General features: G+C 37.4%; 102 protein-coding genes, 1 pseudogene and 1 riboswitch (1 of these 104 running past the window's edge). Of the genes and pseudogenes, 26 read left to right on the top strand and 77 right to left on the bottom strand.

Annotated elements, in window-relative coordinates; genetic code table 11:
• On the bottom strand, positions 1–435 hold the 5' portion of the coding sequence (locus tag LD272_RS21430) for a S8 family serine peptidase (protein WP_304511937.1). 1,752 nt of this gene lie to the left of the window's left edge; 435 of the gene's 2,187 nt are visible here — the first part of the coding sequence; its start codon is at positions 433–435; its stop codon lies off the left edge, out of view.
• A gap of 371 nt (positions 436–806) precedes the next feature.
• Here LD272_RS21430 and LD272_RS09130 point away from each other — a divergent pair, with 371 nt between their 5' ends.
• Positions 807–1,769: a nuclease-related domain-containing protein gene (locus LD272_RS09130; protein WP_226036302.1), complete on the top strand. Its 963-nt coding sequence runs from the start codon at positions 807–809 to the stop codon at positions 1,767–1,769.
• Positions 1,770–1,970: 201 nt separating this feature from the next.
• Here LD272_RS09130 and wecB read toward each other — a convergent pair whose 3' ends face one another.
• The 33 genes from wecB to LD272_RS08965 all read right to left on the bottom strand — a co-directional run bounded on the left by wecB (position 1,971) and on the right by LD272_RS08965 (position 38,336).
• On the bottom strand, positions 1,971–3,116 hold the full coding sequence (gene wecB / locus LD272_RS09125; RefSeq protein WP_226036301.1) for a non-hydrolyzing UDP-N-acetylglucosamine 2-epimerase: 1,146 nt from the start codon (positions 3,114–3,116) through the stop codon (positions 1,971–1,973).
• A 24-nt stretch (positions 3,117–3,140) separates the two neighbouring features.
• Positions 3,141–3,770 (bottom strand): uracil phosphoribosyltransferase, encoded by a 630-nt coding sequence (gene upp / locus LD272_RS09120; RefSeq protein WP_226036300.1) that lies wholly within the window; start codon positions 3,768–3,770, stop codon positions 3,141–3,143.
• Positions 3,771–3,961: 191 nt separating this feature from the next.
• The gene (gene glyA, locus LD272_RS09115) at positions 3,962–5,197 is read right to left on the bottom strand and encodes a serine hydroxymethyltransferase (protein WP_226036299.1); all 1,236 of its coding nucleotides are present in this window, start codon (positions 5,195–5,197) and stop codon (positions 3,962–3,964) included.
• Between the two features lie 130 nt (positions 5,198–5,327).
• Entirely contained in the window at positions 5,328–5,891 is a 564-nt protein-coding gene (locus LD272_RS09110) for a TIGR01440 family protein (protein WP_226036298.1), read from the bottom strand.
• A gap of 26 nt (positions 5,892–5,917) precedes the next feature.
• Positions 5,918–6,358 (bottom strand): ribose 5-phosphate isomerase B, encoded by a 441-nt coding sequence (gene rpiB / locus LD272_RS09105; protein WP_226036297.1) that lies wholly within the window; start codon positions 6,356–6,358, stop codon positions 5,918–5,920.
• Positions 6,359–6,388: 30 nt separating this feature from the next.
• Positions 6,389–7,678, bottom strand: coding sequence for a methyl-accepting chemotaxis protein (locus tag LD272_RS09100; RefSeq protein ID WP_226036296.1), 1,290 nt, complete (start codon positions 7,676–7,678; stop codon positions 6,389–6,391).
• A gap of 166 nt (positions 7,679–7,844) precedes the next feature.
• Positions 7,845–8,453, bottom strand: a complete 609-nt coding sequence (locus LD272_RS09095; protein WP_226036295.1) for a low molecular weight protein arginine phosphatase — start codon at positions 8,451–8,453, stop codon at positions 7,845–7,847.
• 363 nt (positions 8,454–8,816) lie between these two features.
• A complete protein-coding gene (locus tag LD272_RS09090; protein WP_226036294.1) occupies positions 8,817–9,371 on the bottom strand; it encodes a manganese efflux pump MntP in 555 nt (184 codons plus the stop codon).
• Between the two features lie 91 nt (positions 9,372–9,462).
• Positions 9,463–10,503, bottom strand: coding sequence for an L-threonylcarbamoyladenylate synthase (locus LD272_RS09085; RefSeq protein WP_226036293.1), 1,041 nt, complete (start codon positions 10,501–10,503; stop codon positions 9,463–9,465).
• A 1,087-nt stretch (positions 10,504–11,590) separates the two neighbouring features.
• Positions 11,591–12,022, bottom strand: coding sequence for a hypothetical protein (locus LD272_RS09080; RefSeq protein ID WP_226036292.1), 432 nt, complete (start codon positions 12,020–12,022; stop codon positions 11,591–11,593).
• 66 nt (positions 12,023–12,088) lie between these two features.
• A complete protein-coding gene (spoIIR, locus tag LD272_RS09075) occupies positions 12,089–12,700 on the bottom strand; it encodes a stage II sporulation protein R (RefSeq protein ID WP_226036291.1) in 612 nt (203 codons plus the stop codon).
• Between the two features lie 166 nt (positions 12,701–12,866).
• The gene (prmC, locus tag LD272_RS09070) at positions 12,867–13,742 is read right to left on the bottom strand and encodes a peptide chain release factor N(5)-glutamine methyltransferase (protein WP_226036290.1); all 876 of its coding nucleotides are present in this window, start codon (positions 13,740–13,742) and stop codon (positions 12,867–12,869) included.
• 1 nt (position 13,743) lies between these two features.
• A complete protein-coding gene (prfA, locus tag LD272_RS09065) occupies positions 13,744–14,814 on the bottom strand; it encodes a peptide chain release factor 1 (protein WP_226036289.1) in 1,071 nt (356 codons plus the stop codon).
• 92 nt (positions 14,815–14,906) lie between these two features.
• The gene (locus LD272_RS09060; RefSeq protein ID WP_226036288.1) at positions 14,907–15,320 is read right to left on the bottom strand and encodes a hypothetical protein; all 414 of its coding nucleotides are present in this window, start codon (positions 15,318–15,320) and stop codon (positions 14,907–14,909) included.
• A gap of 322 nt (positions 15,321–15,642) precedes the next feature.
• Entirely contained in the window at positions 15,643–16,686 is a 1,044-nt protein-coding gene (locus LD272_RS09055; RefSeq protein ID WP_226036287.1) for a DUF4030 domain-containing protein, read from the bottom strand.
• On the bottom strand, positions 16,676–17,206 hold the full coding sequence (locus LD272_RS09050) for a sigma-70 family RNA polymerase sigma factor (protein WP_226036286.1): 531 nt from the start codon (positions 17,204–17,206) through the stop codon (positions 16,676–16,678). The genes LD272_RS09055 and LD272_RS09050 overlap by 11 nt, the downstream gene beginning before the upstream one ends.
• Positions 17,207–17,568: 362 nt before the next feature.
• The gene (locus LD272_RS09045) at positions 17,569–18,195 is read right to left on the bottom strand and encodes a thymidine kinase (RefSeq protein ID WP_226036285.1); all 627 of its coding nucleotides are present in this window, start codon (positions 18,193–18,195) and stop codon (positions 17,569–17,571) included.
• A gap of 315 nt (positions 18,196–18,510) precedes the next feature.
• The gene (locus LD272_RS09040; RefSeq protein WP_226036284.1) at positions 18,511–18,756 is read right to left on the bottom strand and encodes a type B 50S ribosomal protein L31; all 246 of its coding nucleotides are present in this window, start codon (positions 18,754–18,756) and stop codon (positions 18,511–18,513) included.
• 213 nt (positions 18,757–18,969) lie between these two features.
• On the bottom strand, positions 18,970–20,256 hold the full coding sequence (rho, locus tag LD272_RS09035) for a transcription termination factor Rho (RefSeq protein WP_226036283.1): 1,287 nt from the start codon (positions 20,254–20,256) through the stop codon (positions 18,970–18,972).
• A 674-nt stretch (positions 20,257–20,930) separates the two neighbouring features.
• Entirely contained in the window at positions 20,931–22,217 is a 1,287-nt protein-coding gene (gene murA, locus LD272_RS09030; RefSeq protein WP_226036282.1) for a UDP-N-acetylglucosamine 1-carboxyvinyltransferase, read from the bottom strand.
• 624 nt (positions 22,218–22,841) lie between these two features.
• Positions 22,842–23,222 (bottom strand): dihydroxyacetone kinase phosphoryl donor subunit DhaM, encoded by a 381-nt coding sequence (gene dhaM / locus LD272_RS09025; protein ID WP_226036281.1) that lies wholly within the window; start codon positions 23,220–23,222, stop codon positions 22,842–22,844.
• An 87-nt stretch (positions 23,223–23,309) separates the two neighbouring features.
• Entirely contained in the window at positions 23,310–23,927 is a 618-nt protein-coding gene (gene dhaL / locus LD272_RS09020; RefSeq protein ID WP_226036280.1) for a dihydroxyacetone kinase subunit DhaL, read from the bottom strand.
• 22 nt (positions 23,928–23,949) lie between these two features.
• Positions 23,950–24,942 carry a dihydroxyacetone kinase subunit DhaK gene (gene dhaK / locus LD272_RS09015; RefSeq protein ID WP_226036279.1) on the bottom strand — a complete coding sequence of 331 codons (993 nt, stop codon included), beginning with the start codon at positions 24,940–24,942 and terminating at the stop codon, positions 23,950–23,952.
• A gap of 213 nt (positions 24,943–25,155) precedes the next feature.
• Positions 25,156–26,847 carry a glycerol-3-phosphate dehydrogenase/oxidase gene (locus tag LD272_RS09010; RefSeq protein ID WP_304511941.1) on the bottom strand — a complete coding sequence of 564 codons (1,692 nt, stop codon included), beginning with the start codon at positions 26,845–26,847 and terminating at the stop codon, positions 25,156–25,158.
• A gap of 197 nt (positions 26,848–27,044) precedes the next feature.
• The gene (gene glpK / locus LD272_RS09005; protein WP_226036277.1) at positions 27,045–28,535 is read right to left on the bottom strand and encodes a glycerol kinase GlpK; all 1,491 of its coding nucleotides are present in this window, start codon (positions 28,533–28,535) and stop codon (positions 27,045–27,047) included.
• 12 nt (positions 28,536–28,547) lie between these two features.
• On the bottom strand, positions 28,548–29,378 hold the full coding sequence (locus LD272_RS09000) for an MIP/aquaporin family protein (RefSeq protein WP_226036276.1): 831 nt from the start codon (positions 29,376–29,378) through the stop codon (positions 28,548–28,550).
• Between the two features lie 272 nt (positions 29,379–29,650).
• Positions 29,651–30,199, bottom strand: a complete 549-nt coding sequence (locus LD272_RS08995) for a glycerol-3-phosphate responsive antiterminator (RefSeq protein WP_226036275.1) — start codon at positions 30,197–30,199, stop codon at positions 29,651–29,653.
• A gap of 500 nt (positions 30,200–30,699) precedes the next feature.
• Complete coding sequence (locus LD272_RS08990) at positions 30,700–31,557, bottom strand: class II fructose-bisphosphate aldolase (RefSeq protein WP_226036274.1); 858 nt, start codon at positions 31,555–31,557, stop codon at positions 30,700–30,702.
• 273 nt (positions 31,558–31,830) lie between these two features.
• A complete protein-coding gene (locus LD272_RS08985; protein WP_226036273.1) occupies positions 31,831–32,199 on the bottom strand; it encodes a response regulator in 369 nt (122 codons plus the stop codon).
• A gap of 181 nt (positions 32,200–32,380) precedes the next feature.
• Complete coding sequence (gene pyrG, locus LD272_RS08980) at positions 32,381–34,003, bottom strand: CTP synthase (protein ID WP_226036272.1); 1,623 nt, start codon at positions 34,001–34,003, stop codon at positions 32,381–32,383.
• 749 nt (positions 34,004–34,752) lie between these two features.
• Positions 34,753–35,301, bottom strand: a complete 549-nt coding sequence (gene rpoE, locus LD272_RS08975) for a DNA-directed RNA polymerase subunit delta (protein ID WP_226036271.1) — start codon at positions 35,299–35,301, stop codon at positions 34,753–34,755.
• Positions 35,302–35,483: 182 nt separating this feature from the next.
• Positions 35,484–36,071: a P-loop nucleotide/nucleoside kinase family protein gene (locus tag LD272_RS08970; protein ID WP_226036270.1), complete on the bottom strand. Its 588-nt coding sequence runs from the start codon at positions 36,069–36,071 to the stop codon at positions 35,484–35,486.
• A gap of 132 nt (positions 36,072–36,203) precedes the next feature.
• Positions 36,204–38,336 (bottom strand): heterodisulfide reductase-related iron-sulfur binding cluster, encoded by a 2,133-nt coding sequence (locus tag LD272_RS08965; protein WP_226036269.1) that lies wholly within the window; start codon positions 38,334–38,336, stop codon positions 36,204–36,206.
• A 190-nt stretch (positions 38,337–38,526) separates the two neighbouring features.
• Here LD272_RS08965 and cls (LD272_RS08960) point away from each other — a divergent pair, with 190 nt between their 5' ends.
• Together cls (LD272_RS08960) and LD272_RS08955 are read left to right on the top strand one after the other, a co-directional pair.
• Positions 38,527–39,744: a cardiolipin synthase gene (gene cls, locus LD272_RS08960; RefSeq protein ID WP_226036268.1), complete on the top strand. Its 1,218-nt coding sequence runs from the start codon at positions 38,527–38,529 to the stop codon at positions 39,742–39,744.
• A 64-nt stretch (positions 39,745–39,808) separates the two neighbouring features.
• The gene (locus tag LD272_RS08955; protein ID WP_226036267.1) at positions 39,809–39,985 is read left to right on the top strand and encodes a XapX domain-containing protein; all 177 of its coding nucleotides are present in this window, start codon (positions 39,809–39,811) and stop codon (positions 39,983–39,985) included.
• A gap of 182 nt (positions 39,986–40,167) precedes the next feature.
• Here the strand turns inward: LD272_RS08955 and LD272_RS08950 are convergent, their stop codons facing one another.
• From LD272_RS08950 to speE, 5 genes are all read right to left on the bottom strand, one after another.
• Positions 40,168–40,956 (bottom strand): GNAT family N-acetyltransferase, encoded by a 789-nt coding sequence (locus tag LD272_RS08950; RefSeq protein WP_226036266.1) that lies wholly within the window; start codon positions 40,954–40,956, stop codon positions 40,168–40,170.
• A gap of 193 nt (positions 40,957–41,149) precedes the next feature.
• On the bottom strand, positions 41,150–42,817 hold the full coding sequence (argS, locus tag LD272_RS08945) for an arginine--tRNA ligase (RefSeq protein WP_226036265.1): 1,668 nt from the start codon (positions 42,815–42,817) through the stop codon (positions 41,150–41,152).
• A 117-nt stretch (positions 42,818–42,934) separates the two neighbouring features.
• Positions 42,935–43,363, bottom strand: coding sequence for a YwiB family protein (locus LD272_RS08940; protein WP_226036264.1), 429 nt, complete (start codon positions 43,361–43,363; stop codon positions 42,935–42,937).
• Between the two features lie 199 nt (positions 43,364–43,562).
• Positions 43,563–44,432 carry an agmatinase gene (gene speB / locus LD272_RS08935; protein ID WP_226036263.1) on the bottom strand — a complete coding sequence of 290 codons (870 nt, stop codon included), beginning with the start codon at positions 44,430–44,432 and terminating at the stop codon, positions 43,563–43,565.
• Between the two features lie 16 nt (positions 44,433–44,448).
• Positions 44,449–45,276 carry a polyamine aminopropyltransferase gene (speE, locus tag LD272_RS08930; RefSeq protein ID WP_226036262.1) on the bottom strand — a complete coding sequence of 276 codons (828 nt, stop codon included), beginning with the start codon at positions 45,274–45,276 and terminating at the stop codon, positions 44,449–44,451.
• A 779-nt stretch (positions 45,277–46,055) separates the two neighbouring features.
• Here speE and LD272_RS08925 point away from each other — a divergent pair.
• Positions 46,056–48,152: a transglycosylase domain-containing protein gene (locus LD272_RS08925; RefSeq protein ID WP_226036261.1), complete on the top strand. Its 2,097-nt coding sequence runs from the start codon at positions 46,056–46,058 to the stop codon at positions 48,150–48,152.
• A 180-nt stretch (positions 48,153–48,332) separates the two neighbouring features.
• Here LD272_RS08925 and LD272_RS08920 read toward each other — a convergent pair whose 3' ends face one another.
• Positions 48,333–48,857, bottom strand: coding sequence for a YwhD family protein (locus LD272_RS08920; protein ID WP_226036260.1), 525 nt, complete (start codon positions 48,855–48,857; stop codon positions 48,333–48,335).
• 326 nt (positions 48,858–49,183) lie between these two features.
• Here LD272_RS08920 and thmT point away from each other — a divergent pair, with 326 nt between their 5' ends.
• Positions 49,184–49,372: a 2-hydroxymuconate tautomerase gene (thmT, locus tag LD272_RS08915; RefSeq protein WP_226036259.1), complete on the top strand. Its 189-nt coding sequence runs from the start codon at positions 49,184–49,186 to the stop codon at positions 49,370–49,372.
• Between the two features lie 46 nt (positions 49,373–49,418).
• Here the strand turns inward: thmT and LD272_RS08910 are convergent, their stop codons facing one another.
• Positions 49,419–51,425 carry an ABC transporter permease subunit gene (locus tag LD272_RS08910; RefSeq protein WP_226036258.1) on the bottom strand — a complete coding sequence of 669 codons (2,007 nt, stop codon included), beginning with the start codon at positions 51,423–51,425 and terminating at the stop codon, positions 49,419–49,421.
• A gap of 208 nt (positions 51,426–51,633) precedes the next feature.
• On the opposite strand from LD272_RS08910, the gene LD272_RS08905 reads away from it, so the two are divergent.
• Entirely contained in the window at positions 51,634–52,182 is a 549-nt protein-coding gene (locus LD272_RS08905; protein WP_226036257.1) for a CotY/CotZ family spore coat protein, read from the top strand.
• Between the two features lie 106 nt (positions 52,183–52,288).
• On the opposite strand, the gene LD272_RS08900 is transcribed toward LD272_RS08905, so the two are convergent.
• The 3 genes from LD272_RS08900 to LD272_RS08890 form a co-directional block, all read right to left on the bottom strand.
• Complete coding sequence (locus LD272_RS08900) at positions 52,289–52,786, bottom strand: YwgA family protein (protein WP_226036256.1); 498 nt, start codon at positions 52,784–52,786, stop codon at positions 52,289–52,291.
• A gap of 67 nt (positions 52,787–52,853) precedes the next feature.
• Positions 52,854–54,149, bottom strand: a complete 1,296-nt coding sequence (locus LD272_RS08895; RefSeq protein WP_226036255.1) for an HD domain-containing protein — start codon at positions 54,147–54,149, stop codon at positions 52,854–52,856.
• A gap of 402 nt (positions 54,150–54,551) precedes the next feature.
• On the bottom strand, positions 54,552–56,207 hold the full coding sequence (locus tag LD272_RS08890) for a BCCT family transporter (RefSeq protein WP_226036254.1): 1,656 nt from the start codon (positions 56,205–56,207) through the stop codon (positions 54,552–54,554).
• Positions 56,208–56,825: 618 nt separating this feature from the next.
• Between LD272_RS08890 and LD272_RS08885 the strand changes: the two genes are divergently transcribed.
• The gene (locus LD272_RS08885) at positions 56,826–57,668 is read left to right on the top strand and encodes a lipoate--protein ligase family protein (protein WP_226036253.1); all 843 of its coding nucleotides are present in this window, start codon (positions 56,826–56,828) and stop codon (positions 57,666–57,668) included.
• A gap of 55 nt (positions 57,669–57,723) precedes the next feature.
• On the opposite strand, the gene menC is transcribed toward LD272_RS08885, so the two are convergent.
• Positions 57,724–58,851, bottom strand: coding sequence for an o-succinylbenzoate synthase (gene menC / locus LD272_RS08880; protein WP_226036252.1), 1,128 nt, complete (start codon positions 58,849–58,851; stop codon positions 57,724–57,726).
• 184 nt (positions 58,852–59,035) lie between these two features.
• Positions 59,036–60,007, bottom strand: coding sequence for a phosphate acetyltransferase (pta, locus tag LD272_RS08875; RefSeq protein WP_226036251.1), 972 nt, complete (start codon positions 60,005–60,007; stop codon positions 59,036–59,038).
• A 287-nt stretch (positions 60,008–60,294) separates the two neighbouring features.
• Here pta and hemQ point away from each other — a divergent pair, with 287 nt between their 5' ends.
• From hemQ to LD272_RS08855, 4 genes and pseudogenes are all read left to right on the top strand, one after another.
• Complete coding sequence (hemQ, locus tag LD272_RS08870) at positions 60,295–61,044, top strand: hydrogen peroxide-dependent heme synthase (protein ID WP_226036250.1); 750 nt, start codon at positions 60,295–60,297, stop codon at positions 61,042–61,044.
• A gap of 856 nt (positions 61,045–61,900) precedes the next feature.
• Positions 61,901–62,298 (top strand): annotated as a pseudogene (locus tag LD272_RS08865) (cell wall hydrolase).
• A 71-nt stretch (positions 62,299–62,369) separates the two neighbouring features.
• On the top strand, positions 62,370–62,921 hold the full coding sequence (gene gerQ, locus LD272_RS08860) for a spore coat protein GerQ (RefSeq protein ID WP_226036249.1): 552 nt from the start codon (positions 62,370–62,372) through the stop codon (positions 62,919–62,921).
• Between the two features lie 123 nt (positions 62,922–63,044).
• Positions 63,045–63,293 carry a hypothetical protein gene (locus LD272_RS08855; protein ID WP_226036248.1) on the top strand — a complete coding sequence of 83 codons (249 nt, stop codon included), beginning with the start codon at positions 63,045–63,047 and terminating at the stop codon, positions 63,291–63,293.
• On the opposite strand, the gene LD272_RS08850 is transcribed toward LD272_RS08855, so the two are convergent.
• The 4 genes from LD272_RS08850 to LD272_RS08835 all read right to left on the bottom strand — a co-directional run bounded on the left by LD272_RS08850 (position 63,286) and on the right by LD272_RS08835 (position 65,734).
• Positions 63,286–63,654: a DUF423 domain-containing protein gene (locus LD272_RS08850; protein WP_226036247.1), complete on the bottom strand. Its 369-nt coding sequence runs from the start codon at positions 63,652–63,654 to the stop codon at positions 63,286–63,288. The two genes, LD272_RS08855 and LD272_RS08850, sit on opposite strands and share 8 nt — an antisense overlap.
• Before the next feature lie 14 nt (positions 63,655–63,668).
• Positions 63,669–63,944, bottom strand: a complete 276-nt coding sequence (locus LD272_RS08845) for a DUF5327 family protein (protein WP_226036246.1) — start codon at positions 63,942–63,944, stop codon at positions 63,669–63,671.
• Between the two features lie 67 nt (positions 63,945–64,011).
• Positions 64,012–65,349, bottom strand: coding sequence for a sodium-dependent transporter (locus tag LD272_RS08840; RefSeq protein ID WP_226036245.1), 1,338 nt, complete (start codon positions 65,347–65,349; stop codon positions 64,012–64,014).
• A gap of 217 nt (positions 65,350–65,566) precedes the next feature.
• The gene (locus LD272_RS08835; protein WP_226036244.1) at positions 65,567–65,734 is read right to left on the bottom strand and encodes a hypothetical protein; all 168 of its coding nucleotides are present in this window, start codon (positions 65,732–65,734) and stop codon (positions 65,567–65,569) included.
• Between the two features lie 145 nt (positions 65,735–65,879).
• Here LD272_RS08835 and LD272_RS08830 point away from each other — a divergent pair, with 145 nt between their 5' ends.
• Positions 65,880–66,746 (top strand): fructosamine kinase family protein, encoded by an 867-nt coding sequence (locus tag LD272_RS08830; RefSeq protein ID WP_226036243.1) that lies wholly within the window; start codon positions 65,880–65,882, stop codon positions 66,744–66,746.
• Positions 66,747–66,776: 30 nt separating this feature from the next.
• Here LD272_RS08830 and LD272_RS08825 read toward each other — a convergent pair whose 3' ends face one another.
• On the bottom strand, positions 66,777–67,799 hold the full coding sequence (locus LD272_RS08825; protein ID WP_226036242.1) for an acyltransferase family protein: 1,023 nt from the start codon (positions 67,797–67,799) through the stop codon (positions 66,777–66,779).
• Positions 67,800–68,019: 220 nt separating this feature from the next.
• Positions 68,020–68,898, bottom strand: a complete 879-nt coding sequence (gene ku, locus LD272_RS08820) for a non-homologous end joining protein Ku (RefSeq protein WP_226036241.1) — start codon at positions 68,896–68,898, stop codon at positions 68,020–68,022.
• A 164-nt stretch (positions 68,899–69,062) separates the two neighbouring features.
• On the opposite strand from ku, the gene LD272_RS08815 reads away from it, so the two are divergent.
• Positions 69,063–70,874 carry a DNA ligase D gene (locus tag LD272_RS08815; RefSeq protein WP_226036364.1) on the top strand — a complete coding sequence of 604 codons (1,812 nt, stop codon included), beginning with the start codon at positions 69,063–69,065 and terminating at the stop codon, positions 70,872–70,874.
• A gap of 45 nt (positions 70,875–70,919) precedes the next feature.
• Here the strand turns inward: LD272_RS08815 and LD272_RS08810 are convergent, their stop codons facing one another.
• From LD272_RS08810 to LD272_RS08795, 4 genes are all read right to left on the bottom strand, one after another.
• Positions 70,920–72,164: an aminopeptidase gene (locus LD272_RS08810; protein ID WP_226036240.1), complete on the bottom strand. Its 1,245-nt coding sequence runs from the start codon at positions 72,162–72,164 to the stop codon at positions 70,920–70,922.
• Between the two features lie 755 nt (positions 72,165–72,919).
• Positions 72,920–73,369, bottom strand: a complete 450-nt coding sequence (locus LD272_RS08805) for an OsmC family protein (protein ID WP_226036239.1) — start codon at positions 73,367–73,369, stop codon at positions 72,920–72,922.
• Between the two features lie 128 nt (positions 73,370–73,497).
• The gene (locus LD272_RS08800) at positions 73,498–74,265 is read right to left on the bottom strand and encodes a TerC family protein (RefSeq protein WP_226036238.1); all 768 of its coding nucleotides are present in this window, start codon (positions 74,263–74,265) and stop codon (positions 73,498–73,500) included.
• 344 nt (positions 74,266–74,609) lie between these two features.
• Positions 74,610–76,343 carry a phospho-sugar mutase gene (locus LD272_RS08795; RefSeq protein WP_226036237.1) on the bottom strand — a complete coding sequence of 578 codons (1,734 nt, stop codon included), beginning with the start codon at positions 76,341–76,343 and terminating at the stop codon, positions 74,610–74,612.
• Between the two features lie 208 nt (positions 76,344–76,551).
• On the opposite strand from LD272_RS08795, the gene LD272_RS08790 reads away from it, so the two are divergent.
• Complete coding sequence (locus LD272_RS08790; protein WP_226036236.1) at positions 76,552–77,655, top strand: AI-2E family transporter; 1,104 nt, start codon at positions 76,552–76,554, stop codon at positions 77,653–77,655.
• Positions 77,656–77,797: 142 nt separating this feature from the next.
• Positions 77,798–78,991, top strand: coding sequence for an MFS transporter (locus LD272_RS08785; protein ID WP_226036235.1), 1,194 nt, complete (start codon positions 77,798–77,800; stop codon positions 78,989–78,991).
• Between the two features lie 36 nt (positions 78,992–79,027).
• Here the strand turns inward: LD272_RS08785 and LD272_RS08780 are convergent, their stop codons facing one another.
• From LD272_RS08780 to LD272_RS08760, 5 genes are all read right to left on the bottom strand, one after another.
• The gene (locus LD272_RS08780) at positions 79,028–79,213 is read right to left on the bottom strand and encodes a hypothetical protein (RefSeq protein WP_226036234.1); all 186 of its coding nucleotides are present in this window, start codon (positions 79,211–79,213) and stop codon (positions 79,028–79,030) included.
• A 454-nt stretch (positions 79,214–79,667) separates the two neighbouring features.
• The gene (dctP, locus tag LD272_RS08775; protein ID WP_226036233.1) at positions 79,668–80,765 is read right to left on the bottom strand and encodes a TRAP transporter substrate-binding protein DctP; all 1,098 of its coding nucleotides are present in this window, start codon (positions 80,763–80,765) and stop codon (positions 79,668–79,670) included.
• A gap of 132 nt (positions 80,766–80,897) precedes the next feature.
• Positions 80,898–82,178 carry a TRAP transporter large permease gene (locus tag LD272_RS08770; RefSeq protein WP_226036232.1) on the bottom strand — a complete coding sequence of 427 codons (1,281 nt, stop codon included), beginning with the start codon at positions 82,176–82,178 and terminating at the stop codon, positions 80,898–80,900.
• Positions 82,179–82,238: 60 nt separating this feature from the next.
• A complete protein-coding gene (locus LD272_RS08765; RefSeq protein ID WP_255639695.1) occupies positions 82,239–82,748 on the bottom strand; it encodes a TRAP transporter small permease in 510 nt (169 codons plus the stop codon).
• 320 nt (positions 82,749–83,068) lie between these two features.
• Positions 83,069–83,914 carry a GNAT family N-acetyltransferase gene (locus LD272_RS08760; protein ID WP_226036231.1) on the bottom strand — a complete coding sequence of 282 codons (846 nt, stop codon included), beginning with the start codon at positions 83,912–83,914 and terminating at the stop codon, positions 83,069–83,071.
• Positions 83,915–84,093: 179 nt separating this feature from the next.
• Here LD272_RS08760 and LD272_RS08755 point away from each other — a divergent pair, with 179 nt between their 5' ends.
• Positions 84,094–84,270: an SE1832 family protein gene (locus tag LD272_RS08755; protein WP_226036230.1), complete on the top strand. Its 177-nt coding sequence runs from the start codon at positions 84,094–84,096 to the stop codon at positions 84,268–84,270.
• Positions 84,271–84,353: 83 nt separating this feature from the next.
• Here LD272_RS08755 and LD272_RS08750 read toward each other — a convergent pair whose 3' ends face one another.
• Complete coding sequence (locus LD272_RS08750; RefSeq protein WP_226036229.1) at positions 84,354–86,204, bottom strand: cation:proton antiporter; 1,851 nt, start codon at positions 86,202–86,204, stop codon at positions 84,354–84,356.
• A 562-nt stretch (positions 86,205–86,766) separates the two neighbouring features.
• Between LD272_RS08750 and brnQ the strand changes: the two genes are divergently transcribed.
• Positions 86,767–88,059 carry a branched-chain amino acid transport system II carrier protein gene (gene brnQ / locus LD272_RS08745; RefSeq protein WP_226036228.1) on the top strand — a complete coding sequence of 431 codons (1,293 nt, stop codon included), beginning with the start codon at positions 86,767–86,769 and terminating at the stop codon, positions 88,057–88,059.
• Positions 88,060–88,195: 136 nt separating this feature from the next.
• The gene (recQ, locus tag LD272_RS08740) at positions 88,196–90,343 is read left to right on the top strand and encodes a DNA helicase RecQ (RefSeq protein ID WP_226036227.1); all 2,148 of its coding nucleotides are present in this window, start codon (positions 88,196–88,198) and stop codon (positions 90,341–90,343) included.
• A gap of 235 nt (positions 90,344–90,578) precedes the next feature.
• On the opposite strand, the gene LD272_RS08735 is transcribed toward recQ, so the two are convergent.
• Both LD272_RS08735 and LD272_RS08730 read right to left on the bottom strand, forming a co-directional pair.
• Positions 90,579–91,820 (bottom strand): aminopeptidase, encoded by a 1,242-nt coding sequence (locus tag LD272_RS08735; protein ID WP_226036226.1) that lies wholly within the window; start codon positions 91,818–91,820, stop codon positions 90,579–90,581.
• A 99-nt stretch (positions 91,821–91,919) separates the two neighbouring features.
• A complete protein-coding gene (locus LD272_RS08730; RefSeq protein WP_226036225.1) occupies positions 91,920–93,815 on the bottom strand; it encodes an ABC-F family ATP-binding cassette domain-containing protein in 1,896 nt (631 codons plus the stop codon).
• A gap of 476 nt (positions 93,816–94,291) precedes the next feature.
• Here LD272_RS08730 and LD272_RS08725 point away from each other — a divergent pair, with 476 nt between their 5' ends.
• Together LD272_RS08725 and LD272_RS08720 are read left to right on the top strand one after the other, a co-directional pair.
• Entirely contained in the window at positions 94,292–94,615 is a 324-nt protein-coding gene (locus LD272_RS08725; protein WP_255639694.1) for a winged helix-turn-helix transcriptional regulator, read from the top strand.
• A 140-nt stretch (positions 94,616–94,755) separates the two neighbouring features.
• Complete coding sequence (locus LD272_RS08720; protein WP_226036224.1) at positions 94,756–96,348, top strand: HsdM family class I SAM-dependent methyltransferase; 1,593 nt, start codon at positions 94,756–94,758, stop codon at positions 96,346–96,348.
• A 44-nt stretch (positions 96,349–96,392) separates the two neighbouring features.
• Here the strand turns inward: LD272_RS08720 and LD272_RS08715 are convergent, their stop codons facing one another.
• Together LD272_RS08715 and cls (LD272_RS08710) are read right to left on the bottom strand one after the other, a co-directional pair.
• Entirely contained in the window at positions 96,393–96,905 is a 513-nt protein-coding gene (locus tag LD272_RS08715; protein WP_226036223.1) for an acyl-CoA thioesterase, read from the bottom strand.
• Between the two features lie 37 nt (positions 96,906–96,942).
• The gene (gene cls, locus LD272_RS08710) at positions 96,943–98,388 is read right to left on the bottom strand and encodes a cardiolipin synthase (protein ID WP_226036222.1); all 1,446 of its coding nucleotides are present in this window, start codon (positions 98,386–98,388) and stop codon (positions 96,943–96,945) included.
• A gap of 167 nt (positions 98,389–98,555) precedes the next feature.
• Here cls (LD272_RS08710) and LD272_RS08705 point away from each other — a divergent pair, with 167 nt between their 5' ends.
• Positions 98,556–98,741, top strand: a complete 186-nt coding sequence (locus LD272_RS08705) for a gamma-type small acid-soluble spore protein (protein ID WP_226036221.1) — start codon at positions 98,556–98,558, stop codon at positions 98,739–98,741.
• Between the two features lie 193 nt (positions 98,742–98,934).
• Positions 98,935–99,861 (top strand): EamA family transporter RarD, encoded by a 927-nt coding sequence (gene rarD / locus LD272_RS08700; protein ID WP_226036220.1) that lies wholly within the window; start codon positions 98,935–98,937, stop codon positions 99,859–99,861.
• 64 nt (positions 99,862–99,925) lie between these two features.
• Here rarD and LD272_RS08695 read toward each other — a convergent pair whose 3' ends face one another.
• On the bottom strand, positions 99,926–100,399 hold the full coding sequence (locus tag LD272_RS08695) for an Hsp20/alpha crystallin family protein (protein WP_226036219.1): 474 nt from the start codon (positions 100,397–100,399) through the stop codon (positions 99,926–99,928).
• A gap of 190 nt (positions 100,400–100,589) precedes the next feature.
• A riboswitch (SAM riboswitch) is annotated at positions 100,590–100,697 on the top strand.
• Positions 100,698–100,862: 165 nt separating this feature from the next.
• On the opposite strand from LD272_RS08695, the gene LD272_RS08690 reads away from it, so the two are divergent.
• The 3 genes from LD272_RS08690 to LD272_RS08680 all read left to right on the top strand — a co-directional run bounded on the left by LD272_RS08690 (position 100,863) and on the right by LD272_RS08680 (position 104,481).
• Positions 100,863–102,614, top strand: a complete 1,752-nt coding sequence (locus LD272_RS08690) for a PLP-dependent aspartate aminotransferase family protein (RefSeq protein ID WP_226036218.1) — start codon at positions 100,863–100,865, stop codon at positions 102,612–102,614.
• Between the two features lie 277 nt (positions 102,615–102,891).
• Complete coding sequence (locus LD272_RS08685; RefSeq protein WP_226036217.1) at positions 102,892–103,839, top strand: SGNH/GDSL hydrolase family protein; 948 nt, start codon at positions 102,892–102,894, stop codon at positions 103,837–103,839.
• Positions 103,840–103,863: 24 nt separating this feature from the next.
• On the top strand, positions 103,864–104,481 hold the full coding sequence (locus LD272_RS08680; protein WP_226036216.1) for a YpmS family protein: 618 nt from the start codon (positions 103,864–103,866) through the stop codon (positions 104,479–104,481).
• A gap of 593 nt (positions 104,482–105,074) precedes the next feature.
• Here the strand turns inward: LD272_RS08680 and LD272_RS08675 are convergent.
• The 10 genes from LD272_RS08675 to LD272_RS08630 all read right to left on the bottom strand — a co-directional run bounded on the left by LD272_RS08675 (position 105,075) and on the right by LD272_RS08630 (position 113,847).
• Positions 105,075–105,929 carry a DUF4097 family beta strand repeat-containing protein gene (locus LD272_RS08675; protein WP_226036215.1) on the bottom strand — a complete coding sequence of 285 codons (855 nt, stop codon included), beginning with the start codon at positions 105,927–105,929 and terminating at the stop codon, positions 105,075–105,077.
• 9 nt (positions 105,930–105,938) lie between these two features.
• Positions 105,939–106,484, bottom strand: a complete 546-nt coding sequence (locus tag LD272_RS08670) for an HAAS signaling domain-containing protein (protein ID WP_226036214.1) — start codon at positions 106,482–106,484, stop codon at positions 105,939–105,941.
• A gap of 42 nt (positions 106,485–106,526) precedes the next feature.
• Positions 106,527–107,156, bottom strand: a complete 630-nt coding sequence (locus LD272_RS08665; RefSeq protein ID WP_226036213.1) for a response regulator — start codon at positions 107,154–107,156, stop codon at positions 106,527–106,529.
• Complete coding sequence (locus LD272_RS08660; protein ID WP_226036212.1) at positions 107,153–108,202, bottom strand: sensor histidine kinase; 1,050 nt, start codon at positions 108,200–108,202, stop codon at positions 107,153–107,155. Before LD272_RS08660 ends, LD272_RS08665 begins: the two co-directional genes overlap by 4 nt.
• Positions 108,199–108,924: a cell wall-active antibiotics response protein LiaF gene (gene liaF, locus LD272_RS08655; protein ID WP_226036211.1), complete on the bottom strand. Its 726-nt coding sequence runs from the start codon at positions 108,922–108,924 to the stop codon at positions 108,199–108,201. Before liaF ends, LD272_RS08660 begins: the two co-directional genes overlap by 4 nt.
• 87 nt (positions 108,925–109,011) lie before the next feature.
• Positions 109,012–109,641, bottom strand: coding sequence for a PspA/IM30 family protein (locus LD272_RS08650; protein ID WP_226036210.1), 630 nt, complete (start codon positions 109,639–109,641; stop codon positions 109,012–109,014).
• Between the two features lie 21 nt (positions 109,642–109,662).
• On the bottom strand, positions 109,663–109,974 hold the full coding sequence (locus LD272_RS08645) for a lmo0954 family membrane protein (protein WP_226036209.1): 312 nt from the start codon (positions 109,972–109,974) through the stop codon (positions 109,663–109,665).
• A 423-nt stretch (positions 109,975–110,397) separates the two neighbouring features.
• On the bottom strand, positions 110,398–110,973 hold the full coding sequence (locus tag LD272_RS08640) for a hypothetical protein (protein WP_226036208.1): 576 nt from the start codon (positions 110,971–110,973) through the stop codon (positions 110,398–110,400).
• Positions 110,974–111,166: 193 nt separating this feature from the next.
• Complete coding sequence (locus LD272_RS08635; protein ID WP_226036207.1) at positions 111,167–113,350, bottom strand: DNA topoisomerase III; 2,184 nt, start codon at positions 113,348–113,350, stop codon at positions 111,167–111,169.
• 155 nt (positions 113,351–113,505) lie between these two features.
• Positions 113,506–113,847: an ArsR/SmtB family transcription factor gene (locus tag LD272_RS08630; RefSeq protein ID WP_226036206.1), complete on the bottom strand. Its 342-nt coding sequence runs from the start codon at positions 113,845–113,847 to the stop codon at positions 113,506–113,508.
• A gap of 228 nt (positions 113,848–114,075) precedes the next feature.
• Here LD272_RS08630 and LD272_RS08625 point away from each other — a divergent pair, with 228 nt between their 5' ends.
• Positions 114,076–115,008 carry a cation diffusion facilitator family transporter gene (locus tag LD272_RS08625; RefSeq protein WP_226036205.1) on the top strand — a complete coding sequence of 311 codons (933 nt, stop codon included), beginning with the start codon at positions 114,076–114,078 and terminating at the stop codon, positions 115,006–115,008.
• Positions 115,009–115,343 lie beyond the last annotated feature (335 nt).

Raw genomic sequence — 115,343 nt, 5'->3', positions numbered from 1 at the left:
ACCTTTATAATTCGCGATTAAGTCTGGATGCGTATGATCAATCCCAGTATCAACTACGCCAATTTTGACACCCTTACCTGTAAATTCATTTGACAAGATACTATCCTGATTTTGTTTTAAAAATGGAATGCTTTTATTAATCGATTGCGTTTGGTACGTGCGGACTTGATAGACATTTTCAACGAAATCAAGGTCTTCCATTTTCGCTAATTTAGCCGGCTTAGCTCTTAGTGCCAGCCCATTCAGCAATGTGTCATATACCTGGACGACCTCTATAAAAGGGTGGTAATCCTCAATATATTGCTTATGCATATATGGATCACCATCTACTTCAATAATAATCGACTGCAGGTCTTTATCCTGAGCTGTTATTGGTGCTGGTAGGAGGATCATTAATAGGGTAATTGTTAAAAGTGATATTTGCGGCAATTTCATGAGTAGAGTTCTCCCCCGTTTTTACCTGTTAGTATCTGTGACTTAGCCTAAATTCATGCATGAAAACCGGTGTTTGGGCGAATAAGTTGGATTTTGAGCGAATCAATCCAAGAGTCGCTCAACACCGATAAAGGCGAATTAATCCTTTTTTGAGGCGAATCTTTGCTAGTTTGGGGTGAATAAACGCGATACTTGGGTGAATCACTTGAGACTCAGGGCGAATACCACTAAAACCGAGGCGAATTAAGTGCCTACTTTAAGTAAAGACCATACGCCGAGCTCGGTAATATAACTTTTTCAGCTTAAAGCAGGAGTTTTTTGTAAAATATAGAATTTAATTAACTATATTTATTTAAATAGGAGGAGTTCGATTGATACTTAAACAAAACACTATTCCATTACGAATTACCCAGGATGAAACTCTGCTACGGAGACTTCCAAATTTCCATCCAAAGCGAACTGCGATTGAAGATGACTTATCTAGGAGGACGGCTGGTTACCGCGGTGAACAAGCATTAGCTTATCAACTGCAGAGACTACCTGATGATCGATTTACGATTTTGCAGGATATTCGTTTACAGAACGGACCTTTATTTTTTCAAATGGATACCCTCGTTATCTCTCCACATTTCCTCCTAATTATCGAAGTGAAAAATATCTCCGGAACATTATTCTTTGATACAACTTTCAACCAGCTAGTTAGAAAAATCAACCAAACAGAAGAAGGATTCAGAAACCCGTTAACACAGGTTAAATACCAAGAGGGACAGCTTAAGTTGTGGTTACTTACAATGAAATTCCCGAAAATACCGGTTGAACATATCATTGCAATTGGTAATCCTTCAACCGTACTAACAACAAATGCACGTGATACTACTATTTATCAAAAAGTCTTACACGTTGAAAATGTTGTTGATAAAATTTTAGAGATTGAGCGAAAGTATCGTAATAATGGTCGCATTGATTTTAACCCTAAATCAATCTCCAAAAAGATTATTCGGAAACACACTCCCCTTTCGATTGACATCTTAGCTGCATATAAAATTCCTCAAACTGATATTCTGACAGGAGTACAATGCCCCACTTGTTTATCACTTCCGATGATTCGCAAACACGGTGAATGGTATTGTACTACTTGCAAATTAAAGTTTAAGAATGCCCACGAAATTGCAATTCAAGACCATTTTCAGATAATAAGCCCGACAATTACTAATAAGCAGTGCAGAGAATTTCTTCACCTCGATTCAACTAAGGTCGCAAACAAAATACTAACTAACATGGACCTGATAACTATGGGCAGAACAAAAGATAGGGTTTATTCAAGTGCCACCTGATGGGAAAGCTCATCACCATGGGACGATAAAGGCGAATAAATTCACATTTGAGCCGAATCTTTGCTAGTTTGGGGCGAATAAACGCGGCATTGAGGCGAATCACCAAATATTTGAGGTGAATCCGCTCACTTTTAGGGCGAATCGACCAAGTATTATCAAGCAGAAAGCAGAAAGAGCCACCCAACAGGGTAGCTCTTTGCCTTATACATTAAATGATGCTGGTTTTTCTTCTGTTTGATCAAAGAAATAGCGGATTGCGTCTGCTATTCTAGCTGATGCTTGTCCATCGCCATATGGATTGGAGGCTTTGGACATTTTTTGATGCGCTTCTTTGTCTGAAAGTAGTTCATGTGCTAGGTTAAAAATATTATCTTCTTCGGTACCAGCTAATTTCAGAGTACCTGCGTTGATTCCTTCTGGTCGCTCTGTTGTATCGCGAAGGACAAGGACCGGAACACCTAGAGACGGCGCCTCCTCTTGAACTCCACCTGAATCAGTTAAAATTAAGTAAGCACGTGAAGCGAAGTTGTGGAAATCAACTACTCCTAATGGCTCAATTAATTGAATGCGATCATCATTTCCTAGGATCTCGTTCGCTGTCTCTTGTACAGCTGGATTTAAGTGGACTGGGTAAACGACATGAATATCGTCATGCGTTTCAACTAGTCGCTTGATTGCCCGGAACATTTGCTTCATGTTCTGTCCAAGATTTTCTCTGCGGTGGGCAGTCATTAATACGAGTCGTTTATTACCAATCCCGTCCAGTACCTGACTAGAATAATCTTGGTTAACTGTAGTTTTCAGTGCATCAATTGCTGTATTACCGGTAACGAAAATCCGGTCTTCACGCTTATTTTCTTCTATTAAATTCTGTTTCGATTGAGTTGTTGGAGAAAAATGCAAATCAGCAACAACGCCAGTAAGTTGGCGATTCATCTCTTCTGGGTATGGTGAATATTTATTCCATGTTCGAAGGCCCGCTTCGACATGGCCTACAGATATTTGATTGTAGTAAGCAGCGAGTGATGCAGCAAATGTTGTTGTCGTATCACCATGAACGAGGACAATATCAGGCTTCGTTTCTTGCATGACCAGGTCGAGACCTTCTAATGCTCTGGTGGTAATTTGAGCAAGCGTTTGTCTAGACTTCATGATGTTTAAATCAAAATCTGGTGTAATTCCGAAAATATCAAGCACCTGGTCAAGCATTTCACGGTGTTGAGCGGTAACCGTAACAATTACCTCAAACTGCTCAGGTCGCTTTTTTAATTCTAAAACAAGTGGAGCCATCTTGATTGCTTCCGGTCTTGTACCAAATATAGCCATAACTTTAATTTTATTACCCATCAAATTCACTCCTGTAAAGTTCTATTACTTCGTTCCGAATAAACGATCGCCTGCATCACCTAAGCCAGGTACGATATACCCGTGATCATCTAGTTTTTCGTCTAATGCCGCAAGATAGATATCAACGTCAGGATGTTCTTCTTTAATTACTTCAATACCTTCAGGAGCAGCCACTAGGCACATTAATTTAATATTTGTAGCACCACGTTTTTTCAATGAATAAATAGCGTCGTTCGCTGATCCACCCGTTGCTAACATCGGATCGATAACAATCAGTTCACGTTCTGCAATATCAGACGGCAGTTTAATATAGTATTCGGTAGGCTTTAATGTTTCAGGGTCGCGATATAAACCAACATGACCAACCTTCGCAGCTGGAATCATACGTAGGATACCATCGACCATTCCTAGACCAGCACGTAAAATTGGAATCAGTCCAATTTTCTTACCACTTAGTACTTTCGTTGTCGCAGTTGTGACTGGTGTTTCTACAGTCGTTTCCTCAACTGGTAAGTCTCTAGTAATTTCAAAAGCCATTAGTCCTGCTACTTCATCAACTAGTTCACGAAATTCCTTTGTTCCAGTTGTTTTTCTTCTTATGTAGGTTAATTTGTGTTGTATTAATGGATGATCCAGTACATAAACATTTCCCACGTTCCGATCACTCCTTTGAATTATTTACATCCTTAAAATTGTACTGAAAAAATGACTATATATCAAGCAATGTTATCGATGTTTGTCGATATTTTTGGTATCTGGGGTGAAAAGTAGCTACCTACCGTAGTTTTACAAAATACGCTAAGAAATATCCCTTGCCAGAAGAACTCCTGACAAGGGATATACTTTTACTTGTAAAGTGGGAATTTGCCTGTCAAATCCTTTACGCGTGCCTTAGCTTCTTTTAATTTTTCTTCATCATCGTGATTGTTTAATGTAAATGCAATAATTGCTGCAACCTCATCCATTTCTTCTAATCCAAAACCACGTGTGGTAACAGCTGCCGTACCAACACGAATACCACTTGTTACAAATGGACTTTCAGGGTCAAACGGGATAGTGTTTTTATTGGTAGTAACACCAATATCATCTAACGCTTTTTCAGCATCCTTCCCGTTTAAGCCGAGGCCACGAACATCAAGTAATAATAGGTGATTGTCTGTTCCGTCTGAAACAAGGCGAACACCTTCTTTTTGTAGAGCTTCACCAAAACGTTTGGCGTTATCGATGATATTTTGTGAATAGGTACGGAAGTCGTCTTGAAGTGCCTCTTTAAAAGCCATTGCTTTTGCTGCGATTACATGCATAAGCGGACCACCTTGCATACCTGGGAAGACAGACTTATCAATCTTCTTAGCAAACTCTTCTTTACATAAAATCATACCACCACGTGGGCCACGCAACGTTTTGTGCGTTGTTGTTGTGACAAAATCTGCATATGGAACAGGATCAGGGTGAAGACCACTAGCTACAAGCCCTGCAATGTGTGCCATATCAACCATTAAATAGGCGCCGACTTCATCAGCAATTTCTCTGAACGTTTTAAAGTTAATCGTACGAGGATAGGCACTCGCTCCAGCAACGATTAATTTAGGCTTTACTTCTTTCGCTTTTTCACGTAATGCATCATAGTCAATGACTTCCGTTTCTTTATCAACACCGTACTCCTCAAAATTGTACAATGTTCCACTAAAATTAACTGGGCTACCATGAGTCAAATGACCACCATGGCTCAAGTTCATCCCTAGAACAGTGTCACCAGGCTCAAGGACAGTAAAATAAACGGCCATATTTGCTTGTGCACCAGAATGTGGTTGAACATTAGCATGCTCTGCTCCGAATAATTGCTTCGCACGGTCACGCGCTAAATTTTCAGCAACATCGACATATTCACAGCCACCGTAATAACGCTTGCCAGGGTATCCTTCTGCATACTTATTAGTCAAAACAGATCCTTGAGCTTCCATGACAGCTTGTGAAACAAAATTCTCAGATGCGATTAGTTCGATCTTGTCATTTTGGCGATTTCTTTCATCCTCGATGGCTTTAAATAGTTCTTGGTCATTTTTCTTTACGTGTTCCATAACAGTATTGCCCCCTTGTACATTTTTGTATATTTTTCGCGTTAACTTATTTATCCGTAAAAAGTCTAAAAAGAACCAAGGACGGAAGAAAGTTTCACGTTACTCACTTGTAGTTTGACCAGTTTCCTAATTAATGACACTGATTGCTCGCTTTATCATCAGGATAAACAGCTCGTTTACCACCGATTAACTTCGGACGAGTTCTTGCAGCATTCACTCTAGCATTTCCCAGATTTCTCTGTGCTAGCCGTAGCGGTACCGCGACACGCTTGATGTGCATCCCAATCATTGTTTCACCAATATCAATGCCAGCGTCAGCAGCGATTGTCTCGACAACTACTGGATTATCAAAGTGTTTGTAGGCATAGGATGCCATTGAGCCACCGGCCTTTGGAACAGGTATTGCTGAAACCTCTTCATACCCACGGCTTATTAGCGTTTCCTTCTCAACCACTAAGGCACGGTTGAGGTGCTCACAGCATTGATAGGCAAGCTCAACACCAGATTGAGTTTTCAATCTGTCTAACTGTTCAAATAGGACTGCAGCAATCTCCTCACTACCTGAGGTACCAATATGTTGACCTGCTACTTCACTTGTCGAACAGCCAATCACAAAAAGGTGACCTTTTTCCAAATACCCATTAGATGTCCACTCATCAACAATTGCAGTAATGTCTTTTTTTAGCTGATCCATATCAAACAACCTCTCAAGAAGCATTTTTACCTGTTTTCGTAATCAGACACTTTGCCAATCCTTGTTGCGTGACGCCCAGCAAGGAAATCCGTTTCTAACCATGTTTTAACAATTTCTCTTGCTAAGCCTGATCCAATTACACGTTCACCCATAGTAATCATATTGGTGTCATTATGTTCTCTAGTTGCTTTAGCACTAAAGACGTCATGAACAAGTGCTGCCCTGATCCCTTTTACTTTATTGGCAGAGATAGACATACCAATTCCAGTTCCACAAATCAAAATCCCCTTATCGAATTCACCACTCGCAACCCGTTCTGCAGCCGGAATTGCATAGTCCGGATAGTCGACAGAATCTTCACAATTACAGCCGATATCTTCAAACTCAATATTCATTTCTGTTAATAAAGATGCAATCTCTTTGCTGATATTGATTCCACCATGGTCAGATGCTAAAATAACTTTCATGATAACGCTCCTTTTTTCACTTGTTTTATGTTATGTCTGAAATTGACTGATCCTGCTTTTCAATACTTTCGCCTGCTCTTGTAACACAATCGCAAGCTCCTCCAAATTTTCAGTAACAGCTGTTTGTTCTTGAATCGATGCACTCATTTCCTCGGCACCGGCTGATGTTTCTTGGGCAATAACTGATACTTCTTGTGATTGTTTAGAGGTTTCTTTTATTTCATCCAATTGTTTTTCTACTAGCTCAAATATATCTTGTATAGTTGTTGCCACTTCTTCTATCGAATATGACATCGTTTCTATTGTCTCATTTGTTGCTTCGCCTTTTTGTGCCTCAATTTTAGCAAACGAGACTTGATCAGTCATACTACTAACGACAAGACGAACATCTTGTTGAATATTTCCAATTAAATCAGAAATCCCTTGAACAGCTCGCGAGCTTTGGTCAGCGAGCTTTCGAACCTCATCAGCCACAACAGCAAAGCCTTTTCCATGCTCTCCCGCTCGTGCTGCTTCAATCGATGCGTTTAGTGCTAGCAGATTTGTTTGGTTAGAAATTTCTCCAACCATAGAAATGATATTTTCTACTTCCATTGCATTTTTTTCTAACCGGTCAACGTCTTGTAGCGACTTTTCTTGTCCAGATGCTAATGATTGTATTCCCTGTACTAGTGTATGTATAACTTGTTTGCTGTTCGATAATTGTTCGACCATCGCTTCTGATTTTTGTTTGGATAATGCTGCTTTTTCCTTTACCTGCCCAGCTAACTGTGTTGAGGTGTCAATAGAGTCGACAGTCTGTAAAATCGCATCCGATGAACTTTCTGCACCAGCTGATATTTGTAAGATAGCTTGTTCAATTTGACTTGTTTGCGTAGCAGTCCTAGAAGCGACTTGTTTCATTTCTTGAACAGATGTATTTGTTTTTCCAAAATTAACTTCAATGTTAGCAATTATTTTCCTGAAACTTGTTAGCATCGTGTTGAATGCCAAAGCTAACGAACGGATTTCATCATCAGATTTCGGAATCAATACCTCTTGATTTAGGTCTCCATTTGCTGCTTTTGTAACTACCTGTTCTAAATTAATTAGTGGTTTGGTAATAAATTGGCTTGCAAAAAACGCAAGAATTCCAGACCAAATAATTCCTAATAATAAGATAATTACAATAAACAATGATTCTGAGATCGCCCAAAAAGATTTAATGTAATCGTAAATAAAGTAAATAAAAAGTGCACTAGTTGAATAAGTGATGACCGCTAATAAAGTTGTAAAGGTAACTAACTTCAAGCGAAGATCAAACTTTACCTTCCTCTTCATTACTTCTCCCCTTTAACATGTTTGATGTGATTTATTTTTAGGTTATTTAGTCAATTTCATAATACTGACTTTTTGTAATTGTCATCCTAATATAGTTGGAATAGACGGTTCCCAAACTATATTAGGATGACAATTACTGCATAAGGTAATTATGAAATTGATTCTATTATTTATTGTCTATTTTTTTGATTAGAAGTTCAACATATTTTTCAATTTCATTAAGGGTTTTAAGGTAATCAGTACCAGAACCGCCAAACGGATCTGCAACATCATTATTAGGAAGGCTAAGCTCCAAAACTTGAATTTCGCTTATCTCTTTTTGTAAATGATCATACATTGCCCGGTCCATTTCATTTTGCTCTAGTTCCTTGCCTCTTTTACTAATAAAATCCGCACGTTTTTCTTCTAAATCGGCATAAGCTTTCTTCAACTTATCCCATGTATCATTGTCTTCTTGGTGAATATATTCTTTAAAGGTAAATAATTTATCATGTACGGTCGGGTATTGAAGTGCTAGTGCTTGTTTATGACTTGAGGTCATTGTAAAGATGAGATCGGCCCATTCCAGTAGTTGAGTTGTTACTGGTTGTGATTGATGGTTAAAACTTATTCCCTTTTGATTCAAAACATCCATTGTTCCTTGTGACGCTGGATGGCCATTACTTGCATAAATCCCAGCAGATTTCACTTCTACAGAAGGTAATTTTTTTCTAAGCAATGCTTCAGCCATTGGACTTCGGCATGTATTTCCAGTACAAATGAACAAAACCTTCATTCGAATAACCTCCAGTTATATTGTGCTTCTTCAGATGTTAGGTCAGGTGATGAGAAGATTAGCAGGATAACAACTTCCAAAAAATCCAATAGTACCCAACTGTTTCTTCCTTTTCCAAACAACTCTTTAACCAAAACTATACCATAATCGCGGCCCTCCGACAAAGAAGTAGGGACTGTTCTCAACCACTTTTAAATGTAGTTGAGAACAGTCCCAGTGTTAGGTAGTCACATTTATTATTTTTTAAAAATTTTCTTATAGAGGTTGTTCAAAAATTCCGGTGAAAATGACACTTCGAATTTCTTCGTTGGCTTGCTTTTCATCCTCATTTTTGAACACGTACTTATAGCGCCTGCGCTTTTATCAGCCAAATATTATTTTCAATCCAAATGCGCAAAGGATACTTCCGCCAAGTAGTTCACTATAGACACCGAGCAATCCTCGTGCTTTTCTACCCAGGAGAAGGCCAGTCCACGTTAAAATCGTGCTAGCAATGCCAAAAAGGAGCAAAGCCAGGAAAGTTTTTACACCAGACATTCCAAGACTTAAACCAACCGAAAAACTATCTAAGCTTACACTTAATGAAAATAAAATAAGTCCAATTCCTGTTGTCCGCATCAGTGATTTTTCTTCTCTATTAAAGGAATTTAGCAGCATTTGTGCTCCTAGTGCGAATAATAACAATCCGCCTCCTAATACGGCAAATCCTTCCATTTTTGTAGAGATAAACCGACCTAACATGATACCGACAAACGGCATTGCCATATGGAAAAACCCTACCGTTAATCCGACCATAAAAATTCTCTTCAACCTTAATGACTGCATCCCCATTCCCAAACTAACTGAAAATGCGTCCATCCCTAAGGCTGTAGCCATGAGTAGTAGGGAAAATATCTCCCCTATATGTACCACTGTCATCCCCTTGCCAACCTCCTCCCGGACATGCTATTTCACTATATGCATGGACAAGGAGGAATATGTGAAATCAGGGGTTAAAATTCAGTTGCCTCTAGAGTGTCTGGTTAACTTTTTTCGTTGCCGCTTTATGAAGCCGATTCATAATCGCTTCTCCTACACCTGTTTGTTCAAAGGTTTCACATAAGATCAGGTCAACATCACTTTTCTTAAACGCTCTTAGTGTGTCATATAAATGAACCGCTACTTCCTTTAAATCAGTACGAGATCCACACGTTTTAATATTATCTGCTTCTATAAGTGAGGCTAATTCAGTACTCGCCATGATACCAACTTTAAGTCCCTCGGCAATAGCAGAATCAATTTGTGCTTGGAAAAAGTCGACATCGCCATCGATTAGCGATAACGGGGCATCCGGTTGATAGTGATTATATTTCATCCCTGGTGCTTTTGGCTGATCAGCCTCTACTACTAAGGCAGGGTCAACCATAACCATGCCTACCACCTGCTCAATTTGCTGTTTAGTTATCCCGCCTGGTCTAAGTATTACCGGAATTTCGGTTGTGCAATCAAGGACCGTCGACTCTAAACCAACCCCAGTCGTACCACCGTCTAAAATACCCGCGATTTTTCCGTTTAAATCTTGAACAACATGATCGGCACTTGTTGGGCTTGGCTTACCCGATTTATTTGCACTTGGCGCCGCTAATGGAAGTTGACATACTTCTAACAATTGTCTTGCCACTGGATGAGATGGAATTCGAATTGCAATTGATGATAACCCGGCAGTGACATTGGTAGCAATTGTATTGTTACTTGGTAAAATTATCGTCAGCGGTCCAGGCATAAACGCGTGAATTAGTTTCTTGGCAACATCCGGGACATGGGTAACGTACTGTTCTATTTGTTGTTTATTAGCTACGTGAACAATTAGCGGATTATCGGCCGGTCTGCCTTTGGCCTGAAATATTTTAGCTACAGCCTGTTCATTAGTTGCATCAGCACCTAAGCCATAGACTGTTTCTGTTGGAAAAGCAACCACTTCTAGCTTTTTTAATAAGTTAGCAGCTGCTTCTATTTGCAGTACGTCCTTTGTTATGTTTTCTATTTTCCAAAGCTTTGTTTTGTAAGTCATTGTTTTCTCCTTTTACTGATAAATCAACATGATAAATAGCAAATTAACTGAATTATCAACACTTTATCCACATTATGAAACGAACAATCGATTTTAGCAAGTGGTACTGGTATTTTAAACTATCTACAAATTATATGGTAGATGAATTTCAGGAGGGATCTTTTTGGAAACGTTTTAACAGAGCCTTTTATCACCCCATTCGCTTGTCGAACAATCTAAAATTAACAGAAAAAAATCCCTTACAGAGGATAAGGAACCGGATCGTTTTGAGCTGATTAATTTTGAGTTTTTATTATGTTATCAACAACTTATCCACATGCATTTACTAGTTGCTAACAATAATTGCTCAATTATCAACAATTGTTAATAAGTTATCCCCTGAGTTAACTGACAACTGTGTAAAACATGTGGATAATTATTTTTTATTGTTTGTTCTATTTGTGTTTATTGCTATTGATGGAAACTACGACGTAACTGCTAGTTCCACTCTAATTGAATTGAGTGCCATACGATCATCGCTTCGTCAGAATACTTCGCTTTCCGTGGGCACGGCCTCAGCCTCCTCAGAATCAAAAAACGATTCTTCCGGGGTCTTCGGACTCGTGGGACTGCGATTACTCGTCCCATCGAAAACCTTTCGCTGTTCCCACAGGAGTCTTCGTATTCTGCCTACGCTTAGTAGTGGTGTTCTGATACTATTCTAAGCTGCGGACGCTGGTATAGTACTGACTAAACACCTATTATTTATAAATATAGTTGTACTGATTGATTGGAGCGGAGGGCAGTCGACTCCTGCGGTAAAAGCAACAAAGCTCTTCGTGCGACGAGTAACCGCAGGAGCAGCTGAAAATCCCGCAGGACAAGGAAAGCTTCAATGATTTTACATCGCACGCAGAAAAAGTGTTTTCCTTTTTCAAGGAAGCGATTTTCTTCCGAGGAAGTTGAAGCGTTGCCCGCGGAAAGCGACTGTCCGGAGCGGAAATCAACTCAGTAGTTACCTCGGAGTCTATAGATTTTATGTCAAAAACAACAAATAACTTTGGCGGGACGTGTAACCGCAGTCCCACTCTTTGAGAAAACGGCTTTTTTAAGTATTTACATGTGGAACCTTAGCGGGATCTATTCTCCACCATTCACCATTGTCTTTTATCTCGTCCCAAGCAAAATGCGGTACAAGATGTGATTCGAAGTTTAATAGAGATAATAACGAGTTTAGTGATTGCTGATGACTGCATACATATAGGTTGGAGGCTGCTTTTTCATTAGCTAGTGCAATTGCAGCTTCGATAATAGCTAAAGGAAAAGCTGTTGGGACTCCTTCTTTTATGTACAAGCTTTTTAACCAATAGCTATTTTCTTCAACTGGGGATAAGGCAAAATATGCTTTATACTCCTGTTTGTACTCTACTAAATATCCGTGTTCCAATAAGTTTGTTTTGCTTTCAAACTGCTCCCATTTGTCTTCGAAGAATTGCTCTAGTACTTGTTCTCCCAATTTTGAAGTACTTACAAATTTCATTCGTCTCCACTCCCTATCAGATTTGTATTACTATTCTATGTTTGATAGAGAGAGATATGCTAGATTTTAACTAAACCATTTCATAAAGAAAAATTCTACCTTTACTTCTTTTTCCTTTTCGTCGTCGTTGTCTTCATTTGACTCTTGCTTTTCGTTATCATCCTCGGCAACACTAGTACCGTTCGAAAAATCTAAAAAGCATAGTGGCGGAAATAAAACACACCACCAATTAGCTCCTTTTGCTTCGCCTAGGCTAATCAGAATTGCTTCATATGAGCCAGCGGGATAGACATACGTTCCATACACCTTGGCCGGAAATTTGACATCGTCACTGTACTGCACTTGGTAAGATTGGTCGATACCTTCTTCTTCCAACGTAGCCGCTACTTGTTGATCTATCTCATCTAACCGTTTTTGAATAACCAGTCTTGCTTCATCTATATCTGCAATTTCTTCGACCCATTTAGTAATTTCTTTATTAACCTGATCTCGGATTGTGTGTTTTATTTTTTGGTCCTCATCGGTATCGCTGTTAGCTAATATTCTTAGGCGAATCGCTTCATCCGGGATAACCTGGTAATCTGATGATTGCGGCTTTTCTCCTTGGCCTTGACCCTGGATTGGATATAAACTGAATAATAGTAAAAACATTATAAATACCAAAAGATAATTTTTCATGATTCCTGCCCCTTTCAACTAACGATTTATCCACAGTATGGGCAGGTAACTAATCTTTTAAACTTATAAACTAGTATTTTTTATTTAGTTATCCACATCACTTAACTTTTTGTTACCAACTACTAGCTAGTGAAAGCTAAATAAGTTCAGTTATCAACAACTGAACTTAAGCTTTTCCTATTTCAGCAAACACCATCCGGTCTTTATTGTTAATATCTTTGCGAATTTCAATCGTACTGTCTGGAAAATGATGTTCGATTATCTCTGCTACTTGCCTGCCTTGTTGATAACCTATTTCAAAAGCAATCAAGGCATGATCCTTCACGACACTTTTAGCCTGTTCAACAATTTTCATATACGCAGCTAAGCCTTGTTGCTCGGCAAAAAGCGCTAGATCCGGGTCATAATTTTTGACCGTATCTGATAGCGAATCCTTTTCACTATAAGGAATATAGGGTGGATTTGATACGATAACATCAAGCTTTTGATTTGCGTCAATAAACGGCTGCAGAAAGTCTCCCTGCTTAAAGTAAAGATCAGCCTGTAACTTTTCCGCATTACTTTTAGCAACGACAAGTGCATCTTCAGAATAGTCACTCGCCCAGATATCCACAGCTGGATGCTCTAATTTTAACGTAATGGCAATAATTCCGCTGCCTGTTCCAATATCCGCTAGTTGAGCTGGCTCCGACAAATGATTCCTGTTAAGATACTCACCTACACCTACGATTAACTCTTCAGTCTCAGGTCTGGGGATAAGTACATGTTTATTCACAGCAAACTGTCTACCATAAAAAGATTCCACGCCAGTCAAATGTTGAACAGGCACACCTGTTTCGGCGTGGGCCGTGATATCCTTTTCAAAAGCTTGAATTACTTCTCCTGGAACTAGGTCACGCATGGTAGCAAGTAGTTGGGCTCTACTAATACCTAAATGGTGTTGCAACAAGATTTCAGCAATGCGTGTTTCACGGTTATGCTGTGTTAAAAAAAGAGAAGCCCAGTGGAGGGCTTCATGAGTATACATTTGTTTGTCTGACATATTATTCACCTAGTTGATCCATTTTCTTTGTTTGTTCTTCAATAATTAACGCCTCTATAAATTCGCCCATTTTACCTTCCAAAATCTGATCCAATTTTTGAATAGTTAATCCAATACGGTGATCGGTAACACGGTTTTGCGGGAAATTATAGGTGCGAATCCGCTCAGAACGATCTCCAGTACCAACAGCAGAACGTCGCGTTTGATCGTATTCATCCTGTGCTTCTTGACGAACGCTATCATAAATACGAGCACGCAAGATTTTCATTGCTTTTTCTTTGTTCTTAATTTGAGATTTCTCATCCTGAATCGAAACAACTGTACCTGTTGGGATATGTGTTAGTCGAACGGCAGACATTGTTGTGTTAACACTCTGACCACCCGGTCCACTGGAAGTAAACGTATCTACTCGAATATCTTTTTCATGTACATCCACTTCTACTTCTTCTGCTTCTGGCATAACAACAACCGTTGCTGTCGAAGTATGAATACGACCGCCTGATTCAGTTTCTGGTACACGTTGAACACGGTGCGCACCATTCTCGAATTTAAAGCTTGAATAAGCACCTTTACCGTTAATCATAAAAATAATTTCTTTGTAGCCACCAACACCAGTAGAGTTGGCGTCCATCACATCAAGCTTCCAGCCTTGTGTCTCGGCATACTTTGAGTACATACGGTATAAGTCACCAGCAAACAACGCTGCCTCATCACCGCCAGCAGCCCCTCTGATTTCCATGATAACGTTTTTGTCATCATTTGGATCCTTAGGTAAAAGGAGTACCTTCAACTTTTCCTCGAGTTCTTCTTTTTGTTCAGCTAGTTCAGTAATTTCGGATTTAACCATTTCATACATATCTTGGTCTAGATTATCTTCAAGCATTACTTTTGCATCATCCCACTGGGAAGAAACATCTTTATATTGTCGGTACACTTGAATGACATCTTCTAAATCGGATTGCTCCTTAGAGTACTCTCTTAATTTACGTGTATCACTAATTACATCTGGGTCACTTAATAATTCGTTTAATTTATCATAACGAGTTTCTAGCGATTCTAATCGATCTAACAAGACTTCCACCTCTTTCTCCTTAACAGTCTAATTATAGTACAGGAGAAAACCCCCGTCAAAAGGCTTTTTAACAATTCACACTAAAGCTTTAGTTATTCTACGCTAACATGGACGTCATAGCGCTGAGTAACACCCTCAATAGCTGATTTTATATTGGAACTCCAATCCTTTTTTTCAAATTCATTCATTGGCGCATTTATTTTCACTCTTACATACGCATCAGACTGATTGATGGAGACCGATTGCACCTTTACATCTGGCATCCGTTCAGCAGCCTGCTTAATTGTTTTTTTGTCTCTGATCACATCCACACTTTCTCCTGTCTGATCAAATGTCCGAGGTCCAGGCTGATTAATTTGTGTGAAGCCCTCATCAGTCGTCTCAAATTCATCAGGACCAAGCGGCGCTTCAGGGTCACGGATAACTTCAGAACGATCGTCGCCCTGCTGACATGCTGTAAGTAGTATTGACAAGATAACTAGACACAAAATTTCACGAAGTTTCATTAGTATTCAGGTACCTCCTCTAAGTATTTACACTTACCATTTAGTGTTCCCAAGTAGTGGAAATTTTATCAAGAGAAGTTGTGCGGAATTTGGATCGAGGCGAATCTTTCTTCGTTTGGGGTGAATAATTTGGAATTTGGGGCGAATCATTTCGATTTTCAGGCGAATAGTTCTACTTCTGGGGTGAATCAGGGCTAACTCGGGGCGAATAACCTATTGAGAGCATTGTTTCGGTTTTACTGAACAGATTTTTTGCATATAAAAAAAGGAGGGTAAATCGCCATAAATACAAAAACGAGCTCAAATTGAGCTCGTTTAAATACTATTTGTTTAGCTTCTTTTGATTTGAACTTCGGATGATAATTTTATATGGTTCATCCTTCATAACCTTTTTAATTTCTTCGGTGGCTAGAAATTTTTCAACAGTTGTTTCAAGATCTGCTGCAAATTCTTTCGCATCTTTGTCTGTACTTTTAACCGTTGTTTTGACAATTATTTGTAATGGGGCAGGGTGAAAAGAATATGCCATCCCTTTTGTATGAAATTCTTCTCTCGCTCGAAGTGCCTCATGAAGCGGCCCGATCACTTTGCTACTAACAGCCATTTCGAGGTCTCTTCGTTCCTCGTTATATTTATTTAGTTTAACTTCAAAATCACCAAAATCATGTTGTCCAATCACTTCTTCTATCAATTGTTTTAATTCACCGTTTCTAGGTTCATTATCTGGGATATCAAGCTGAACATAGTGATCAAATTGATTATGCGTGACACCAAATGTTGTTATCTCAAAACCTTCAGCATCTAATCTTTCGCTTATTGCTTCCATTAATACTTCGGTTTCTTCCATGTATTGTTTTGATTTTTCATCTAAGTTCGGCTCAATGTTACGATGTTCCTTGAATTTTTCTATCTCTACTGAGAAAGCATCGTAGTTACTCTCTCCTAGGATTTCTTCAGTCTTATCCTTAACCTGATCTTTAACGTCATCATAGTACTGATCAGTACCATCAATCGAAACATAAATAATTTTATCTGGATAGGCAGAATCACTTACACCTTGAACCTGGTAGCCTTGTTCTTTTAATTCATCACTAACAATTTTTACGATCGATTCGGATTGAATAAGGTTTAAAAATGGGACCTTCGCTAGGATTTCTGACATTGTTGGTGAAATAAATGCAGAACCTATTAGTAAAAAGAAACCCAAAACAATAGCGCTAGAAGTAACTACCCATTTGTTTTTAATAAAGTGAAAGGAGTCTCGGTCCATTTCACCTTTTGCTTTATTAACACCAAGCCGAGCTCTATCTTGCAATTCAGTTGGTATATCAATATTTTCTAATTCGCGTTTAATTTTATTGCTCATACATATCGTCCCTCCTTACTTGGTTACGGAGCTTTGCTAATGCACGATAAACCACGGATTTCACCGTTCCTAACGGGAGATCCTCCAATTCAGAAATCTCATGAAAAGTATAGCCGAAGTAATATTTCAAAAGAATAACTTTTTTTTCTGTCTCATTGAGGTCTTCCAATATGTTGTTAAGAGTAATCGATAAAGGGATATTATGATCTTCAGTCCCAATAAACTGTTCATGGTCTGGGTGAAGTTGAACAACCTTCTTGTTTTTCCTTATTAAATCAATCGAGCAACTAACTGCAATTTTGATTATCCAAGACTTTACGTAGTTAGGATTCTTTAAGCTGTTAATATTCTTAAATGCTTTGTATGCAGTTTCTTGCACTATATCTAAGGCATCATGCTGATTTTTGACATAAACATATGCAGTTCGGTATATATCTTCTTCGTATTCCTTAAAAAGCTTTAGAAATGCTTTATCACTACCCTTTTGAGCTTTTGCCACTAACCTTTGGATTATAATCACCTTCCCTGTCTGACTCTTTAATACTTATTAGACGATTAAACATTAGATTTGGCTCAACAAATTATATTTTATTTATGCTGTTTTCTAAAAGATTCAGACTGCGGTTCTCGTCCCATCAAAAAAAATTATTTTTTTAATACAACATCTATACTATGACGAAACTTTTTCCTTATTTATAGTGGAATCGGATTTCTACAGAGGAAGTGGAGTCGTTGACCGCGGAAAGTGACTGCATGTAACGGAAATCAACATAGAGTTATAAGGTAGATTTAGGGGGATTGAAAGTAATTACGGATAAATCTAGAGGGGATTTTTATGCGAAGCAAAACGAGCCTGAATTAGTTCAGGCTCGTTAGAAATACTTATTTATAGTTAGCTACTTTAGATGCACCAATGTTCCATTTTTGAATGGGACGATTCGGGACCTGGTGGTGGTGACGACATCTTGGTTCGTATGATTCCGAGGCACCAACCAAAATAATCGGATCATCATAAGATGCGGGCTTTCCATTAATTAACCGCTGCGTTCTACTAGCAGGCGAGCCACAAATCGGGCAGATCGCATTTAATTTTGTCACCGTTTCACTTAACGCCATTAAATTAGGCATTGGGCCAAAAGGTACACCACGGAAGTCTGTGTCTAGTCCAGCTACGATCACACGGTGACCGTGATTTGCTAACTCATCAACTATTTCGACGATGTTTTCATCAAAAAACTGCACTTCATCAATACCTACTACGTCTATGTTTTTATCCATATGTTTAATTATATCCTCGGAGCTATCAACAGGGCGAGCCATAACAGACGTACCATTATGAGATACCACCGACTCTTCTGAATACCGGCTGTCAATTGCAGGCTTGTAGACTCTTACAGACAGATTTCCATATGTAGCACGACGGACACGCCTTATAAGTTCCTCTGATTTACCTGAAAACATGCTGCCACAAATAAGTTCTACCCATCCACTTTGTTTCATTACATACACGCGCGGGCTCTCCCTTCATCAGTTAGAAAAATGCACTATTATTTTGTGTGATTAACCATTAGTATTTGTTAATTTATTCGTCAGTATCTGATAAAATTTTACCATTTATTTATATAAATATCAGGGTTATTTAAAAAATAACCTAAAAAAAGATTTCAAAATCATTTTGGGCGCAATTTTGATTTTTTGCACTTTCAAAAAGAAAAAAACAGGCAAAAGTTAGACAATTTGCCTGTTTCATCTTGGTTGGAACAGAGTCCATACCGATTTTATTCAATCTAGGAAGCGTTCGGCTGAACGAGCCTGCTTCGCTTTTTAGCCAAGATTGTATTTTTTCTTAAATCTGTCTACACGGCCGCCAGCTTTGTCAGCTTTTTGCTTGCCAGTATAGAAAGGGTGAGAATCTGAGCTGATTTCTACACGGATTAATGGGTATGAGTTACCATCTTCCCATTCAATAGTCTCTTCTGAAGACTTTGTTGATCCTGTAAGAAATTTGTAATCAGAACTTGTATCAAGGAATACTACTTTTCTGTAACCTGGATGAATATCCTTTTTCATGTCTTTCCACTCCTTTTGCCCTGAATCCCTTGGAAACAGAGTTATTGTAGAGCTACTAAAGCAATTTTGCTTTGTAGCATTAAAAAATATTAACCTATAAAGGCAATATTTTATAATAGTATAAAACTCATACAGAAAGATTATAACAGTGTAAAAATTGCTTTGCAACAACTTGTTTCTAATTTTACTCTATCAACAAAACAAGTTTCTCTGTTAGGATCTGCGGTTCATCCCTTTTCGCTTCATTTCTTCGTCCATATTTTGGAAGAATTCTTCATTATTCTTTGAATTTTTTAATTTCTTTAAGAAACGTTCAAGGAAATCTGGAGAGTCTTGCATTGTTTTTCTAATCATCCACATCTTATCAAGATAATCTTTTGGAAGTAATAGCTCTTCTTTCCTTGTACTTGACCTTACAATATCCATTGCAGGGAAAATACGACGGTTTGCAAGGTTTCTATCTAAGTGCAGCTCCATATTACCGGTTCCTTTAAATTCTTCATAGATAACTTCATCCATACGCGAACCAGTATCTACTAATGCGGTAGCAAGGATTGTAAAGCTTCCACCTTCTTCAATATTTCGTGCAGCCCCGAAGAACCGTTTTGGACGATGGAACGCTGCTGGGTCAATACCACCGGATAGTGTTCGGCCACTTGGCGGAATTACTAGGTTATACGCTCTTGCTAATCGAGTTATACTATCCATTAAAATAACTACATCTTTCTTATGCTCTACTAAACGCATTGCTCGTTCTAAGACTAATTCTGAAACTTTGATATGGTTTTCTGGTACTTCATCAAATGTAGAACTAACAACATCAACATCAGGATGAACAGACCGTTCGATATCCGTTACTTCCTCAGGACGCTCATCCACTAATAGAATGATTAACTTTGTATCAGGATGGTTCTTCGAAATACTATTAGCAATTTGCTTTAATAGCATTGTTTTACCAGCTTTTGGTGGTGCTACAATTAAGCCACGCTGCCCATGTCCTACTGGTGTAAGCATATCAATAATGCGAGTAGATATGTTCTTTGTTTCTGTTTCTAATTGCATTAAACGATCTGGATATAGCGGTGTTAATGCTGGAAAATGGACACGTTCTTTTGCAATTTCAGGGTTCTCCCCATTAACAGCATCTACGTGTAGTAAGCCATAATACCTTTCATTTTCCTTCGGTGGACGGACTTTACCTGAAACTGAATCACCATTACGGAGATCGAAACGACGTATTTGCGAAGCAGATATATAGATGTCTTCAGCACTCGGGGAATAATTAATGGGTCTTAAAAATCCAAATCCTTCCGATGGAATAATTTCCAAAATTCCGTCCATGAATAAGAATCCACTTTTTTCAGCTTGAGCCTTTAAAATAGCAAAAGTGAGTTCTCTTTTCGTTAATTTAGAATAATATGATACTTTAAATTCTTTAGCTTTCGCATAGAGGTCCTTTAATGTCATTGACTCTAATTGAGCTATTGTTACTTCAGCCACAAAATCACCACACCTATTTAATTTTATATTTTTAAATCTTGTTCTACTTAATACAAACATCAAGTAATAGTTAAAAAAGTTCAGGCTCTATCAATGAAAATAACTACATATCAAATATAAATAGTATTACAGAGTATTTCTGTAGCACACATTTATTTTGAAAAATTATGCTGTTATAAGCTATTGGATTAATGCAATTCCTGAAATGAAGTTCTTACCTGGAAATTGGTTTTTAAAGCTGTCAGTACTTGATGAAGAATTCCTGTGGAGTATGGATTTCCGTAGCAACTGAGCTATTCCAAGAAGATAGGATGGAAAGCATAAAGCTAGAATAGAAGTTTTAATTTCTTGAGTCATGGATAGGATTGCCTAAATCTATTTTGTTAAACCTCTTCAATAGTACCTGTTAAAATTAGATTATTCAACTCTATTTTACACTTAAATTCAAAGTTATAACATAATATTCGTACATTTTTGAATTTTTTTGAGTAATTGCGTCATTTTCCTTGTATATCGCTACAAATAATAGTGCTTCTTAAAATAATAGTTGGATTATTTATACAGAAGATAGCAAATAAGTATAAATTTTAATTGGTTAGGGATTATAAAGGAGAGGAAGCTAAGGTGTCTTAGCTTCCTCTGGAGTTAAAATTTCAAGAGCTGTTCCTGTTGTTTTAAGAGTTCTGGAATTGCTCTATTTCAGCTTCTGTCATCTCTTCACGCCATATCTTGGCACCAAGATTGGATAATTTTTCAGTTATTTGTTCATAACCCCGATCAATGTGCTCAAGTCCGGTTATTTCCGTTATGCCGTCTGCCATTAATCCAGCCACAATTAAAGCTGCCCCTGCACGAAGGTCACTAGCTTTTACCTTTGCACCTTCTAGCTGGACTGGGCCAGTAATTATTGCTGAACCACCCTCTACTTTAATTTGAGCATTCATTCTTCGCAACTCGTCAATATGTTTAAACCTTGCTTGGTAAATCGTATCTGTCACTAAGCCTGTACCTGTTGCGCGTGTTAAAAGTGATGTGAATGGTTGCTGTAGATCAGTTGGAAACCCTGGATGCACCAGCGTTTTGATGTCTACACTCTTTAGTTTCTTCGCGGGTTGGACCAGTAATTGTTCATCCCCCTCTTCAATCGAAACTCCCATTTCACGTAACTTCGCTAACACTGGTTCAAGATGTTGAGGGATAACATTATCAATTAGCACTTTCTCACCTTGAGCAGCAGCTAAAATTGTGTAAGTACCTGCTTCAATTCTGTCCGGAATAATTGTGTGCATGCATCCTGTTAATGTTTCGACACCTTCAATTCGGATAACATCGGTACCAGCACCTTTAATCTTAGCACCCATGCTAGTTAATAAAGTAGCTACGTCAATTATTTCAGGTTCTCTTGCTGCATTCTCTATGATTGTTTTACCTTTTGCTCTAACAGCTGCCAGCATAATATTAATTGTAGCACCGACACTTACAACATCTAAGTAAATTCGTGCACCTCTGAGTTCATCAGCACGCAAATAGATCGCACCTTGTTCATTTGTTACCTTCGCACCTAAAGCTTCGAAGCCTTTGATGTGTTGATCAATTGGCCGAGGTCCAAGATGACAACCACCCGGCAAGCCAATGACAGCTTTTTTGAATCTACCTAACATAGCTCCCATAAAATAATAGGAAGCCCGGAGTTTTTTCACTTTACCGTTTGGTAATGGCATTGAAGTCATTCGACTGGGATCAATGTGAATCGTACTGCCACTCCATGAGACGGTGCCTCCTATTTCTTCTAGTAACTCCCCTAAAATATCAAGATCTGAAATTTGTGGCAATCCTTCAATGATGACTTTTGAATCGGCTAGTATAGCTGCAGGCAACAGTGCTACTGCACTATTTTTCGCTCCACTGACTCTTACTTTACCGTTTAAAGGATAGCCTCCTTCTACGAGTATTTTTTGCATAGGAAACTCCTCACTTTTTCGAGGTTGATGTAACAAAAACGGATATATATTTACCCGCCATTTTGTCCTTCTTTTTAGATTAAAAAGAAGGAGCTATTTATAACAACCTTAGTTTGCACAAATTTACCAAAACAATACATTATTTCTTACATTGAATCAATTCATAATTGCAAAACATCAGTATTATGAAATTGACTATATATTAATTATTAATTTTAACAAATATAGGAACATTATTAAAGCTTGTATTAATCACTATTGATACTTGCTAGTAGAAAAGCTCGACGTTTGTCAGGTAGTGTCGAATTTCGGATTGTATCGGAAAGTTAATTCGCACTATTTATCATTATATATATAATTGAACCAACAAGCTAATTTTTTTGCTTGTAAAGGAACAATATTAATGGCACTTACTCGCATAACCGTTTTCGCTCTTACCTGTCCCGTGTTATTTCAATCCACATTTGTTATCAAAGCACCGAGAACTCTTGGCCGCTACTACGATACTTGTTTTTTAGATTGCTTGAGCCTGCATCAATTTAAAGAATCATCGTAACCATATTACTTTTTTTCTCATACAAAAACCCCAAAGAAGAAATTAACCTTGGGGTTCCGTTCTATTCTTTATAAGTCAAGACACGCCTTAGCTGATTCAAGTACTTCATCTATTGATTTACCTAGACCTGATTCAACTGCAGCCACATAAGCTCCCTCTAACAAAGGAACATTTTCTGCTACTTTAATGTTGTCATAGTCGGATAATTCGACCGCAAGCTCAGCATTCATCATTGCACTGCCTAAGTCAAACAGCAATAGCACTCCTTTTTCGTTATGCGCTCGGTTGATTGCTTGTTGAATCTTATCTACACTTGTTCCGATCTCGTCATCCTCTGTACCTCCAGCCAGCTCAATCGGTACATTATGGATAACTTGACGAATGATATCCTTTATTCCTTCTACCACTTTAGGGCTATGTGAAATCAAAACAATTCCTACGTTTGACATACCTTATATGCGCTCCTTTTGTTCAAATTGTTTTTAAGGGGTTCTGCTCGCTACGCCTCTTTGAAAATGAGCACTTGAAGAACACCTTTATGTTGATAAAACCTCCGCCAATGCTTCAAATAAATAGTAAGAAGACATAGCACCTGGATCAATGTGTTCAATTGATCGATCACCTAGATAAGCAGCTCGACCTTTTGTAGCTTTTATGTGCTTTGTAGCCTCGACAGCGACTTTTGCTGTAACAGCTAATTGTTCCGGATCTACTTCTTCACTCTCTTTCAATAATTTAAGTACAGGTGCCCAAACATCAATCATTGTTTTATCACCTTCTTTTGCCTTCCCTCGCATTACTATTCCTTTTAGCCCTTCATCAATTGCGTTAGTAAAGGATGTAAAATCTACCTCTTTTCCATTTCCTTTGAGAGCTGTCGACATCTTTAAAAAAGCTGTCCCATACAATGGACCTGATGCACCACCGACCTTACTAATTAATGTCATAGCCACATCCTTGAACACTTCCGCTACTGTTTCATATTCTGAAACATGAACTTTGCTCATTACCTCATTAAATCCACGCGACATGTTAATTCCATGATCTCCGTCACCTATTGCTTGATCAAGTGTTGTAAGGTATTCCCTATTCTCTTGCACTTTTCCATTGGTAAGTCTAATCCAATTTATGCTGTCTTGAACTGTAAGTAACATGGTACACTCCTCCTCCATCATCCTAAACTCGAAATGCTGGAGCACTTGATTCCGCATCGAGTAATTGTTTTAGTTCATCGTCCAATTTCAAAAGGGTAACGGAACACCCAGCCATTTCTAGTGACGTCATGTATTCACCAACAAATGTCTTATACACCTTTATTCCTTTTTCTGTTAGGATTTCATTCACTTTTGCATTGATAATAAAAAGTTCCATTTCAGGTGTTGAACCTAATCCATTAATCATTACTGCAACCTCTGAATCGTTAAAATCTAGATCTTCAAGTATTTTTTGTGTTAGCTCATCAGCTATTTCGTCAGCACTAGTGATTACTTTCCTTTCAATTCCTGGTTCACCGTGGATTCCTATGCCAATTTCCATTTCATTATCTGCTAACTCAAAGCTAGGTGTTCCAGCCGCTGGAACTGTACACGGACTGATGGCCATACCCATCGAACGTACATTGTCATTCACTTTTTCGGCAATCCTTTTCACCTCTTCTAATGTCGCACCCGTTTTGGCCTTAGCTCCTGCAATTTTATGAACAAAAACAGTACCTGCAATACCTCGACGCCCCGTAGTAAATGAGCTGTCCTCTACAGCAACATCATCATTAACTACTACCTTATCTACCTTAATTCCTTCTGCTTCTGCCAGCTCTGCAGCCATTTCAAAATTCATTACGTCACCGGTGTAGTTTTTAATAACCAAGAAGACTCCCGCTCCACCATCGACTGCTTTAATAGCTTCATAGACTTGATCCGGTGTAGGAGAGGTGAATACCTCACCAACAACTGCAGCATCCAGCATTCCCGCTCCAATATAGCCAGCGTGGGCAGGCTCATGACCACTACCTCCTCCACTTACAAGTGCTACTTTGTTGACTACTGGTGCATCCTTTCGAACGATTACTTTAGTGTTTGGTACTACTTTTAAACGATTAGGAAAAGCAATTTCCATTCCTTTTAACATTTCTTCTACGACCATATTTGGATCATTAATAATTTTTTTCATAATGACAACTCCTCAATTATTTAAATATAGCGCTTTACTTATCCCATCTCTCAAAAGAGTTGATGAATACTGTCCCTTGAGTTGCTGTAAACCTAACATGTGCATGAGGCTAGTGTTCTAGTTACAACCTTTGCAAAACAAACAAAGAAGTTAAGCCCAGTAGTAAACCCTTTAACTTACCTACTACGATTAGAGCTAACCTCTTTTTTTTATTTACAATGCTATTGTATCTACAGCTATACCTTTATATTCTTGAACTGGATTATTTGCTTCATAAAGAAAAGTTTCTAGCTCATCGACATAGCCTTTCATTTGTTGATTAGACCAGTTTAGTCGTTTTGCCATATAGCTTATGACCGAATCTTTATTCATTCTCACCCAGTCGATGTCAAAAAATAATGCTCCTGTTCGCCGAATAAAGAAATCGACTGGTTTATAGCACAGTTCATAATCAATTGAGTAACGAACCTTAGCATATAAAAGCGGGTCTAACTGCGCTTCTTTAGCTTGTTCTTTTTCATTTTGGTATATCTCGTAGATACTAGAAATATTTGATCCATAACGTTGAATAAGGAGGTTTGCATCTGTCTCAGATATGCCAATTTTTTTAGCTTCTGCAACTTTATCTGCAGTAAACGTTGTTAAACCTTGAGAACCTCCAACATCTCCACCTGAAATAGGAAGATGCTTCGTTGACGCATACGAATAAATTATGTCTTCCGTTTTCTTAAGGTTTTTAGATACTAAGTTGACAATACTTTCAGCCATTTTCCGGTAACCAGTTAATTTACCACCCGCAATGGAAATAAATCCAGAATCCGATATAAAAATTTCATCTTTTCTAGAAATTTCTGACGGATCTTTACCTTCCTCATAAATCAAAGGTCTGAGACCGGCCCAGCTTGATTCAACGTCCTCTACTCCGATTGAAAGATGTGGGAACATTAATTTAATAGCATTCAGCACATAATCACGATCTGATTCAGTCATGGTTGGATGACCGATATTCCCCTCATAAACCGTGTCGGTGGTACCCACATATGTTTTGCCTTCACGTGGAATAGCAAATACCATTCTTCCGTCAGGCGTATCAAAATATAGTGCCTGTTTTAAGGGGAATTTTTCTCCATCAAATACTAAATGAATACCTTTTGTTAACCTCAATCTCTTACCTTTTTTAGAATGATCCTTTTCTCTTAGTGTATCTACCCAAGGACCGGCGGCATTAACAATGGTTTTCGAATAAATACTATGTTTGGTTTGATCAATTTGATCCTCGACTTCGACACCGATTACCTTACCTTTTTCATAGATCATCTGCTCTACTTTGACATAGTTAAGAGCCAGTGCACCCTTTTCAACCGCTTTTTTCATTACTTCTAAAGTTAACCGAGCATCGTCTGTCTTATACTCCACGTAGAAGCCAGCGCCTTTCAGATTATCCTCTTTTAACAATGGTTCTCGTTTGATTGCCTCCTCTTTACTAAACATTTTTCTTCGTTCACTTTTTTTAACACCTGCAAGGAAATCATAAACTCGAAGACCAATATTGGTTGAAAAAGGACCAAAAGTTCCACCCTTATAAAAAGGAAGCATCATCCACTCTGGTGTCGTTAAGTGCGGACCATTCTCATATACAATCGCACGTTCTTTTCCTACTTCGGCAACCATCTTTACTTCAAATTGTTTTAAATAACGTAATCCACCATGAACGAGTTTCGTAGATCTACTTGAAGTACCTGCAGCAAAATCCTGCATATCTACTAAGGTTACGTTCATTCCTCTATTCGCAGCATCTAAGGCGATACCGGCACCAGTAATTCCACCACCAATAACGATTAAATCATTGCTTTGATTCATCATTTTTTCGTAAATCTCTTTCCTTTTCAAACTAGAAAACTCCATCATTCATCGCTCCTTTTGTCTATTCGTAACGATTCATTTCTGGGTACCTCATCTACACAGAAAAAATACATATTGAAAGAAGAGACCACAAATACCCCTAAGATTATATCTATAGAGTTTTTGTGGCCTCTCATGTCTTCGCACCATTCTATTAACTTGTGAAATTGTTATACCATCCATGAGGGATTTTCAGAAAATCATTTAAACTTTCTTGTCGCTTCAACCGCTTTTTGCCAACCTTGATACAGTTGATCACTGTTTTCTTTTGTCATCTCAGATGTATATGTTTTTTCTTTCTTCCACTGTTTTGAAATTTCTTCACGATTATCCCAATATCCAACCGCTAAGCCAGCTAAGTAGGCGGCACCCAATGCTGTTGTTTCACTTACCACTGGACGTTCGACTGGCACACCAAGAATATCACTTTGGAATTGCATTAAAAAGTTATTATGAACAGCTCCACCATCTACTCTCAAGGCTTTAAGTTCTATCCCTGAATCAGCAATCATGGCATCTAATACATCCTTTGTTTGATAAGCAAGAGATTCTAGTGTTGCACGGACAAAGTGTTCTTTTGATGTTCCACGAGTAATACCAAATACGGCACCACGAGCATCACTATCCCAATATGGTGTACCAAGACCAACAAATGCTGGCACCATATACACGCCACCGCTTGAATCAACCCTTGTTGCATATGCCTCACTATCCTTTGCATCCCTGAACATACGTAGTCCATCACGTAACCATTGAATAGCAGAACCTGCAACAAAAATACTTCCTTCTAATGCATACTCCACCTTGCCATCTATACCCCAAGCTAGCGTTGTAAGCAAACCATGCTCAGAAGGTACAGCTTTTTCACCAGTATTCATTAACATAAAACATCCAGTACCATACGTGTTCTTTGCCATACCACTCTCATAACATGCTTGTCCAAATAATGCTGCTTGTTGGTCACCAGCAACACCGGCAATCGGTACTTGATAACCATAGAAATGGTAGTCCACAGTGTATCCATATATTTCAGACGATTGATGGACCTCCGGTAGCATACTAGCAGGCACTGTTAAAATATCTAATAATTCCTGATCCCACTGTAAATCATAAATATTATACATTAATGTACGGGAAGCATTAGAGTAGTCGGTCACATGTTTTTTACCACCAGTTAGTTTATAAATTAACCACGTATCAATTGTTCCGAACATTAGATCTCCGTTATCTGCTTTTTCTCTAGCACCTTCAACATTATCTAATACCCATTTTACTTTAGTTCCGGAGAAATATGCATCAATTAGTAAGCCCGTTTTCTCTCTAAAGAGATCGTTGTGACCCTGATCTCGGAGTTCCTTACAAATGTCGTCTGTTTGACGAGATTGCCAAACAAGTGCCTTATATATAGGCTTTCCTGTATTTTTATCCCAAACTACTGTTGTTTCACGTTGGTTGGTAATGCCGATACCTGCTATTTGTGCAGGTTCCACGTCACCCTTACGCATTACCTCAGAAATAACTCCTAAAACTGAAGTCCAAATTTCATTTGCATCATGCTCAACCCAGCCTGGCTTCTGAAAAAATTGTTCGAATTCATGTTGAGCAGTTCCTTTAATTTCACCGTCATGATTAAAAAGAATTGCTCGCGAGCTTGTTGTTCCTTGATCTATCGATAAAATATACTTCTCCATGTAAAATCCCCCTTAAACGATTTTTCGTTCGACTTGATGTATAGTTGTTCTATCCTTTTTCAGCTCGGATGATGCTGCACCCAACAAAATCAAGGCTACAACAGCACTTAGTATCCAGAATAAAATCGAAAATTCAGCTAAAAATATAGCTTTATAGAAAACAGCCCCATAAACTCCCCCGAAAATTGGACCAACAACTGGAATCCAACTATAACCCCAATCCGATCCACCTTTACCCGGAATAGGAAGTAGCGCATGGACAATTCTTGGACCTAAATCACGAGCTGGATTAATTGCATAACCGGTTGTCCCTCCCAGTGACATTCCAATCGCAACAATTAATGCACCTACAATTAGTGGATTTAAACCTTCTGTAAATTCATTTGCACCAATAAACATTAATCCCATAACAAGCACAAATGTACCAATTAATTCACTAATTAAGTTTGAGAAAGGGCTACGTACTGCAGGTTCCGTTGAGAATACAGCTAATTTCGCACTAGTATCTTTTGTTTCTTTCCAGTGTGGTAAGTAATTTAGAAATACAATTACTCCACCAATAAAAGCACCAACCAATTGTGCAGTAACATATAATGGAACTTTCGACCACGGAAAATCACCTACTGAGGCAAATCCCAAAGTCACCGCTGGATTAACGTGAGCCCCCGAAAATTGACCTACTGCATAAACAGCCATTGTAACTGCTAAACCCCATCCAAGCGTAATAACTATCCAGCCTGCACCTTCTGCTTTCGATTTTTTTAATACGACACCAGCAACAACACCGCCACCAAAAATGACAACAATCATAGTTCCAATTAATTCAGCTAAAAACTCCGACATTAACAAACACCCCTTATGCTATGGTTAATAGAATATAAACTACAACAAATAATGGACGGCCGTCAGGGTGAAGACAAAAAAGCCCACACACAAAATAATGTACCCTTTCCTAGGAAAGTACACTTTTGTGTGTGGGCTCCATATCTCCATCACATTTCTTTAACTTGTTATAAAGTAATCATAATATTAAATGAAAGCGGAGTCAATACATTTTCGATTAAAATGTTTAAAAAGTCACAAACCTTCGTTGAATACCGATGATAATTTTATGACTAGTTCAAATCCCATAATTTTGATCGTGAAGTAGTAACTGCAGAAGCTCCAGCTTCAAAGGCATTTTCCACATCCTGTTTAGAACGAATCAGACCGCCAGCTATAATAGGTAACTTTGTCCGTTCACGAACTTCTGATAATATGGTTGGCATTATACCAGGTAGTACTTCTATATAATCAGGTCTATGTTTTTTAGTCAACGCAATGTTATGATTGATTCCCATACTATCCAAGGCAAATAAACGTTGAATAGTTAATACATTATTTTTCTTGGCGAAGCCAATTACGCTACCCCTAGTAGAAACAATTCCATCGACTTTTAAATTTCGTATCAGATATTCCATCCCATATTCATCAGATTTTAATCCTTGAATTAAATCCATGTGAACAAAAACAGTTTTTCCATTTTCTTTTGAATACTTCACTAAATGACCCAATTGAGAAATTCTTGTCTCTAAGAACATAAGATTCTCCAGTTTACTATCAATCACTCTGTCAAAATCCTTCATATTCCTTATAGCTGGTAGCACTCCTTTTAACTCTATCATGAAATCACTCCCCCTTTTCCATAATCTATATCCATGAGATAAACCCTGGTAGTTGCAATCTATTAGCGAATTCCAATTCTTGCACCTATGTTTCCATTTTTTTCCATAACCCAAAGTTAAGTAGACCGAAACTATACTATACTTAACTAATTTACTCAAATTGCTACCGCACCTAATTACGCCTCAAGTGAGTGCTATTCACTCGGGATAGTTCTCGCCTCTATTATAGTTTCATTACAGTGCGGACGATGTAACTGAACTTCTTCCGTACTACTTTTATCCACATTCACCAATGATCTATTCAGGTATTTGATGAAAAAACTGCTTTGTTTTTGTGAAAATTTACTATTTATTGTGCTTTGTGATGCGACCTACTATATCACCCAAATCAACCTAATTGATGGAATTCCTTAACTTAATAAACTATTTATATCTTGCAGACTAGACCATAAAAAAGACTACCCACAAATGGATAGTCCTTAGAATTATATGATAGGCAATTATGCTTGGTTAGAAGAACCGAACTCACGCATTTTACCGATTACTGTTTCTTTAATTGCATCGCGACTTGGCCCTAAGTATTTACGTGGGTCAATTTGGTCTGGTTGTGCAGCCAATACTTCGCGTACTTTTTTCGCCTGTTGAATTTGGTTCTCTGTGTTGACATTGATTTTTGATGTGCCATAAGAAATCGCACGTTTAATGTCAGCAGTTGGAATACCAGTACCACCGTGAAGTACAAGTGGAACACTAGCAGCAGAACCGATTTCTTCCATTTCTTTGAAACCTAGGTTTGGTTCACCTTTATATGGTCCGTGAACAGATCCTAGTGCTGGAGCAAGACAGTCAATACCTGTACGCTCTACAAGCTCTTGACATTCTTTTGGATCAGCATAGATAACACCATCAGCGATTACGTCATCTTCTTGTCCACCAACAACACCTAGCTCAGCCTCAACTGATACACCGTGAATATGAGCTAATTCTACAACTTTAGAAGTTGTTGCTACGTTTTCATCAAATGGACCATGTGAAGCGTCAATCATTACCGATGTGAATCCGGCGTGAATAGCTTTTGAACATGCTTCAAAGCTTGAACCGTGATCTAAGTGAATTGCAACTGGTACAGTTGTACCATATGAATCCATAAGAGATTTAACCATTGCAACAACAACATTAAATCCACCCATGTATTTTCCAGCGCCTTCAGAAACCCCAAGAATAACCGGAGATTTTTCTTCCTCAGCAGCCTGTAGAATAGCTTGTACGTATTCTAAGTTATTTAGGTTGAATTGGCCGACAGCATAACTATTAGCTTTTGCAGTTTCTAGCATTTCTTTCATTGATACTAATGGCATTTAATTTCCTCCTTTAATATATGTAACAAAAAAACGATTCGGTATATCCAGTCAATATCGCGTTGTTTGATTGGGTATAGTATAAGAATACCAACTCCAAACCAATGGTGCAACTCATCAAAACAACAGTAAGCGGTTACTTACTGAATTTTTTTTGACACTTGTATGTAGTTATATGTTTTTTTACAAATTTAATTCTAAATAAACAAGTGAAAGCAACCCACGATTCACCTGTTCACAGGTATTACTTTTTTAAAAAAGATTATGTATATATTATGAATTTTTTCCATCTAAAAGACGATGAATTTGTTTTCGTACATGTTCAATATCGAAAGGCTTAGCAAATATTTCTTTAACCATTTTTAAATCTTTTATTTTTTCTGCAGCAACTTCGGCCATACCACTCATTAAAATCGCTGGAATTTGTAGTTCTTGTTGTTCTAATTGTCTGAGTAATTCATGTCCGTCAATAATTGGTAATTTAAAATCAACTATCAGCAAATCTGGTTTTTTCATGCTTATTTTTTCTAAAGCTTGTTTGCCATTTTCAGCCGATACAACTTGATACCCTTCACTCTTAACGATCTCTTCTAATAGTAATCTGATACCAAGTTGGTCGTCAACAATCATTACCGTTTTCACATTGTTTCCCCCTATTTAGTTTTCTACTATAGTTATCCTTCTAGTAAAATAGCACTAAATCCTGCAATTTGGCCGAAATACTAGAAATAACTGGTTATTTATACAATAATACCTAATTTTAACTAAAAAATGGTAAAGAAAAGCTCATGACGCAGATTGTGTCATGAGCTTCCACTTATAGTTAGTCCTTTAGTACTATTTTAGCATTATTTTCAACAGTTGCGCCAATGAAACCATAAAATAATTGTTGTGGTTTTGTCGGGCGAGATTTAAATTCAGGGTGGAACTGTGAAGCTACAAACCATGGATGATCAGCTAACTCTACTGTTTCAATAAGTCTTCCATCCGGGCTTGTTCCTGAAAAGATAAAACCCTTTTCTTCCATTTGGTCACGGTACTGATTATTAAATTCAAATCTGTGACGATGACGCTCATAAATAACATCTTCATTATCATAAGCCGCTTTTGTTTTCGTTCCATCTTTCAAACGACATGGATACACACCTAGTCTTAATGTACCACCTAAATCAGCAACATCTTTTTGCTCAGGTAGTAGATCAATGATTGGATACGGAGTACCTGGATCGATTTCAGCTGAATGTGCACCTTCTAAGTTTAATACATTACGTGCAAATTCAACTGTTGCTAATTGCATCCCTAAACAAATCCCAAGGAATGGCACTTTATTTTCTCTCGCAAAACGAATCGCTTCAATTTTACCTTCAATCCCCCGGTCACCGAAGCCACCAGGTACAAGGATGCCATCAACGTCTTGTAAGGATGTTGCAACGTTATCTTCTGTAACTTCCTCAGCATTTACCCAACGAATATTAATATCTGTATCGAATGAATAACCTGCATGTTTTAATGCTTCAACGACAGATAGATATGCATCTGGAAGTTCAACATACTTTCCTACAAGACCAATTGTTACTTGTTTTTTAAGGTTTGTTACACGGTCTACTAACTCGTTCCACTCTGTCATATCCGCTTGTTCGCACTCTAAACCAAAATGGTCACATGTTAACTGATCTAAATTTTGCTCTTGAAGCGAAAGTGGAATTTGATAAAGGGTATCTGCATCTCCTGCTTCGATGACTGCTTTTTCATCAATATCACAGAACAGTGCAATCTTTTCCTTCATCTCTTGACTAATTTCAAGCTCAGTACGTAAGACAATAACATCTGGTTGAATCCCAAGTGATCTTAATTCTTTTACACTATGCTGTGTTGGTTTAGTCTTCATTTCACCAGCAGCTTTAATATATGGCACTAGTGTACAGTGGATATACATCACATTGTCTCTACCTATATCACTTTTTATCTGACGAATTGCTTCAAGGAATGGCAAGGATTCAATATCACCAACTGTCCCACCAATTTCTGTGATAACAATGTCTGCATTTGTTTGTTTACCAGCTTGAAAAACTTTGTCTTTTATTTCATTAGTAATGTGCGGAATAACTTGAACTGTTCCACCTAAATAATCGCCACGACGTTCTTTTTTAATGACTGTCGAGTAAATTTTCCCAGTTGTAATATTGCTGTACTTGTTTAGATTAATGTCAATAAAACGCTCGTAATGACCTAAATCAAGATCTGTCTCCGCCCCGTCTTCTGTTACGAAAACTTCACCATGTTGATAAGGACTCATTGTACCTGGGTCCACGTTAATGTATGGATCAAATTTCTGAATAGTAACCTTCAAACCTCTGTTTTTAAGTAGACGACCTAGTGATGCTGCTGTGATCCCTTTCCCGATTGACGAAACAACTCCGCCAGTTACAAAAATGTATTTTGTCACCCTTTATCCCTCTTTCTGTGGTTAATATATTATAGTATTTGATTGATGAAATACTTTAATCATTTGCTTTACTATTTACTTCGGAAGCTTTCTTAAATCTTTTATGGTAAAAAAATTAGGCTTTTTCTAAAAGATCGCTGTTTTTGACACGAAATCTATAGACTACGACGTAACTTTTGCATGCTCTTGCTATCTTTCACTCTAATTGAATTGTCTGCCATACGATCGCTTCAGCAGAATACTTCGCTTTCCGTGGGCACGGCCTTAGTCTCCTCAGAATCAAAAAACGATTCTTCCGGGGTCTTCGGACTCGTGCTGTTCCCACAGGAGTCTCCGTATTCTGCTTAGGCTGGACATTGGTGTTCTGATTAATGAGTGCCTATATACCGAGAAATCAACGTTTAACGTGTTTTTTCCAACTTGAACAGAAATCTATTCTAAGCGAAGGAAATACACGATGACTCCTGCGGGAGGAAAGGCATAGGTGAGACCCCGCAGCGCGAAGCGCGAGGAGGCTCACCAGCCACCCGCGGAAAGCGAGTGTATTTCCGCAGCGACGATTTAGCACTCATCTTAGATAGAATATGAAAGCAATTCCTAACAATTTAAAAGCAACAACTCTTTCTTAAAAAAGCCTAAAAAAATAAAAAAGCGCTCCCCATTTAACAGGGGAACGCTTATAATCACAATAAATAACTTATAGAGCCCAAATAGAATTTTACTTATTTGAGAACTGAAAGTCAAGCTTGTTATTTTTCTTCTTTGTCGTCATCTTCTTTTTTGTCAGTTGAATCATCATCGTCGTCATCATCATCGTCAAAATCACTATCGTAATCATCATCTACAGATTCGTCATCATCAGATTCATCGTCTGCATCGTCGTAATCATCGATATCGGTATCATCAAAATCTAAAGCTTCTTCATCTAGATCTAGATCTTCTTCTTCAAAAACTTCTACCTTTTTCTTCTTTTTACGCTTTGGAGCAGCCGCTTTTTTCTTTTTCTTTTTCTTCGGAGCTGCGGTTAGTTCTTCTTCTATTTGCTCAATTGGGTACCAGTTCTTTAGTCCCCATAAACCCGAGCCGATTGTCATGAATCGTCCATCAGTATTCATATCCGTATAAAATTGAGCAATATTCTCATCTTTTTGCGCCTTAGTAAATTTTTTCATTTTGGCGATTCGATCAAACATTTCTCTGAAATCAGTTGCTTTATTTTCTTCGATTAGTATCTCATTTGCCATTTGAATCATAGACAACGTTTCAAGATGATCTTTCGTATAATCCTTTATGCCCACGGTTAAGCACCCCTTTATGTAAAAGTTATTTTTGCTACTCATTTATTGATGTATATAACTTTTCGTAATGTTTTAAAAGCCTACCATACATTATATTGTTATGAAAATCAAAATGCAATATTAGCCCCGAATTAAGTAGCCTTTAAGAAGTACAATTATTTACATTACTGTGATAGTCTATACTAGTTCTTTATAAAGTTAACAACTTTTACAACTTTCTCAGAAGTCAGGTCCCCCGAATTATCAAAGATGAGAACGTTTGATTCTGGGATATCCCAATTAATTGTTGGAGTAAAGTCTACTCTTGTTTCATAAGAATCCCAATTATCAAGTTTCCATGAATCCCTAACCGTTCCTCTGTCTTCAATTCGTTCTCTTTGTGTATCGATATCATCTAACGTTACAACAACAACCTTGACATCTACTTCTTGTTCTGTTTTTCCACTCGACTTAATAACTTCTTTAATCCACTCTTTGTTTTTAAGTTCCGATGTAAATGGAGAAATCATAAAGACATCTTGTCCAACAGCTAAGTTCTCAATGCAAATGTCCTTGGATGTATCATACTCTAAATCTCTCATGTGCTCTTTATAGAACGCTGAATCACGATCGTTTTTATCCATTCCATTCATCTCTAAAAATTTCTCGACAAACCGGCCACCAACCGTATCGCGATCAATAAATACACAAGGTTTAGTTAATGCTACTTCTCTTGCTACTGTCGTTTTTCCAGTTCCTGCTACTCCGACAAAAAATACTAGTTTTTGCATCTGTACACCTCTGTTGTAAAATTTTATTTCATTCTAAATGTCATTTAAAATAGATAATTCCTTAAAACATATGTTACCAAATAACTAGCAAAGGAGCCACAAATTATAGTGACTCCTTCGCTTTTTTTATCTTTATGCTGTTTTTACTTCCTTATCGCTACAAACAGACAATGCCAGAATCTCAGCTACATCCATCGTACTGATATCCTCATCTACCTCTTTTGCTTTTGTTCCATCACTGATCATCGTTAAGCAGAATGGACAAGCACTAGATATCATGGTTGGTTGTACTCGTATCGCTTGTTCTGTTCGTTCCACATTCATCCGTGTACCAGTATCTTCTTCCATCCACATCAGTCCGCCACCGGCACCACAACACATCCCGTTTTCTCTACTACGATCCATTTCAACTAACTCAATCCCTGGGATGCTTTTCAAAATTTCTCTTGGTGGATCGTAGACACCGTTATATCTACCTAAGTAACAAGAGTCATGATAGGTCAGTTTTTCATTAATTTGCTTTTGCGGTTTAATTTTTCCTGACTGGAGTAAATCATAGAGCAACTGGGTATGGTGAAGCACCTCTACTCCTTCTAATCCAAAATCAGGGTATTCATTTTTAAAAATATTGTATGCATGCGGATCAATGGTGACAATCTTTTTAATATCATTTTTTTGAAACTCTTTAATGTTCTTGTCGGCGAGCTCTTGGAATAAAAATTCATTACCAATTCTGCGAGCAGTATCACCAGAGTTTGCTTCTTTGTTACCTAAAATTGCGAATTTCACACCTGCTTCGTTCATCAATTTAGCAAAAGCCATCGCAATTTTTTGACTACGATTATCGTATGCTCCCATTGAACTTACCCAAAATAAATACTCAAAAGTTTCTCCTTCTTTTTTCAATTCCTTAATAGTTGGAATATGAACAGAAGAATCCTGTTCGCGCCAGTTATCCTTATCCCGTTTTGACAGTCCCCAAGGATTTCCTTGGCGCTCGATGTTCATCATCGCACGCTGTGCATCAGCAGGCATTCTTCCTTCTGTCATAACCAGATACCTACGTAAATCAATAATTTTATCGACATGCTCATTCATTACTGGGCATGCATCTTCACAGTTCCGACATGTCGTACAAGCCCACAATTCTTCCTCAGTAATGACGTCACCAATAAGACTCGTGTCTTCGACTTGATCGACACTAGCAGCGATTTCTTGTCTGGTATCATCTGAGGCCATTTTCGCTAATTGGTTTCCTTCTGTATGGTTAAATGCATAGGCCGGAACCCAGGGTGATTTGCCTGTAACGACGGCTCCTGTATTTGTTAAGTGATCTCGTAATTTCACAATCAAATGCATCGGAGATAACAATTTTCCAGAACCTGAAGCTGGACATACATCTGTACACCGTCCACATTCGACACATGCGTAGAAATCAATCATTTGTAACTGTTTAAAATCCTCAATTTTACCGACTCCAAAAGAAATATCCTCTTCTTTTTCTTCATCTACATCAAAATCAATTTTTTCGAGTTTGCCTGGAGGTGTTTCTCTACTTAAAAACACATTGATCGGTGCAGCAATTAAATGGGCGTGCTTGGATTGTGGCACGTAGACTAAGAAACTTAACAGCACCAACAAGTGAACCCACCAAGAAATAAAGAACACTACTGCTGCAGCTGTCTTTGGGACAAAAAAGAAAACGCTTGCAATTAAGGTTGCAACAGGTTCAGACCATCCCCCCGCATGACCGTGCCAAATCAGATCCATTCCATTTCCTAGCAACACGGATATCATTAACGAGCCAATAAAGATTAGTACCAGTCCTGCTTTTAATCCACGCTTTAACCGTGCTAGCTTTTCAATGTACCTGCGATAAAAGGCTAAAATAACTGCAGTTAAAATCACTAACGTTACAAGCTCTTGAAAGAAGGTAAAACCAGAATAAAATGGGCCTAAAGGTAAATGGGAGCCTGGAACGAGTCCCTTATAAATAAAATCAATTGCGCCAAACTGAACAAGAATAAAACCATAAAACATCATGACATGAATAATGCCTGATTTTTTATCTTTTAACAGCTTTTTTTGACCAAAAACATTAATAATTACTTTTCTTATTTTGTTTTTGATTTGTCCATCAAATTCTGACCTTCTACCTAATTTAATATAAGCGATTCGAGTTCGAACAACACGTGCAAATAAATAAAACCCGTAGCCCGTGACTGCTATAAATAAAATCCAATTTAACATCAATAATCCGTCCATTGTTCTCCCCCTATTTTTATCTAATATGATCCACAGATTAACTCCCTTTACCATACTATTTATTAAATGTCTTACTTATACTTTAAAATATGAATGAACATTCAGTCAACATTTAATTACCTATTATTATCATTATTTTTTAAAAGATGGGGAAAAGTAACGACACGTAATACTTAAAAGGAGAATAGTTGTGGTATTATATATGCTTTTGTTTATATTTTTATTAGTGATCGCCCTACTGTTTATTGACTACTTTTTTGGACAACGCATGTACCAAAAGCACCCTCCTGTTTTCAATTTCACTAAGAAAAAAGCTGATTTTGATTTAATTACCACTGGGGATAGGTTCTTCAAATTATTTTTTGATGATATAAGAAATGCTAAAAGCAACGTAGATATTAGTTTTTTCATTGTTAAAAATGATGATATCAGCAAACAGTTTTACACACTGCTAAAACAGAAAACAACAGAAGGGGTAACCGTTCGCTTTATGGTTGACAGAATAGGGAGCTTTCGTTTGAAAAAGGATATAATAAACGATTTAAAAACAAATGGCGTTGAATTTATCTACAGCGACAAACCTAGTTTCCCGTTTCTGTTTTATAAACTAAACCGAAGAAATCACCGTAAAATTACCGTGATTGATCATGAGGTTGCTTATATAGGCGGATTCAATATAGGAAAGGAATATATCGGAGCTGATCCTAAACTTGGAGATCCATGGAGAGATTATCATATACGCATGACTGGTGCGGTGATTCCAACTATTCAGCAAGTATTTGACTATGACTATACGTCTGCTACTTTGGGAAATCCTATTTCTGTTGACTACATTACAGATAAGGGGGCTGATCAGGAAACTAGCCATCAAACAAAATCATTAGATATCATCGTTTCAGAAAGTGGCCAGTTAGAAGACAAATTCGTTTCGTGGATTAATAATGCAACATCCGAAATATTAATTGGCACACCCTATTTCATTCCAAGTAAAAGAATGTTTAATGCGCTACTTACTGCGCTATATAAGGGGATAGACGTTAAAGTGATTGTCCCTGAAAAAGCAGATCATCCACTAGTAAAGCCAGCTGGATTCCCTTACTACCGGGAGTTAACAAGAGCCGGTGGCGACGTATTCTTGTTCAATCAAGGATTCTATCATGCAAAGGTAATTATTATTGACGAAACCTTTTGCGATCTAGGTACAGCTAATTTTGACATGAGAAGTGTATTTTTAAACAAAGAAATCAATGTGATTATGGATTCTTATGAAGATATTAATTCTGTTCGTTCAGCATTCCTTAAGGATATCAACAACAGTAGACCTATTACTGAACAATGGATGCAACAACAGTCCGTAAAAGTTAAACTAGAAGGCTTGGTTGCAAGACTGGTCAGACCGTTACTCTAACTAAGCAACACTAGGTGTAAATAAAACCACAATGGAAAGTTAACTTAATTAGGGAGGGTTAAATATGAAAGAAGTCCTATTAGCATTAGTAACTGGTTTAGTAGTGGGATTCTTGTTTGCCTGGTTTAAATTACCGATACCTGCTCCTCCGGCTCTTGCTGGGGTGGTTGGTATTGTTGGGATTTATCTAGGATTCAGATTGTATAATTATCTCGCACCCATGATGGAACGGATTTTTTAGGCAAATAACAAAACTAGCTCCCTATTTCGTAAAATCGTAGGTTAATTTGGATAGAATGTTCACTGAGAAAAAACCAAATAGAGCTACATTACGAAAGGAGCTAGTTACTATCAAAGATATATCCTGAAAATACGTTGGATTAGACGTACACAATCGTAAAAAATATTTTTACTAGAGCTTTATCATTTCACCTTCAGCATCTTCCAAAATCCAATATCTGAAAAACCAATTCGCTTATAGATCTTACCTGCGTCAGGATTGTCATAGAACAAGCACAACTCTTTTCCTTCAGCTAATACATCCTGACATAGCTGAACTAGACACTTGGTAGCGTAACCTCTTCTTTTGTACTCGGCTTCAGTACCTACACCTACAATCATTGCTGACATACTATTTTCAGCCGCTGTCGATACCGTTGATACCATTCTTTCATCTTGTTCAATATAATAACTACGTGAAACTCCACTCTCGATATTTCTTTGTTTACTATGGTAATTAAATTCCAGATCTTGAAATTCAGGAACGCTTCTTAGTAACTGTTCTAGCCTTGGTAAATCATCAATCGAAACTAACTTTACATTTTCGTCTGTACTTTGATTGTTTGCTTTTAGTTGGTTGCATTTTGCATAATAAAGTTTGCGGTTGGAAGTAATAGTTCTATTTAAAAATGGTTCCATTTGTTCAATGATATCGTCTAACCCGGAAACAACCTGATATTCATTTTCGTTAATAACTTTAGCAAAACCTTCTACATCAAATTCTCCAAGTGCAAACGGGATAAAGTTCACCTCGTACTTTAAAAGAATTGCTCGTAGTTCACCATCTACCGAAAAGTCACCCCATATTTTTTGAAAGTCCTGCTGATAACCAAATGCCTCAATATCACCGATGATAAATAAGTTTTCTGCTGGTTTTTGCCTTATAAGCTGCTGACAAAGAACATCATCTTCTTCTGTTAGCTGACGAATCATAGTGACTTCCCCCTTATGTTTTTAAAGAGAATAATAGCACTAGTTATTGGAAGTAGTAAAGGTTTTTTACACACCAAATCCTAACAAGCGTATTCATGGTTTAAAAGCCTATAAAAATAGAAAGCTTGGATGTCATTATCCAAGCTTTCTATTTTTACTGTTATTTGAGGTTAAAGTTCCTGCATTTTAGTTGTTACATGCTTTCTGGAGCACTAACACCAATTAAGGCTAATCCATTAGCAAGTGTTATCTTTACTGCTTTCATTAATGCAATTCGTGCTTTCGTTCTTTCTAGTTCATTGTCATCCAATACTTTTTCTGCATTATAAAAACTATGCAAGCTTGAAGCAAGATCAAAGATGTATTGGGTAATCCGGTGCGGCTTTCGTTTGTCTGCTGCTTCCTCAACTACTTGAGCAAATTCTCCAAGCTTTTTAAGTAGCTCTTCCTCTTTCTCAGCAGTTAGCAGCGATCCGTCGTAGTTTCCATCTGCTAGACCCTTTTGCTCTGCCTGCTTAAGCATTGTACTAATACGTGCATGTGCGTATTGAACGTAAAAGACCGGATTTTCATTCGACTGTGACCGAGCTAGGTCCATATCAAAGTCAAGGTGTGAATCACTAGATCTCATATTGAAGAAGTAACGCATGGCGTCAACACCGACTTCTTCCATTAATTCTTTAAGTGTGACAGCTTTTCCTGTTCGCTTACTCATTTTCACTTTTTCACCGTTTTGAAGCAGGTTAACCATTTGGATAATTTCCACTTCAAGTGTATCGGCATCGTAACCAAGCGCCTGGATAGCAGCATTCACTCTTGGGATGTATCCGTGATGGTCCGCTCCCCAAATGTTGATCAGTGTTTCAAAGCCACGGTCCAACTTATTTTTGTGATAAGCAATATCCGGTGTTAGATAGGTATAGGTACCATCTTGTTTAATCAAAACACGGTCTTTATCATCGCCAAAATCAGTCGAACGGAACCATGTTGCCCCGTCTTGTTGATAGATATAGCCCTTCTCCTTGATTGTCTCTAAGGCTGGCTCAATTTTTTGACCATCATAAAGCGATGTTTCCGAAAACCAATGATCAAATGGAACACGGAACTGCTTTAGGTCATCCTCTAATTTCTTCAGTTCATATTTCAAGCCATATTCACGAAAGAAAGCGAGACGCTCAGCTTGGGTTTTATTTGCCCATTGATCCTGATATTCGTCAACAAGCTTTTGGCCAAGATTGATGATGTCCTTGCCGTGATAGCCATCTTCTGGCATCTCCCACTCTTTCCCTAGTGCTTGCATATAGCGTGCTTCAACCGAATTCGCAAGGTTTACAATTTGATTTCCAGCATCATTAATATAGTACTCTCTTGAAACATCGTAACCAGCAAAATTCAGCACATTGCATAGTGAATCCCCAACAGCCGCCCCGCGGGCATGTCCAAGGTGCAGGTCCCCTGTTGGGTTTGCTGAGACAAACTCAACTTGAATTTTTTGACCATTACCTGCGGTCGATGACCCGTAATTTGCTGCCTGGTCAAGTATTGTCGGAATTAAATCGGTTAAATAGTTATTATCCATAAAGAAGTTGATGAATCCTGGTCCCGCTATTTCTAATTTAGTTATTGAAGCTTTCGTTTGGTCAAATTGCTCAATAATTTCTTCTGCAATTTTTCTCGGTGGCTTCTTCGCTATTTTTGCTAACTTCATCGCAATATTTGTCGCATAATCACCATGCGCTTTATCTTTTGGTAGCTCTAAGATGATTGTTGGAATTTGCTCTTCGCTTGCTAAATTTGCACTTATTACTGCCCGACCGATTTCTTCCTTCAATTTTTCTTGAGTTTGTTTTAAGATGTTCACTTGGAATCCTCCTTGTTCTTTAAACGCTCCTGCTTCCTTTAGTTACGAAAGCCTTAGCTTAGCCTATCCTGGACTAAAACGTGCGATAACCTTGTTAGAATATCGCCTCTTTATTCGTTATTTTGTGAAAAATAGTGTTAGCCTATGTCTTCTATCTATCTCACCGTTTAATCTAGTTGTATAGCTAATAAATAGTTTACCCTTTTTATCATTAGCTGATTGTTCATATGTAATTTGATCGGTATATGTTTCCATATGCATCGTGCCATAAGCATGTTTAAATGTATTTTCTGTCTTCTTTTTCTTCTTAAACACTTGATGCATATCAACTGCACCTGTCCGCTTGACGCTCACTTTATCCTGCAAAATTGTAATCATGGCACTTACATCTTCTTGGTCTTCACTATGCTCAGTGAATGTTAAGACAGAGATATTTCCCTTTTGATAGAAATTTCCCGTCTCCTCAATCGTTGTTACATCTTTTGAACCTGTATCATTTATTTCTGTAATTAATTTTATATTAACTGGGACTTTACTTGTTTCCATTATGTCACCCTTTACGCATGTGATACTCCCTGATAAGTATAAGAATGAATTGACAAAAACTCAAGTCAGAGCAAGCGATTTTCGTGATAGTTATACGAATTTCGCTATTTACTGACTAAAGTTGATTTCGAAAAAGACACTCCTTTTCAGTTAGGAGCGTCTTTTATTTTTTTCGTACACTGAAATTCTTGTTTAAAATCTATACCCAGCCAAGTAGTATTTCACGGACAAATTTACTAGCAGCAATGGCCGTTTGTTCGGTCGGATCATAGATGGGTGCCACCTCAACTAAATCGGCACCAACAACGTTAACGTCAGACTGTGCTATTAATTGAATGGCCTTCAGCAACTCTTTCGAGGTAATCCCGCCTGCCTCAGCAGTACCTGTCCCTGGTGCGAAAGCTGGGTCTAATACATCAATGTCTATTGTCACATAGACATTTCTACCTTTTAGTTTAGGGAGCACTTGACTAAGTGGTTCTGCTACATCGTATCGTGCCATGTACATCCCACTGTCCTTAGCATACTGAAATTCTTCTCTTGAGCCAGATCGGATACCAAATGAGTAAACATTCTCTGGACCAATTAGCTCACACGTTTTTCGAACTGGGGTAGAATGCGATAACGGTTCGCCTTCATACTCTTCGCGCAAATCTGCATGTGCATCAATATGAATTAGTGCCATGTCAGGATATTTTTGATAGACCGATTTAATGACAGGCCAGCTGACTAGGTGTTCACCGCCAAGTCCTAGCGGAAATTTACCTTGATCTAAAATTTTATCGACATAATCCTGAATCATATCGATACTACGCCCTGGATTACCAAATGGAAGGGGAATATCTCCAGCATCAAAGTAATTCACTTCTTCCATGTGTTTGTCCATGTACGGGCTATATTCTTCTAACCCAAGTGAGGCTTCTCTAATTCTATTTGGACCAAACCGTGAGCCAGGACGAAAACTTACCGTCCAATCCATCGGCATCCCGTAAATTATTGCATCAGCTTTGTCAGCTGATGGGCGAGACATAATGAAAACTTTTCCTGAATAGGCTTCATCAAATCGCATCGTTATTACTCCCCTCTCACTTAGTTAAATCTTTAACAAATTTAGGTAATGCAAAAGCAGCATAGTGAAGCTCATCTGTATAATACTTTGTATCAATCTCTTCAAATCGTTCTGCCTTCACTTTTAATGGATCATGTATTTTACTACCGATTGTAAACGTCCACAGCCCACTAGGATATGTAGGAATGTTTGCTGTATAAAGCCTAGTGACCGGGAAAATTTCTGATACATCATGGTAGACCTGATGAATTAAATCAGCTTTAAACCATGGGTTATCTGTCTGCGCAACGAATATCCCGTCGTCTTTTAATGCTTTTGAGATTCCAGAATAAAATCCTTTTGAAAATAAATTAACAGCAGGACCTACTGGCTCCGTTGAATCAACCATGATTACATCATATTCTCGTTCACTCTTAGCAATATGCATAAAGCCGTCATCGACCTTTACTTCCACCCTTGGATTGTCTAGCTCTCCTGCAATTTCAGGTAAATATTTTTTGGAGTATTCAATAACCTTGCCATCTATTTCAACAAGCGTAGCTTTTTCAATTGATTTGTGTTTAAGGATCTCGCGAATTACACCGCCGTCACCACCACCTACAACAAGTACGTGTTTTGGGTTTGGATGGGTAAATAATGGAACATGCGCGACCATCTCATGATAAACGAATTCGTCTTTGGTCGTCGTCATCACCATATCGTCTAAAACAAGCATGTTACCCCATTCTTCTGTTTCAAGCATATCTAGTTGTTGGAAATCTGTTTTTTCTGAGTGAAGCGATTTATTAATCTTTGCCGTGATGCCAAAGTCTTTTGTTTGTTTTTCAGTAAACCATAAACTCATTGGTAAAACTCCTTTTATTTATAATCTAGGAAATGTGAATCTCATCTTCGCAGTTTCTATAGACTCCGACGTAACTTTTCATGAACTTGGACTTGCTATCTTTCACTCTAATTGAATCGAGTGGCCTACGCTAAGTAGTGGTGTTCTGATTAATGAATACCTTAATACCGTCAAATCAACGTTTTATGGGGTTCTTCCCACTTGAACAGAAAGCTATTCTAAGTAAGCGGAGGAAAAATGCGAGACTCCAATGGGAAAGGAACAGTCTGAAGACCCCGCAGTGAGCGCTTTTTGCTCGCGAGGAGGCTGAGGTGTTCCCCATGGAAAGCGAGTGTTTTTCCGCAGCGCTGACGTAGCACTCATCTTATAAAGAATATAAAAGGAAATCAACATAGCAGTTATGTCGCAGTTTCTATCTATTTTGTCATAAACAACAAATATGTTCATGGGACGAGTAATCTTAGGTTTCATTCTTTTAGAAAACAGCCATTTAATAGAATTATCCTGCATCTACTTTATATGATAGTTACTAATCCTACTAGAATCAACCAAGAAAAGTATAAAGAACTGCGTGAAAAAAGCAAGCTTTTTATTCTAGAAGAGTGTTTGACACTAACGGTTTTTCCTTCACACTACTCGTTATCGTTCTTCCAATAAATATGTAAATATAGGTTTCTTTTAACTTGAAGGTTTAATTCTTTATTCATTTTCCCATAATGGTACTAACATATCCTTATTCTTTCAAATTTGTTCACAAACAATTGTTTAGGGGAATACCTATGCTTAAATGGATGAAGAAAAGAATTTCTACTATTAAAGATAAACGCCTTCGCGTGCTATTATTAGCGGCAGTTAGTATGACCTTTTTATTGGTGATATCGACTGTTGCTACTTTCACGTACCTATACAGCTTAGGTCCTCCCTCTCTTACCAGCAATCAGAATACCATTTATTATAGCAGTTCTAATCAGGTAATTGGTGAAGAACATGGACCGGAATCTAGATATTGGGTATCTCTTGAAGCTATTGATTCTAAAGTAATTGAAGCAACTCTTACAACCGAGGACCGCCGTTTTTATGAGCATAACGGATTGGACTTCAAACGAATTCTAGGTGCTGCACTAAAAGATATTCAATCAATGTCTAAGGTTCAGGGGGCTAGTACAATAACCCAGCAATATGCAAGAAACTTATATTTATCTCACGAGAAAACATGGACGAGAAAAATTAAGGAAGCATTTTATGCAATTCGGCTAGAAATATTCTATGATAAAAAAGAAATTTTAGAGGGTTATTTAAATACAATTTATTATGGACACGGAGCTTATGGCATTGAAGCTGCCAGTCGTTATTTTTTCAATAAATCGGCAGATGATTTAAGTTTGGCAGAATCGGCACTTCTTGCTGCAATTCCAAAGGGGCCTTCTCTTTATTCACCGCTCCATAATTATCAAAATGCAAAAAACAGACAAGAACAAATATTAGCATCACTCGCAAATCAAGAAATTATTTCAGAACAAGATCAATTTTTAGCCAAGCATGAAAACATCCAACTGACGAAACCTAAAGAACGTGAGAAAGTAGCCATTGCCCCTCACTTTCAAGATGTCGTCCTAAAAGAACTTAGTGGAATCCTTAATGAAGATTTAGAGGATATACGTTCTGGTGGGTATCAGGTATTTACAACCCTAAACGTGGATTATCAATCAAAGCTAGAAAAAACAGTGAACAGTACCATGTCAGTTGAAACAAGCATCGAAATTGGTGCCATGTCTATTGATCCAAACAGTGGTGCAATCACCTCAATTATTGGCGGGAGTGATTACAAGACTAGTCAATTTAACAGAGCGATTCAAGCATCACGGATGCCCGGTTCTGCTTTCAAACCATTTTTATATTATACAGCTTTAGAAAATGGCTATACAGCGACAACACCCTTGATGAGTAAACCAACAAATTTTGAGCTTGCTGATGGAACGGTGTACGCGCCGAGTAATTATAATGGCTATTATGCAGATAAACCAATCACGCTGGCACAAGCAATCGCGGTATCAGATAATGTTTATGCGGTTAAAACAAACTTGTTTCTTACACCTGAGAGATTAGTTGAAACTGCTCGTAAATTTGGGATTAAAAGCAAGCTGCAAGCTGTTCCATCACTAGCACTTGGGACAGAAGCAGTCTCCGTTAAAGAAATGGTCGCAGGGTATGGCATGCTCGCAAGTGGCGGAAAAAAGATAGATCCCTACACAATTGATAAGGTGACAGACATAAAAGGAAACGTGTTATATGAGCGTCCAAGTCAAGAATCAGAAGTTGTGTTAGACAAAAGAAAAGCCTTTATCCTAACTAATCTTATGACTGGAATGTTTGATCGCTCACTTAACGGTTATACCAGTGTCACCGGCTCTTCTATTACAGACCAATTAACAAGACAATATGCAGGTAAATCTGGTACGACACGTTCGGATAGCTGGATGGTTGGCTATAGCCCAGATGTTGTTACCGGAGTTTGGATTGGCTATGATGACAATCGACCGATTGAAAAAACAGCCGAACACCAATATGCCAAAAATATTTGGGCGAAATTTATGGAGAAAGCTCATGAAAATGAGCCGTTAAAAACGTTTGACGTACCAGAAGGGGTAGTTGGAGCCTATGTCGATCCTAGCAGCGGAGACCTTGCAAGTCCTTATTGTGAACAACAACGGCTAATGTATTTCGTTAAAGGTACAGAACCAACCACTCATTGTTCACTCCACTTACCTGATGAATCGACCGAAGAAATTGATACAGAAGATCAACATGATAATGAGGAAGATAAAAAAGGGTTAGGACGCTTCTTTGATTGGATCCCTTTCATAGGGAATAACTAAGACAAAAGCGTAGGGTACGCGCAGAATCTAGAAAATCAAATCAAAAGAAAAAGGCCGGAATCAGATTCCGGCCTTTTTCTAGTCCTAGAAACATGGAAAAACCATGTTCTTCATATTTTACAAATTCCTCATTAAAACTACAAGATGTTTCCGTCAATTTCACCAATGTTCACAAAAAGTTCACTTATTTGGAAGTGCATTTTTTAATTCTTCGGTGGAATTTTCCCACATATCCGCATTGAATTCACGTAGAAAATCGACTAATAATTGTTTTGATGGTTGATCCATATGCTCGATAATTATGTGTCCTTTCATCGACTTATCCATATGGGTAACGTGTTCTGGCATTGACTTATATGCACGTTTAATTGAACGATCCACTCTGACTTCACTTCCTGCAACACCGTAATAATAAGGTCCATTTTCACCACGCTCTACCGTAACCCAGACGATCCAGTAAAGCTTACCGTTTGGTACTTCATCTTTATTTGGTAAGAACTTTACCCGTCTTTCTATTTCACTACGCGCATGCATCGCATCCATATCAACAAAAGCTCTATTTTCATTTGGATCGACGATAACTGGCGAGATATTTTCTAACGTAATTGCCCCTATACCATAACCACCGTGTCCATCTGTTGAGTCATCCTTCATGATGGTAAATTGATTACTTTTCTTTTTTTTAGAAGATTCTTCTTCGCTCATTTTTTCTTACCTCCTTGATAATAAGTCACTATATGTTTAGTTAACTATCCATTTTAGTTTGTTGCTATTGATATAAACTGCGCCTTGGTTGCTATGTTGATTTCCATAGCGGTAGGTTGTGCCGTAGTTTATAGGAATTACATGTTTAAGATTCAATACTTGGGATAAGCGACGGGCTATAGAAAACTACCTTAATTTAAATTGCATTAAACTAGTTTTAGTTTAGCATACCAGACGGGTTCATTTCATCTCCCCTGATTTGTTAGGACGTTGTACTAGCATCAGTTTCTTTGATAACTTATGATAGAAAAAAAGGAGTTGTTACGATGCCGTACATAACTGTAGAAATGATCGAGGGACGTACAGATGAACAAAAGCGAGCTTTAGTTGAGAAGGTGACTGAAGCGGTAGTTGAAACGACTGGAGCTCCGAAAGAAAAAGTCGTTGTATTTATCGAAGAATTAAGTAAAAAACATTATGCGGTTGCAGGAAAACTGTTAAGCGACCAAGAATAATCTAAAAAAGCCCTTGTTCTAAGCGAACAAGGGCTTTTTAAATCTATTATCTCTTTCTCGATTTATCAATAGGTTTCACAAAGTCGAAGCTATCCGCTTGGATCGCTTTAGATGGTGTAGCTTGCTGTCGATTTTTTTTACTTTTCTTAAACAATCTTGTTAGCCATCTACTCCCTCTTACCGGAACCCCGACACGTTCCTGCTGCACATCTTGGATTCCTTCTACAATTAACTGCATCGAGATGATCACAACAATAAATGCAATGAACACCGGTGCAATAATCCAATAGTGTCCCGTCATTAACGCTTCTCTTGTGCTACTTATCAACCCTGACCATTCAAATGTAACCGAATGATCTGGCGCTCGGTACATTTGATTGTACATCACACTTGTCCCGCCTAAAAACAAGTTGAATAACCCTAGATGAATTAACACAAGCAGCACTTGGATAAACTGTTGGCCAAAGATAATACCAAGCTTTGAGCCTAGATGTGGCATTAGATGTCTTGTTACAATGTGTTTTGTATTTCCTCCTAATACTCTAGCACTAGTGATAAATTCTTGCTCCATCAGAAGCTTAATTTCGTTTCCAATTAAAACTGTCACTAGTGGTACTACCAACAAAGTTAAAATAACCGCGTGGATTACTATCCGTTCGGTAAATGTATAGCTGAAGCCAGATGTTGACCCTAACAATATTGGTCTTAATAGAATAATTGCAATAATTGTCATAGGTAAAAAATGCATACTATCGACGAACTTTTCAATTCCCTTACGCCATCTATCTTTCATAAACATCGCAAAAGGAATTGCTAGAAAAAATCCGATAACCATCCGCATCAAAGCAATTGCACTTGCAAACAGAATCGTATATTTTGCTCCGGCTAATAATTGATCGAGAATACTATAGCCCAATCTATCTGTTCCAAGCGGCACATATTCTGACGGGGGGTGCGGCTTACTACTTAATAGATTACCCTGATCATCATAGATCAAGACAAATTGTTCGACTGGTACTTCTTTTATGATTGAATGAACGATACTATAGATTACCATGCTTGTGATTACCAGAAAGCCAGCTGAAAATTTAGGATTTTTCAAATGAATCTTAAATTCTTTCACTGCCCGGACAAGCAAGCTCCAAACCTGTATCTTTGGCCAAGCTATCTTCTGCCACTTTCTTTTAAGTCGAACAAACTCAGACTGATAGGACTGTTTGAACAAGAATATTTCAACACCCTGGTAAATGATAAATAATGGTGTATATATCATAAATAACACCACCGCAATTACCATTGGTCTAAAATCTTCCATGACAAAGCTAGATATTCCGTTAATATTAAAGATATACTCAACCACAAAAAGGCTTGAGAGTAGTGCCCAAATAATTATTTTTGAATGAAAAAAAACACTTTTCGCTATATTCCTGAGCACGTGAATGAAAATAATAGCATTGTATCTTGCACCCTTACTAAGGGCAAATTCTACATAATCCTTCGTCAATTCTTCTTCCATTAATAAGACAATTACCCGGTACATCGCTATCATTGGCAAAAACGATAAGACAACAATTGGCGCAAGATATAACTGTTGATCACCTAGCGTTACAAATTTCATTAATAAGATATCTGTTCGCTTGAAGATATAAACTACTAGAATTTGAAACAAAAAGGCAACCATTAAATCTGGTACTGCCTCAATTAACCCTAATCCTCTTTTAACAGTGTTTATCAATGGTTGTGGCAAAAACAAAGTTAGTATTGCCAGAATTAAGGCAATCGTAAAACCAAGTAAAATTGCCCCAACTAATAATTTCATTGAATATAGATACGGATCCCATAAAAACTCTAGCATGTTTAATTCTCGTCCCTGAAACATGTATATCCAGTTATCAAATTGCGTAAAATCTTTGATTAACTGGAATGTATTTGTTAGGTATGAAGAAATGTCTAGAAACTTCCCACCACCTGTTAGTAGTGCTGGCGCATTACTAATCGCGATAATTCCGAGCACCCCTAATAAATAGTAGGTCAAGAATTTTACTATCCTCATTTGATTGCCCCCAAAGTTAAATCAAGTTCTACCTGTTATATTTTAGACAATAGTCCAAAAATTGGCAATACATACTATTATTATACTCTATGATCTATCAATAAAATAAACGGCGGCAAATAACTTATTTGTTTTCAAACTAGGTGTTGGAACAAGCATTTAACATCCACCATCATAATCTATAGTGAAGACCAAAGGGGGTGTTATTATGTCGAATAATCAATTGAATAACGAAGCATGTGTGTGTGATGTAGTAAGAGATATCGTTGATGCTCAAGATGAAGTGAATAACAACGGTTGTTCAACCGGCTGTAAACAATCAATCCGGGATTTACTTTCACCACAATCCGGCAATAATGTGAATACTACAATCCCTTTCATCTTATATTGTAAGGATTGTAATCCTTTTATTGGAAGTGGTGTATTTCAAGGGGAATTAGGCGCGTCCGGAAATACTTTCTTCGGTTGTGTTGAAACACCAATTTTCCGCGCTAAAGAATTTGTAGATGATAGTGATTGCTGCGTTAAACTAGAATTATTACTACCGGTAACTGAAGGGGGCTCTACTCCAGGTCCAACTGACAGTGGAGTAAGTGATGTATGTAGATTCTTCCCAGGTAATAGTATAAGAGACTTTCAAGCTACTGGTATCTGTTTAACTGTTGATTTGAATTGCTTCTGTGGCATCACTTGCCTAGAGCCAATCACACCAATTCCTGCTTCCCAATTTTCAGGTGATGGTGATAATGAGGATTAACTAAAAAGAGATTCTTATTCTAACCTCCTAGCTAAACTCATGAATGAAAAAAATCGAGTGTATAATCTATCCGTTATACACTCGATTTCCTATAGTAAGAGCTTTATTAAGCATTTTTTAATTCATCGATAAACGCCCATGCACTTTGCAAGTCCTTATCGGTATAGTTTTGCTTGTTTTTTACTGTTTGAACTTTAACTTCTACCTCTTGTCTTTTTAGGTCGTCAAAGTATAGCATAGTAGAAACTAGTTCAAGGAAACGTGAACTCTTATCAGTCATTTTCGCTACCATTCCATCAATTGCTGGGATTTGAACATTCGAATGGTTTAAGAATTCCTCACCTTGGTCAGTCATCTTGTAACGATATTGAAAGTAATTGCTTTTCTTTTCCTTTGTTTCAGAAATGAACCCTAAATTACATAGTTCTTCCATTCGTAGTGTTAATTCTTCTGAATAAGGTCCATAAAAATGAAACTCATATTTCTCTTCGAATGGGATATCACATTTTTTTAATATGTAAATCATCTTTTGTAACTTCTTTCTTCCTACCACTTCATCTGAAGCCGAGAAGAATTTCATTAATTTTGCATGATTTGGCAACAAAACAAACATCCCCTTGTCTTAAAAATCGGTGAACAATTTATGCTGAAGCTTTAAACATATCCGTTTATTAGTCAAATAGGATTTCAAAAATCCGTTTTTTATTATTGTCTTCTGGTAATGCTTCAATAAAGTCTTGCGGGAAATACAATTTATGGTCTGTCCGCTTCTTTCCAGAAATCGACTCGACAATGTCAGACTGCCTAGATAATTCTCTTAATTCATTTGACTTTGGCATAAGTAAATGAATCGGCAATCGTTCTTCCTCTTCACCTGGACGGTAAAAATCATAAGGAAGATCTGAAGATGAATCATCGACTAGATAATATTCTGGATTAATACCGACTGCTTTAAATAAACTGTATAATTCCATCCATTCCTTCATCTGTTGATTGGGATTAAACTCAATGTATTTAAATAAATGTCTATTAGAAAATCTTTCACACAAGTCACTCAAAATCTCGTCCTGTTCATCCATCCACATTTGGAAATAGTAGAGAACGACAGGCTCGTCCAATCTCAAATAATCCTTAACAGTAGCGTTCCCTAAAAATAAAGATAAGAAATGAGTGGGCTTTAATCTAAATTTATAATTTTGTTCGTACAAATGTTTGACACGATGTAATATTTTAGACAAAATCACTTCTGCACTTCTCGTTACTGGATGAAAATAAACTTGCCAATACATTTGATAGCGACTCATAATATAATCTTCGACGGCGTGCATGCCTGTTTCTTTAATAACGACTTGATCTTCAATCGGACGCATCACACGTAAAATCCGCTCCATGTCAAAGTGACCGTAGCTTACACCTGTAAAATAAGCATCGCGCTGCAAATAATCCATCCGGTCGGCGTCAATCTGACTTGAAATTAGACTAACTACTAGTTTATCTTGATACGTTTTATTGATGACATCAGCCACGTTTTGTGCGAAATTATCACTTACCCTGCTCAAAATTTGATTGACATGCGTATCGCCAAGGATAATTTTTTTGGTAAAATCCTCATGGTCTAATTTAAACACTTTCTCGAATGAGTGAGAAAATGGACCATGTCCTAAATCATGAAGGAGTGCTGCACAAAGACAAAGCAACCGCTCGTCAGTATTCCAGTGTGGTCTTCCATCAAAATTATAAATAATTCGACGGACTATTTCGTACACACCTAATGAGTGATTAAAGCGACTATGCTCTGCACCATGAAACGTCAAATAAGAGGTGCCAAGTTGTTTTATTCTACGAAGTCTTTGGAATTCAGGTGTGCCGATTAAATCCCAAACCACCTGATCTTTGACATGAATATACCTATGTACGGGATCTTTAAATACTTTCTCTTCACTTAATTGCTCGTCTTTGTATGGCATCTTTTGATCCTTTCTATGAAAGAATAATAAACATTTATCGTAAGCTGTTCTGTTGTTGCTAAAATTTTAGGGTGTATACCTTTAGTTATTAGCGTACCAATCATTGATATCTGAGATAAGAATGGGCAGTCAAGATATGCACTATCTCTACAATAAGCGACAAGCTATGATTTGTAAATAGAACTAAAAGTGAATCAATTTCATACTTACCTTATGCAGCAATTGTCATCCGCATATAGTCTAGGAACGGTAATCCCAACTATATGTGGATGAAAACTTTCAAAAAAGCATTATTATGAAATTGACTAAATTAACTAGATTTTTCTCCTTAATAGAAGCTTGTCGGAGATAGGTGCCGGACCGTAAAAAATCCCCTACCGTCAAGTCGGTAAGGGATATATTTTACTTATTTTCTTGATCTTCACTATTTTCTGTCCATTCTTCTTCATTTTCATTGATGACGTCATCTTGAATTTTGCGTTCACTTCGCAGGTCTTCAAGCGCCGTATAGATGCGTTGCCGTTCCATTGGTAACGATCCCCCGCTTAGTTCTGCAAACATCGCCTTGATCAAACAGTAAATCATAAAGAACATGATGATCATAAACGGAAAGCCACCAACAACGGCTGCGGTCTGTAAGGCTTCTAGCCCACCAGCTAGAAGTAATACAGCGGCAAAGGCACCTTCTAATATTCCCCACGTCACACGCAACTGGATCGGTGGGTTCATATTTCCTTTTGATGTTAACATCCCGATTACATAAGTTCCAGAATCAGAAGATGTAATGAAAAAGACAGTTAAAGAAATCATCGCAATAACGACAAGTAGGTCTGAAAATGGAAATTGTCCTAGCATTGCGAAGAATCCTAATGCTTCATCCTTCATGACAGTATCAAGGATACTTGCATCTGTGAAGTGCTCTCTATACAGTGCTGTACCACCAAATACACTGAACCAGACCATACTAACAGCTGTTGGTACGAGTAACACCCCGATTGAGAAGCTTCGAATCGTCCGTCCTCTAGAAACACGGGCAATAAATGAACCTACAAACGGTGCCCACGAAATCCACCAAGCCCAGTAAAAAATCGTCCAGGTACCATACCAACCTTCTGTACCCTCTCCAGCAGCATCAATTCCAAACGACATTGACATTAGATTTTGTAAATAACTACCTATCGAATGTGTAAAGGCATTAAGAATAAATAGTGTTGGACCTAATATCAAAACAAATAGTAATAGTAGTCCGGCAACACCCATGTTGATTTGGCTTAACCACTTAATTCCCTTATCTATACCTGTTGTCGTTGATAGGATAGCTAAAGTTGTGACGATAACAATAATTACTAGCCAAAGGGTTGTATTATTAGGAAAACCAAATAATGTTTCCATACCACCACCAATTTGCATAACGCCAAGGCCAAGTGAGGTTGAGATACCAAACAATGTGGCAATAACACCAATAATGTTGACAGTATTTCCCCAACCTCCATTAAGGTTATCTCTGCCAAGGATCGGTTCTAACGTTGAACTAAGGAGCATTGGCAATTCTTTTCTGTATGTGAAGTAAGCTAGCGCACCAGCTACGACTGCATAGATAGCCCACGGGTGTAATCCCCAGTGGAAAAATGAATATTGCAAGGCCATATGTACCGCTTCGGCAGTACCGCCTTCACCCTTGGCTGGCCAATCATAATGGTTTATCGGTTCTGACACACCCCAAAATAACAAACCAATCCCCATACCAGCACTAAACAGCATCGCGAACCAACTCGGGGTCGAGTATTCTGGTTCTTCATTATCTCCACCTAGTCGAATTTCTCCAAGTGGACTAATGATGAGAAAAAGTGTAATGATTAAGAAAAAACTTCCTCCAAGGATAAAGGTCCATCCAAGATTTGTGACAACCCATTCAAACGTTGTGTTCATATAGGATTCAAAATCAGGTAAAACAGTACCAAGTATAACAAATAAAACAGCAAAAATAAGTGAAATTAAAAATACCGGCGTCTTTAAAGACTCACGAAATGAAGTCAATCCTTTAGGTTTCGGTGACATACATCTCCTCCTCTTTCATAAAGTTATATTGTTTTTAAATAAAGTTGTCTGCTAAATGGCGAATTGCTACACTCTATTGTGTCCACAATTGCTGATATGACACAAGATTTCTCCTTGAAATTACCCTTTGCAATAGATCCGACAACTAAAATTAATCCGTTGCATAGACTATCACAAAAGCAAGAGCTTGGACAAGGCAGGTGTTTACCCCTATATAGTATAAACAGATAGATATCGTCGTTATGACACGTTTATCTACTAAATTCATGAGAATACGCTAATTACTTTCTTTATTTAGTCAATTTCATAATACTGTTTTTTTGCAAGTTGTCATCCGCATATAGTTGGGATAGACCGTTCCCAAACTATATGCGGATGACAATTGCTGCATAAGGTGATTATGAAATTGATGCAATTACACTTATTTCGCCAATAATCAACAGGATTCTCACTAGTTACTATACCCCTGCTCGCTTTAAATGATTAGAATTAGTCATATTATCTTGTTAGTTACCCTTTTAATAGATAAATAAACAACTTGATTGTATGTTTTTCGCTTAAACCTGAGCTTTTTTGTTATACTATGAAATGCTTATAGATATTGAAGGAGTACTGATGATGTCAAATTGGAAAAGTGTTTTGCAAACTTCTAATCTTCGCTATATTGATCAAACGAATCCGGAAATTTCAGACTCACCGATGAGCTCGTTCGCTATCGATGATGCCTTGGCGATTTCTGTCGGAAATCAAGAATCACCGCCAACGGTTCGACTTTGGGTACATGAGAGGACAATTGTACTTGGGATTGCTGATGCCAAGTTGCCAAATATGCCAGATGCTGTCAGGTTTCTCCAACAACAAGGCTATCGAACAATCGTTAGAAATTCAGGTGGGTTAGCTGTTGTCTTAGACTCTGGAGTGTTAAACATGTCATTCATTTTACCTGACATAAAAAAGGTAGGAATTCGTGAAGGATACCAAGCAATGGTTTATTTTATCGAAGAATTATTTAGTGACCTGACTACTAACATAAAAGCTTTTGAAGTAACAGGCTCCTATTGCCCTGGAGAGTATGATTTAAGTATCGGTGGCAAAAAATTCGCAGGTATTTCCCAGCGCCGAGTAAAGAACGGGATTGCCGTTCAAATTTATTTATGCGTAGAAGGTGACGGGGTAAATCGAGCAGAGTTAATCAAGCAGTTTTACCAAATTGGGACACAAGGCGAAAAAGGGAAGTTTGAGTATCCTACGATTCACCCGGAAACAATGGCATCATTGACACAGCTTTTAGATAATGAATTAACTATCAATGAAGTCAAAGACAGGATCTTAACTAAATTAACAGAAGTTGATCAATCGATGCAAACTGGTGGATTAAGCGAACTAGAATTTGTATCTTATCAAAAAAGACTCGAGCAAATGATTGATAGAAACAAAAAAGCACTTGGAGATCTGTCGTAGATTTCTAAGTGCTTTTTGTATTTTCGATAATACGGTTTAAACCCTTTTTTAGAATCTAAGCCTCCATGTTATTCCATACTTTTTTGTCGATTCGATATTCCTCTAGTGCTTCCCAGTCAATCTGATAGCCGATTCCAGCCTGCATGGGTATTTGCACCGTACCATTTGTCATCGTCACTTCCGGTCGAATAATATCTTTTGCAAAGTATCTGTTTGAAGCAGACGTGTCACCCGGAAGAGTAAATTGAGGCAACGACGCAATTGCCAGGCTATGCGCTCTACCGACACCAGCCTCTAGCATACCACCACACCAGACAGGAATTTTTCGTGACGCACAATAGTCATGAATTTTCTTCGCTTCTGTAATACCACCAACTCGTCCTACTTTAATATTAATAATTCGACAGCTCCCAAGTGCAATCGCTGTTTTTGTATCGGAGTATGTATGAATGCTCTCATCCAAACAAATTGGCGTTTCAAGTTGGGATTGTAGCTTGGCATGGTCAATAAAATCATCATGGGCTAGTGGCTGCTCAATCATTTGCAAATGAAAATTATCAAACTCTTTTAAGCGATCAATGTCCTTTAACGTATAAGCTGAATTGGCATCAACCATTAAGGGTAAGTTCGGGAATTTTTTTCTGACTTCTGCCAACACCTCAAGATCTTGTCCTGGTTTTATTTTCAACTTAACTCGTTTATACCCTTCCTGGACATGTTGACTGATTATTTCTACCAATTTAGAAGTAGATGACTGGATACCAATACTAACACCTACATCAATCGTTTGTTTCGTTCCCCCGATTACCTTTGCTAACGGAAGATTACTTCTGTTCGCATACAAATCCCATATAGCACCCTCGACAGCTGCTTTAGCCATATTATTACGTCTGATTGATTGAAACCTTTGCCCCACTTGCTCAGGATGAGTAAAGGGTGCATCAAACAGCAGTGGTATTAAAAAAGATTCAATCACGTGAGCATTCGTTTCGACAGTCTCTTCTGTGTACCACGGGACCGGAAAAGCAACTGACTCACCAAACCCCTGTGTACCATGCTGATCAACAACTTCGACAATAAAAAAGTCCTTGTCTTTAAAAGTCCCAAAACTTGTTGAAAATGGATTCTTCAATTGCATAACCAATCGATGGAGAATTACTTTTTTAATAACTATCTCAGACATACATTTCCCCCTCCTAATACGAATGATAATTAAGTCGCGTTGAATGCGCATAACGTGGCCGTGCGCGAGAATAAGTTAGCATCAAGTATAGCTTCTTTTACTTATCATACTGAACTTCGTTGCTGATGAAAAGAGCATAAAATAAGCAAAAGCCCGAGCTAGTAGCTCGAGCTTTTGTGTAAGTTTATAAAGATTGTGCTGCAGTGATAATTGCTAATTTATAAACATCCTCTGAATCGCAGCCTCTTGATAGATCGTTGACTGGTTTATTTAGTCCTTGTAAGATCGGTCCAACTGCATCAAAGTTACCTAAGCGTTGTGCAATTTTATAGCCTATGTTCCCTGCTTCAAGACTTGGGAAAATAAATACGTTCGCATCGCCTTTAAGTATAGAATTAGGTGCTTTTTTCTCGGCAACAGAAGGTACGAATGCCGCATCAAATTGAAACTCACCATCTAACACAAGATCAGGATTTTGTTCCTTTGCAATTTTAACTGCATTCGTTACTTTTTCTGTTTCATCTGATTGTGCAGAACCAGCTGTTGAGAAGCTCAGCATTGCCACACGTGGCTCAATGTCAAACAAGCCAGCAGTATCTGCGCTTGCTAATGCAATTTCTGCTAAATCTTGACTTTCTGGAGAAATATTAATTGCACAATCGGCAAACACGTATTTTTCCTCGTCACGAACCATAATAAATACCCCAGAAGTTTTCTTAATCCCAGGCTTCGTTTTGATTATTTGTAGAGCTGGTCGAACTGTATCAGCAGTTGAATGAACAGCACCACTAACTAGACCATCAGCTTCATTCATATAAATTAACATCGTTCCAAAGTAATTTTCATCAAGAAGTATTTTACGTGCATCTTCCTCAGTTGCTTTTCCTTTACGACGTTCAACAAAGCTTGTTACCATCTCATCAAATTTAGAGTAATTAGTTGGATCAATTATTTCAGTATTAGCAATATCGACACCGATATCTCGCGCCTTCTGTTGCACTTCATCTTCGTTTCCGATTAGTACAGGTGCTAAAATACCTTCAGCTCCTAGCTGGCTGGCAGCAGTTAATATTCTTTCATCTGAACCTTCCGGAAATACAATACGTCTATCATTTCCTTTTAAACTTGTTTTCATTTTAGTAAATAAATCGCTCATAATTTAACCCTCCATATTCTATCTGTTATATATGATACGCTTTTTTGTGTATGATTAAAAGCAATACGAAAATCCTAATAAGCAGATTTTTCACACTGTCATTAATTGTTCATAATTCTGAGAATCTCATGCCTCATTTAGCTATTGCCTGTGATATGAGTATAGACAGCGCTTTTGCCTTTGAAATAGTTCACACTCATTCGTTTAGTTAGTAGCTTTGTTAATGATTATCTTTCCCTAATTATGTTATATTAAAAACATAAATCGACATTGAAGGAGAGATTATTTTGGCTGAAGCAGTAGAAACCATGGATGGTTGGTATTGTTTACATGACTTAAGAACAATAGATTGGATTTCCTGGAAGCTTGCATCTAGTGAAGAACGTCAAGCTGCTATTACTGAGTTTCAAGATTTATTAGCTAAGTGGGACACAGTTGAACAAAACAAAAACGGGAGCCACGCATTTTATAGCATATTAGGACATAAAGCCGATTTTATGTTTATGATTCTTCGCCCAACAATGCAAGAATTGAATGAAGTTGAATTAGCCTTTAATAAATCAAAGATGGCTGATTTCACCGCTCAAAGTTATTCTTATGTATCTATTGTTGAGCTTTCTAAATACATGGTTAAAGAAGGGGAAAAAGACCCTGAACAAACTCCTGAAATACAAGCAAGACTAAAGCCAAGACTTCCTAAATGGAACCACATATGTTTCTACCCAATGGACAAGCGTCGCCAAGGCAATGATAATTGGTACTCACTTCCGATGGAGGACAGAAAGAAACTTATGTATGAACATGGAATGACTGGTAGAAAGTATGCAGGTAAAATTCGTCAAATTATCACCGGATCAATGGGACTTGACGACTGGGAATGGAGCGTTACTCTATTCGCACATGATGCATTACAAATTAAAAAATTAGTTTCAGAAATGCGTTTTGATGAAGTAACTGCTCGCTACGGTGAATTTGGTTCCTTCTATATTGGTAACCTTCTTACAAATGAAGAATTACCATCGTTCCTTCACGTTTAATAGTTAAGACTTAATAGGCTGGCCGCTATCGTAAATATAGCGGCCAGCCTTTTTATATTGTCGTTTTGCCACAAAATCTATAAACTCCGACGTAACATGCCTCGTCATACTGGAAAGCACGTGGTGGGTACCAGATAGGTGGTTTTACAAGTAGGATGAAATATTCTTGGATAATCAATTAAAGTGATCCATAAGCTGTTTATCAGAGTATGAAGATCCTTTTGGTAGTGAAGGAGATGAAAAAGAACCTTCATGAGCGTGATGAAGATCCTTTTGGTAGTGAAAGAGATGAAGAAGAACCTTCATGAACGTGATGAAGGTCCTTTTGGTAGTGAAAGAGATGAAAAAGAACCTTCATGAACGTGATGAAGATCCTTTTGGTAGTGAAGGAGATGAAGAAGAACCTTCATGAACGTGATGAAGGTCCTTTTGGTAGTGAAAGAGATGAAGAAGAACCTTCATGAACGTGATGAAGGTCCTTTTGGTAGTGAAAGAGATGAAGAAGAACCTTCATGAACGTGATGAAGGTCCTTTTGAGTGTATTTCCGGGACAGGAATTATGCACTCATCATTTAAGTTACGTCGCAGTTTCTATCAACTGTGACGATTTGTTTTATAAAAACAATCACCACAAGAGCATAAACTAAAGTAGTGACTTGCATAACGCGAGGTAGTTTTAAAAACACGCCCTTCGTTTAACTCTGGGTATAAACGAAACCCAATTTTTCTAAGTAATTTCCCAATTTTAATCATTCCTTTTATTTTTTTGCATACATATGTGTATTAGAGTATGTGCGCAGATAACATCATTCATGCTCCATATGATTATGTTTTGCATCAAAGAGAGGTGACCTAAATGGCAGTTATTCAAAGCACTGAGGAAGATGTTAAACTGCTAGCTCGATTGACTTGCGAGCTGACGCAGAAGGTGATGGCAAACTCGGGATGCTAATGACTGGAAACACTGGAGTAAACCGTGTACGAAAAAGTTGTTTGGATTTTGATGATATAGAGCCCCGACGGATCCTGAAGCAACAAAGAAAGATTACTTTTACCAACGCGCAAGACCGCAAGATTTAGATCTTGCAAGAAAAGTAATTAGCGGTAAAAAGTACCACACAGCTAGTAATTCTCTTTGGTTTTTCTCCAGAAGGAAGTTGTCCTGTTAAGTGGTTTGGTCAGTGGAATACAGAGCGTTATAAATCTCACTGTTTCTATAGTCCGACACAAGCTGAATGTCCAGAAGTTTTTTAAAACTCTAGAGAAAGTAGTTTTACTTAAGGGGTTAGTAGTCATAATTTTAAAAAAGGGAGAGGGAATTTAACATGAGTGAAGAGAAACGACAAGCACCAACTGGTAGCGATCAGCCTAAGCGAGCTGGTGGTTACCCTTCAGGTGCCAGCGGTCAAACTATAGGTGCTGGTCAACCGAGTCAAGGAGGATATGGATACGTTCAGCCACCATATTATCAACAGCAACCAATGTCCCAAGCTTCACAACCTAGCTATTATCAACCAGGGATGCAAGCCGGGATGCCTCAAGGGATGCAGGGCATGCCAGGGATGCAGGGTGTACCAGGCATGTTGCCAGTAGAGGAATCATATATCGAAAATATCTTACGACTTAACCGGGGGAAATTAGCAACCATCTACATGACATTTGAAAATAACGATCGTTGGAATGCAATGGTTTTTAAAGGCATTATTGAAGCAGCCGGAAGAGATCATATCATTATTAGCAACCCAGAAACAGGTAAACGACACATCTTATTAATGATTTACTTGGATTATATTACGTTTGATGAAGAGATACAGTATCAATATCCATATGGTGCAGGTGCTGGCACTGGTCAGTTCGCAAACTATCCACCTAGATAAGGTAATAGCAAGATGAATGACTAATTAAAAGTTTTTCTCCATTTTAAAAACCCTTGCTTCCATAACTAATTATGCTGCAAGGGTTTCATTTTCTTCTATAACATGGACAGGAGGTCAATTCAATTGAAGCATCCTTATCAACAATTTGAACAACTACAGGTGCTTATGATGTTTTTAACATTGATCTTAGGTGCAATAGCGCTCGTATATGGTCATTTGCTTTTGGCACTGTTTACTTGCTTTTCTTTAGCTCTTAGCTTTACCTTCGAGGCATTAGTAGAATGGAAAAAGCAAAATAGTTTTCAGTTTATCCAGCAAGTATTACGAGCTCTCATCATTATCGTTTTTGTTATATTTTTATACATTAAATAAATTTGATTATTGCATAGCCTAGAAGTACCCAGCCTATTAAAAAGGCTAATCCACCAAGTGGAGTAATCATTGCAAACGTCTTAATTCCTGTAGGTGCATAGATATATAAACTTCCAGAAAAAAGAATAATACCAACAACAAAAAACCATCCAGCAATGACAAAACTAGGTGTTTGGAATTTATTCAATAAAAGTCCAGTAACGAGTATTGCCATCGTATGAAACATCTGATACGTAACGGCCTTTTCCCATGTCTTTATTGCTTTTTCAGATAGTTTTCCCTCTAGCCCATGAGTTCCAAACGCTCCTAAGGCAACGGCTAGAAAACCATTAATCACACCAATAATTAAAAAAAGTTTCATTTTTGTTCCCCCGCTTAAAAATCAAAGATAGATTTTCCATTTCCTTCATCATGATCTAACGATGGTGTAGATTTTTTATCCTTAATCGGTTGCTGATCAGTAGCGCCAATCATTTTCTTCATTTCTTGTTCCTGGTCTATTTCGACCGTTTCAGGGTCGTCCAATAGTAAATCACACAGCAACCGAACTGCATGTACATGTTCTCGGACTGCTTCTTGGTCTTTCACTGTAGTCGCTACCTGTAATTCTTTGATCATCTTTGATAAGACTGCTTGACTGGAAATAGCCATCGATCCTGCCTCCTATTGCCCTATATAATCTAAACCCAAGCATACCATGAAAAAATGGTATCTTTCACTAAATAATCTCTAAAGTATTCAAAAAAATTATAATGATTAAAACCGGGACAATATAACGAATTAACAAATACCAAATGTTACGGAAGGCTGAATTAGTTAGATCAGTTGCCTCAAAGGCTTGTTGCTTCGTAAAATGCCATCCAATGAATAAGGCCATTGCAAGTCCACCAAATGGTAATAAGATGTTCGATGCAACAAAATCCATGGAATCCATAATATTATAATCGCCAATTGGAGTGATATGCGACAAGCCACCCATACCTAAAGAAGCAGCTATACCTAAAGCAAACATGATAGAACCCGTCACAATTGATGCAAATTTTCTACTCCATTTCTTAACTCTAATAAAATATGCAACCGGCACTTCTAATAATGAAATTGAAGACGATATCGCTGCCAGTGTTAGCGATAAGAAAAACAGAATTCCAACCAAACCACCAAAAGGCATTTGTGCAAAAATATCTGGTAAAATGATAAATACTAGCCCTGGACCCGAATCCGGTTGAATTTGAAATGCGAATACTGCTGGAAAAATAACAATACCTGAAATAATTGCAAAAAATGTATCCATAATTCCAATTCCAACGGTAGCCCCAGGCAAGCGATGCTGTTTCGACAAATAACTCCCATAAGTCATCATAGTACCTACGCCTAAACTCAACGAAAAGAATGCTTGTCCAAGAGCAGCTATATACACAGATGGGTCATCTAACACAGACCAATCAGGTTGAAATAAAAATCGTACTCCTTCCATCGCACCATCTAAAGAAAGACTGTAACCTGCCAAAAGAAGCAGTAAGATTGCAAGAGCTGGCATAAATAACTTATTCGCAAATTCGATACCTTTTTTTACTCCAGTTAACACTATAAAAATAGTAAAAATCATAAATAGTCCATGCCAAAACAAGGGTTGATAAACAGATGTAATAAACGAATCAAAAATGAAACCATAACCCTCAGACGGCACTGCGAAAAGCTCTCCTGTCAAATAATTCCAAAAATAATACATTGACCATCCTGCTACAACGCTGTAAAAACCCAAAATTAAAAATGATGCCACAACACCGAAAAAACCTGCTAAAAACCAAGGCTTTCCTGGAGCTAGTTTTTGGAAGGATCCGACTACATCACTCTGCGCCTTCCTACCAATACTAACTTCTGCCAATAAAAGCGGCACACCAATAACTAGCACACTAGCTAAGTAAAGGATTAAAAATGCTCCCCCGCCGTTTTCACCGACAACGTAGGAAAAACGCCAAATATTCCCCAGCCCTACAGCAGATCCCATAGCGGCTAGCATAAAACCTAATTTTGATGCCCAATTTTCTCTTTCCATATATAGCCTTAACTCCTTTCCATATCGAAACCATCGATTATTCATTGTACACAAAAAAGTGCTAATACGAAAGGTCAGCGTAGATAACTATGTATTTATTGTCAGGATTATTCTTCGCAAAAAACAAAAAATTATCGCCACGACTGCAATCGCAGGATATGATGAACTTTAAAATCCTCCCTAAAACAGAACAAAAGCCTTAGACAATGTCCAAGGCTTAAAATACTAAAAATGTATATTTTTTATTTTCCTTCTTAACTAATTTTTCATCTTTCTCTTTTTTATCCTGTTGATGGACCCATAATAAAAATTCCCGTTCGGTTTGGTCTAGGCTACGCCCTAAATTTTCCTTAACACTTTCTTCCCAGCATGAAAAATCCACCATTATTTCCCCTCCAATGATTGAAAGCGCTTTCTTTTATCTACCTTTATTTTACACTATTAAACAAATAATACAACTATTTTGAAATACACTAAATTTTTTTGATAAGATTATACCAGTAAAAACTATCTATGAGGATGGAATACTTATGAAACCATTTATTGAAGCAGGTTTAACCAAAATTGGTGATCACACAAAAATTAAATGCATTAAGCAGGTTTCCGGAGGAGACATTAACGAAGCTTACTATGTACAGACAGAAGCTAAGCAGTATTTTATTAAAGGCAATCAACAGGTTCCAGAGCATTTTTTTCGAGTGGAGGCAAAAGGATTATCGTTAATTGAATCAACCAAAACCATCCACGTTCCATATGTATATTATTATGATGAGCCCCGTAACGGCGAAGAATGCTTGATGATTCTTGATTGGATTGAAGGGAATCAAGCAGATGCTACTAGTTCGTTACTTGGAAATCAATTAGCCCAAATGCACCTTCATTCAAATGAACAATTTGGTTTTGAAGAAGATACATTTGTGGGTACACTAACTCAAAGAAATGGTTATTTTGATAGCTGGCTAACTTATTATCAAAACCAGCGATTAGTACCTCAATTTGAACTTGCCATTAGCCGTGGACGTATGCTCAAACAAAGAAGGGAACGTCTAGAAAAGCTAATAAGTACGTTAGACAAATGGATGGACAAACATCCAAAAGCTTCCTTGCTGCACGGCGATTTATGGGGAGGAAACTACTTAACAGGAGCAAATGGAAATCCTTATTTAATTGACCCGTCCGTCTTTTACGGCGATCACGCCTTCGAAATTGCTTTCACTGAATTATTTGGTGGTTTTTCATCGGATTTTTATCATGCTTACGAAGAAGTGTTTCCTTTACCTAGAAACTATCAAGAAGTAAAGCCTATATACCAACTATACTACCTGCTTGTTCACCTCAATATTTTCGGAGAAAGTTACGGACCATCAGTTGATCGTATCTTAGCCCGATATACATAACGAATGCCCCTTATAGTAAGGGACATTCGTTTACTTATCGATTTGAACCTCTCTTCTCCTAGGTTTATTTTGTGAGAATTGATTTTTTAACAACGAAAATTTCCCTTCTATAAGTGGCTGGGTATAAGTCAGGGTAGGTTTGCTAGAAAGTAGTAAGACAACTGCAAACGATATTACTATCAGTCCTATCAGATCCAACAAATTGTTCACCCTAAATAAATCAGCCTGCCTAAAAAACTGAATAAAGATGCCATGGAGCAAATAAACGTATAAGGTTCTCTGCCCTAATTTTGTGACAAAACTTTCTTTTGTTGGCACCCAGGCCATAATACTTACCGCCATTAAAATTGCAACAAGGTAAACTCCTAATCGAATAAATCCTCCAATTTCAGGATACCCCATTGATGCGTAAGACTCTGAACCAAGTAACCAGCTGGTTGAGAAGGTTGGTGCAACTATAATTCCTGCTGCTACAATTGCCATTACAAAAATGGCAGTAACTTTTACACTCTTCGCCTTTACCTTTAACAACTGCTCCTTTGATATCCAATATCCCATTAGGAAAAACGGGAAAAATACAAAGGTTCTTGATAAACTAAATGTGTGACCAATTCCACTTATATACCCGATAATTATCCCAATTTCAATTGCAATTACGACACTAAATAGTGGCGGCATTTTCTTAAACACAATTAAAAGTAGATGCCAGCAAAACAAGCTTAGTAAAAACCATAGAGCCCAATGTGGTTTAAAGACTGTCGTTTGCCATCCATCCATACCAATTAAAAAGTAATAGCCTGTGTAAATAAGTTGAAACAGTAAATATGGATAGATAAGCTTTTTAAACAATTTAGCTAAATAACCTTTGTTACCCGATCCTTTTGCAAAAAAGCCGCCAAGAAAAATAAAAGCTGGCATATGAAAAAAGTAAATCCAGTGATAAATGACTCCAATCGTTTCTGAGTTCGCTGTCATTGGTTGAATAACATGACCAAAGACAACCAAAAATATTAAAAAGAACTTTGCATTATCAATAAAAGCTTCACGTTGCATACATGCTCATTCCTTTTTTTACAGATTACTTACCTATTACCCTTCTGTATATAATTTTCGCACCGAAATGAGCTTTTTTGTATGGTTGTTACTGAATTGTTATGAAGAGTAAATAAACTGTAAAACTTTTAATGATACTGAAAAGTCGGGAAATCCTCTCGTTATAAAAGATCCATTTAATAAATAATCGCCCTACGAAGGATCTGTAGGACGATATCTATTACGCATTCTTTTTTGTTTGTTTTTTCTGTGGATTTGCCCTTTTTGGAGCTGTTGTCTTTTTCGCCGTTGTTTTTTTCTTTTCTGCAGCTGGCTTTGGCTTAGTTGTTTTAGCCCGGTCCAACGACGCTTCAAGCGCATCCATTAGATTTGTTACATTGTTTGGAACTTCCTTTTGTTTAGCAGTTGTTGTCTGATCTTGATTTTTCTTTTCTTCAATTAAATCGAGTAAAGCTGTTCGGTATTCATCTTGATATTTCTCAGGGTCAAACTCCGCAGTTAACTGATCAATTAGCAGTTTCGCGGTATCCAATTCCTTTTTAACTGGTTCAACTTCTTCTGGCACATTTGGAACGTCTTGTACATTTCTGACTTCATCAGGGTAATGGATTGTTTCAACAATTAATGTGTTCTGATAGACTCTAATTGCTGCCAATTGCTCTTTAGACCTGATGATCATTTTGGCTACCCCGATTTTCCCTGTTTCCTCTAACGCTTTTCGCAGTAAGGAATATGCCTTACCTCCACCCTCATTCGGTGATAAATAATAACTCTTCTCAAAATAGATTGGATCAATCTCCTCCAATTGGACAAAATCGACTATTTCAACCGATTTATCCGTTTGTTCTTCCTGTAACTCTTCAATTTCTTCAGCTGTTAAGACGACAAATTTATTTTTTGCATATTCATATGCCTTTACAATTTCATCGTTTTCAATTTCTCTATCACATACCGGGCACATCTTTTCGTATTTAATCGGAGATTGACACTCTTTATGAAGTTGGCGGAGTTTCACATCTTTATTTTCGGTTGCGGCATGTAATTTAACGGGTATATTAACAAGGCCGAAGCTAATCGTACCTTTCCACATTGTGTGCATAAGAACGACCTCCTTTTTATGTTAGTTTGTCTGATTCAATTACTTTTATCCCAGTGTTGCCTTCAAGGTCAACTTATCATCTCAGCTAAAAAAATTGCTATCCTAGACGGTTAAGAACAATCAGTATGCATAAACTACAGCTTGAGGTGGTTAAATTGAAATTAATGCAACCAAAGCCAAGTGACGAATCTCCTCAAGGGAAACAATGGGGCTACGAAGTCAAATATGATGGATTTCGTGCCGTGTTAGATTGGGGGATAAATGATGTTTTTTTAATTAGCAGAAACGGTAAAGATCTTACCAACAATTTCCCGGAAATTATTAGTTATTGCAAACAAAATCAAGGAAAAATCTCTTCTCATTTACCTCTAAAAATAGACGGAGAAATTGCTATTTTAAACACGAAACTTCAAGCTAATTTTTCACTATTACAGCAAAGAGGTCGACTTAAATCAAATGATAAAATAAAGCAGGCAGCATTAGACCGGCCCGCTCATTTACTTGGGTTTGACTTACTAGATTTGAATGGAAAAACTCTTACAAAAGAAACCTACCAAACCAGAAAAAAAGAATTGAAGAATTTATTTGATGGTTTAGGAGTTGAGGGCGAGTTATACTTTAATGAACGCTTAGGGTTTATTTCCAGTTATTCTAATGAAAGTGACCTATGGAAACAGATAGTTGAGCACCACGGAGAAGGTATCGTAGCTAAGCGAATGGATAGTAAATATACTTTAGGAAAGGTACATGGTGATTGGTTTAAAATTAAAAACTGGCGTACAATCACCGGTGTACTGACTACATATAACAAAGAAAACGGCTATTTTGAAGTTGCAAGCTATCACAATCATTTGCTTGAACCACTAGGTAAATTTAAACACGGGTTGGAGGGTGAGCATTTAACTATATTAAAGAAATTCATTTCCTCTAAAGGGACAAAAGTTGGTGACGTTTACCAGTTACCGCCTGCTATTTGTGTCGATGTAAATTGCTTAGACGTCAAAGACGGAGAATTAAGAGAACCCGTCTTTAAAGAGTTCAGATTAGATTTAACACCTGAACAGTGTACATATAATGAGGTTAGAAGTGCTCTCGCTATGTTTCCAGATACAGTAGATCTTTCGAAGCAAGATAAAGTATTCTGGGAGGAAAAAGGGCTGACTAAAGGAGATTTGTTACTTTATTTGCGCGAAATCACACCATATATGCTACCTTTTTTAACAAATAAAGCATTAACAGTAATTCGCTGTCCAGATGGGGTTGATGAAGAATCTTTTTTTCAAAAACACTTACCCAGTTACGCACCAGATTTTGTTGCAGGATTAAAAGCGGATGAGGAAACACTCCTGCACTGTGGTAGTGTTGATGCTCTGATTTGGTTTGGAAACCACGGTGCATTAGAATACCATGTTCCATTCCAGTTTATGGGGGAGAATAAGCCGAATGAGATTGTTTTCGATTTAGATCCACCTAGCATCGAGGAATTTCCTGTTTCTATTTATGCCGCTCAGCTTCTTAAAGAACTGCTTGATCAATTCCAACTTAAATCCTTTGTTAAAACATCCGGCAATAAAGGACTCCAGGTCTACATTCCTGTAACAAAAGGTAGCATCACATATAAAGACACCGCCACATTCACACAAACAATAGCCTATTTACTAGAGAAAAAGCACCCCGACCTGTTTACGACGGAGCGATTCAAAAAAAACCGCCATAACCGCTTATATATTGATTATGTGCAGCACGGCAAAGACAAGACATTAATTGCACCTTATTCACCGAGAATTAACAAGCAAGCAACAGTTTCAACGCCACTGTTTTGGAAAGAAGTCAATGATTCCCTATCACCAATTAATTTCACGATTGAGACAGTAGTAGATAGGGTCAAACAACTCGGCTGTCCATTCGCGAGCTACCAGGAAACACGTCGCACGCAGGACTTACAGCTAGTTAAGGAATTTGTTGACGATAATTAAAAATGCTTGGGTGGTGTTCCCAAGCATTTCACACACTATTTTCATTTAGTCAAAAGAGATTGCCCAGTTGCCATCTCTGAAAATTGCTTCTGTTTTTCCATCTTCGGTTACCCCATCTATATTAAGTGTGGCAGAACCAATCATAAAGTCCTCATGAACCAAGCTATCATTAACTCCGAACTTGTCCATTTCTTGTTCACTCATGTTTGGACCATTTTCAATGTTGGTCGGATAAGCCTTACCAAGTGCTAAGTGGCAGGAAGCATTTTCATCAAATAACGTATTGTAAAAAATAATTCCGGACTGTGAAATAGGTGATTGGTGCGGTACAAGTGCTACTTCACCTAGGCGACGTGCTCCATCTTCATCAGTATCTAGAAGGTGCTTTAATGACTCTTCGCCTTGTTCAGCAGTGAAATCAACAACTTTACCATCCTTAAATGTTAATTTAAATTTGTCGATAAGATTTCCACCATAGCTCAACGGCTTTGTACTCGAAACTATTCCATTGACACCATACTTGGCTGGCATTGTGAATACTTCTTCTGTTGGCATATTAGGATTAAATTCAGTGCCTGTTTCAGATACAGCCGATCCACCATGCCATATATGGTTTTTAGGTAGTTCGATTGTTAAATCAGTTCCTTCTGTTTGATAGATAAGCTTGGTGTACTGCTTTTCATTCAAATATTCTCTAGCTATCCGTAATGTTTCATTGTGTTTATTCCAAGCATCCACCGGACTTTCCTTATCAATTCTAACGATTTTGAATATGTTATCCCATAATTTACGTTGTGCCTCATCACTAGAAACGTCAGGAAACACTTTTTCTGCCCAAGACCTTGTTGGATAACCGACAATTGACCAGCTGATTTTATCATTCATAATAAAATTACGGTATTCGGTTAATGCCTCAGCCCCTGCCTTACTAGTGGCAGATATTCTAGCTGCGTCGATATCTTTTAACAAGTCAGGATTTTCACCATAAATTGTTAATAATGCATAGTCATCCTTTGCCATTTCTTCTAAGCCCTGTGCGCGCCATTTCGGAAAGTTCTCTAACACTTCCATTGGTGCATGCTTCATTTTTAAATATGTAAGATCCTCATCATTCCATTCAACATGAACATTCTTCGCACCAGCTGCGTAGGCCTCTTTGACAACTAGCCTTACAAATTCAGCCGCTTCCACTGGCGCATTCAAAATTAATCCTTGTCCTGTTTGTAGATTAACACCGGTTTCAATTGCTAGCTTTGCATACTTTTCGAGAGATTCCTGAAAGTTTGACATCGTATGACCTCCACTTTTTTAAACCATTATTTCATAGAAAGGCATTTATTGGAAGCGAAAACGGTTCCTTCGAGTTTATGTTTAAACTTTCGGCGCTTTTACTATTTTAAAGCTTCGTAGTCGATAGAAACTGCGACGTAACTTTTGCTTTCTTCCACTCTCTCTAAAATGAGTGCTAAATTCAGCGCTGTGGAAATACACTTCGCTTTCCGCGGGTGGCTGCTGAGCCTCCTCGTGCTTGCGCACTGCGGGGTCTCATCTATGCCTTTCCTCCCGCAGGAGTCTTCGTGTATTTCCTCCGCTTAGAATAGCTTTTTGTTCAAGTGGGAAGACCCCCATAAAACGTTGATTTGACGGTATTAAGGTTTTCATTAATCAGAACACCACTACTTAGCGTAGGCAGAATACGAAGACTCCTCGAAAATTAAGGTCGATTTTCTTCGTGCGATGCAAATGCTTTCGAAGTATCCCTGGTCCTGTGGGAACAGCAAAAGGTTTTCGATGGGACGAGTAATCGCAGTCCCACGAGTCCGAAGACCCCGGAAGAATCGTTTTTTGATTCTGAGGCTTTAGGCCGTGCCCACGGAAAGCGAAGTATTCTGACGAAGCGATCGTAGGCCACTCGATTCAATTAGAGTGAAAGATAGCAAGTCCAAGTTCATGAAAAGTTACGTCGTAGTCTATCGATTTTGCGTCACTTTTAATCAGCAAAAAAACGGGCGTCCTCATAGATAATATTTGAGGACACCCGGATGTTATTGTTCACTATAGACCTCTGCTTGTAGCTCTAGTTCAACATTTCCTTTTATTGCTCTTGAGATCATACACGATTTCTCTGCCTGTTCCACTAGCTGTTTTGCTTTTGTTAATTCATCCGTTGATGCACCGCTTTTCAATATCACTGTTGGTCTGTGTATTATTTTTTGATACGTAAATACACCGCTTGTAACATCAACCACTCCAATCGATTCTAGGTCCATCTGCTCTAATGGTAATTGTGCACGTTCGATCATAGCTGCTAATGTGATTATGTAACAAGTCGAGGCAGCACCTAACAGCATTTCATCAGGATTTGTTCCTATCCCAGGGCCATCCATTTCAGGCGGGATAGATATTTCCGTTTTTAAATTTCCGGCAGTAATCGAACCGACATTATTTCGCCCACCTGGCCAATCCGCTTTTAAATGAAAATGATGTGTAGCCAAATCCGTTCACCCTTTCTATTTCTATCTATTTCCATTTTAAGACTAATCATAATCCTTTTTAAAATTATTTGCTCTCTATGTAAATAAACAAGACCGAGAAATAAATCTTCTCGGTCTTGTTTAAAATCCTATGCTTCTGCATTTTTGTTTTTATTTCTACCTGAAAGGAACCAGCCTGCTGCTGCAATTGCTACTAATACAAGGTAGAAGATCAGCTTCCATGCTAAGGAATGTGCAAAGTCATGCGGTAAAATATGAAGGTCTTCATGTGCTAATACGCTGACTACAAGTTTAATTCCTACCCAACCAACAATCACGAATGCCGCAACCTCTAAACCTGGACGGTCGTGAAGTAAACGAACAAACACATTAGCTGCAAATCTCATAATAATAAGACCAATCATACCACCTGCTAATACAACAGCAAATTGTCCAGTATCTAGGCTACCAACGGTTCCAAGTCCAGTTGCCGGTAACGCTACTGCTAGTGCTACTGCTGCAAGAATTGAGTCGACCGCAAAAGCGATATCGGCAAGTTCTACTTTAAAGACAGTCATCCAAAACCCACTGCCCTCTTTAGCCACTTCTTCGACCTCATCTTTTTTCTTAGAAAAGAATGTATCATAGAGATGTTTTCCTGAAATAAATAATAAGTATGCCGCTCCGATTGCTTGTACTTGCCAAACATCAACGAGAAATGAAATAACAAATAATGATCCAAATCGTAGTACGAATGCCCCTGCCAAACCATAAAATAGTGCTTTTTTCCGTTGTTCATCAGGCAAATGTTTAACCATAATTGCTAAAACTAATGCATTATCCGCTGCCAGAATACCCTCTAACCCAATCAATACAAGTAATACCCAACCATACTCAATTAAAAGCTGTGCATCCACTATATTCACTCCTTTTTAAATACAAAAATGGTCTCCACCTAGACGGCAAAGACCATAAAAATAGAGACCTTTACCGAAAGGTGGTAAAGGTCTCGCTAACAACGTTTTAGTTGCCAATTAAGCCGGAGAGTTTACTCTCGTAATGACGACATTAATTGTGCAGCTACTCCCCTTTAATCTATTTTTCATCATAGCCTTATCAATTAAAAAAGTCAACATTTTTACAATAGGGGTTGCCCTTTACCTTGTCACCCTAGACTACCCCTATCTATTTTTCAATATACGACTAGATGAATTGAGGCGAATAACTGTAGATTCTGAATAACACTAGGGATGAAGCTCTCCTACGATTCAACTATCTGATTAATTCGCTGATTCATTTCGTTTTTCAGGTTTTCTAACAATGTTGCACTTTCTGATCGTGATTTACTAGAAACACCGTAATAACATTTAATCTTAGGCTCCGTACCAGATGGTCGTAAGCATACCCAGCTGTCTTTTTCTAGCAAGTATTTGACGACATTTTCAACAGGTAGATTGATTTTCTCTTTACTACCTGAATCTAATATAGTGCGTTCCTGTATTTGATAGTCCTCGATTTTTTCTACTTTTAGTCCACCAATTTCAGTAAATGGATTGTCTCTAACATAAGTCATGATTTCACCAATTTTTTCAGCGCCATCTTTGCCCTTTAATGTTAGTGAGGTCATGTCTTCAAAATAGTACCCATGCTTTTCGTACAATTGATTGATTGCTTCTAGCAACGTTTTTCCTTCTTTTTTCCAGAAACTCGCCATTTCGCATGCAATCATTGCCGCTTGAACAGCGTCTTTATCTCTCACAAAATCACCAATTAAGTAACCGTAGCTCTCTTCATAGCCAAACAGAAACTTTTCATTCGTTGATTCAAACTGTTTGATTTTTTCTCCAATAAATTTAAAGCCAGTTAGCGTGTCAATTGTTTCAACACCATAATGGTTCGCTACAGCACGACCCATTTCTGTCGTAACGATTGTTTTGATTAATCGTCCGTTTGCTCGTTCATTCTCGGTTGAATGAGATAGGACATAATCAAGCATTAATGTACCTAATTGATTGCCTGTTAATACCTGGTATGACCCATTTCCATCCTTGACAGCGACACCCAGTCTGTCTGCATCTGGGTCTGCACCAATTAAAATATCAGCATTACGTTCTTTCCCCTGTTCAATAGCAATCGTAAACGCCTGATGTTCTTCCGGGTTTGGTGATGTCACCGTTGAAAATTCCGGATCTGGTTCTGCCTGCTCAGGGACTACATGGATATCTTCAAAGCCTAACTGCTTTAATCCAGCTAAAACCGAATCATGAGAAGTACCATGTAGAGGGGTGAAGACAATTTGTAATGGACCGTTTTTCTTAATATCAGTTGCTGTTAATTTTGATATTTTTTTTAATTGCTGTAAATATGCATGATCAATTTTTTCCCCAACCCAAGTAAGCAAGTCGCTTTTTTCTACTTCCTGTTGACTTTTAACAGGGACAGTTAGCTCATTCCCTACCTCTTGGACCTTTTCAATGACCTCTGCAGCCTCTTTAAGCGGAAGTTGGCCACCATCTTCGTTATATACTTTAAATCCGTTATATTCTGGAGGATTGTGACTTGCTGTTATCATAATCCCTGCTGATGCATATAAATATCTGACGGCAAAAGATAAAACGGGTGTTGGGCGCAAGGATTCGAATACATACGTTTTAATGCCATGAGCACCAAGGACACGAGCGGTCTCAATGGCAAATTCCTTCGACATGTATCTGGAATCATAAGCAACAGCTACTCCACGTGAATAACAATCCTCTACATTATCTTCTAGGTAATTTGCTAAGCCCTCAACAGCCTTACGAATCGTATATATATTCAAACGGTTGGTTCCGGGACCAAGCATCCCTCTCATCCCACCCGTACCAAAAGTAAGTTCTTTATAAAATGCATCCTCAAGTTCTTTGTCTGAACTACCAATTTCATCTAATTTTTTTCTCAATTCTTTATCTAAAGGTTCATATGTATTCCATTTTTGATAAGTATCTTGCCAAGTCATATCGTTTCCTCCTTAATAATGTCAGTTATGGTGAAATTCTACCACACCTATAGGCTATTTTCTATTAAGAACACCACTTTTTACTAGCGTACATTTCATTCATTCCATAAACTATTGTGTTTATAGTAGTCTAGTTTCGGGCACCCTTATATAAGATATGCTATGCTAGATTTATACAATTTATTATAATAAATAAGAGAATATTCTAATGATAAAGGAAGTGGTTTATTTGATGAAGGAAAGATGGTTTAGAATACTTGTAGGCTTTATTCTAGTATTTCTACTCATATATCTAATTTCAATTACAGATTTCGTGTTTGCTCCTGTATTTTCCTATCTCGGAGCTATTGCAGTACCAATTATTGTTGCCGGTGTCATTTTTTATGTCACCAATCCAATTGTTAATTTATTGGAAAAATATAAAGTAAATAGAATCATAGGAATTATTGTCGTGTTTCTATTAATTCTAATACTTGGATTTTTCACTGTTAATTTTATCGCACCTATCGTTCAACAGCAGTTCAGTAAATTTTTAGATAACATACCAAAAATGGTGGAAGCCTTCCAAAGTGTAGTGACTTATTGGCAACAAAACCAAAATATTATTCCACCACAATTAGAAAACCCAATTCAACGAATCACGGAAAATTTAGATACTTATGTAGAAGATATTACATCGTTTTTGTTTAACTTTTTCGGACAAATATTCGGATTTGTTTTTTCATTTCTACTTACACCATTCTTTCTTTTCTTCATGCTGAAAGATGGTGATCGATTAGTACCTTTTATATCAAAGTTTCTAAGCGAACCAAAAGAAAGAAGCTTCACACGTTTAATGGCTAGTATTAATCACACACTAGCATCTTTTATTCAAGGTCAATTTATTGTCAGTGTCTGTGTTGGTGTTATGTTGTATATTGGCTATTTAATTATTGGCTTACAATATTCATTAACATTGGCGTTGTTTGGTTTATTGATGAACTTCATCCCGTTTGTAGGGCCATTTTTATCAGCGATACCTGCTATTATCGTAGGTTTTTTCCAAAACCCAATGATAGGTGTATGGGCGCTTGTTGTTATGGTAATTGCTCAGCAAATTGAAAGTAATTTCATTTCACCTAACGTAATGGGACGTGTTTTAAAGCTCCATCCGTTAACAATCATTACTTTAATTCTTGCGGCTGGAAGTATTGCAGGCTTTCTTGGATTACTATTCATCATACCTGCATATGCAGTAGTTAAAGCAATCATTTCTCATTTCTACCATGAGTGGAAAAAGAAGCAACCTGAAGGCGAAAAGGATGTTATTTAACAGACATAAAAAGTGAACATTTAACCTGTTATTAGAAATAGCTAATCCACTCTGGGTTAGCTATTTTTGTTGCTATTTCCTTACTGAGTGGTACAATAAAAAAAGTTTCTATACTCGAAATACATTTGCAAGGAATGATTTAATGGTAGCTAAATCCGAACAATTATGGACACGTCCATTTATATTTTTAATTTTGGCAAATCTATTTACCTTTATGAGCTTTCAAATGCTATTGCCTAATTTGCCTCATTATATCGGTTCGATTGGTGGGAGTAGTCTGCAAATCGGGTTAGTGACAACGATGTTTTCGATTTCAGCGATCCTCATTCGTCCATTTATTGGTCATATTTTACAGAGCCAGGCACGAAAACCACTGATATTGATTGGATCGATATCATTACTAGCAATGACATTAATCTATCCTTTCACACAGGTAGTTGTCCTACTACTTTTACTCAGATTTGTACATGGTGCTGCTTGGGGTTGGTCTACTACGGTTAACGGTACTGCTGCAGTTGATCTAGTTCCTAGAAAACGTGTAGGAGAAGGAATGGGTTACTTTGGTTTATCGATTACGATTGGAATGATTATCGCACCAGCAATCGGAATATATGTGTACCAGCATTATACATTTAATTTACTTATTACAATTTCAGCAGTCTTAGGAATAATAGCAATTGGCCTATTTTTATCGACTTCATTTGTTACACCTGAAACGGTAAAACAAAATAAATTAAACAAACAACCTTTTTCATTTTTCGGTTCTTTAATAGAAAAGAAAAGTATTTTTCCAGCACTTGTTACTTTTTGCGCTACCTTTGGCTATGGATCAATTGTTACTTATTTAGTTATTTTTGGTGAAGAACAAGGATTGGCTGGAACATTTTTATTTTATTTATTTAATGCAACGTTCGCGACGTTAAGTAGACCGATAACCGGAAAATATTTTGACCGCTCCGGTCCTTGGAAATTAATTATAGCTTGTACCATATTATCGTTTATTGCGATGTGGATTTTATCTGTAGCAAGTTCAAGTTTACATTTAATCATCGCTGGAAGTATCTTTGGAATCGGTTATGGTTCTATGCTCCCTGCAATGCAGGCATGGATCATATCTAAAACTGACGCAAAGCGAAGCGGTATTGCTAATGGCATGTTTTATTCCTGTATCGATTTTGGTATTGGTTTAAGCGCACTTGTTTTAGGTTTCGTCCACGCTTTTGTTGAAACAGCTGTTCTTTTCCAATTATCTAGTTTTCTATTTATAGCCGTACTAGTGTTAACAATCATAGATTACCGAAAACAAACTGAACCTTGGGCAGAGCCTTCAAACTAATTTAGTCGCGCGGATAGGATGAAAAATTAACTGCTCCTAACTGTAGGCTCTTTCATTAGTGTCACTGTTTTCAAACCTTCGCAGTTGATAGAAACTGCGACGTAACTTAAATGATGCGTGCATAATTCCTGTCCCGGAAATACATTCAAAATGACCTTCATCACGCTCATGAAGGTTCTTTTTCATCTCTTTCACTATCAAAAGGATCTTCATATCGCTCATGAAAGTTCTTTTTCATCTCTTTCACTACCAAAAGGATCTTCATAACGCTCATGAAGGTTCTTTTTCATCTCTTTCACTACCAAAAGGATCTTCATAACGCTCATGAAAGTTCTTTTTCATCTCTTTCACTACCAAAAGGATCTTCATAACGCTCATGAAAGTTCTTTTTCATCTCTTTCACTATCAAAAGGACCTTCATCACGCTCATGAAAGTTCTTTTTCATCTCTTTCACTACCAAAAGGATCTTCATACTCTGATAAACAACTTATGGATCACTTTAATTGATTATCCAAGAATATTTCATCCTACTTGTAAAACCACCTATCTGGTACCCGCCACGTGCTTTCCAGTATGACGAGGCATGTTACGTCGCATTCTATCGATTTTGTGTCAGAAAACATCTTAGACCATAAAAAAGGTTCCGAGCAAATTTGCTCGGAACCTTTTTATTTATTATTCTGTTGCTGCTGCAATTTCTTCTTCTAACTTATCAAGAATAGCACCATCTACTGTAGAAACTTCATCACGATAGTAGTCACGTACAGGCATAGCTAGTTCTTTGAATGCATCGCGCTGTTCTTCTGTTAACTCAACAACTTCTGTTGGATTTTCTGTATCATTCTTAATGATCTCAAGGTACTCACTATTTTGTTTATCTTGCTCCTCAAAAACCCAGTCTTGCATTTCTACAACTGTTTCATCAATTAGTGCTTTGACGTTGTCATCAAGACCCTCGTACCAAGTTGTATTAACTGTAGTCATCGCTACATAGTTATTGTGGTTAGAGATAGTCATGTGATCCTGTACTTCATGGAATGATGCATCCCCAATGAAGAAAATAGGATTATCTTGACCTTGTACCGTACCATTATCTAGTGCAGTATAAAGCTCACTCCAGTCCAAAGCAGTTGGCTCTGCACCGTAAGCTTCATAAGATTCTAAAATCAATGGAGATGATTGTGTGCGCATTTTAAAACCTTCAAAGTCTTCTGGTTTTGTTAGTGGCTCACTACCAGTCCACTGCGTGCCACCTTCAGTCCAAAATGCTAGTGGTGAAATATCAAATTCTTCATACTTTGCTCTTAAATCTGTATTTAGCGCTTCACTATTTGTTAAAACTTCTTGTGTAGCTTCTAAGCTAGATGGGAAAAGAAAATGCAAAGCGAAAATTTGTCCTTCTTTAACCATACCACCCGTGAAACCAGGTGACATAACAGCCATTTCCACTCCGCCTTGTTGAAGTAGTTCAACTTGGTCTTCTGTGCTACCTAACCCACCATACTCATATGGTTCAATAGTTATGGCACCGTCAGTTTTTTCACTCATACGCTTAGCAAATTCCGCTGCGTACTCATACTGTACTTGGCCAGTAACTTCTTCAGTAACAAAGCGCCATGTGGCTGGAGCAATATCAGCTGCTGCTTCTCCCTCACCAGTTTCCTCAGCGTCAGTTTCTTCTTCAGTTGTACCTTCTGTTTCGTCTGTTCCTTCTTCTGTGTCTGTACCTTCTTCACTATCTCCACCACATGCAACTAGTAGAAAACTTAGCATTAATACGGAGATTAAAGCGAATAGAAATTTTTTGTTAAAAATAGTAATTACCCCCTATATATTTTAAAATCTATATGATACCACTCGTTATACCATTCTTATAACTGCCATCCTTAACTACAATGCGTAGATCTAATTTGGCAAGAAATAGCGATATGCGAGTGAAATATCTGGAAATGCAATTAATAACACTGCGATACCAAACAGCATCACGATAAACGGAGGGGTTCCCCGAATAACGTCCAAATATGATTTTTGGAAAACGGCACTGGCCGTAAATATATCGACTCCAAAAGGCGGAGTTGCTGAACCAAGTGCAGCTTGGAAGGTTATAATTATACCAAGGTGAATTGGATCAATCCCAGCTGCCTCAGCTGCTGGCATGAAAATTGGAGTTAATACTAGAATAACTACAATTGGATCGACAAACATACATCCAATAAAGAAAAATACGGATACCATAATAAGTACATAAAGCGCACTTGGATCTGTTCCTAAAACAGACTCAGATATTATTTGCGGAATTCTAGCAAAAGATATCATCCAAGTAAATGCTTGACCGCCTGCTACTAGTACGAATACAGCAGATGTAACTAAACCAGTTGATAACGCTACTTTTGGTAGGTCCTTTATTTTAATTGAACGATAAATCAATACCTCGAGAATAAATGCATAAAGAACCGAAACACCCGCAGCTTCTGTTGGACCAAAAATACCAGAATATAACCCACCGATTATAATGATTGGAAATCCTAAAGGCAACAGTGCTCTTTTAGTAAAATGCAACCTTTCTGACCATGGTGCCTTTTCTGCCAATGGAATATCTCTAATTTTCGCATAAAAATAACTATAGACAGCAAAACAAAGAAATACGAGTATGCCAGGTACAATACCTGCCAAGAATTGTTCACCTACTGAGGTACCAGATACAAGGCAATACATAATCATTCCAATACTAGGTGGTACTAGTAGTGCAATATCTGATGAGTTAATGATTAGTGCAATTGCGCTCGAATCTTTATATCCTGCTTTTAACAATCTTTGACGCATTGGTGTTCCAATCGCTACCACTGTTGCCTGGGTTGACCCTGAAATGGCACCGAAAAGCGTACATGCGGCTGAAGTTGTAATTGCATATCCACCACGAAGGTGAGCGACGAACGAACCGATAAAATCTAATAATCTAGTCGACGTCTTACCTGTTGTCATTATATCTGCAGCAAAAATAAATAACGGAACCGCTAACAATACATAAGATTCAATTCCAGTTTTTAGCTGCTGCATCATTAACATCGGATCTAACATTGGAAAGAAAATTAACATAATAGCAAATGGTGCCGCTATCAACGGGATCATCATTGGAAAGTTCAATAATAGTAAGACGATCATTATCGCCATTAACGTAAATAGCATAATTTTATCCTTTCTGCTAGATGTTTTTGTTTTTCAAGTTGTTGAATAGCCACATTAACCCTATACATGGACCTGGTCCTGCGGTTTTTCTTCATCGTTATAATCCTTCATATCTGTCCCTAAGTATATTTCCTTTTGTGTAATGTTAATCCACGCATTCCGGACAAATTGAACGCCTCCAAGAAACAATCCAATTGGAATAAAGACCAACATATATACCTGAGGTAGTTGAAGAGCAGATGTTACTTTCCCTGATTCATATACAGAATACACGTATAAAGTAGAATAATAGGTTATCACGAACAGGATTATAGCAGTCACAGCGGGGATAAAAATAGCTAAGACTTTTCTAACTTTGAATGGGGCAAGATCGTAAAAAGCAGACATACTAATGTGGCGCCCCTTTCGTGCTGCGTAGCTAATTCCCATGAAAGTTGCGATAATAATTGCAAACTTGCTTATTTCTGCAGCAAAGTGCCAACTCGCACCAGTAATTGCACGGCTTATTACATTACCTACAACCATTACTGCAATTAGTAAAACTGAATAACTTAAAATAATTTCTTCCAATTTTAATAAACCATTATCTAAAGCTCGTATAATTTTAATGATTAGTTTCCCCCTCTTCCAGGATGAAAAACTGTATGTATTTTTTCGGATATCTATTATATTACAGAATTATTTCAGTTAGTACAAACATTCTATACAGTTAATATCCCGATTTATTCCTTGAATTTTCCAATTATTTAATAATGGGTGTCGTGTAGTTAAGTATAAGCTTAAATCCTCTTATTAGTTCTTGAATACTCCATTTTCGCTTACGGTTTTAGTGCTTTTTATCGATAAATGGTAATTTTAGGTAGATAATCTAGTACATTATAAGCACTACCTTATAGGTCATTAAAATGGTACACAGTCGATTTACCAACAACCTTAAAGCCAATTTTCTGATAGATATTATTTGCTGTAGGGTTACTCGAATCCGTATATAGACTACAAAAATCGTATCCTTCATTTAATAGCTTTTCTGACAGTTTAGCGACCGCAGCTGTTGCATAACCGTTTCGTTTATACTCATTTGGAGTGAACACACCATTTATTGTTGTACCATTCCTTGTTCTTCTTGATTGGTTAACCATCGAAACAGGTGTATTGGCAACCTTCCATAAATAAACAGATTGATTTTCAATGAAACGCTCTGCAAGCTGGTTTGCTTGAATATGAGTTATTACTTCTGTTGCTTCTTTGCCGAACAAAACGAGCCATTTTGCTATTAATTGTTTATCATCCCTTGAAGCTTTTACAAGCTCACCCCCTGGATATTCAACAGGATTGATCTGGTCCAATTGATAGATAAGTTGATTCATTTGGATCTGCGCCTCACAACTACAATGTGCCACAAACTCCTTTGTATATTCAATTGGCCCTAAGACACCAGGTAAGTCACTAACCTGATTATATACAAATTCGGCAACTCTTTTAATTATGTTAGGGTCAATACCATCTATATCTGCTAGGATTAAATTATGTGGGGCTGTTTGCAGAAAAGAATAAATGACTCGGCCATTTTCTGTTACTAATCCTAAGTATAAGTTTTCAACCTCCAAATTATGCTTTCGATCAATAAATCGTTGTAAAATTCCCAGTGATAAATTATTACATGCTTCTTTTTTTAATAATAGTGGCTCAACTAACGTTGTGTATAATTCTACATCTTTTGTTTGGGTTATTTGCATGTTGATTTCTCCAATCCATTAATTAAGTAAAAATGATTTATATTCTAATCTTAATACAAAATTTTAGCAAAATTAACAAAAAGTTGTTTATACTTTAGATAGCTGAATCAATTTCACATCTTTTTAAAAATCAGTATTATGAAACTTACTAAACTACTTAAATTGAAGGGGTGAAAAGTATGACTAAAAAAGAAATAATCGAAGAGATTAATCAATTAAAATCAGATTACGTTCGAATTCAATCCGACCTAGAAAAACTGGATTCAGTCGGTGGAAATACCATTAACGCCGAGAAGCAACTTGAGCAATTGGAAAATCAGTTAGCGATGTTAAACAAAGAATTAGAAGAAAAATAATAGATATCAAAATAGCCAGAATTATCCGGTGATATTCTGGCTATTTTGATCATTCACGTTTGAAACCTTCTTCCTGAGTTTATTTACTTGTTCTTCGATTCACGGTTTTCTTCTAACTTCGCCTTTATCTTGTTAAATTCCTTACTTGGTGGCGATAAGCTAACCACAATATCTCCTTGTTCCGCTTTGATAACCATATCCTCATTAAAAAACTCAATCTTTTTACTAGGCTTAACAATAAACAATAAGACAGTATCTTCATCTCTGTCACTAAGATAACGTTTGTAGTTATACTGCTCAGTGATTGTAGTTTTACGGAAAACATAGCCACCTTCGATTTTATACAAAAGGCTTTCAAGGGAAACATCCCTGGTAAATAACACTCTCCCACCAATGGTACGGACCATTTCTTCAACGTTAGCACCAGATTGGCTTTGAATGCCCAAACGAAACACATCCTTGCGTCCAAACGTCGGGACAAACGTCGTACATACTAACGCATTGTACGAATCATATTCTGTTGCAGAAATTAAATAATCATATGGTGTCATATCCAGTCTATACTCTGTCTGCTCGGATAAAATCTCTCCATGATGAAAATTGATACCTGCACTCCTTACTTTGGTTAACCTTTCCCACGATGAGTCTGTGATAACAGTCGGAATCTTCAATTCTTTAAATATTTTAGCTAGCTCGACTGAGAATTTATTACTCCCTGCAATCAGCACACCAGGTTGCCCCTCGGTAGAGAGATTTAATTTTTTCGCTAACCAGCCAATTGAAAAACCGTGGGCGCAAACAGTGAAAAATACTAAAGCGAACGTTAAGGATGTAACAATACTAGCATCTTCAAATCCCGCTTCTAACAGGACGGATGCAAAGTAACCTGCTACTGTTAAAGCAACGATACCTCTTGGTGCAATCCAACCAACTAGTACCTTCTCCTTCATGGTTAGATCCGTCCGAATGGTTGATACAAAAATGGACAATGGCCTAACTATAAATAACATTAATAGAACAAATCCAATTATTTCAGGATTAAAAATTTGGAGCAGCGTGTCAGTTGAAAGCGATGCAGTTAACATAATAAAAATAGTTGATACGAGTAAAATCGATATGTTTTCTTTGAAATGACGCATGTCCTTAATTGATGATATTCCCATATTTGCTAACTTCATCCCCATTGCCGTTACAGCTAATAAACCTGTTTCATGTGTTATTTCATCTGCAATCGTAAAACAAGCAATGACTGCTGAAAATACAGCAGGAGACTTTAGAAACTCGGGAATATATCCAGTTTCGAACATCCAGCCAATTCCCTTTCCAAATAACCATCCAAGTATCACCGCAAAGATTGATGCTAGAAAGAACAATAGTAAATCTGTTACATCAGGGCTACTACTTGTAAAAAACAACATGATTTCAAAGGCAAATACTGCTAGTAACGCTCCAAATGGATCAACAATAACGCCTTCCCATTTTAATATTTTGGCAGGTCGTGGTTTTAATTTCGACTGCCGTAGTAGCGGTAAAATAACAGTTGGACCGGTAACAATGAATATCCCACCGATTACAAAAGAAACCGCCCATGACAAACCAGCTACAAAATGAGCCGCAAATGAGCCAAGCAACCAACTGATAAGGGCTCCGAATGTGACAATTCTAAAAACCGGTCTACCTAGTCCTTTGATTTCTTTAATATCTAAATTTAAACTGCCTTCGAATAATATTATTGCGACAGCCACGGAAATAATTGGTCGATATAGGTCACCAAAATCCTCGACCGGATTAATTACTCCAAATATAGGACCAGCAAGCAGTCCTGCAATCGACATAACTACAATAGCAGGTAAGCGAAAGCGCCAGGAAAGCCATTGTGACCCAACCCCAAGCAATCCAATGATCATGAATTCAAACAATAGTGAGTCAACCATGTCTCTCCCTCTTTTCATCTTTTTAATCTATATGAGTTACGATTTTAGGTTCTGACAAGTTTAGAACTAGAATCATTTACTAAAGTCCATTTCATAATTACAATTTCGAGCCATATCCAACAACATATAGTTGGAAAAGGTTCAGGTCGAACTACTATATGTTGTCCCCTGATGGCGGGGTAAATAGGATTACGAAATCTAACTTAAACAACAGATAGCAACACTTCATTAAAGCAAGGTATTTATTTCCCCTAGATAATGTCAGTTAAACCATCAGTCTAGTTCAAGGGACAGTTCCTAATTCCTTCCTTTTATTTTTCACATAAATTGTTAGGCTTTTTAGATTTTACTGCCGTCAAAATGCGATAAAGATATCTTATATGCAATAGCCTGCTATGTAAAACGGTTTGTTTGTTTTGATACCCAGAAACTATCGTAGTTGATTGACAATTCCCTGTCACATTGTTAGTATAATTTTGCTTTAAAGATATAGTAAACTTTTTATTACCGACCTAACCTCTGGTCTAATCGAAATAATTAAAGTTAAGTGAAGGGAGACATCATGAATAAACAGACACTACTTATCGGCTTTACACTTTTCGCACTATTTTTCGGGGCTGGTAATTTAATTTACCCTCCAACACTTGGAATAGAAGCAGGCACATCTTACTGGATAGCCTTAGGAGGGTTCATCCTCACTGGTGTTGGCCTTCCAATTATAGCAGTTGCAGCTATTGCCCTTATTAGTAATAAAACTACCGAACTAGGTACTCAGGTCCACCCTTTATTTGCTATTGGATTTTCTTCACTTATCTATCTTGCGATTGGGCCATTCTTCGGTATTCCACGCGCTGCCAATGTGGCATATGAAATGAGTATTATCCCTTTGTTTTCTGAACCACTTAATCAATCTTTTCTACTTTTCTTATTTACAGTTATCTTTTTTATTGTTGTTTATTGGTTAAGTTTAAATCCAAAAAAACTAGTCGATCGTATCGGCCAATGGCTAACTCCTGCATTACTTATTGCAATTGCCGCACTCAGCGTAGGTAGTCTCCTTATTTTGGACTCTAATGTACAAGCTCCAAACGAAAAATACCAAGACAATCCTTTCTTTACCGGCTTTTTAGAAGGGTATTTAACGATGGATGCGATTGCCGCGTTAGCATTCGGTATTATCGTCATTACAGCATTTAGAGAGTTTGGCATTACAAACAGAAGAGAAATGGTTATTTTCACAATCAAAGCTGGTTGTGTTGCAGGCCTTGGACTAGCGCTTGTCTATGGGTCAATTGGATGGATTGGGGCTAAAATGGCGACCAGCGGAACATTTGAAAATGGCGGTCAAATTTTGTCCAGTGCTGCCGAACTTACTTTTGGGTACTACGGGAATATTTTATTAGGTATAATTGTTGCCTTAGCTTGTCTAACTACTTCGATTGGACTGACCGTAGCATGTGGACAATACTTCACGAAGATTACTAAGATCAGTTATCGGTGGATCGTTACACTTGTCACCATTGTTAGTTTTCTAATAGCTAACCTTGGACTGAATCAGATTATAGCTATTTCTGTCCCTGTCTTAGTTGCTATTTACCCGATCGCCATTGTTTTAATCCTTTTAACATTAATTCCTAGATTGGTTGGTACGTCTAAGCGAATCTACCGTTACTCGGTTATGTTAACCGCAATTATTAGTATTTATGAAGGACTTAATGCATTTGGCATCTATATTACTGGTGTACAGCCTATAATCGAAAGTCTTCCGTTATTTTCTATCGGACTTGGATGGCTAATCCCTGCTATAATTGGCGGACTGATTGGCTGGTTGGTTGATAAACAAAAACAAAATTAAATGTATTGTTGATAGCTCCCGTCCGCTTTGTTCGCCTTATTATTGATAAATCGTGTTAAGATAATGTAGTAGCCTACTGTTTAGCTACAGGAAGCATTTACCCTGAGTTTGAATTAGATTAAAGGATGACACATACATGTTGAAAAAAGCAGAACAATATCTCAAAGAATATTACGGTTTTGACTCTTTCCGTCCGGGACAACAGGCAGTAATTGAACAGCTATTGCATAACGATAATACGCTTGCGATTATGCCTACTGGTGGTGGGAAATCTCTTTGTTATCAAATTCCTGGTCTCACACTTGATGGTACGGCAATCGTCGTTTCACCACTAATCTCGTTGATGAAAGATCAGGTCGATGCACTTCAAGCACTAGGGATTTCAGCGACTTATATCAATAGTTCACTAAAAGCAGACGAACAACGCGAACGAATGAATCAGCTTCGAAACCAAAATTTTGATTTTGTCTATGTTGCACCTGAACGATTTGAAGCTCCTTCTTTCATCGAAACGATAAAAACAATTCCGTTATCGTTGATTGCCTTTGATGAAGCACACTGTATTTCCCAGTGGGGACATGATTTTAGACCAAGCTATCGTTCTGTCGTGCCCACGCTCCAAAAGATTCCTAATTTGCCCGTTGTCGTTGCTCTAACAGCAACAGCAACTGACGAGGTTATTCAAGATGTCCAAAGATTAATTCAAGTAGAAGATAACCATGTGATAAATACCGGTTTTGCTAGGGAGAATCTAGCATTTCATGTGATAAAAGGCCGCGACAAGAAAGACTTTATCCTAGGTTATATTAATGATAGAAAGACAGAATCAGGTATTATTTATGCCACCACTAGAAAACAAGTGGACATGCTATACAACTTCCTTAGTAGTAAAGGACTATCTGTTGCTAAATACCATGCAGGTTTATCTGAGCAAGCACGGCAACAGAGTCAAAACACCTTTATCCAAGAGGAAAGCACGATTATGATTGCCACTAATGCCTTTGGGATGGGGATAGATAAATCAAACGTCAGATATGTTATCCATTATGCACTACCAATGAATATCGAATCTTATTACCAGGAAGCTGGCCGTGCTGGTCGTGACGGAGAACCAAGTGATTGTATTCTACTATTCTCTGGACAAGATATTCAGTTGCAAAAGTTCTTAATCGAACAATCATTAATGGATGAAGATAAAAAGACAAATGAATATAAAAAGCTACAGGCAATGGTTAACTATTGTCATACCCACAATTGCCTACAAAAATATATACTTCATTATTTTAACGATTATTCAATGGAAATTGATTGTCAGAACTGCGGTAATTGCCAGCATGATGACGAACGTGAAGAGATGACTAGAGAAGCACAAATGGTATTATCTTGTGTTAAGCGTATGAATCAGCGCTTTGGCGCAGGGATCACCGCAAAAGTATTAAAAGGTTCAAAGGATAAGAAGGTAAGAGAGTTTGGTTTTGATAAAATATCCACTTACGGATTAATGTCACCTTACACTGAAAAGGAAATAACTAACTTCATTCACTTCCTTGTAGCCGAACAAGTCTTATCATCAGGTGAAGAACGGTTCCCAATTTTAAAGCTAACTAAAGATGCAGAAGCTGTCCTGAAAGGAAAGAAACAAGTTTGGATGTTTTCTGGATCAGTTAAACGTTCCGCGGAAACAGATTACAAAGAAGGTTTATTTGAAGAATTGCGACTGCTGCGCAAACAAATCGCTGATGAGGAAAAGGTTCCTCCTTACGTACTATTTTCTGATGCCACGTTAAAAGAAATGAGCCGCTACTTTCCTAAAACAAAAGATGAGATGCTCCAAATCAAAGGGGTAGGCATGAAGAAATATGATCAATATGGCGAAGTCTTTCTAGATGCGATTAGTAAATGGGTCAAGGTAAATGACACAGAGGTAGCTGCAACAAAAGTTGATTTGGATCAATCGCCTGTTATCAGTAAAAAAGATGCCAGTGACCAAAGGCCAAGTCATTTGATTAGCTACCAGCAATTTATCGATGGTGTAGAAATAGAGGCGATAGCTAAAGCTAGAGACATAACAAGTCAGACAGTAAGTAATCATTTATTCAAAGCCTATAAAGAAGGAGAACCGCTAGACTTTTCCCTATTTTTTAATCAACAACAGGAAACGGCAATCCTTGAGGCTAGAGAAAACTTAGATGAACTAAAGTTAAGAAACCTAAAGGAAGCCTTAGCAGATGACACCGATTATCTAACCATTCGAGCAGTATTAGTCAAAAATGAACTACTATAATTGGGTTTGAGGCGAATCTTGATGGGTTTGGGGCGAATCATTGTCGATTAGGGGCGAATAAATCAATAGTTGGGGTGAATCCCTCAGATTTTCAGGTGAATCAACGCTAACTTGGGACGAATCACCCGCATTCGGTAGCCGCATATGCATCGTCAACAGCACAATTAACTAAAAAAGCTCATTGTTCGGATATTTAATCCGAACAATGAGCTTTTTTGTCTACCATAATAGAGGCTTAGGAATTAAAATCTAGTGCCCAGCTTCCTTTACGGAATACCGCTTCCGTTTTTCCATCTGGTGTAACCCCGTCAATATCGAGCTCCGCAGAACCAATCATAAAGTCGACGTGCGTTAAGCTATCGTTGACACCATGCTTATCTAATTGCTCCTCGTTCATGTCTGAGCCACCTTTGATGTTGGTTGGATAGGCTTTCCCTAAAGCAATGTGACAAGATGCGTTCTCATCAAATAAAGTATTATAGAAAATTAGACCCGATTGTGAGATGGGCGATTCGTGCGGTACAAGCGCAAGCTCACCTAAACGTTTGGCACCCTCATCGGTGTCAAGCAAGTGCTTCAATGTTTCAGCGCCTTGCTCAGCAGAATAATCAACCACTTTTCCGTCTTTAAACGTCAAACTGAAATTATCAATTACATTTCCACCATAATTAAGCGGCTTCGTACTTGATACTGTTCCGTTCACACCATATTTATCTGGCATAGTAAATACTTCTTCTGTCGGCATATTCGGATTAAAATCGGTGCCCTCTACAGTCTGAGCCGAGCCACCCTTCCAAACGTGGCCTTCTGGTAATTCAAATTCGATATCTGTACCTGGTGCTTTAAAGATTAATTTCTTAAATTCTCGTTTGTTTAAAAATTCTCTAGCTTTTCTTAGCGTAGCATTATGATCAGCCCATGCAGCAACCGGATCTTGTTTATCTACACGTACGATTTTGAAGATCTGCTCCCAAAGACTTTCTTTTGCATCCTCTGTTGATTTGTCAGGGAATATTTTTTTAGCCCAGTCCCCAGTAGGAATAGAAATAATTGACCAAGGAATACGATCGTTCATCGTATAATTTCTAAATTCCTTCATCGCTTCTGCACCAGCTTTTGATGCTTTCGCAACTTTGCCTGCATCAACATCCTTTAGTAAATCGGGATTCGTTGAGCGAATCGAAAGCAGTGCCGCACCATCCTCTGCAAAAGCTAGATACTGATCGACATGCCACTGTGGAACATTCGTTAATACTTCCTCTGGTGCATTCTCATACTTAAGTAATGTAAGTTCATCATCTGCCCAATTGACATGTACATTTTTTGCACCAAGTTCGTATGCCTTTTTAACAACGATTCTGGTAAAGTCAACACCCTCAATTGATGAGTTGATTACGAGTGCTTGGTTTTTCTGCAAATTAACACCCGTTCTGAGTGCTAACTCTGCATATTTCTCTTGCATCATTTGATCTGCCATGACATTCCCTCCAAGGTTAGTTTATCTTTTTTAAGCCTATTCTATTATTTCACAAGATCGCGTCTTCACAAAACATTTATAACTAACAATGCAGGCTTCTTAAGCCTTATCGTTTTCAATCTCTTCAACTAAGATCGACAACTCTGTCCAACGATCCATTGCATGTTCAAGCTCTGTCTCTGTATCTTCCTGATTTTGATACAACTCCTGTACTTTACCTAAATCACTTCCTGCTGCCGCTATATCTGCTGCAATTGTTTCAAGCTTTTCCTCTAGGCCAGCTATCTTATCCTCAATTTTGTCCCATTCCTGCTGTTCTTTGTAGGAAAGTTTTTGTTTCTTATTGTTTCTGGATTTGCGCGGTTCTTTTTTTGACTTATCATCTGCGCTCTTTTGCTCCAATTTATTTTTCTCAAGATATTCTGTGTAATTACCATAAAATTGATTCGTTTTTCCGGTTTGCTCGAATGCGATTAGTTTATCAACTACACGATCTAGAAAATAGCGGTCATGCGAAACAGTGATAACTACTCCAGGAAATTGATCTAAGTAATCTTCTAACACGCCTAACGTTTGTGTATCCAAATCATTGGTTGGTTCATCTAGAAATAGAACATTCGGCTCTTCCATCAACACCCGTAATAAATAGAGACGTCTTCGTTCCCCACCAGATAGCTTTTTAATATATGTCCATTGCTGGGCCCTTGAGAACATAAAGCGCTCCAACATTTGTTCCGCTGTAATCACTTCCCCATCAGCGGTATGTACAACCTCGGCAACAGCACGGATGTATTCAATTATCCGGAGCGATTCATCCATCTCGGAGTGATCTTGCGTATAATAGCCAATCTTAACTGTTGACCCGACATCTATCGAACCAGAATCAGGCGTTTCTCTTTGAGCCATAATGTTTAGTAATGTTGTTTTTCCAGAACCATTAGCTCCAATAATTCCAATTCTATCTTCAGGAGTAACTAATAGATTAAAATCCTCTAACAGATTGATATCTCCAAATGATTTACTAACATGCTCTAACTCAAGCACTTTTTTTCCAAGACGATTTGATCCAACTTGAAAATCAAGGCTTTGTTTATTGGTGTCGTGCTTCACTTCTTTTAATTGCTCAACTCGCTGTATTCTTGCTTTTTGCTTTGTGCTCCTAGCCTTAGCACCTCTTTTAAGCCATTCTATTTCTCTTTTTAATGTGTTTTTATGTTTTTGTTCATCCTGGATCTCTAGTTCTTCTCGTTCCGCTTTCTTTTCTAGAAACATTTGGTAATTTCCATCATAAATATAGAGCTTACCTTTATCTAATTCATAAATACGGTTTGTAATCCGATTTAATACGTAACGGTCGTGAGTAACTAAAATTAACGCACCCTTATACTGAGGTAAGTAGCCTTCCAACCACTCAATTGTTTCATTATCTAGATGGTTTGTTGGTTCATCCAAAATAAGTAGGTCCGCTGGTTGGATTAAAGCCTTAGCAATTGCTACTCGTTTTTTTTGACCACCTGATAGGTACATTGTTTTCTTGTTGAAATCAGTTACCCCTAGTTTTGTTAAAATCGTTTTAGCGGTTGAATTAGCATCCCAAGCCGCGTGTTCATCCATTTGTTGCTGCACTTGCAATAATTTATTTTGAAGTTTTGGATTTTCCGGATCACCTTCAAGCTCTAATAAAGTTTGCTCATAGCCTCTCATCACCTTCATGATGGTTGAATCCCCATAATAGATTTGTTCTAATACAGTGAGTTCCATCTCAAGCTCTGGGTCCTGGTTTAAATACTCCACCCGAAAGTCGTTGGCATGATTCATTGTTCCAGACTCTTTTGAATCAAGACCGGCAATCACTTTTAGTAATGTCGATTTTCCTGTTCCATTGACACCAATTAATCCAATCCGTTCCTTTTTAGTTATCGTAAAAGAAATTGAATCAAATAACACTTTATCTCCATAGGATTTATGTAACTGTTCAACTGATAATATACTCATTTTTTCCACCCTTTTATAAAAATTCGACATTGTCTCGACCCTAAAGGTAACGAGTGTCGAAATTTCTCTTCTATTCATGCAAATTTAAAAAGTTGTGCTTTTATATCATTCCGCTAGGATCTAGCTCATCCGACTTCTGTTCTAGTATACAGGAAGCATGATAAAGATGAAAATTTTTGTATCTGATGACGGGTTTTGGTCCTTTATTGTTTTTTTAATTTTAGTTATCCACTATAATAGCTATTACTTATTTACTAATTTCTTAAACTAGTGTAGATTAGTAAATTTCATAATAATGATTTTTTACAATTGTCATTCAGATAGGAATTATTTACTATATGACTGCACTATGCTATTATTAGAATAGTTACTTTTAGTAAGTAAATGAACATATTCGTCAGTCAACAGGTAAATAGCTGTATTATAATAGATAACATATAAGCAATATAGTATTTAGGACAGGAGTGATAATCATTATGAATGAGCTATGTCCACGTTTTGAAAAAGCGATGCAACTATTCAGTAAGCGCTGGGTAGGTTTGATATTGTTTGAATTACTTGAAGGATCAAAACGCTTCTCTCAAATAGAAACAGAGCTGCCTGTAAGTGGAAGATTGTTATCTGATCGACTTAAGATGCTTGAGCAAGAAGAGATCATTGAACGTAAGGTATATTCAGAGTTTCCAGTCCGGATTGAATATGCACTTACTAACAAAGGAAAAGCGTTAGAACCAGTCATTAAAGAAATTCAATCATGGTCAGAAAACTGGATTTCCCATAAAGAGGTTGAAAAAAAATAATAGATAATAGTGGTTCGGCATTCACCTTTTCTTACCGTGCGAATGTTGAATTTTTTCGGTACCACTATTTTTGAGAATTCAAGCCGCTAGCTAGTACCAAAATGCTATGCGGTTTTACTTTTTCCCAAGGGGTTCATAAAATGAAGAAAATAAATAGCATAGAACAATCCTACATAAATAGCACTACACTTAGCCATCGAAAACAGTTTGGTCAGTATTTCACGCCGGATTTTATTTCAGATATATTAGCGAAGTGGATCACTTTTAACAATCCTTTTTACACAACAATTCTTGATCCTGCGATTGGCTTGGGAAATTTGATTCAATCGTTCCCTCACAACACGTCAATAGTTGGCTTTGACCGTGATCAGGATATACTAGACTTCACAAGAACAACATGCGCTGATTTCTCAAACCTTCACTTACAACATCAAGATTTCTTAGAAAGCAGCTGGGGAAAAACGTATGATGGAATTGTTTGTAATCCTCCCTATCACCGGTTCAGACAGAACGAAAGAAAACAGTACTATCTAGATTTACTTGAGCAACAGCTTGGAATTAAGTTCTCGGGTTTTACTAACATCTATACGTTATTCATTATTAAGGCGCTACACCAGCTTAGTAATAATGGTAGAGCTTCGTTTATTGTTCCTTCTGACTTTATGAATTCCAATTATGGAGTAAAAATTAAACAATATTTACTAAAACAAAATAATCTCCATCTAGTAGTTACTGCAGACTTCCATTTGAGCTTGTTTGAACAGGCGGCAACTACTTCTTCCTTATTTTTCTTTGATAATCAAGTAAAGGCAAACACAATCGAGTTTATTCACTTAACAGACTTAAGTCAGCTAAACGCGGTTGAAGATCACATTGAAAATTTCTATGATAATCAGCCGATTGGCAAACGGATTGATTACCAGGAACTAAGTCCAAATAAAAAATGGAAAGAGTATTATCAACAGGAAAATCGGGGCCAATATGCTCACCTCAAACCTCTTTCTGAATTCGGCAAAGTTACTAGAGGGATTGCAACGGGTGCGAATCAATTTTTTTGTATCAATGAGACAGATAGAAAACAACATCAGCTAAACAAAGCATATTTCGTACCATGTCTAACCAAATCTCACCAAGTAACAGGTAACTTCTTCACTACTGTTGATTACGACAAATTACTAGCAAAAAACTTACCAGTACAATTACTACAAGTAAATGAAGATGACCTAACGGATGTGGACTTAAAGAGGTACATCGAACTTGGTGAAACAGCAAAAATAAACCAAAGGTATTTAACAAAGCATCGAAACCCTTGGTATAAAAGTGAAACAAGAAGTCCCGCGCCAATTTTGGTAAATGTGTTTAGCAGAAATAATCTTAAGTTTATCCGAAATGAGGCTAATGTTAGTAACTTAACAGCCTTTCATTGCATTTATCTAAACGATGGTTATTTAGATGAAATTGATCTATTTATGGCCTATTTTATGACCGATATATCGAAAGAGATCTTGGGCTATAACTTCAGAGAGTATGGTAAGGGATTAAAAAAATTCGAGCCAGGCGACCTAAATCAGGGATTAATTATCGACGTGGATACCATTAGCGAACAAGATAAACGCAACATCAATCACCTTTATGCCAAGATAAGAAAAAATCAAGACAAGGATACAGTAAGCCAAGCCTCCGATTTGGAAAGGTTAAACGCTCTGTTTGTAAAACTTCTCTCAACAAATTAAACCCGGTTGCTAAAGTTAGCAGGCCGGGTTTAATTTTTAGTAAGTTAGTTCCAAGGAAAAGAGGTTCCAAACGTTTGAGCCATTTCTTTTGAATTTCTTCGTCTTTCTTTTCGTAATTCAGCACGTTTAAGTCCATCTTTATGAAGAAAACTTTCTTCCTTTGATTCTGGGTAAACGGAAGGTACTTGTGTTGGGTTATTATTTTCATCGATGGCAACCATTGTTAAAAACGCTGTTGCACAAACTTTGCGGTCACCTAGAATTAAGTTTTCAGTTACAGCTTTCACAAAAACTTCCATTGAGGTATTATGTGTCCAGGTAACAAATGCTTCTAGACAAATTGTATCCCCTTTTTTAACTGGATGTAAAAAATCAACAGAGTCGGTTGAGGCAGTTACAACATGCTTTCTCGCATGTCTAGTAGCGGCTATTGCTGCTACATCATCCATTTGTGCCATTAACAGTCCACCGAACATTGTTCCATAACTATTAGTATCAGGTGGGAGCACATTTGAGTTTTTCACACTTAATGATGCTATACATGGTTTAGAATCCAATTTATTGCCAACTTTCTATAAAAATTTAAGCTTTTGCTTATAATATTGGTGAAATCAGTCTAGATATGGATTCCTTGAAACGAATCCAATTAGACCGTTCTTGGTAAAGCTTTAGAGTTAATTGAGACGAATAGGTAATGTCTTTTTTAAATTCGGACACCAATTTTTCAGCTAACTCATCATTGTACAAAAAGGCATTAACCTCAAAATTCAATCTGAAACTACGAACATCTATATTAGCAGTCCCGACCGAGGCAATTTTCCCATCAACAACAATGGTTTTTGCATGTAAAAATCCATTTTGATAGATGTAAACGGAAGCTCCGGCTCTAAGTAACTCCCCGATATTAGATAAAGTGGCCCAATAAACAAATGGATGGTCTGGTTTATTAGGAATCATTATCCTAACATCTACCCCTGACAAAAGAGCAATCTTAAGCGCGTCTAACAAGCTTTCGTCAGGTATAAAATATGGTGTTTGGATGTAGACATACTCTTTGGCTGCCATAATCATTTTAATATAACCAATTTTAATTTGTTGCCATTCAGAATCAGGACCACTTGATACGATTTGAATCCCGACGTCACCCTTATGCTCTGCTACATAATAACGCTCTTCGTAAAGAATGTCATGTCTAGACGCTTGGTTCCAGTCCAAAATAAATCTGGTTTGCATACTTCTCACTGCATCACCTTGAATTTTCAAGTGAGTATCACGCCAATATCCAAATTTTCTATTGGCTCCAAGGTATTCATCACCTATGTTAAATCCACCAATATAACCAACCTTGCCATCGATAATTGCTAGCTTCCTATGATTTCGATAGTTGATTTTTAAATTGACTTTAGGTATTAGTGGTGGGAAAAATGCTTCTACTTCACCACCGGCATCCTGAATTCTTTTCACATAGTTCTTTCTACTTAATTGTCTAGAACCCATATCGTCATACAGTATCCGCACCTGAACCCCTTGTTTTGCTTTTCTGATTAGTGCATCTGCAATTTGTTGCCCAAGTTTGTCATGACGAATTATGTAATATAACAGATGGATGTGATCCTTTGCATTTTCAATGTCTTCAATTAACGCTTGAAACTTTTCTTGTCCATCCGTAAAGAGTTCCACTTGATTATCCTGTGTTAAGATCGCATCATCATTTCTTAAATGCAAGTAAAATAAGTCCTTATACGGCACAAGGCTTTGTTGCTTATATTGAAAGGTTCCTTCTTCTAACTCGCGAAGTTGGCGTTGCACCTCCTTCTTAACGCCTAGTCTACTTTTAGTATCCCATGTGAATATTTTTTTATTGCTGAGCTTCTTTCCAAAGACTAAGTAAAATATAAAACCAAAAACAGGTATGAACATCAAAACCATAATCCAAGCCCAGGTGGATGAAGCATTTTTTCGTTCGAGAAATACAATAGTTAGGGCTAGCAAAATGTTAAAAAATATAATAAACCCAGATAAAAATGGCAAAATCTCCAATATGATTGCCCCCTTAAAATTGGAACATGTCAAATCTACTATAGCATAAATATCTTCATTTCAATTAAACGAAGCATTTTATAAAAGTAAAACTAATCTGGACCTTAGGCGAATCATAATAAATATTATTCCTAAGACAATAATATCAAAAAGGAGGTTAAAGTGAGATGAAGAATGTTGGAAATTTTAGTATAAGTGGAACAGATATCGACGAAGTAAAACAAAAAAACGAACAGTCCGGCATGTCTTATAATGAAGTGAAGGCGTATATAGCTAAGACAACAGGTGGTCAACGTACAAACCAGTTGAGTGACACCTTCACAAAAGCTAACATAAATAAGTCCAAACAATAACTTTTAACTACTAATAACAGCTTGAAAGGAGTATCTATAATAGATACTCCTTTATATGTATTCACCGCGCTTACAAAAACATGTTCATTTACTAGTTGAAAATTTATAAATTATTCCAAACATTTAGGTTGCTTTTTTGATAGCTGACTCCTAAACTTAAGCATATTCCACCCTGAATAAGAGGTAATTTGTTATGGAAAATAAAGAGCTAAAGATCGGTATTATTTATGCTGCAAGTGCCTATTTATTGTGGGGATTCCTCCCAATATTTTGGAAAACTCTGCAACACGTTTCCCCCGGGGCAATCCTCGCCCACCGGATCGTCTGGTCATTTGTGTTTATGATTGTCGTTATCCTAGCCTTGGGAAAATTGAAAGCTTTTATTCAAGAATGTAAGGTGATTGTTCACGACAGAAAAAAACTTATCGGAATTTCAGTTGCATCGTTCGTTATTAGCGGAAATTGGCTTCTATTTATTTGGGCTGTTAATAGTGATCACGTCATTCAAGCTAGTCTCGGGTATTACATTAACCCCTTAATAAGTATTATGCTTGGGATGATTATCCTAAAAGAAAAGCTAACTCGCTGGCAACTATTTTCCTTTTTACTAGCTGGAATTGGCGTTAGTTATTTAACATTTAATTTTGGTGTTTTCCCTTATGTTTCCATCTTACTGGCTATCTCATTTGCACTTTATGGATTGCTGAAAAAAATTGTCGACATAAGCGCGATGTTTGGATTAACTATCGAAACAATGATTGTATTTCCAATCGCTCTTGTCTATCTAGTTACAAACCAAATAAGGTCTGGAGTATTACCTAGTTTATTCAGCCCAACAATAGGGTTACTAATTGGAGCCGGTGTCGTTACTGCAATACCATTGTTGCTTTTTGCAAGTGGTGCTAAACGGATTCCACTGTCGATGATTGGTTTTTTACAATACATTGCACCGACGTTAATGCTTATCCTTGGTTTGTTCTTATATCATGAAGTATTCACCCATGCCCACGCTGTAGCATTTATTTTCATCTGGACAGCACTTTTTATCTATACTGTTTCAAGAACAAAATGGTTTCAACGGTTAGAAACTAAAAGGTTATATAAAAGCAAATCCTCCTGAAAATTAAATTGGCAATAAATTTTATTAAGAACAAAGAAAATGGCTAATAGGAAACCCTATTAGCCTACTCTATATCCAAATGATAATTTGAACGAGATTTTTTCGGTCCGCGTATTTCTAATACCCCGCTATTATATTTTGCTTTAGCTGTCCGTTTTTCGATTGCATAAGGCATTTGGATTGTTCTTTCTGCGCGACGATAGCGTCTTTCCCTTCGAATATATTCGCTTTTATCATCTGTTTTTTTCATGTCGTTTTCATCAGAAACTGTAATGTTAATACGATCTCCTACAATATCGACATCAATACTTTCCTTATCAACTCCTGGTAAGTCAACTTTAACTACCCATTCACTACCCTGCTCATACATATCTACTGGTATTCTGGCAAGTGGCGTATTCTGCTGGAAAAAGGAATCAATGGAATCCATAATATTTCTGGATGGTTTACTGTAGAAAATCTCATCCATTTTCTTCATTAAGTCATTGCCTACTTCACCAAAGTCCGGCTTCTTGTGATTGTTAGAATCTTCTTTCATAGCTGGATGTCGCCTCCCTTTAACTACTTTCTCCCTAATACGATATGACTCTGACTTGATTTTTGTATAGGCGTTCACTTAACTTTTATATATCATTCACTTTAAATGTTAGAATATTTCGAATTATAGGTTGACGTATGTTTCTCCGTACTCTATAATCCAAACTAAGCATAAACAATGAATCGTATATCTCTTATCAAGAGTGGCAGAGGGAATAGGCCCTATGAAGCCCGGCAACCATCAAGTTAGCTTGAAAAGGTGCCAAGTCCTACAGGTCCGTGGATCTGATCGATAAGAGGAGGAACCTGACTATTTAAGTCCTCTTCTTCTGAAGGGGGCGTTTTTATTTAGACCACCCTCGTACTCTCCACAGCATCAAGCTAAATTGTCACCTGTAGCTCCAATAAGAGAATTATCACGTTCATCCAGAAAAAACTACTAACTATTTTAGGAGGAATGTATTATGACTAACTCTTTTGATTTTCAAGGTACAGAAACACAATTACTTCACGGGGGGCAATCACCTGACCCCGCCACCGGCTCTCGCGCAGTACCAATTTACCAAACTACTTCGTATGTATTTCGTGACACTGAACATGCTCAAAACTTATTTGCTTTAGCTGAACCAGGTAACATTTACTCCAGGATTATGAATCCAACTGTTGACGCTTTTGAACAGCGAATCGCTTTACTTGAGGACGGGGTGGCAGCTGTTGCAACATCGTCTGGGGCAGCCGCTATCACTTTATCGATTTTAAACCTAGCTGGTACTGGCGATGAAATCATTACCGATAGCAACCTGTACGGGGGTACATATAACCTGTTCTCTTCTACACTGCCGAAGTATGGTATTGATGTAAAATTTGTCGATGGAACAGATCCTGAAAATTTCCGAAAAGCAATTACCCCTAATACAAAGGCTATTTTCGGAGAAATCATTACTAATCCTAGTCTAAATATATTTGATGTGGAAGCCGTTGCTGACATTGCACATGACAATGGGATTCCACTAATCATTGATAACACATTTGCAAGCCCTTATGGTGCAAAACCAATTAGCTTTGGTGCAGACATCGTTATTCACTCTGCAACAAAGTGGATTGGCGGACACGGCACTTCAATCGGCGGGGTAGTAGTCGATGGTGGTCGTTTCAATTGGGACAATGAAAGATTCCCAGGATTCACTGAACCCGACAAAAGTTATAACGGGATAAGATATGGACCTGATTTAGGACCTGTTGCATTTGCAATTAAGTTAAGGGTTCAAATATTACGTGATATTGGGGCATGCTTAAGTCCACAAAACGCATTTAATTTTTTACAAGGATTAGAAACATTGAATTTAAGAATCGAGAAACACAGTGAGAATACCGAGAAAGTTGCTAGCTATTTAACTAGCCATCCTGAGGTAGAATGGGTAACATACCCAGGCCTTGAAGGTCACCCATCTCACGAGTTAGCTAAAAAATATTTAAATGGAACGTTTGGCTCCATTATTACTTTTGGTATCAAAGGCGGGCGTGATGCCGGCAGGAAATTAATTGATAACATCCGTTTATGGTCTCATGTTGCTAATGTGGGCGATGCAAAATCTTTAATTATTCATCCGGCGTCAACGACACATCAGCAGTTAAGTGGTGAAGATTTGAAAAAGAGCGGAGTAACAGAAGAATTGGTTCGTCTGTCTGTTGGACTAGAAACGACTGCAGACATTGTTAAAGACTTAGACCAAGCAATTGCGAAGGCAACAGGAACAGAACCGACCATTGTTCCAACTACAGAAACTGCGATTGAATGGGCATTATCCTCTCCTTTTTCCCGCGAGGAAGGACTCAGACAGAAGACTATTGCAGTAGTTGGTCTGCCAAATGATCCTAGTAATTCAACTTATCATGCGTTGTTAAAACTACAGCGCCTTGGATATAAAATTGTACCAATTGATAGTTCAGAACAAGAAGTTATTGGTGAAAAGACATATCCAACAGTTGCTTCAGTACCTGATGAAATCGACATATTATACGTGCTAGATCCTGATGATTCAGCTCTTCAGGCGGAAACGAACGCGAAAATAATTTGGTTCAATACGAAAAAGAATTATGCCGTATTAAAACAAAGGGCAACTGCAAATAATAGTTCAGTAGTTGAAAACCGCTGCCCATATAAAGAAGCAAATAGATTAAGAAGCAACAATATAGAAAAACCTGTAACTGTGTAGAGAATATGCCCCTTAAAAAGGGGTATATTTTTTTGTAAGAAAAACGTAATAAACACGTTTACCACTATGTTTGCCATATTTTTAAAATAATCCAAAAAATTCTGTTGCTATTGTACCTCTTAATCACATAAAATAAAGTATTACCGGTAATCACAAAATATCCAATATTTGATGTTAGAATCAGATTCTTACACTGTAAAGATTCTAGTTTAGTCTGCCTTGCAAAAGGGAAATATATATATTGTGTTTGTCGAATTACTATTGTAGGTGTGATGAGATGCGAAAGAAAACGAAAATACTATTAATTACTGCTATGATCATCGCAATCAGTTTATTAACTAGTCAACTTCTTCAAGCTCCGAGTACTAGCCAACCCAATGATAGTCAACTACAATCTGCGCTAGACGATGAACCAAGTAAAGAAGATTTAGAAGAAGTGATAGAAGAAGCCCAAGCTGAAAACGAAGAACCAGAAAATCAAATTACAGAAGAAATAAGAAAAACAGTCAAGCAAGTAGTTGAGAGTGCTTTAGGTATCTTTTTGAAAAATGACCTTCGCATTGTAGCAATCGGTGATTCATTAACACAAGGAGTCGGTGATACAACGGACAATGGCGGATACGTGGGTATATTAAAGAACACGTTTAAAGATAACGACCAAAGTATTCATATCGACAACTACGGAAAACGCGGAAATAGGTCGGACCAACTACTTAAACGCCTTGAGAATCCAGAGATCATTTCTTCAATAGAAAAATCCGATATCGTTCTTGTTACGATAGGTGCCAATGATATCATGAAGGTAGTAAAGGATAACTTCACCGATATTAAGTATGATCAATTTGTAGAAGAACAGTCCAATTATTCAGACCGCTTAACCAAAATATTTGACACTATTATAGATATCAACCCTGACGCTTCTATTTTTTTAATTGGATTTTATAATCCCTTTGAAAAATATTTTGGTGATATCGAACAGCTAGGTCTAATCTTAGATAATTGGAATACAGCTGGAAATACGATATCCTCGGAGTATGATCAAATACAATTCATTCCAATTATAGATTTATTCCGAGACACAGAAGAAAACCTCTTTTCAGATGACAATTTTCATCCAAATATAAAAGGTTATCAATTAATAGCCGAACGAGTCTTTAAACATATTAGACCTTCTATTGAAAGAATAGAAGAAGATAATACTTCGAATGAACAAGTCGAAGAATAAGTAATGCTAGAAAAGGTGAATAACATGGGAAATCAGCACCAGAGAAAAAAGCATAATTGGAAAATATTTTTCTTAAGTTTACTTGGGATTAACGTTACTATTTTTATTGTTTTACTACTTTTAATTTTTCTGCCAACTTCTAAAACGGAAGAATTACCTGAAAAGGAATACATTGAAGAAGATGCTGGTGCTGAATTTACCGTTCATTCAAGTAAACAAAATCTTAGTGAACTCGTTAATGGATACGTAGATAAACTACTGAAAGATAAAAGTGATATGTATTCTGTACAGCTTGAGGATGATGTACAGCTGATTGGATCTATTGAGGTATTCGAAACAGATATCCCAGTCTCAATCCGCCTAGAACCAATCGTCCAAGAAAATGGCGATTTGATTTTGAAGCAGAAAGAAATTTCGCTCGGATTACTTCATTTACCAAACAAAAAAATTCTTGAATACTTAAAAAGTAATATCCCGACACCCGAGTGGGTAGTTATTAATCCAAAGGAAGAAAATATTTATGTGGCAATTACTCAAATGGAAATCAAGAGTAATTTTAAGGTTCGGGTTCAGCAGTTTGATTTAGAAAATGATCGTATTTCGTTCCGAATTAAGGTTCCTAATAAAACACTCGGACTATAAGTGTTTGTTTTTAAATCACCGCAGTTGATAGAAAATGTGACGTAACTGCTATGTAGTTTTCCTTTTATATTCTTTATAAGATGAGTGCTATGTCAGCGCTGCGGAAATACTCTTCGCTTTCCGCGGGTGGCTGCTGAGCCTCCTCGTGCTGCGCACTGCGGGGTCTCATCTATGCCTTTCCTCCCGCAGGAGTCTTCGAGTATTTCCTCCGCTTAGAATAGCTTTCTGTTCAAGTGAGAAGAATCCCGAGAAACGTTGATTTCATGGCATATAAGTATTCATTAATCAGAACACCCATGTCCAGCGTAAGCAGAATACGAAAACTCCTCGAAAATTAAGATCGATTTTCTTCCTGAGAAGCAAATGCTTTCGAAGTATCTCTGGTCCTATGGGAACAGCGAAAGGTTTTCGATGAGACGAGTAATCGCAGTCCCACGAGCTGAAGACCCCGGAAGAATCGTACTTTGATTCTGAGGCTTTAGGCCGTGCCCATGGAAAGCGAAGTATTCTGCTGAAGCGATTGACTCGATTCAATTAGACTTGAAGAATTAAACCCCCAAGTTACGTCGTATTATATAGATTTTGTGTAACTTTTAACGCTGATGCTCAACCAGTATTTTCCCTACATCGGTTGACGCGGTGATTACTGGCCCTTTTGTTCCTGTTTCCGCTGACAGCTGTTTGCCCGAATAATTACTGAAACCATTAACGTTTTTAAGCACCACTTCTCCGATATCACTTTCTAGATCCAACACTAGATTTTCGGGTTGTTGTTTAACCGTTATATTTACTTGACCTACATTTGAACTGGCATATATATTTTCGGTAACTTCTAACATGTTTAATTGGATTCTCCCTGTATCTGTTTCAACATCAAACGCTCCTACTCCATCTTGCACAATAATTTCACCAACATCGCTTGTTAAAGACGCTTGTTCGCTCGTTAATTCGTCTACGACTATCTTCCCAACATCCGAAACAGCCATAAACTTTTGTGCATGGATTTTTTCAACAACAATCATCCCTACATTTGTTGAAACATTAACAGACTGATACTCTTTATTTGGCACTGAAACAACAAGTACGACGCTACCTTTATCTCCAAAATCAAATAAGTTCTGAATAGAGAAACCAAACTTTTCTCTGTTTTTCAATGATGCAACTACAGTTCCATCTTCTTCGCTCACGTCTAGTTCAATGCTTTCAGCCCTTTTTTTAGACACATCTCCATTAAGACTAATCATTACTTTATCGTTGTCACTTTCTCTTAGAACAACCTTTCCAACATCCATTTCGATTTCCACGTCGGTTATATTGTTTCCATCTAGCTGTTCTTCTGTGTCGATGGTTTCTTTTGGCCCAATAGAAAATACATCTCTAGCAAATGTTAATGTTCCAATTACACCAATGATTAGAAAAATAAATGCGAAAAGCGCGATCTTTTTCATGGTATCTCATCACCCCTTTATTATTCGTATATTTAGTTTAATGTAGCTTACAATCAATTGATAAAGTATCTTACCTACATAAATCATTCCGATACTTAACAATACTCCTAGACTACAAACGGTAAGTACGATAAAAAAAACACTAAGTAAATCAGATGTCTGACCTATAATAATGGAACCAATCCAGGCAAATGGTGCTAGCGAAAATGCTATACCCACTGCTAAAAATGAAAAATAAACACCAATGATTGCTACAATAGGTCCGAATATAAAGATTAGGTTAACTAAAGTTAACACTATTGTTAAAAGGATGGCTCGAAATATATTAGTGTCTGGCTGAATTATATCTGGATCATCTACTTGGTAATCCACTAGTAGGTTGTCGGCAATTACTTTCGGGTCACCTAACTCTGCAGCAACCTCTTTTTCTTTTTTATTTTCAAGCAACCCATCTTGAAACTGACCCTCAAAGTCTTGAATAATTTCCTTGCGGTCAGAGTAGGGTATTTTTCTGAGATAATAGTCCAAGGCATCTAAAAAGTATTTTTTATCCATTTGGCTTTACCTCCTAGAAATTTTTTCAGTTATTCACTCCATTTATACTAGCTGATGTTTGTAAGCGTAGATTGCCGCTTGGGTACGATCTTGAATCTCAAGCTTGCTTAGGATATTACTCACGTGCACCTTTGTTGTCTTAAGTGCAATAAATAATTGATCAGCTATCTCCTGGTTTGTTTTCCCCTCAGCAATTAACAACAAAATTTCCATTTCTCGTGCCGTCAGCGATTCGTGAGCAAGCGTTTCATTGTTCTTTCTCATCTTTGTTAATACTTTATTCGTAACTTCTTGCTCAAATACTGATTCACCATTATATGTATCGCGAATCGCTTTGGCAATTACACTTGCTTTAGAGGTTTTTAACAAGTAACTTGTCGCGCCCGCTTCTAGCGCAGGATAAACTTTATCATCATCAATAAAGCTTGTAACAATTAAGATTTTAGCTTCGGGCCAAGCATTTATTATTTGTCTAGTCGCTTCAATTCCATCCATTTCATCCATAACTAAGTCCATTAAAATAATATCAGGACGTAAATCTAGTGCCAGTTCAACCGCTTTAATACCGTTACTCGCTTCAGCAATTACGTCAATATCAGGCTGTGTTGATAGAAAAGAACTGACTCCAATCCGCACCATCTCATGATCATCTACAAACAGTACTCTAATCATGTTTCATCACCTTCTGCATTAATAATTGGAACACGAATCTCAAGACGTGTACCTTCAGTCGGTACACTTATTAATCTGAAATTCGCTCCAATTTCAGCAGCCCTTTCCTTCATGTTTGATAATCCATACGAACTAGATGAACTCTCTTCAAAATGGAAACCAACTCCATCATCGACGACACGTAGGATTACATTGTTGTCTCGTTCTATTAATAAAACATTTAGTGCCTGTGCTTTGGCATGTCGCAACGTATTCGAAACCGACTCTTGTAAAATCCGGAATAGATGATCCTCTACACCTCTACTTAATGCTACTTGCTCAATATTCCAAGTGATTTCCATTGGTACTTTTTGTTTTAATTCATCGAGTAGCTGCTTAATCCCTTCTTTTAATGATTTATCCTTTAATGCGATTGGTCGCAGGTGAAGTAATAAGGCTCTCATTTCTAATTGCGCTTGTTGAATCATTGTTTCCACTTGTTTCAATTGTTTTGTCATCATGTGGTTATTACTTGAGTTAGTTTCGTTTATAGCAGACACCATCATCGAGGCGGCAAACAACTCTTGACTGACTGAATCATGGAGCTCTCTAGCAAGTCGATTACGCTCCTTTGAAATTACTTTCTCCATTTGCTCCTCTTGGTCCACTACCCGTTGACTGATTAGCTTTTGGTTTTGCTTTGTTTGCTGTTGGATATAGTTCTCAACTTCTTTTACTTTTTGGTAAATAGCGATAACTTCAGTTACAGGTGATTCTTTCTCATCAAACTGATAACTACCTGTTTGAATTAATCCCTCAACAGATTCTTCTATTTCAATTAATTGCTTTCTCAGGTAGATACCAATAATAAGTCCCGACGTAGCACCGAACAAGAGGGTTATGACTGGAGTGAATAAGGCAAACGGAAGTTCAAAAACCTTTTTTTCCCAAATATCTAACCAACTATCCACAGGAAAAGCGATAAAAAAAACACTCATTATTACAAGCAATAGCAAAAAGGCTAGCGTTAAACCAGAGATGATTGAACGATATATAACTGTTTTCATCCTCTTTTCACCTCAATTTTACCGACAACTATTGAAGTGAATATCTTTACCGTTTGTTTAGATGTTTGATAATTAGAAGTTTGTAAATGAAGTGTTTTATTCCAGACATTTGATTCTTGATAATCAATGACTTCGATTGAGCCGAACATAACAGAATGATTAATACTAATTTCCACATCATATGGAACGATTATTTGGATGTTGCCAACAAAATTTCTAATAACCATAATCGGTTCCTTTTTGGGTATAACCGTATAATTAAGATCAATGATTGTGTCGCCAATCCCTGTTTGAACATTAATGTCTTGCCATTCATATCCACTTTTATTTGTACGTTGCCGACCAAACCATTTGTTGTGAAACATGAGCGGTTGTTGCTGTGTTTCTTCTACAGGTTGGTCATCAGCAAAATCCGGTTCGAAATAAGTGGGTTGTTGCTTCGATTTATACCATTTAAAAATAAAATAAATAATAACAGTTAAAAGAAGAAACCTAAACGCCATCGTATTTGTAACAGTTACAAATAATAAAACAGCGCCTACCCAAAACATAAACTTCCCACGCGGTCTATAATAGGAGCGTCTGCCAAAATAGATTAATCCGCTAAAAATTGCGATGAAAATGAGGAGTCCGGTATCGATAAGGATTAACTCGACTAAGAATAGAAGAATTATTGCCAGTAGCAGGATATCCACGATGTCTATTTTCGTTCTATTAATCATAACCTCACCTCTTTATCTCATAGTTGAAAAACAGAGGCGCAAGTAAACTATCATAAGCTTGCGCACTCCTTTTAGATTACCATGATTCTAGTGAGAAGTAGAAACATTTTTATCAAGTTCAGCTAGCCTAGCATCTAGTGTGTGTAAGCGGTAATCTGATTTAACTTGGTTTTCTAATCGCTCGATATAGCTTTCCATTTCGGAGAATTTGGATGCACTCTTTGCAGCTAAATCGGAATGAAGCACTTTGTTCATGCCTTTATTGGCTCTAGCAATATTCTCCCTACCTGTTAACTCCATTCTTTTAACGTATAAATCCTTCAATTTTTGCTTCATTTGTACATATTTCATTTCCAATTGTTCTAGTTCCTTAACATTTTCTGCAAGGATATCTTTCAACTTGGTTAACCTATTTTCATATTGAGCTTGCTCCTCTAGTGCATGTTGGTGTAGCTCTTGTTCGTCAGCTTCTAGCGCAAGCTCAGCTTGACGCTTCCGTTTAGTAGCCATTGATTCCGCCTTATTTAGTTCCGTAGTAAATTCTTGCTTGATTACATATTGTTTTTCTACCAATTGCTTCATTCTACGTACTTCCTGCTCACACTCTCGGACATATTGATTTAAATGTGAAATCGGATTTTTTTGTTCTTTTTGATCTAACATTTCGTTAAAATCTGCAGTAATTGTATCTTTGATTCTATTAAATAAATTAGCCATCAATAAAACTCCTTTTTATATTTAGTTTGTCCAAGGTTCCTGTTCTAGGTATCTATCTTGTTTATCTTTTTTCCACTTTTTATACGTATAGTAAAGTACCACAAAGGAAGCGACTCCAATTAAAGCAGGTATGTTTGAGATCGAAATTGATAATCCAATAAGGATGACAAATCCCCATAATACTTTTTCTACAAAAGAGTCTGTTAAGATAAATTTCTTTATCGCATAATAGGATATGATTAAACTTATTAAAAGAAGAATCATCGGTCCTAGGTTCGCTAACATAATGATGACTGCCACAAGTGCCAGCAAAAATAATAGGAATGTTTTCATGTATTACTCCCTCCTTTCATATACCAATCTTAGCGCTAATGCTTGTCCGTTTTAATGGGCTAGAGCTATATTTCTAACTAAGACTTTAGGCGTATATTTTGTGAATCTTACCTAAAACGAACAAAAGCGAAGGCGCCTTCGAAATAAGAAAGACACTTATTTCTGCGAAGGTAATTCTAAGTGGCTTTCCTTAATATTCACCCTAGGACAATAAGACAAGCCTCGGCGCTAGAGTTCTTTGCCCGTGATGAGGATTGACTCAGGGACCTCAGGCGGGGTCGATTCGAAATAAGAAAACCGCTTATTTCCGGGTAGGCGCCGGAGCTGGACGCGACTCTTAGTGATTAATTACCCGCAGCAGTCCTTTTTATAATTTCCTAGACCAAGAAAAAAACTTGATCTATAACAGACCAAGTTGATTCTCTAAACAATATTTAATTTATTTATAATGGCGGTTTGACTAATCTCTCTTTGATAATAGGGATAGGCTTGTAAATTACCTTGGAATACTAATTGTAATTGGTGCCATCTCATTAAGTCTTGTGGCCTCACTAGACAAGCTGGTTTCTCGTTATGATAGATTCCACATTCATTTAAGATTGTGGCGACAAATTGGGAGCAAAAGAATGCATTTTTCCTTTGTAATTCTTTATTGATAGCTACTCCAAAAAGTCCGATCATATTGTATTTGTATAGATCCTTTTGTTCTTCCATTTGCTGTATTCTTTGCCTGATCCATTCATACTCCATTTCTGTAACAGTAAAACTATAGACAGCACACTTCGCTTTTTCAAAAAAGGCTGTACGTGTGTCTTCTTTTACAAAACCACCGCTGAATGGATTGCGATGATTCTTACGCCCAAAGCTATATACCTCATCCAAACTGATATCAAATGCGATTGATGCATGATTTAGTGGTGTTCTCGTATAAACATTTATTGCTTTAGCAAGCAAGGTCCCTGTATCCGAAAAAAGAAGATAAACTTTTTTTGTTCTCACTATAGTCCCTCCTATGTGACAAAACAAAACCATAATTCTTTGCTGATTTATCTACTTTGATTTGCATCTAAGAATAAAAGTTGAAGTTTTATTTTCACTATAATATATTATGATTATAGCAAGGTAATATTGTATTAGTACAGTTAAGTTTTTAAAAACCCTCATTTCAGCTTGAAAATAAGGGTTTTTAAAGCTATTTTTTCTTCAGTTTAGCTAATGCTTCCGCAAGTGCTGGGTTAGTAAATTCCTCTTGTTTTTGATTTTTCATGTATTTATTGACATCATTTTTAGATACTTTAGTTCGCTTTTCTTTTTTCTTACGGTTATTAAATGTAGATAATTTCTCCCGGTGGCCACAGCTACAAGTGAACATTTGCCCTTCACCTTCGCCTCGTAAATCTAAACGTTTATGGCAATTCGGACATCTAGCATTTGTCTTTTTGGCAATATTTTTCTTCTCTCCACATGACCTATCCTGGCAAACAAGCATTTTGCCCATTTTCCCGTTTATTTCAAGCATTAATTTTCCACACTCAGGACATTTTGTTCCAGTGATATTGTCATGTTTGAACTTTGCATCACTTGATTTAATTTCGTGTACAACTGTTTTCGCATAGCCTTTCATTTCTTTAATAAATACGTCCTTTTTTAATGAACCTTTAGCAATCGCTTCTAATTTTTGTTCCCATTCACCAGTTAGTGTAGGAGATTTTAAATCTTGTGGAACGAGATCAAGCAATTGCTTTCCTTTTGACGTCATGAAGATGTGTTTGCCTTTTTTCTCCATATAAAAGTTATTGAATAATTTTTCAATAATATCCGCCCTGGTTGCGACTGTTCCAAGTCCACCTGTTTTACTGATTGCTTTAACTAAGTCTTTATCTTGCTTGTTCATATATTTGACAGGATTCTCCATTGCTTGCAGGAGACTTCCCTCAGTAAACCGTTCTGGGGGTTTAGTTTGCCCTTTAGTCATTGAGACGTTTATCCCTGTGAAGACTTCTCCTTTTTGAATATGCGGCAAAGTTTGATCCTTATCATCTGTTGGCTCATCATCGTACTGATTGTTGTAAATTTCTTTCCAACCCTGTTTTTTTATATTCTTTCCTTTTGCCGTAAATCGTTCATTCCCTATTTTCACAGTGAGTGTTGTTTGTTCATATTCAAACGCTGGCGAAAGAACTGCTAAAAATCGTTTAACAACTAAATCATAAATTTTACGTTCCTTATCGTTTAGTTCAGAAAGATAAACGGATTGCTCTGTAGGAATGATTGCATGGTGGTCTGATACTTTACTATTGTCTACAAAAGATTTGTTTGCTTTTATTTCACTTCTTGCCAAATTCGAAGCAACTTTAGCATATTGGTCTACCCCGCATGCTTTTAACCGGTCCTTCAGGGTTGGAACAATATCCGTTGATATATATCTAGAATCTGTTCGTGGGTATGTCAATACTTTATGCTGCTCATATAGCTTTTGCATAAGTGATAATGTTTGCTTACCTGAGTAACCAAATATTCTATTGGCATCTCTTTGTAATTCCGTTAAGTCATACAACTGTGGAGCAAAACTCCTCTTATCTTTTTTATCCATATCGGTAACTTCGCCTTGTAAACTTGTTAAATCGTTGACTAGCTTTTCTGCTTTTTCTTTAGAAAAGGTTCTAGTATCATTGGTATTTTGGTCATGCCAAGTTAAGTTGAATCCTTTGTTCGTTTTTGCCTGAATTCGGTAGTAATCCTTCGGTTTAAAACTTCTTATTTCATCTTCTCTTAATGCAATCATTTCCAAGGTAGGTGTTTGTACACGTCCACTTGAAAGCTGCGCATTAAATTTTGTTGTTAAAGCACGAGTCGCGTTAAGTCCTACATACCAATCAGCTTCTGAGCGCGCAACTGCTGACTGGTAAAGGTTTTCGAACTGCTTTCCAGGCTTTAAATTTTTGAAACCATCATTGATTGCTTTGTCTGTCACAGAAGAAATCCATAACCGCTTAACAGGCTTATTCACGCGCGATTTTTCTATAATCCAACGAGCAACTAGCTCACCTTCACGACCAGCATCTGTTGCAATCACAATTTCACTTACATCTTTCCTAGTTAATTGTGACTTTACCGCACTAAATTGTTTTCCAGTCTTCTTAATAACAACAAGCTTTAACTCGTTGGGAAGCATTGGTAAATCTTCTAGCTTCCATGTCTTTAGTTTATCGTCATATACTTCTGGATCCGCCAGCGTAACTAAGTGTCCTAGTGCCCATGTAACAATATATTTTGATCCTTCGAAGTACCCATTGCCTTTTTTATTACAGTTTAATACTCGAGCAATGTCACGTCCGACCGAAGGCTTTTCTGCTAATACTACTATTTTACTCATCTGTTCAATTCCTTTCTAAATCCACTATGCTTTTACTTTATCATGAATAATGTTCTAAACAAACGCCTATAGAGAAACAACTATTTCGAGCACCAAGCTATTCGTTTATAAATGCGAAGGAATACATATCGCAAAGCACCATGGCTTCAATCCACCTAACTATGAAGCGCATGGTTTATTGTTTGATTTAAAATATCCATCACGTGTTTATCATCATGAGAATAATATAAAGTTGTTCCTTCTCTTCGAAACTTCACTAAACGTAAATTTTTCAAGAAACGTAACTGGTGGGAAACTGTTGACTGTTTTAAATGTAATACCTCTGCAATTTCATTGACAGAGTATTCCTTGAAGAAGAGTAAATGTAAAATTCTAATCCTTGTTGGATCACTTAATGCCTTAAATGACTGAGTGACAACAAAAAGCGTTTCCTCGTCTAGCTCTTCGTACTTTTTCTCACCTGGACTGTTATCATCATTTAATTTTTCATCATCCATTTTAAACCGCGCTCCCTTTAAATAACCACTTATTCATCTAGTATAAACTTAAATATCACCGGAACAATTGTCAAAATAACATGTGAATTTCACTCGTATTTAATAAGGTGCATTAAACATGAAAATACTAAGATAAGTTATTTAGTTGTTAACACATAATAACATATATGATAATATATTCATATAGTACTATATATGAACGTTGAAGTTGAAGGAGGAATTACTACTATGGGGCATGATCATGATCATAGTCATGGAGCTAATAAAAAGGCACTAATGATTAGTTTTATTATTACTACCGCCTATATGATTGTCGAAGCGATTGGTGGTTTCTTAACCAATAGTCTTGCTTTATTATCCGATGCCGGACATATGTTGAGTGATTCTGTTTCATTAGGTGTTGGTCTAGCAGCTTTTATTTTAGGTGAAAAAGTGGCTAACTACAGTAAGACATATGGCTATAAACGTTTTGAAATTTTGGCAGCTTTATTTAACGGGATTACTCTTGTTCTAATCGCTCTTTATATTTTTTATGAGGCATATCACCGTTTTATTGATCCACCAGAAGTCGCTTCAACTGGAATGCTGATGATAGCAATTGTCGGCTTAGTTGTTAATATTTTTGTTGCTTGGATCTTGTTACGTGGTGATACGAAAGAAAACTTGAATTTACGAGCTGCATTCCTTCATGTATTAGGTGACATGCTTGGTTCTGTTGGAGCAATAATTGCAAGCATACTAATTATGCTGTTTGATTTTGGATGGGCAGACCCACTTGCCAGTGTGTTTGTGGCTATTCTTGTTCTGATTAGCGGTTGGCGTGTTGCAAAGGATGCTATCCATATATTAATGGAAGGAACACCAAAAAACGTTGATTTCAATAACATTGTCAAAACGTTTGAGAATATACCAGGTATTATCAGTATTCATGATTTACACGTTTGGAGTATAACTAGTGGTCAAAACGCACTTTCTTGCCATGCGGTAGTAGGTGAAAATCTGTCGATAGTCGATAGTCAACAATTACTAAGGAAGATTGAACATGAGCTAGAACATAAAGGGATTGGTCATGTCACAATACAAATTGAAAATAGTGACCATCCACATGAGGATGAATTAATGTGTCAGCATGACCAGGAGTTGCATCAACATGAACATTAATCAAAACTCACTCATGGTACTATTTTTTGAAAAATCTGGTAATAATAACATTATATATCATTTATCACTAGTGTTGCATTAAAAATATTTATTAAAGTCAAGAGTTTATTATATTCAATTTAAATATTATTTTAATATTCAGTTTTTATCTTTTGAGAGAAAAATAGAAAAAAGAACAATGGGGTCTAAGAAGGTAGTCCATTATCCATTTTTTTACATTTATACCGAGTCGTTTGTTAGGTCATTTAAATGTTGTGTTTCACCTTCTTCATATTGCCTTAATGTTTCTAAGAAAACCTGTTCGTTTTTCTGTTTTTTTCTACCTGGTGACGAAC

The organism is Aquibacillus saliphilus (genome assembly GCF_020404745.1).
Classification (GTDB): domain Bacteria; phylum Bacillota; class Bacilli; order Bacillales; family Amphibacillaceae; genus Aquibacillus; species Aquibacillus saliphilus.
Note: the sequence above shows the minus strand (reverse complement) of the source record. Positions and strands in the feature narration are given on the sequence as shown.

Coding starts and splice junctions, on each gene's coding strand:
- wecB (WP_226036301.1), bottom strand. CDS start 3,116: ATGGGTAATAAAATTAAAGTTATGGCTATATTTGGTACAAGACCGGAA.
- glyA (WP_226036299.1), bottom strand. CDS start 5,197: ATGGAACACGTAAAGAAAAATGACCAAGAACTATTTAAAGCCATCGAG.
- LD272_RS09110 (WP_226036298.1), bottom strand. CDS start 5,891: ATGGATCAGCTAAAAAAAGACATTACTGCAATTGTTGATGAGTGGACA.
- rpiB (WP_226036297.1), bottom strand. CDS start 6,358: ATGAAAGTTATTTTAGCATCTGACCATGGTGGAATCAATATCAGCAAA.
- LD272_RS09100 (WP_226036296.1), bottom strand. CDS start 7,678: ATGAAGAGGAAGGTAAAGTTTGATCTTCGCTTGAAGTTAGTTACCTTT.
- LD272_RS09095 (WP_226036295.1), bottom strand. CDS start 8,453: ATGAAGGTTTTGTTCATTTGTACTGGAAATACATGCCGAAGTCCAATG.
- LD272_RS09090 (WP_226036294.1), bottom strand. CDS start 9,371: ATGACAGTGGTACATATAGGGGAGATATTTTCCCTACTACTCATGGCT.
- LD272_RS09085 (WP_226036293.1), bottom strand. CDS start 10,503: ATGACTTACAAAACAAAGCTTTGGAAAATAGAAAACATAACAAAGGAC.
- LD272_RS09080 (WP_226036292.1), bottom strand. CDS start 12,022: ATGAAATTTGTAAGTACTTCAAAATTGGGAGAACAAGTACTAGAGCAA.
- spoIIR (WP_226036291.1), bottom strand. CDS start 12,700: ATGAAAAATTATCTTTTGGTATTTATAATGTTTTTACTATTATTCAGT.
- prmC (WP_226036290.1), bottom strand. CDS start 13,742: ATGTCAGACAAACAAATGTATACTCATGAAGCCCTCCACTGGGCTTCT.
- LD272_RS09060 (WP_226036288.1), bottom strand. CDS start 15,320: ATGAAACTTCGTGAAATTTTGTGTCTAGTTATCTTGTCAATACTACTT.
- LD272_RS09055 (WP_226036287.1), bottom strand. CDS start 16,686: ATGAGCAATAAAATTAAACGCGAATTAGAAAATATTGATATACCAACT.
- LD272_RS09040 (WP_226036284.1), bottom strand. CDS start 18,756: ATGAAAAAGGATATTCATCCAGGTTACAGAAAAGTAGTATTCCTTGAT.
- murA (WP_226036282.1), bottom strand. CDS start 22,217: ATGCAAAAAATACTCGTAGAAGGAGGCTATCCTTTAAACGGTAAAGTA.
- dhaM (WP_226036281.1), bottom strand. CDS start 23,222: ATGTCAAACGTAGGAATTGTTTTGATTTCACATAGCCCTAAAGTGGTA.
- dhaL (WP_226036280.1), bottom strand. CDS start 23,927: ATGTTACTTACAGTTCAAGACAGCATAAATTGGATTAGACTTACCAAT.
- dhaK (WP_226036279.1), bottom strand. CDS start 24,942: ATGAAAAAAATTATTAATGATCCAAATATGGTCGTAGAAGAAATGTTA.
- LD272_RS09010 (WP_304511941.1), bottom strand. CDS start 26,847: ATGGAGTTTTCTAGTTTGAAAAGGAAAGAGATTTACGAAAAAATGATG.
- glpK (WP_226036277.1), bottom strand. CDS start 28,535: ATGGAGAAGTATATTTTATCGATAGATCAAGGAACAACAAGCTCGCGA.
- LD272_RS09000 (WP_226036276.1), bottom strand. CDS start 29,378: ATGTCGGAGTTTTTAGCTGAATTAATTGGAACTATGATTGTTGTCATT.
- LD272_RS08995 (WP_226036275.1), bottom strand. CDS start 30,199: ATGATAGAGTTAAAAGGAGTGCTACCAGCTATAAGGAATATGAAGGAT.
- LD272_RS08990 (WP_226036274.1), bottom strand. CDS start 31,557: ATGCCATTAGTATCAATGAAAGAAATGCTAGAAACTGCAAAAGCTAAT.
- LD272_RS08970 (WP_226036270.1), bottom strand. CDS start 36,071: ATGCAAAAACTAGTATTTTTTGTCGGAGTAGCAGGAACTGGAAAAACG.
- LD272_RS08965 (WP_226036269.1), bottom strand. CDS start 38,336: ATGGACGGATTATTGATGTTAAATTGGATTTTATTTATAGCAGTCACG.
- LD272_RS08955 (WP_226036267.1), top strand. CDS start 39,809: ATGAAAGAAGTCCTATTAGCATTAGTAACTGGTTTAGTAGTGGGATTC.
- LD272_RS08950 (WP_226036266.1), bottom strand. CDS start 40,956: ATGATTCGTCAGCTAACAGAAGAAGATGATGTTCTTTGTCAGCAGCTT.
- LD272_RS08940 (WP_226036264.1), bottom strand. CDS start 43,363: ATGGAAACAAGTAAAGTCCCAGTTAATATAAAATTAATTACAGAAATA.
- speB (WP_226036263.1), bottom strand. CDS start 44,432: ATGCGATTTGATGAAGCCTATTCAGGAAAAGTTTTCATTATGTCTCGC.
- speE (WP_226036262.1), bottom strand. CDS start 45,276: ATGAGTTTATGGTTTACTGAAAAACAAACAAAAGACTTTGGCATCACG.
- LD272_RS08925 (WP_226036261.1), top strand. CDS start 46,056: ATGCTTAAATGGATGAAGAAAAGAATTTCTACTATTAAAGATAAACGC.
- LD272_RS08920 (WP_226036260.1), bottom strand. CDS start 48,857: ATGAGCGAAGAAGAATCTTCTAAAAAAAAGAAAAGTAATCAATTTACC.
- thmT (WP_226036259.1), top strand. CDS start 49,184: ATGCCGTACATAACTGTAGAAATGATCGAGGGACGTACAGATGAACAA.
- LD272_RS08910 (WP_226036258.1), bottom strand. CDS start 51,425: ATGAGGATAGTAAAATTCTTGACCTACTATTTATTAGGGGTGCTCGGA.
- LD272_RS08905 (WP_226036257.1), top strand. CDS start 51,634: ATGTCGAATAATCAATTGAATAACGAAGCATGTGTGTGTGATGTAGTA.
- LD272_RS08895 (WP_226036255.1), bottom strand. CDS start 54,149: ATGCCATACAAAGACGAGCAATTAAGTGAAGAGAAAGTATTTAAAGAT.
- LD272_RS08890 (WP_226036254.1), bottom strand. CDS start 56,207: ATGTCACCGAAACCTAAAGGATTGACTTCATTTCGTGAGTCTTTAAAG.
- LD272_RS08885 (WP_226036253.1), top strand. CDS start 56,826: ATGTCAAATTGGAAAAGTGTTTTGCAAACTTCTAATCTTCGCTATATT.
- menC (WP_226036252.1), bottom strand. CDS start 58,851: ATGTCTGAGATAGTTATTAAAAAAGTAATTCTCCATCGATTGGTTATG.
- pta (WP_226036251.1), bottom strand. CDS start 60,007: ATGAGCGATTTATTTACTAAAATGAAAACAAGTTTAAAAGGAAATGAT.
- gerQ (WP_226036249.1), top strand. CDS start 62,370: ATGAGTGAAGAGAAACGACAAGCACCAACTGGTAGCGATCAGCCTAAG.
- LD272_RS08850 (WP_226036247.1), bottom strand. CDS start 63,654: ATGAAACTTTTTTTAATTATTGGTGTGATTAATGGTTTTCTAGCCGTT.
- LD272_RS08845 (WP_226036246.1), bottom strand. CDS start 63,944: ATGGCTATTTCCAGTCAAGCAGTCTTATCAAAGATGATCAAAGAATTA.
- LD272_RS08840 (WP_226036245.1), bottom strand. CDS start 65,349: ATGGAAAGAGAAAATTGGGCATCAAAATTAGGTTTTATGCTAGCCGCT.
- LD272_RS08835 (WP_226036244.1), bottom strand. CDS start 65,734: ATGGTGGATTTTTCATGCTGGGAAGAAAGTGTTAAGGAAAATTTAGGG.
- LD272_RS08830 (WP_226036243.1), top strand. CDS start 65,880: ATGAAACCATTTATTGAAGCAGGTTTAACCAAAATTGGTGATCACACA.
- LD272_RS08825 (WP_226036242.1), bottom strand. CDS start 67,799: ATGCAACGTGAAGCTTTTATTGATAATGCAAAGTTCTTTTTAATATTT.
- ku (WP_226036241.1), bottom strand. CDS start 68,898: ATGCACACAATGTGGAAAGGTACGATTAGCTTCGGCCTTGTTAATATA.
- LD272_RS08815 (WP_226036364.1), top strand. CDS start 69,063: ATGCAACCAAAGCCAAGTGACGAATCTCCTCAAGGGAAACAATGGGGC.
- LD272_RS08810 (WP_226036240.1), bottom strand. CDS start 72,164: ATGTCAAACTTTCAGGAATCTCTCGAAAAGTATGCAAAGCTAGCAATT.
- LD272_RS08795 (WP_226036237.1), bottom strand. CDS start 76,343: ATGACTTGGCAAGATACTTATCAAAAATGGAATACATATGAACCTTTA.
- LD272_RS08790 (WP_226036236.1), top strand. CDS start 76,552: ATGATAAAGGAAGTGGTTTATTTGATGAAGGAAAGATGGTTTAGAATA.
- LD272_RS08785 (WP_226036235.1), top strand. CDS start 77,798: ATGGTAGCTAAATCCGAACAATTATGGACACGTCCATTTATATTTTTA.
- LD272_RS08780 (WP_226036234.1), bottom strand. CDS start 79,213: ATGAGCGATATGAAGATCCTTTTGATAGTGAAAGAGATGAAAAAGAAC.
- dctP (WP_226036233.1), bottom strand. CDS start 80,765: ATGCTAAGTTTTCTACTAGTTGCATGTGGTGGAGATAGTGAAGAAGGT.
- LD272_RS08770 (WP_226036232.1), bottom strand. CDS start 82,178: ATGCTATTTACGTTAATGGCGATAATGATCGTCTTACTATTATTGAAC.
- LD272_RS08760 (WP_226036231.1), bottom strand. CDS start 83,914: ATGCAAATAACCCAAACAAAAGATGTAGAATTATACACAACGTTAGTT.
- LD272_RS08755 (WP_226036230.1), top strand. CDS start 84,094: ATGACTAAAAAAGAAATAATCGAAGAGATTAATCAATTAAAATCAGAT.
- LD272_RS08750 (WP_226036229.1), bottom strand. CDS start 86,204: ATGGTTGACTCACTATTGTTTGAATTCATGATCATTGGATTGCTTGGG.
- brnQ (WP_226036228.1), top strand. CDS start 86,767: ATGAATAAACAGACACTACTTATCGGCTTTACACTTTTCGCACTATTT.
- recQ (WP_226036227.1), top strand. CDS start 88,196: ATGTTGAAAAAAGCAGAACAATATCTCAAAGAATATTACGGTTTTGAC.
- LD272_RS08735 (WP_226036226.1), bottom strand. CDS start 91,820: ATGGCAGATCAAATGATGCAAGAGAAATATGCAGAGTTAGCACTCAGA.
- LD272_RS08730 (WP_226036225.1), bottom strand. CDS start 93,815: ATGAGTATATTATCAGTTGAACAGTTACATAAATCCTATGGAGATAAA.
- LD272_RS08725 (WP_255639694.1), top strand. CDS start 94,292: ATGAATGAGCTATGTCCACGTTTTGAAAAAGCGATGCAACTATTCAGT.
- LD272_RS08720 (WP_226036224.1), top strand. CDS start 94,756: ATGAAGAAAATAAATAGCATAGAACAATCCTACATAAATAGCACTACA.
- LD272_RS08705 (WP_226036221.1), top strand. CDS start 98,556: ATGAAGAATGTTGGAAATTTTAGTATAAGTGGAACAGATATCGACGAA.
- rarD (WP_226036220.1), top strand. CDS start 98,935: ATGGAAAATAAAGAGCTAAAGATCGGTATTATTTATGCTGCAAGTGCC.
- LD272_RS08695 (WP_226036219.1), bottom strand. CDS start 100,399: ATGAAAGAAGATTCTAACAATCACAAGAAGCCGGACTTTGGTGAAGTA.
- LD272_RS08690 (WP_226036218.1), top strand. CDS start 100,863: ATGACTAACTCTTTTGATTTTCAAGGTACAGAAACACAATTACTTCAC.
- LD272_RS08685 (WP_226036217.1), top strand. CDS start 102,892: ATGCGAAAGAAAACGAAAATACTATTAATTACTGCTATGATCATCGCA.
- LD272_RS08680 (WP_226036216.1), top strand. CDS start 103,864: ATGGGAAATCAGCACCAGAGAAAAAAGCATAATTGGAAAATATTTTTC.
- LD272_RS08675 (WP_226036215.1), bottom strand. CDS start 105,929: ATGAAAAAGATCGCGCTTTTCGCATTTATTTTTCTAATCATTGGTGTA.
- LD272_RS08670 (WP_226036214.1), bottom strand. CDS start 106,484: ATGGATAAAAAATACTTTTTAGATGCCTTGGACTATTATCTCAGAAAA.
- LD272_RS08665 (WP_226036213.1), bottom strand. CDS start 107,156: ATGATTAGAGTACTGTTTGTAGATGATCATGAGATGGTGCGGATTGGA.
- LD272_RS08660 (WP_226036212.1), bottom strand. CDS start 108,202: ATGAAAACAGTTATATATCGTTCAATCATCTCTGGTTTAACGCTAGCC.
- liaF (WP_226036211.1), bottom strand. CDS start 108,924: ATGATTAATAGAACGAAAATAGACATCGTGGATATCCTGCTACTGGCA.
- LD272_RS08650 (WP_226036210.1), bottom strand. CDS start 109,641: ATGGCTAATTTATTTAATAGAATCAAAGATACAATTACTGCAGATTTT.
- LD272_RS08645 (WP_226036209.1), bottom strand. CDS start 109,974: ATGAAAACATTCCTATTATTTTTGCTGGCACTTGTGGCAGTCATCATT.
- LD272_RS08635 (WP_226036207.1), bottom strand. CDS start 113,350: ATGAGTAAAATAGTAGTATTAGCAGAAAAGCCTTCGGTCGGACGTGAC.
- LD272_RS08630 (WP_226036206.1), bottom strand. CDS start 113,847: ATGGATGATGAAAAATTAAATGATGATAACAGTCCAGGTGAGAAAAAG.
- LD272_RS08625 (WP_226036205.1), top strand. CDS start 114,076: ATGGGGCATGATCATGATCATAGTCATGGAGCTAATAAAAAGGCACTA.